At 60.5% G+C, this 112,217-nt stretch carries 104 protein-coding genes and 4 pseudogenes (1 of these 108 running past the window's edge); 49 read left to right on the top strand and 59 right to left on the bottom strand.

Features of this window, described 5'->3' with window-relative positions:
- The 3 genes in view from ACQRBT_RS10425 to ACQRBT_RS10415 are tightly spaced (each overlapping or abutting the next) and all read left to right on the top strand, a layout consistent with a single transcriptional unit that may run on beyond the window.
- On the top strand, positions 1–843 hold the 3' portion of the coding sequence (locus tag ACQRBT_RS10425) for an HlyD family secretion protein (protein ID WP_412046193.1). Its footprint begins 123 nt before the window's first position; the window shows 843 of its 966 coding nt (coding positions 124–966); its start codon lies off the left edge, out of view; it ends in the stop codon at positions 841–843.
- Positions 840–3,557 (top strand): ribosome-associated ATPase/putative transporter RbbA, encoded by a 2,718-nt coding sequence (rbbA, locus tag ACQRBT_RS10420; protein WP_412046194.1) that lies wholly within the window; start codon positions 840–842, stop codon positions 3,555–3,557. Before ACQRBT_RS10425 ends, rbbA begins: the two co-directional genes overlap by 4 nt.
- Complete coding sequence (locus tag ACQRBT_RS10415; protein WP_060753571.1) at positions 3,557–4,675, top strand: ABC transporter permease; 1,119 nt, start codon at positions 3,557–3,559, stop codon at positions 4,673–4,675. The genes rbbA and ACQRBT_RS10415 overlap by 1 nt, the downstream gene beginning before the upstream one ends.
- Before the next feature lie 90 nt (positions 4,676–4,765).
- On the opposite strand, the gene ACQRBT_RS10410 is transcribed toward ACQRBT_RS10415, so the two are convergent.
- Positions 4,766–5,173: a flagellar basal body-associated protein FliL gene (locus ACQRBT_RS10410; RefSeq protein ID WP_060753572.1), complete on the bottom strand. Its 408-nt coding sequence runs from the start codon at positions 5,171–5,173 to the stop codon at positions 4,766–4,768.
- Between the two features lie 150 nt (positions 5,174–5,323).
- On the opposite strand from ACQRBT_RS10410, the gene ACQRBT_RS10405 reads away from it, so the two are divergent.
- Entirely contained in the window at positions 5,324–6,301 is a 978-nt protein-coding gene (locus tag ACQRBT_RS10405) for an NADPH:quinone oxidoreductase family protein (protein WP_412046195.1), read from the top strand.
- A 295-nt stretch (positions 6,302–6,596) separates the two neighbouring features.
- Positions 6,597–7,946, top strand: a complete 1,350-nt coding sequence (gene glpT, locus ACQRBT_RS10400) for a glycerol-3-phosphate transporter (protein ID WP_060753574.1) — start codon at positions 6,597–6,599, stop codon at positions 7,944–7,946.
- Here glpT and ACQRBT_RS10395 read toward each other — a convergent pair.
- Both ACQRBT_RS10395 and ACQRBT_RS10390 read right to left on the bottom strand, forming a co-directional pair.
- Positions 7,932–8,588, bottom strand: a complete 657-nt coding sequence (locus ACQRBT_RS10395; protein ID WP_060753575.1) for a gamma-glutamylcyclotransferase — start codon at positions 8,586–8,588, stop codon at positions 7,932–7,934. The two genes, glpT and ACQRBT_RS10395, sit on opposite strands and share 15 nt — an antisense overlap.
- A gap of 27 nt (positions 8,589–8,615) precedes the next feature.
- Complete coding sequence (locus ACQRBT_RS10390; protein ID WP_412046196.1) at positions 8,616–11,000, bottom strand: TonB-dependent receptor plug domain-containing protein; 2,385 nt, start codon at positions 10,998–11,000, stop codon at positions 8,616–8,618.
- 283 nt (positions 11,001–11,283) lie between these two features.
- Between ACQRBT_RS10390 and ACQRBT_RS10385 the strand changes: the two genes are divergently transcribed.
- Positions 11,284–11,748 (top strand): hypothetical protein, encoded by a 465-nt coding sequence (locus tag ACQRBT_RS10385; RefSeq protein WP_060753577.1) that lies wholly within the window; start codon positions 11,284–11,286, stop codon positions 11,746–11,748.
- Here ACQRBT_RS10385 and ACQRBT_RS10380 read toward each other — a convergent pair.
- The 6 genes from ACQRBT_RS10380 to ACQRBT_RS10355 all read right to left on the bottom strand — a co-directional run bounded on the left by ACQRBT_RS10380 (position 11,745) and on the right by ACQRBT_RS10355 (position 19,021).
- Positions 11,745–12,713 (bottom strand): CDP-6-deoxy-delta-3,4-glucoseen reductase, encoded by a 969-nt coding sequence (locus ACQRBT_RS10380; protein ID WP_060753578.1) that lies wholly within the window; start codon positions 12,711–12,713, stop codon positions 11,745–11,747. The genes ACQRBT_RS10385 and ACQRBT_RS10380 overlap by 4 nt on opposite strands.
- Positions 12,713–14,179, bottom strand: a complete 1,467-nt coding sequence (gene ubiD / locus ACQRBT_RS10375) for a 4-hydroxy-3-polyprenylbenzoate decarboxylase (RefSeq protein WP_104994984.1) — start codon at positions 14,177–14,179, stop codon at positions 12,713–12,715. Before ubiD ends, ACQRBT_RS10380 begins: the two co-directional genes overlap by 1 nt.
- 59 nt (positions 14,180–14,238) lie before the next feature.
- Positions 14,239–16,227, bottom strand: coding sequence for an acyltransferase family protein (locus ACQRBT_RS10370; protein WP_412046197.1), 1,989 nt, complete (start codon positions 16,225–16,227; stop codon positions 14,239–14,241).
- A 153-nt stretch (positions 16,228–16,380) separates the two neighbouring features.
- Positions 16,381–17,640: a transcription termination factor Rho gene (gene rho, locus ACQRBT_RS10365; protein WP_003206716.1), complete on the bottom strand. Its 1,260-nt coding sequence runs from the start codon at positions 17,638–17,640 to the stop codon at positions 16,381–16,383.
- Between the two features lie 234 nt (positions 17,641–17,874).
- The gene (gene trxA, locus ACQRBT_RS10360; protein ID WP_060753581.1) at positions 17,875–18,204 is read right to left on the bottom strand and encodes a thioredoxin TrxA; all 330 of its coding nucleotides are present in this window, start codon (positions 18,202–18,204) and stop codon (positions 17,875–17,877) included.
- A 121-nt stretch (positions 18,205–18,325) separates the two neighbouring features.
- Complete coding sequence (locus ACQRBT_RS10355) at positions 18,326–19,021, bottom strand: FadR/GntR family transcriptional regulator (protein WP_412046198.1); 696 nt, start codon at positions 19,019–19,021, stop codon at positions 18,326–18,328.
- 254 nt (positions 19,022–19,275) lie between these two features.
- Between ACQRBT_RS10355 and ACQRBT_RS10350 the strand changes: the two genes are divergently transcribed.
- From ACQRBT_RS10350 to ACQRBT_RS10335, 4 genes are read left to right on the top strand one after another with little or no spacing between them, the layout of a single operon-like run.
- Positions 19,276–20,061, top strand: coding sequence for a transporter substrate-binding domain-containing protein (locus tag ACQRBT_RS10350; protein WP_198762587.1), 786 nt, complete (start codon positions 19,276–19,278; stop codon positions 20,059–20,061).
- Positions 20,062–20,075: 14 nt separating this feature from the next.
- The gene (locus tag ACQRBT_RS10345; protein WP_058426445.1) at positions 20,076–20,744 is read left to right on the top strand and encodes an amino acid ABC transporter permease; all 669 of its coding nucleotides are present in this window, start codon (positions 20,076–20,078) and stop codon (positions 20,742–20,744) included.
- Positions 20,741–21,391: an amino acid ABC transporter permease gene (locus ACQRBT_RS10340; RefSeq protein ID WP_060753584.1), complete on the top strand. Its 651-nt coding sequence runs from the start codon at positions 20,741–20,743 to the stop codon at positions 21,389–21,391. The genes ACQRBT_RS10345 and ACQRBT_RS10340 overlap by 4 nt, the downstream gene beginning before the upstream one ends.
- Positions 21,378–22,115, top strand: coding sequence for an amino acid ABC transporter ATP-binding protein (locus tag ACQRBT_RS10335; RefSeq protein WP_060753585.1), 738 nt, complete (start codon positions 21,378–21,380; stop codon positions 22,113–22,115). The genes ACQRBT_RS10340 and ACQRBT_RS10335 overlap by 14 nt, the downstream gene beginning before the upstream one ends.
- Here ACQRBT_RS10335 and ACQRBT_RS10330 read toward each other — a convergent pair.
- The 4 genes from ACQRBT_RS10330 to ACQRBT_RS10315 form a co-directional block, all read right to left on the bottom strand.
- Positions 22,087–22,620 (bottom strand): hypothetical protein, encoded by a 534-nt coding sequence (locus ACQRBT_RS10330; protein ID WP_104994989.1) that lies wholly within the window; start codon positions 22,618–22,620, stop codon positions 22,087–22,089. The two genes, ACQRBT_RS10335 and ACQRBT_RS10330, sit on opposite strands and share 29 nt — an antisense overlap.
- On the bottom strand, positions 22,610–25,105 hold the full coding sequence (locus ACQRBT_RS10325) for a fimbria/pilus outer membrane usher protein (protein ID WP_412046199.1): 2,496 nt from the start codon (positions 25,103–25,105) through the stop codon (positions 22,610–22,612). The genes ACQRBT_RS10330 and ACQRBT_RS10325 overlap by 11 nt, the downstream gene beginning before the upstream one ends.
- A 3-nt stretch (positions 25,106–25,108) precedes the next feature.
- Positions 25,109–25,828 (bottom strand): fimbria/pilus chaperone family protein, encoded by a 720-nt coding sequence (locus ACQRBT_RS10320; RefSeq protein ID WP_104994991.1) that lies wholly within the window; start codon positions 25,826–25,828, stop codon positions 25,109–25,111.
- A 105-nt stretch (positions 25,829–25,933) separates the two neighbouring features.
- Positions 25,934–26,590, bottom strand: a complete 657-nt coding sequence (locus ACQRBT_RS10315; RefSeq protein WP_104994992.1) for a DUF1120 domain-containing protein — start codon at positions 26,588–26,590, stop codon at positions 25,934–25,936.
- Positions 26,591–27,034: 444 nt separating this feature from the next.
- Here ACQRBT_RS10315 and ppx point away from each other — a divergent pair, with 444 nt between their 5' ends.
- Positions 27,035–28,537, top strand: a complete 1,503-nt coding sequence (gene ppx / locus ACQRBT_RS10310) for an exopolyphosphatase (protein WP_090368040.1) — start codon at positions 27,035–27,037, stop codon at positions 28,535–28,537.
- A gap of 51 nt (positions 28,538–28,588) precedes the next feature.
- On the opposite strand, the gene ppk1 is transcribed toward ppx, so the two are convergent.
- Both ppk1 and hemB read right to left on the bottom strand, forming a co-directional pair.
- Positions 28,589–30,811: a polyphosphate kinase 1 gene (gene ppk1 / locus ACQRBT_RS10305; RefSeq protein ID WP_060753591.1), complete on the bottom strand. Its 2,223-nt coding sequence runs from the start codon at positions 30,809–30,811 to the stop codon at positions 28,589–28,591.
- A gap of 18 nt (positions 30,812–30,829) precedes the next feature.
- On the bottom strand, positions 30,830–31,843 hold the full coding sequence (gene hemB, locus ACQRBT_RS10300) for a porphobilinogen synthase (protein WP_060753592.1): 1,014 nt from the start codon (positions 31,841–31,843) through the stop codon (positions 30,830–30,832).
- A gap of 209 nt (positions 31,844–32,052) precedes the next feature.
- Here hemB and ACQRBT_RS10295 point away from each other — a divergent pair, with 209 nt between their 5' ends.
- Positions 32,053–32,688: a DedA family protein gene (locus tag ACQRBT_RS10295; protein WP_104994993.1), complete on the top strand. Its 636-nt coding sequence runs from the start codon at positions 32,053–32,055 to the stop codon at positions 32,686–32,688.
- On the opposite strand, the gene ACQRBT_RS10290 is transcribed toward ACQRBT_RS10295, so the two are convergent.
- Entirely contained in the window at positions 32,669–33,904 is a 1,236-nt protein-coding gene (locus ACQRBT_RS10290) for a sterol desaturase family protein (RefSeq protein ID WP_412046200.1), read from the bottom strand. The two genes, ACQRBT_RS10295 and ACQRBT_RS10290, sit on opposite strands and share 20 nt — an antisense overlap.
- 116 nt (positions 33,905–34,020) lie before the next feature.
- Here ACQRBT_RS10290 and elbB point away from each other — a divergent pair, with 116 nt between their 5' ends.
- Positions 34,021–34,695: an isoprenoid biosynthesis glyoxalase ElbB gene (gene elbB, locus ACQRBT_RS10285; RefSeq protein WP_412046201.1), complete on the top strand. Its 675-nt coding sequence runs from the start codon at positions 34,021–34,023 to the stop codon at positions 34,693–34,695.
- Between the two features lie 123 nt (positions 34,696–34,818).
- On the opposite strand, the gene ACQRBT_RS10280 is transcribed toward elbB, so the two are convergent.
- From ACQRBT_RS10280 to ACQRBT_RS10265, 4 genes are all read right to left on the bottom strand, one after another.
- A complete protein-coding gene (locus ACQRBT_RS10280) occupies positions 34,819–36,717 on the bottom strand; it encodes an FTR1 family protein (protein ID WP_104994995.1) in 1,899 nt (632 codons plus the stop codon).
- Between the two features lie 154 nt (positions 36,718–36,871).
- Entirely contained in the window at positions 36,872–37,504 is a 633-nt protein-coding gene (locus ACQRBT_RS10275) for a LysE family transporter (protein WP_060753597.1), read from the bottom strand.
- A 70-nt stretch (positions 37,505–37,574) separates the two neighbouring features.
- Positions 37,575–38,129 carry a mechanosensitive ion channel family protein gene (locus ACQRBT_RS10270; protein WP_060753598.1) on the bottom strand — a complete coding sequence of 185 codons (555 nt, stop codon included), beginning with the start codon at positions 38,127–38,129 and terminating at the stop codon, positions 37,575–37,577.
- Positions 38,129–40,039, bottom strand: a complete 1,911-nt coding sequence (locus tag ACQRBT_RS10265; protein ID WP_412046202.1) for an ATP-binding cassette domain-containing protein — start codon at positions 40,037–40,039, stop codon at positions 38,129–38,131. Before ACQRBT_RS10265 ends, ACQRBT_RS10270 begins: the two co-directional genes overlap by 1 nt.
- Before the next feature lie 50 nt (positions 40,040–40,089).
- On the opposite strand from ACQRBT_RS10265, the gene ACQRBT_RS10260 reads away from it, so the two are divergent.
- Positions 40,090–40,554 carry a TIGR02444 family protein gene (locus tag ACQRBT_RS10260; protein ID WP_412046203.1) on the top strand — a complete coding sequence of 155 codons (465 nt, stop codon included), beginning with the start codon at positions 40,090–40,092 and terminating at the stop codon, positions 40,552–40,554.
- Here the strand turns inward: ACQRBT_RS10260 and ACQRBT_RS10255 are convergent.
- The gene (locus tag ACQRBT_RS10255; RefSeq protein ID WP_427851674.1) at positions 40,551–41,657 is read right to left on the bottom strand and encodes an AlgP family protein; all 1,107 of its coding nucleotides are present in this window, start codon (positions 41,655–41,657) and stop codon (positions 40,551–40,553) included. The two genes, ACQRBT_RS10260 and ACQRBT_RS10255, sit on opposite strands and share 4 nt — an antisense overlap.
- Positions 41,658–41,849: 192 nt before the next feature.
- Here ACQRBT_RS10255 and ACQRBT_RS10250 point away from each other — a divergent pair, with 192 nt between their 5' ends.
- Positions 41,850–42,527, top strand: coding sequence for an FKBP-type peptidyl-prolyl cis-trans isomerase (locus ACQRBT_RS10250; protein ID WP_060753602.1), 678 nt, complete (start codon positions 41,850–41,852; stop codon positions 42,525–42,527).
- Positions 42,528–42,580: 53 nt separating this feature from the next.
- Here the strand turns inward: ACQRBT_RS10250 and ACQRBT_RS10245 are convergent, their stop codons facing one another.
- From ACQRBT_RS10245 to ACQRBT_RS10215, 7 genes are all read right to left on the bottom strand, one after another.
- On the bottom strand, positions 42,581–43,039 hold the full coding sequence (locus ACQRBT_RS10245; protein WP_060753603.1) for an Rsd/AlgQ family anti-sigma factor: 459 nt from the start codon (positions 43,037–43,039) through the stop codon (positions 42,581–42,583).
- A 208-nt stretch (positions 43,040–43,247) separates the two neighbouring features.
- Positions 43,248–43,769, bottom strand: coding sequence for a disulfide bond formation protein B (locus tag ACQRBT_RS10240; protein WP_060753604.1), 522 nt, complete (start codon positions 43,767–43,769; stop codon positions 43,248–43,250).
- A gap of 235 nt (positions 43,770–44,004) precedes the next feature.
- The gene (locus ACQRBT_RS10235) at positions 44,005–45,246 is read right to left on the bottom strand and encodes a heme biosynthesis protein HemY (RefSeq protein WP_090368018.1); all 1,242 of its coding nucleotides are present in this window, start codon (positions 45,244–45,246) and stop codon (positions 44,005–44,007) included.
- Positions 45,247–45,251: 5 nt separating this feature from the next.
- Positions 45,252–46,364 (bottom strand): uroporphyrinogen-III C-methyltransferase, encoded by a 1,113-nt coding sequence (locus ACQRBT_RS10230; protein ID WP_090368016.1) that lies wholly within the window; start codon positions 46,362–46,364, stop codon positions 45,252–45,254.
- A gap of 18 nt (positions 46,365–46,382) precedes the next feature.
- On the bottom strand, positions 46,383–47,141 hold the full coding sequence (locus ACQRBT_RS10225; protein ID WP_412046205.1) for a uroporphyrinogen-III synthase: 759 nt from the start codon (positions 47,139–47,141) through the stop codon (positions 46,383–46,385).
- Positions 47,138–48,079: a hydroxymethylbilane synthase gene (gene hemC / locus ACQRBT_RS10220; protein ID WP_244701079.1), complete on the bottom strand. Its 942-nt coding sequence runs from the start codon at positions 48,077–48,079 to the stop codon at positions 47,138–47,140. Before hemC ends, ACQRBT_RS10225 begins: the two co-directional genes overlap by 4 nt.
- Positions 48,080–48,217: 138 nt before the next feature.
- Positions 48,218–48,964 (bottom strand): LytR/AlgR family response regulator transcription factor, encoded by a 747-nt coding sequence (locus ACQRBT_RS10215; protein WP_060753609.1) that lies wholly within the window; start codon positions 48,962–48,964, stop codon positions 48,218–48,220.
- A gap of 503 nt (positions 48,965–49,467) precedes the next feature.
- On the opposite strand from ACQRBT_RS10215, the gene argH reads away from it, so the two are divergent.
- A complete protein-coding gene (gene argH, locus ACQRBT_RS10210; RefSeq protein ID WP_034110688.1) occupies positions 49,468–50,862 on the top strand; it encodes an argininosuccinate lyase in 1,395 nt (464 codons plus the stop codon).
- A gap of 58 nt (positions 50,863–50,920) precedes the next feature.
- Here the strand turns inward: argH and ACQRBT_RS10205 are convergent, their stop codons facing one another.
- Positions 50,921–51,580 carry a glutathione S-transferase family protein gene (locus tag ACQRBT_RS10205; RefSeq protein ID WP_104995003.1) on the bottom strand — a complete coding sequence of 220 codons (660 nt, stop codon included), beginning with the start codon at positions 51,578–51,580 and terminating at the stop codon, positions 50,921–50,923.
- 126 nt (positions 51,581–51,706) lie between these two features.
- On the opposite strand from ACQRBT_RS10205, the gene ACQRBT_RS10200 reads away from it, so the two are divergent.
- From ACQRBT_RS10200 to ACQRBT_RS10190, 3 genes are all read left to right on the top strand, one after another.
- Positions 51,707–51,991 (top strand): hypothetical protein, encoded by a 285-nt coding sequence (locus ACQRBT_RS10200; RefSeq protein ID WP_060753611.1) that lies wholly within the window; start codon positions 51,707–51,709, stop codon positions 51,989–51,991.
- A gap of 152 nt (positions 51,992–52,143) precedes the next feature.
- The gene (locus tag ACQRBT_RS10195; protein WP_060753612.1) at positions 52,144–52,395 is read left to right on the top strand and encodes a TIGR02647 family protein; all 252 of its coding nucleotides are present in this window, start codon (positions 52,144–52,146) and stop codon (positions 52,393–52,395) included.
- A gap of 169 nt (positions 52,396–52,564) precedes the next feature.
- Complete coding sequence (locus ACQRBT_RS10190) at positions 52,565–55,405, top strand: class I adenylate cyclase (RefSeq protein WP_161548615.1); 2,841 nt, start codon at positions 52,565–52,567, stop codon at positions 55,403–55,405.
- Here the strand turns inward: ACQRBT_RS10190 and rnk are convergent.
- The 3 genes from rnk to cyaY all read right to left on the bottom strand — a co-directional run bounded on the left by rnk (position 55,402) and on the right by cyaY (position 56,499).
- On the bottom strand, positions 55,402–55,815 hold the full coding sequence (gene rnk / locus ACQRBT_RS10185; RefSeq protein WP_060753614.1) for a nucleoside diphosphate kinase regulator: 414 nt from the start codon (positions 55,813–55,815) through the stop codon (positions 55,402–55,404). The two genes, ACQRBT_RS10190 and rnk, sit on opposite strands and share 4 nt — an antisense overlap.
- A gap of 130 nt (positions 55,816–55,945) precedes the next feature.
- Positions 55,946–56,164, bottom strand: coding sequence for a DUF1289 domain-containing protein (locus ACQRBT_RS10180; RefSeq protein ID WP_412046206.1), 219 nt, complete (start codon positions 56,162–56,164; stop codon positions 55,946–55,948).
- A 2-nt stretch (positions 56,165–56,166) separates the two neighbouring features.
- The gene (cyaY, locus tag ACQRBT_RS10175) at positions 56,167–56,499 is read right to left on the bottom strand and encodes an iron donor protein CyaY (protein ID WP_060753615.1); all 333 of its coding nucleotides are present in this window, start codon (positions 56,497–56,499) and stop codon (positions 56,167–56,169) included.
- A 238-nt stretch (positions 56,500–56,737) separates the two neighbouring features.
- Between cyaY and lptM the strand changes: the two genes are divergently transcribed.
- From lptM to ACQRBT_RS10145, 6 genes are read left to right on the top strand one after another with little or no spacing between them, the layout of a single operon-like run.
- The gene (gene lptM, locus ACQRBT_RS10170; RefSeq protein WP_078739734.1) at positions 56,738–56,908 is read left to right on the top strand and encodes an LPS translocon maturation chaperone LptM; all 171 of its coding nucleotides are present in this window, start codon (positions 56,738–56,740) and stop codon (positions 56,906–56,908) included.
- A 9-nt stretch (positions 56,909–56,917) separates the two neighbouring features.
- Complete coding sequence (lysA, locus tag ACQRBT_RS10165; protein WP_104995005.1) at positions 56,918–58,165, top strand: diaminopimelate decarboxylase; 1,248 nt, start codon at positions 56,918–56,920, stop codon at positions 58,163–58,165.
- A 3-nt stretch (positions 58,166–58,168) separates the two neighbouring features.
- Complete coding sequence (gene dapF, locus ACQRBT_RS10160) at positions 58,169–58,999, top strand: diaminopimelate epimerase (protein WP_090368005.1); 831 nt, start codon at positions 58,169–58,171, stop codon at positions 58,997–58,999.
- Positions 59,000–59,012: 13 nt separating this feature from the next.
- On the top strand, positions 59,013–59,729 hold the full coding sequence (locus ACQRBT_RS10155; RefSeq protein ID WP_060753618.1) for a DUF484 family protein: 717 nt from the start codon (positions 59,013–59,015) through the stop codon (positions 59,727–59,729).
- 2 nt (positions 59,730–59,731) lie between these two features.
- The gene (gene xerC / locus ACQRBT_RS10150; RefSeq protein WP_060753619.1) at positions 59,732–60,631 is read left to right on the top strand and encodes a tyrosine recombinase XerC; all 900 of its coding nucleotides are present in this window, start codon (positions 59,732–59,734) and stop codon (positions 60,629–60,631) included.
- Entirely contained in the window at positions 60,628–61,323 is a 696-nt protein-coding gene (locus ACQRBT_RS10145; protein ID WP_412046207.1) for an HAD family hydrolase, read from the top strand. The genes xerC and ACQRBT_RS10145 overlap by 4 nt, the downstream gene beginning before the upstream one ends.
- A gap of 200 nt (positions 61,324–61,523) precedes the next feature.
- Here ACQRBT_RS10145 and sutA read toward each other — a convergent pair whose 3' ends face one another.
- The 4 genes from sutA to glnK all read right to left on the bottom strand — a co-directional run bounded on the left by sutA (position 61,524) and on the right by glnK (position 64,306).
- A complete protein-coding gene (gene sutA, locus ACQRBT_RS10140; protein WP_060753621.1) occupies positions 61,524–61,850 on the bottom strand; it encodes a transcriptional regulator SutA in 327 nt (108 codons plus the stop codon).
- A gap of 103 nt (positions 61,851–61,953) precedes the next feature.
- Positions 61,954–62,379, bottom strand: coding sequence for a secondary thiamine-phosphate synthase enzyme YjbQ (locus ACQRBT_RS10135; protein WP_060753622.1), 426 nt, complete (start codon positions 62,377–62,379; stop codon positions 61,954–61,956).
- 211 nt (positions 62,380–62,590) lie between these two features.
- The gene (locus ACQRBT_RS10130) at positions 62,591–63,931 is read right to left on the bottom strand and encodes an ammonium transporter (protein ID WP_104995009.1); all 1,341 of its coding nucleotides are present in this window, start codon (positions 63,929–63,931) and stop codon (positions 62,591–62,593) included.
- A gap of 36 nt (positions 63,932–63,967) precedes the next feature.
- On the bottom strand, positions 63,968–64,306 hold the full coding sequence (gene glnK / locus ACQRBT_RS10125) for a P-II family nitrogen regulator (protein ID WP_002555808.1): 339 nt from the start codon (positions 64,304–64,306) through the stop codon (positions 63,968–63,970).
- Between the two features lie 422 nt (positions 64,307–64,728).
- Here glnK and ACQRBT_RS10120 point away from each other — a divergent pair, with 422 nt between their 5' ends.
- Both ACQRBT_RS10120 and ACQRBT_RS10115 read left to right on the top strand, forming a co-directional pair.
- Positions 64,729–64,989 carry an accessory factor UbiK family protein gene (locus tag ACQRBT_RS10120; RefSeq protein ID WP_060753624.1) on the top strand — a complete coding sequence of 87 codons (261 nt, stop codon included), beginning with the start codon at positions 64,729–64,731 and terminating at the stop codon, positions 64,987–64,989.
- 164 nt (positions 64,990–65,153) lie between these two features.
- On the top strand, positions 65,154–66,650 hold the full coding sequence (locus ACQRBT_RS10115; RefSeq protein ID WP_104995010.1) for a YifB family Mg chelatase-like AAA ATPase: 1,497 nt from the start codon (positions 65,154–65,156) through the stop codon (positions 66,648–66,650).
- Here the strand turns inward: ACQRBT_RS10115 and ACQRBT_RS10110 are convergent.
- Positions 66,647–67,231, bottom strand: coding sequence for a TetR/AcrR family transcriptional regulator (locus ACQRBT_RS10110; RefSeq protein ID WP_060753641.1), 585 nt, complete (start codon positions 67,229–67,231; stop codon positions 66,647–66,649). The genes ACQRBT_RS10115 and ACQRBT_RS10110 overlap by 4 nt on opposite strands.
- A 113-nt stretch (positions 67,232–67,344) precedes the next feature.
- Here ACQRBT_RS10110 and ACQRBT_RS10105 point away from each other — a divergent pair, with 113 nt between their 5' ends.
- Positions 67,345–68,259: an ABC transporter six-transmembrane domain-containing protein gene (locus ACQRBT_RS10105; RefSeq protein ID WP_412046208.1), complete on the top strand. Its 915-nt coding sequence runs from the start codon at positions 67,345–67,347 to the stop codon at positions 68,257–68,259.
- Positions 68,260–68,282: 23 nt separating this feature from the next.
- On the opposite strand, the gene ACQRBT_RS10100 is transcribed toward ACQRBT_RS10105, so the two are convergent.
- Entirely contained in the window at positions 68,283–69,524 is a 1,242-nt protein-coding gene (locus ACQRBT_RS10100) for a benzoate/H(+) symporter BenE family transporter (protein ID WP_104995011.1), read from the bottom strand.
- A gap of 211 nt (positions 69,525–69,735) precedes the next feature.
- Between ACQRBT_RS10100 and ACQRBT_RS10095 the strand changes: the two genes are divergently transcribed.
- Positions 69,736–71,256 carry a PLP-dependent aminotransferase family protein gene (locus ACQRBT_RS10095; RefSeq protein ID WP_060753644.1) on the top strand — a complete coding sequence of 507 codons (1,521 nt, stop codon included), beginning with the start codon at positions 69,736–69,738 and terminating at the stop codon, positions 71,254–71,256.
- Positions 71,257–71,271: 15 nt separating this feature from the next.
- Here the strand turns inward: ACQRBT_RS10095 and ACQRBT_RS10090 are convergent, their stop codons facing one another.
- On the bottom strand, positions 71,272–73,248 hold the full coding sequence (locus ACQRBT_RS10090) for a methyl-accepting chemotaxis protein (protein ID WP_412046209.1): 1,977 nt from the start codon (positions 73,246–73,248) through the stop codon (positions 71,272–71,274).
- 166 nt (positions 73,249–73,414) lie between these two features.
- Positions 73,415–74,335 (bottom strand): LysR substrate-binding domain-containing protein, encoded by a 921-nt coding sequence (locus tag ACQRBT_RS10085; protein ID WP_060753646.1) that lies wholly within the window; start codon positions 74,333–74,335, stop codon positions 73,415–73,417.
- 151 nt (positions 74,336–74,486) lie between these two features.
- Between ACQRBT_RS10085 and ACQRBT_RS10080 the strand changes: the two genes are divergently transcribed.
- Positions 74,487–75,890, top strand: coding sequence for a NorM family multidrug efflux MATE transporter (locus tag ACQRBT_RS10080; protein ID WP_090367993.1), 1,404 nt, complete (start codon positions 74,487–74,489; stop codon positions 75,888–75,890).
- Positions 75,891–75,903: 13 nt separating this feature from the next.
- Here the strand turns inward: ACQRBT_RS10080 and ACQRBT_RS10075 are convergent, their stop codons facing one another.
- Positions 75,904–77,568: a putative bifunctional diguanylate cyclase/phosphodiesterase gene (locus ACQRBT_RS10075; RefSeq protein WP_060753648.1), complete on the bottom strand. Its 1,665-nt coding sequence runs from the start codon at positions 77,566–77,568 to the stop codon at positions 75,904–75,906.
- 256 nt (positions 77,569–77,824) lie between these two features.
- Between ACQRBT_RS10075 and rep the strand changes: the two genes are divergently transcribed.
- Both rep and ACQRBT_RS10065 read left to right on the top strand, forming a co-directional pair.
- Positions 77,825–79,834, top strand: a complete 2,010-nt coding sequence (rep, locus tag ACQRBT_RS10070; protein WP_060753649.1) for a DNA helicase Rep — start codon at positions 77,825–77,827, stop codon at positions 79,832–79,834.
- Positions 79,835–79,892: 58 nt separating this feature from the next.
- The gene (locus ACQRBT_RS10065) at positions 79,893–80,465 is read left to right on the top strand and encodes a xanthine phosphoribosyltransferase (protein ID WP_003195447.1); all 573 of its coding nucleotides are present in this window, start codon (positions 79,893–79,895) and stop codon (positions 80,463–80,465) included.
- A gap of 146 nt (positions 80,466–80,611) precedes the next feature.
- On the opposite strand, the pseudogene ACQRBT_RS10060 reads toward ACQRBT_RS10065, so the two are convergent.
- The 7 genes and pseudogenes from ACQRBT_RS10060 to dadA all read right to left on the bottom strand — a co-directional run bounded on the left by ACQRBT_RS10060 (position 80,612) and on the right by dadA (position 86,748).
- Positions 80,612–82,534: pseudogene (locus tag ACQRBT_RS10060) on the bottom strand (acetyl-CoA hydrolase/transferase C-terminal domain-containing protein).
- 136 nt (positions 82,535–82,670) lie between these two features.
- Positions 82,671–82,763, bottom strand: a pseudogene (locus ACQRBT_RS10055) (c-type cytochrome); the annotation flags it as partial.
- Positions 82,752–82,988: pseudogene (locus ACQRBT_RS10050) on the bottom strand (hypothetical protein); the annotation flags it as partial. The pseudogenes ACQRBT_RS10050 and ACQRBT_RS10055, both read right to left, overlap by 12 nt.
- Positions 82,989–83,304: 316 nt before the next feature.
- Entirely contained in the window at positions 83,305–83,853 is a 549-nt protein-coding gene (locus ACQRBT_RS10045) for a cupin domain-containing protein (protein ID WP_003176893.1), read from the bottom strand.
- 116 nt (positions 83,854–83,969) lie between these two features.
- On the bottom strand, positions 83,970–85,043 hold the full coding sequence (gene alr / locus ACQRBT_RS10040; protein ID WP_060753652.1) for an alanine racemase: 1,074 nt from the start codon (positions 85,041–85,043) through the stop codon (positions 83,970–83,972).
- Between the two features lie 78 nt (positions 85,044–85,121).
- On the bottom strand, positions 85,122–85,475 hold the full coding sequence (locus ACQRBT_RS10035) for a RidA family protein (protein WP_060753653.1): 354 nt from the start codon (positions 85,473–85,475) through the stop codon (positions 85,122–85,124).
- Positions 85,447–86,748: a D-amino acid dehydrogenase gene (gene dadA, locus ACQRBT_RS10030; protein WP_090367989.1), complete on the bottom strand. Its 1,302-nt coding sequence runs from the start codon at positions 86,746–86,748 to the stop codon at positions 85,447–85,449. The genes ACQRBT_RS10035 and dadA overlap by 29 nt, the downstream gene beginning before the upstream one ends.
- A 155-nt stretch (positions 86,749–86,903) precedes the next feature.
- On the opposite strand from dadA, the gene ACQRBT_RS10025 reads away from it, so the two are divergent.
- Complete coding sequence (locus ACQRBT_RS10025) at positions 86,904–87,392, top strand: Lrp/AsnC ligand binding domain-containing protein (protein WP_003176896.1); 489 nt, start codon at positions 86,904–86,906, stop codon at positions 87,390–87,392.
- Positions 87,393–87,522: 130 nt separating this feature from the next.
- Here ACQRBT_RS10025 and ACQRBT_RS10020 read toward each other — a convergent pair whose 3' ends face one another.
- Positions 87,523–87,876, bottom strand: a complete 354-nt coding sequence (locus ACQRBT_RS10020; protein WP_198761007.1) for a YkgJ family cysteine cluster protein — start codon at positions 87,874–87,876, stop codon at positions 87,523–87,525.
- 114 nt (positions 87,877–87,990) lie between these two features.
- On the opposite strand from ACQRBT_RS10020, the gene ACQRBT_RS10015 reads away from it, so the two are divergent.
- On the top strand, positions 87,991–89,283 hold the full coding sequence (locus ACQRBT_RS10015) for an NAD(P)/FAD-dependent oxidoreductase (protein WP_060753655.1): 1,293 nt from the start codon (positions 87,991–87,993) through the stop codon (positions 89,281–89,283).
- 1 nt (position 89,284) lies between these two features.
- Here the strand turns inward: ACQRBT_RS10015 and ACQRBT_RS10010 are convergent, their stop codons facing one another.
- Positions 89,285–89,509: a DUF1127 domain-containing protein gene (locus ACQRBT_RS10010; RefSeq protein ID WP_412046210.1), complete on the bottom strand. Its 225-nt coding sequence runs from the start codon at positions 89,507–89,509 to the stop codon at positions 89,285–89,287.
- Between the two features lie 166 nt (positions 89,510–89,675).
- Between ACQRBT_RS10010 and ACQRBT_RS10005 the strand changes: the two genes are divergently transcribed.
- Together ACQRBT_RS10005 and ACQRBT_RS10000 are read left to right on the top strand one after the other, a co-directional pair.
- Positions 89,676–91,100, top strand: a complete 1,425-nt coding sequence (locus ACQRBT_RS10005) for a PLP-dependent aminotransferase family protein (protein WP_060753657.1) — start codon at positions 89,676–89,678, stop codon at positions 91,098–91,100.
- Between the two features lie 62 nt (positions 91,101–91,162).
- Entirely contained in the window at positions 91,163–92,731 is a 1,569-nt protein-coding gene (locus ACQRBT_RS10000; RefSeq protein ID WP_412046211.1) for a phospholipase D family protein, read from the top strand.
- Positions 92,732–92,831: 100 nt separating this feature from the next.
- Here ACQRBT_RS10000 and ACQRBT_RS09995 read toward each other — a convergent pair whose 3' ends face one another.
- Together ACQRBT_RS09995 and ACQRBT_RS09990 are read right to left on the bottom strand one after the other, a co-directional pair.
- A complete protein-coding gene (locus tag ACQRBT_RS09995; RefSeq protein ID WP_244384863.1) occupies positions 92,832–93,974 on the bottom strand; it encodes an MFS transporter in 1,143 nt (380 codons plus the stop codon).
- A 150-nt stretch (positions 93,975–94,124) separates the two neighbouring features.
- Complete coding sequence (locus tag ACQRBT_RS09990) at positions 94,125–95,618, bottom strand: aldehyde dehydrogenase (protein ID WP_205344320.1); 1,494 nt, start codon at positions 95,616–95,618, stop codon at positions 94,125–94,127.
- A 230-nt stretch (positions 95,619–95,848) separates the two neighbouring features.
- On the opposite strand from ACQRBT_RS09990, the gene ACQRBT_RS09985 reads away from it, so the two are divergent.
- Positions 95,849–96,211, top strand: coding sequence for a cupin domain-containing protein (locus ACQRBT_RS09985; RefSeq protein WP_412046212.1), 363 nt, complete (start codon positions 95,849–95,851; stop codon positions 96,209–96,211).
- Between the two features lie 71 nt (positions 96,212–96,282).
- Here ACQRBT_RS09985 and rpmG read toward each other — a convergent pair whose 3' ends face one another.
- Together rpmG and rpmB are read right to left on the bottom strand one after the other, a co-directional pair.
- Positions 96,283–96,438 carry a 50S ribosomal protein L33 gene (rpmG, locus tag ACQRBT_RS09980; RefSeq protein WP_003176906.1) on the bottom strand — a complete coding sequence of 52 codons (156 nt, stop codon included), beginning with the start codon at positions 96,436–96,438 and terminating at the stop codon, positions 96,283–96,285.
- A gap of 11 nt (positions 96,439–96,449) precedes the next feature.
- Entirely contained in the window at positions 96,450–96,683 is a 234-nt protein-coding gene (gene rpmB / locus ACQRBT_RS09975; RefSeq protein ID WP_010207494.1) for a 50S ribosomal protein L28, read from the bottom strand.
- Positions 96,684–97,142: 459 nt separating this feature from the next.
- On the opposite strand from rpmB, the gene ACQRBT_RS09970 reads away from it, so the two are divergent.
- Positions 97,143–98,735, top strand: coding sequence for an ABC transporter substrate-binding protein (locus ACQRBT_RS09970; protein WP_412046213.1), 1,593 nt, complete (start codon positions 97,143–97,145; stop codon positions 98,733–98,735).
- A 28-nt stretch (positions 98,736–98,763) separates the two neighbouring features.
- Here the strand turns inward: ACQRBT_RS09970 and radC are convergent, their stop codons facing one another.
- The gene (radC, locus tag ACQRBT_RS09965; RefSeq protein WP_090367974.1) at positions 98,764–99,438 is read right to left on the bottom strand and encodes a RadC family protein; all 675 of its coding nucleotides are present in this window, start codon (positions 99,436–99,438) and stop codon (positions 98,764–98,766) included.
- Positions 99,439–99,595: 157 nt separating this feature from the next.
- Here radC and coaBC point away from each other — a divergent pair, with 157 nt between their 5' ends.
- Complete coding sequence (gene coaBC, locus ACQRBT_RS09960; RefSeq protein WP_060753663.1) at positions 99,596–100,804, top strand: bifunctional phosphopantothenoylcysteine decarboxylase/phosphopantothenate--cysteine ligase CoaBC; 1,209 nt, start codon at positions 99,596–99,598, stop codon at positions 100,802–100,804.
- Between the two features lie 5 nt (positions 100,805–100,809).
- Complete coding sequence (gene dut / locus ACQRBT_RS09955) at positions 100,810–101,265, top strand: dUTP diphosphatase (RefSeq protein WP_016975923.1); 456 nt, start codon at positions 100,810–100,812, stop codon at positions 101,263–101,265.
- On the opposite strand, the gene ACQRBT_RS09950 is transcribed toward dut, so the two are convergent.
- Positions 101,266–101,487, bottom strand: coding sequence for a hypothetical protein (locus ACQRBT_RS09950; protein ID WP_158683651.1), 222 nt, complete (start codon positions 101,485–101,487; stop codon positions 101,266–101,268).
- A gap of 35 nt (positions 101,488–101,522) precedes the next feature.
- On the opposite strand from ACQRBT_RS09950, the pseudogene ACQRBT_RS09945 reads away from it, so the two are divergent.
- Both ACQRBT_RS09945 and argB read left to right on the top strand, forming a co-directional pair.
- Positions 101,523–102,926 (top strand): annotated as a pseudogene (locus tag ACQRBT_RS09945) (phosphomannomutase/phosphoglucomutase); the annotation flags it as partial.
- A 19-nt stretch (positions 102,927–102,945) separates the two neighbouring features.
- Positions 102,946–103,851 carry an acetylglutamate kinase gene (gene argB, locus ACQRBT_RS09940; protein WP_060753665.1) on the top strand — a complete coding sequence of 302 codons (906 nt, stop codon included), beginning with the start codon at positions 102,946–102,948 and terminating at the stop codon, positions 103,849–103,851.
- 60 nt (positions 103,852–103,911) lie between these two features.
- Here argB and pyrE read toward each other — a convergent pair whose 3' ends face one another.
- Entirely contained in the window at positions 103,912–104,559 is a 648-nt protein-coding gene (pyrE, locus tag ACQRBT_RS09935; RefSeq protein ID WP_104995021.1) for an orotate phosphoribosyltransferase, read from the bottom strand.
- Between the two features lie 82 nt (positions 104,560–104,641).
- Here pyrE and ACQRBT_RS09930 point away from each other — a divergent pair, with 82 nt between their 5' ends.
- A complete protein-coding gene (locus ACQRBT_RS09930; RefSeq protein ID WP_003195493.1) occupies positions 104,642–105,421 on the top strand; it encodes an exodeoxyribonuclease III in 780 nt (259 codons plus the stop codon).
- A 73-nt stretch (positions 105,422–105,494) separates the two neighbouring features.
- Here the strand turns inward: ACQRBT_RS09930 and ACQRBT_RS09925 are convergent, their stop codons facing one another.
- Together ACQRBT_RS09925 and rph are read right to left on the bottom strand one after the other, a co-directional pair.
- Positions 105,495–105,866: a DUF4870 domain-containing protein gene (locus tag ACQRBT_RS09925; protein ID WP_060753667.1), complete on the bottom strand. Its 372-nt coding sequence runs from the start codon at positions 105,864–105,866 to the stop codon at positions 105,495–105,497.
- Positions 105,867–105,888: 22 nt separating this feature from the next.
- Positions 105,889–106,611, bottom strand: coding sequence for a ribonuclease PH (gene rph, locus ACQRBT_RS09920; protein ID WP_060753668.1), 723 nt, complete (start codon positions 106,609–106,611; stop codon positions 105,889–105,891).
- Positions 106,612–106,797: 186 nt separating this feature from the next.
- On the opposite strand from rph, the gene ACQRBT_RS09915 reads away from it, so the two are divergent.
- The 6 genes from ACQRBT_RS09915 to ACQRBT_RS09890 all read left to right on the top strand — a co-directional run bounded on the left by ACQRBT_RS09915 (position 106,798) and on the right by ACQRBT_RS09890 (position 112,110).
- Positions 106,798–107,661, top strand: coding sequence for a YicC/YloC family endoribonuclease (locus ACQRBT_RS09915; RefSeq protein WP_090367966.1), 864 nt, complete (start codon positions 106,798–106,800; stop codon positions 107,659–107,661).
- Between the two features lie 10 nt (positions 107,662–107,671).
- Positions 107,672–108,292: a guanylate kinase gene (gene gmk, locus ACQRBT_RS09910; RefSeq protein ID WP_060753670.1), complete on the top strand. Its 621-nt coding sequence runs from the start codon at positions 107,672–107,674 to the stop codon at positions 108,290–108,292.
- Positions 108,293–108,459: 167 nt separating this feature from the next.
- Positions 108,460–108,723: a DNA-directed RNA polymerase subunit omega gene (rpoZ, locus tag ACQRBT_RS09905; protein WP_060753671.1), complete on the top strand. Its 264-nt coding sequence runs from the start codon at positions 108,460–108,462 to the stop codon at positions 108,721–108,723.
- Positions 108,724–108,783: 60 nt separating this feature from the next.
- Positions 108,784–110,889, top strand: a complete 2,106-nt coding sequence (gene spoT, locus ACQRBT_RS09900; protein WP_412046214.1) for a bifunctional GTP diphosphokinase/guanosine-3',5'-bis pyrophosphate 3'-pyrophosphohydrolase — start codon at positions 108,784–108,786, stop codon at positions 110,887–110,889.
- Positions 110,890–110,928: 39 nt separating this feature from the next.
- Positions 110,929–111,309, top strand: coding sequence for a RidA family protein (locus ACQRBT_RS09895; protein ID WP_060753673.1), 381 nt, complete (start codon positions 110,929–110,931; stop codon positions 111,307–111,309).
- Between the two features lie 57 nt (positions 111,310–111,366).
- Positions 111,367–112,110, top strand: a complete 744-nt coding sequence (locus ACQRBT_RS09890) for a hypothetical protein (protein WP_060753674.1) — start codon at positions 111,367–111,369, stop codon at positions 112,108–112,110.
- The last annotated feature ends 107 nt before the right edge of the window (positions 112,111–112,217 follow it).

Below are 112,217 nucleotides of genomic sequence, written 5' to 3'. Positions count from 1 at the left end.
GGCAACGGTCGCCTGGAATCCACCGAAGTGCAGATCGCCGCCAAGATCCCCGGACGCCTGGCCGAAGTGCGGGTGGATGAAGGCGACAAAGTGCTCAAAGGCCAACTCCTGGCGCGCATGGACACCCGCACCCTTGAAGCCCAACGTGCCCAGGCCGAAGCCGAAGTACTGCGCGCCAAGGAAAACTTCGCGGCCGCCGAGGCCAATGTGCAATTGCGCCAAAGCGAGCAACTGCTGGCCAACCAGGAACTCAAGCGTACCCAGGAACTGTACAAGCGGGGCTTCGCCAGCAGCCAGTTGATCGACCAGCAGCAGGCGCGCCAAAACACCGGCAATGCTGCCGTGATTGCCGCACAAGCCCAGGTCAACTCGGTGAAGGCCGCCATCGGCGCCGCCGAGGCCCAAGTCGCCCAGCTCACCAGCGAGATTGACGACAGCAGCCTACGCGCGCCGATCGACGGGATTATTCAGCTCCGCCTGGCCGAACCTGGCGAAGTGCTTGGCGCGGGTGGACGCGTGTTGTTGCTGATCGATCCGAATGATCAGTACATGAACCTGTACCTGCCCGCCTCCGTCACCGGGCGCCTGACCGTCGGCAGTGACGCACGCATCGTGCTCGACGCCCTCCCTCAGCAACCGCTGCCGGCAACCATCAGCTTTGTTGCCGCCAAATCCCAGTTCACCCCCAAAGAGGTGGAAACCCGTGACGAACGCCAGAAGCTGGTGTTTCGCGTCAAATTGCGCCTGACCCAACCCAGTGTCGTGCCCCAAGCCAAACCAGGCATGCCCGGTGCCGGCTATGTGCGCACCGCTGACATCGCCTGGCCGGCCAATCTGCAATGACCGGCCTGGCGCTGCATGCCACGGGGATCAACCACCGCTACGGCAAGCAACCGGCACTGGTCAACATTGCCTTCAGCCTGCCCGCCGGCACCCGGTGCGGGTTGATCGGCCCGGATGGTGCCGGCAAATCGAGCCTGCTGGGGTTGATCGCCGGAGTCAAAAAGCTCCAGGAAGGCCAATTGGAAGTACTCGGCGGCTCCATCGAAGACCGCCGCCACCGTAACAGCCTGTACCCGCGCATCGCCTTCATGCCCCAGGGCTTGGGCGGCAACCTGTACCCCGAGCTGTCCATCAACGAAAACATCCGCTTCTTCGCCACGCTGTTCGGCCTGTCGCAAGCCGATTGCGAACAGCGCATGCACAACCTGCTGCTGGCCACCGACCTCGCACGCTTCGCCGAGCGCCCCGCCGGTAAACTCTCCGGCGGCATGAAACAAAAGCTAGGCCTGTGTTGCGCGCTGATCCATGACCCGGACGTGTTGATCCTCGACGAACCCACGACGGGCGTCGACCCACTGTCACGCCGACGCTTCTGGGAACTGGTTGAAACCGTACGCAGCGAACGCCCACAACTGACACTGCTGGTGGCCACGGCCTACATGGAGGAAGCCGAGCAGTTCGAACACTGCCTGATGCTTGATCGCGGCAAGCTGATTGCGGATGGCCTGAGCCGCGAGCTGGCCGCCGCCACGCCCAGCGGCAAACTGGACGATGCGTTCACTCACTTCCAGGGTCACAGCGCCCACGACAACCAGCCGCTGGTGATTCCATCGCGTGCAGGCGACAACGCCGCAATCGCCATCGAAGCCCACGACCTGACCCTGCGCTTCGGCGACTTCACTGCCGTCGATAAAGTCAGTTTCGCCATCGGTCGTGGCGAGATTTTTGGCTTCCTCGGCTCCAACGGCTGCGGCAAGACCACCACCATGAAAGTGCTCACCGGGCTGATGCCGGCCACCGAAGGCAGCGCGACGCTGCTGGGCAACCCGGTGAACGCCAAGGACCTGGCGACCCGCAAGCGCGTGGGGTTCATGTCGCAAAGCTTCTCGCTGTACGGCGAACTCAGCGTGCGGCAAAACCTGGTGCTTCATGCGCAATTGTTCGACTTGCCCAAGGCCGACAGCGGCCCACGCATTGATGAACTGATCCAGCGCTTCGACCTGGGGGAGGTGGCCGAGCAACCTTCCGGCGAATTACCCCTCGGCCTGCGCCAGCGCTTGTCGCTGGCCGTGGCGGTGCTGCATCGACCTGAAGTGCTGATCCTCGATGAACCGACCTCGGGCGTCGACCCGGCCGCCCGGGATGACTTCTGGCGGCTGCTGATCGAGCTGTCCCGGGAGCAGGGCGTGACGATCTTCCTGTCCACTCACTTCATGAACGAAGCCCAGCGCTGCGACCGTATTTCCCTGATGCACGCGGGTAAAGTGCTGGCCTGTGACACACCGCAGGCACTGCAACAGCAGTTCCACGGCGACACCCTCGAAGCGGCCTTCGTCACCTGCCTGGAGCAGGCCCAAGGTGGGCCGGAACCCACTGCGCCCAGCGCCACCGTCAGCGAAGCCGGCGCGCCGCCCGTCAGCAAGCGCGGTTTCAGCCTGGCCCGGCTGTTGGCCGTGGCCAGTCGCGAAGGCAAGGAGTTGCTGCGCGACAAAGTGCGCATGGCCTTCGCCCTGCTCGGGGCGATGTTCATGATGGTGATCTTCGGCTACGGCATTTCCCTGGACGTGGAAAACCTCGCCTTCGCCGTCTATGACCAGGATCAGAGCCCACAAAGTCGCGCCTACCTGGAAGCCTTTCGCAGCTCGCGCTACTTCGCCGAACAAGCGCCGATTCACGACGCCAACGAACTGCACCGGCGCCTGCAACGCTCGCAAATCAAACTGGCCCTGGAGATCCCACCCGGTTTTGGCCGCGACCTCTATGCCGGGCGTCAGCCCACGGTGGCCGCCTGGCTCGATGGCGGCATGCCGTTTCGTGCGGAAACCAGCCGCAACTATGTAGAGGCGGTGCACCTGGGCAATCTCCAACAGTTGGCCGAACTGAGCAGCCTGCCCCGGGGTAACCAGGCCGCGGCCAAGCTGGAAACGCGCTTTCGCTACAACCAGGACGTGGTCAGCGTCAATGCCATCGGCCCGGGAGTAATGGCACTGATTCTGGCGTTTATCCCGGCCATGCTCACGGCCCTGGGCATTGTGCGCGAGAAAGAACTGGGCTCGATCACCAACTTCTATGCCACGCCCCTGACGCGCCTGGAGTTCCTGCTGGGCAAGCAGGCACCGTACCTGGCCGTCAGCCTGGTCAACCTGGCGCTGCTGGTGGCGATGAACCGTTGGCTGTTCGGCGTGCCCTTCAAGGGCAGCGGTGTGGCCCTGGCATTCGGCGGTTTGTTGTATGTGCTGGCCACCACCAGCATGGGTCTGCTGATTTCTGCGTTCACCCGCACCCAGATCGCGGCGATCCTCGGCACCATGATTATCACCAGCCTGCCGACCATCCAGTTTTCCGGGCTGATCGTGCCGCGTTCGTCCCTGGAAGGCGCGGCCGCGTTGATGGGCACGCTGTTCCCGGCGGGACACTTCCTGGACATCGCCGTAGGCACCTTCACCAAGGCCCTGGACCTGCGCCAGTTGTGGCCGCAATGCCTGGCGCTGTTCGGTTTTTTCGTCGGGTTCACCGGGTTGAGCCTGATCATGCTCAAGAAGCAGGAGGCCTGATGCACAGGTTCGCGCATATCCTGCGCCTGGGGATCAAGGAACTGACCAGCCTGCGCCACGACAGCGTGCTGCTGTTGTTTCTGTTCTACGCCTTCACGGTGGCCATCTACATGCCCGCCGCCGGTTCGGTGATCGGTGTGCATAACGCCAGCGTGGCCATTGTCGATGAGGACCACAGCGCGCTCTCGCGGCAGATGGCCGAAGCGTTGCAGCCGCCCGAGTTTCAGCCGCCTGTGCCGTTGGCCTACGATCAGTTGGACAAGGTCATGGATAGCGGCGCGTATACCTTTGTGATCAATGTGCCGGCCAACTTCCAGTCGGACCTGTTGGCGGGTCGCCAACCGGACATCCAAGTGAACGTAGACGCCACGGCGATGAGCCAGGCATTCATGGGCGCAGGCTATATCGGCAGGATTTTCCAGCGTGAACTGCAGCGCTACAGCGACCAGGCCAATGCCGCCGGCAAGGTACCGGCGCAACTGACCACGCGCGCATTATTCAATACCAACCTGGAGGGTGGCTGGTTCCTGGCGGTGATCCAGATCGTCAACAACATCACCATCCTCGCCATCGTATTGACCGGCACCGCGCTGCTGCGTGAGCGTGAACACGGCACCCTCGACCATTTGCTGGTGCTGCCACTGACCGCTCTGGAAATCATGCTGGCGAAAATCTGGAGCAACATGCTGGTGGTGGTGCTGTGTACCTGGCTGTCCGTGGAATGGGTGGTCAAGGGCCTGCTCGGCGTGCCGCTGGCCGGTTCCCTGAGCCTGTTCCTGCTGGTCACGGCGCTGTACCTGTTTGCCAGCACCGCCCTGGGGATTTTCCTCGCCACCCTCGCCCGCTCGACGCCTCAGTTCGGCTTGCTGGCGATCCCGGTGATCATCCCGATGCTGCTGCTCTCCGGTGGCAGCACGCCGCTGGACAGCATGCCCGAATGGTTGCAGTGGGTGATGCAGGGCTCGCCGTCAACGCACTTTGTGAGCCTCAGTGCGGCGATCCTGTTCAGGGATGCCGGCGTGAGCGTGGTGTGGCCGGACCTGTTGGCACTGGCGGGAATCGGGCTGGTGTTCTTTGCGGTCGCGTTGGCCAGGTTTCGTAAAAGCCTGGCCTCCTGAGGCGCCTGTACCGCCGTCATCGGGGGCAAGCCCCCTCCCACACCCGAGCAAATGTGGGAGGGGGCTTGCTCCCGATAGTCGCGCAGCGACTTACTGGATGATCAGGTTGTTGAACAACAGGTCTTCCACCATCGGCTTACCGGTTTCGTCATTCATGACTTGCTGGGTCTGCTTCAAGGCTTCCTGGCGCAGTTTCTCTTTGCCTTCGACCGTGCTCATGGCCTCGTTGGTCTGCTGGGTGAACAGCGCCACCAATTGGTTACGAATCAATGCATCGTTGGCTTTGACCGCAGCAGCGGCTTCAGGCCCGGTCACACGCAGCGCGATGTCGGCCTTGTACACCTTGAGTTTCGCCGTACCGTCCAGGCCGTAGTTGCCCACGAACGGCGGCGTCAGGCTGATATAGCTGACCTTCGGCGCCTCGCCTTCTTTGGCTTCTTCGGCCTGGGCCGCCATCGGCAAGGTCAGGGCCAGCATCAACAGAATCCACGCTTTCACAGTTCAATCCTCACATTCGGTTGCCCGGTAGCATAACGCTAGCAAGGCTGAGCACAAGCTTATGGCGGCTTATCAGGCCCGGGCATGCTCGTTGACCCACCGGCGTACCCTCCTACACTTATCGGCCACGACGCCAAAAGGAATAGTCCGATGAAAGCTGTGCTGTGCAAAGCCTTCGGCCCCGCCGAAACCCTGGTGCTGGAAGAGATCGAGAGCCCGGCGCTCAAGAAGAACGAAGTCCTGCTGGACGTGCACGCTGCCGGGGTGAACTTTCCGGACACCTTGATCATCGAGGGCAAATACCAGTTCAAGCCGCCCTTCCCATTCTCGCCGGGTGGCGAGGCAGCGGGCGTCATCAGTGCGGTCGGTGAAAACGTCAGCCACTTGAAAGTCGGTGACCGGGTCATGGCGCTGACGGGCTGGGGCAGCTTTGCCGAGCAGGTCGCTGTGCCGGGCTACAACGTGCTGCCGATTCCACCGAGTATGGATTTCAACACCGCCGCCGCATTCAGCATGACCTACGGCACCTCGATGCACGCGCTGAAACAACGCGCCCACCTGCAACCCGGTGAAACCCTGCTGGTGCTCGGTGCCTCCGGTGGCGTGGGCCTGGCGGCCGTGGAGATCGGCAAGGCCATGGGCGCCCGAGTGATCGCCGCCGCCAGCAGCGCCGATAAACTGGCCGTGGCCAAGGCCGCCGGCGCCGATGAGCTGATCAACTACAGCGAGGCGAGCCTCAAGGAAGAAATCAAACGCCTGACCAACGGTAACGGCGTCGATGTGATTTACGACCCGGTGGGCGGCGATCTATTTGATCAGGCCATTCGCTCGATTGCCTGGAACGGCCGCCTGCTGGTGGTGGGTTTTGCCAGTGGGCGCATTCCCGAACTGCCGGTGAACCTGGCCCTGCTCAAGGGCGCGGCCGTGGTCGGGGTGTTCTGGGGCTCGTTCGCCCAGCGCCAGCCACAGGACAATGCGGCGAACTTCCAGCAATTGTTCACCTGGCATGGCGAGGGCAAGTTGAAGCCGTTGGTGTCGCAGGTGTACCCGCTGGAGCAAGCGGCTCAGGCGATCAATGACTTGGGGCAGCGCAAGGCAGTGGGCAAAGTGGTCGTCCAAACCCGCTAATCAACTTGAAATGCGGGCAAATGTGGGAGGGGGCTTGCCCCCGATAGCAGGGTGTCAGTCACTGTATTTATTGACTGACCCACCGTTATCGGGGGCAAGCCCCCTCCCACATTTTGATCTGCATTATTTCCAAGAAGCAGATTACGACCCACGCTTGTCTATTTGCGACATGTTCGTAAGAGAACATGCAATCGCTCCGTTTTCCTGTGTTTGCAGATCAGAGGCGATGCTATTTTCGGTAACGAAACTGTAACATTCGCATCCGCAGTCAAAACAAGAAATTTGGAGCTCTTGAATGTTTGCTTTCTTTCGTCCTGCCGCACACCAGGCACCCCTGCCTGAAGAAAAAATAGACAGTACCTACCGACGGCTGCGCTGGCAGATCTTCGCCGGTATCTTCTTCGGTTACGCCGGGTACTACCTACTGCGCAAAAACTTTTCGCTGGCCATGCCCTACCTGATCGACGAGGGTTACACCCGTGGCGAGCTGGGCCTGGCGATGTCGGCGATCGCGATTGCCTACGGTCTGTCCAAGTTCCTGATGGGCCTGGTGTCCGACCGCTCCAACCCCCGCTACTTCCTGACCTTCGGCCTGCTGGTCTCAGCGGGGGTGATGTTCATTTTCGGTTTCGCACCTTGGGCAACGTCCAGCGTGACCATGATGTTCATCTTGTTGTTCATCAACGGCTGGGCCCAGGGCATGGGCTGGCCACCCAGTGGGCGGACCATGGTGCACTGGTGGTCGCAGAAAGAACGCGGCGGCGTGGTGTCGGTATGGAACGTGGCGCACAACGTCGGCGGCGGCCTGATCGGCCCGCTGTTCCTGCTGGGCATGGCCTGGTTCAATGACTGGCACGCGGCGTTCTACGTCCCGGCCACCGTGGCATTGCTGGTGGCGGCCTTTGCCTTCATTACCATGCGCGACACGCCGCAATCGGTGGGCCTGCCACCGATCGAGCAATACAAGAACGATTACCCGGAAGGTTACAGCGCCAGCCACGAAGAAGAATTCAGCGCCAAGGAAATTTTCGTCAAATACGTACTGCGCAACAAAATGCTGTGGTACATCGCCTTCGCCAACGTGTTTGTCTACCTGCTGCGCTACGGCGTATTGGACTGGGCACCGACGTACCTCAAGGAAGCCAAGCACTTCGACGTGGACAAAACCTCGTGGGCGTACTTCTTCTACGAGTGGGCCGGTATTCCCGGTACGCTGCTGTGCGGCTGGATGTCGGACAAGATCTTCCGTGGCAATCGTGGCCTGACCGGCGTGGTGTTCATGGCGCTGGTGACCGTGGCGACCCTGGTTTACTGGCTCAACCCAGCGGGCAACCCGACCATCGATATGATCGCGCTGTTTTCCATCGGTTTCCTGATCTACGGCCCGGTCATGCTGATCGGCCTGCAGGCGCTCGAACTGGCGCCGAAGAAAGCTGCGGGAACCGCTGCGGGTTTCACCGGGCTGTTCGGTTACCTGGGGGGCTCGGTGGCGGCGAGCGCGGCCATGGGCTACACCGTCGACCATTTCGGCTGGAACGGTGGGTTTGTGTTGTTGGTAGGCGCGTGCCTGCTGGCCATCGCGTTCCTGGTTCCTACGCTGTGGCATACCAACAGCGTCAGCGAAGCGCGATCAGCTACCGCTTGAGCAATCCTTGGTACAGCGCTTGAGCCGCGCCTCCAGATTCTTATCTGGCATGGCGTGGCTACGCAGGGCGTTCACGGTCTGCTCGACATAATCGCGAGTGGTGCCGTAACGCCCGCAAGCGCTTTGCAGCACATGATTGAGTACGATATCCGGCAAGTTTCCGGCATAGCTGGGCAAATGCCGCTCCAACACAAACCCCAGCGCCTGCACCTGATTGCCATCTTCCAGGCGGCAACTGAGCCAGTGCGGCCGGTACGAGGGGTAAGGCATTTCGCGCTGCCATAAGGCGTACAACGAGGCTTCCAGTTGGTCTTCCGGCAAACGGTAGGCAAACCCGCTGCAGGAACCCCCGCGATCCAGGCCAAACACCAACCCCGGCAATTCCGGCGTGCCACGGTGCTCGTGAGACCACAGGTACAGGCCGCGGTGATAACCGTGGACTCGCGCCCGCACCCGCTCGGTCGACGAACATTCAGGACGCCAGATCAGCGAACCATAAGCAAATAGCCAGACCGGCCCTCCCTTATGCCGAGCCATAGTGGCCTGCATGGAGCTCATCAATTGTTCGTGAGTCAGTTGCGGCCCCAGATCGAGCCGCGGAGGGTAAGCCAATTGCAAAAGATCGGTTTCAATGGCGGTCATGGCGAAAAACAGTGCGCCCCCTGTGTATTACCAGTTGTAAGCAACTTTACCGTAATAAAACGCGCCGCTGTAACCGTACGGCGAAAAAGTGCTGTAGGCGAGATTGCCGCCGCTGCTGGCGTACGCGTTGACCTTCTCCGGGTATTTGTCGGTGATGTTGTCGCCGCCCAGGGTGAAGGTCCAGTTCTTCAACTTGTAGTCCGCCGAAAGGTCGAGCACCCAGGCGGCCTTGAAGGTCTGGTCGTTGACCTTGTCCGCCTGGTAACTGGTGAACTCGCCATAGCGCACCAGGTTGCTGTGCAGTGCCCAGTTGCCATAGGTGAAATCGTTACCCAGGCTCAACTTGTGCTGCGGTGTGGTATCGCCGAGCAAACCGATGCGCTCACGACGATCGACCCGCACCAGGTTGGCTCCCAGGCTGTCCAGGATCGCCGGGTTGGCTTTCACATCAGTAACCTGGGTGTGGTTGTAGTTGTAGCCGACGGTGCTATTCCAACGAATGCCGTTATCGAACAGGTAGCGATAGTTGGCCACCAGGTCGACGCCGTCGGTGCTGGTGTCAGTGGCATTGGTGAAGTAACGGGCGCTGGTGTAGTTGATGTTGCCGACACCGTTGGCTTGCAGGTACGCGATGGTCGCCGGGTTCAGGTTGAGGTTGGAGGACAGACTGATGCGGTCGCGGATATCGATGCGGTAGACGTCGAGCGTCACGGTCAGGTCATCGGTCGGCTCCAGCACCAGGCCGAGACTGTAGTTGCGCGATTTCTCGGGCTTCAGGTCTTCAGCACCGAGCAAGCGGGCGACTTGGCTGCTGGCCGGAAAGGTGCCGGCCTCCTGGACAGTGCTGCCGATCAGTTGCGACGAGGTGTAGGCAAAGTTCTGTTGGGCCAGGGACGGCGCGCGGAAACCGTTGGAAAGGCTGCCGCGCAAGGCCACTTGCGGGGTGAAGTCATAGCGGGCCGACAGCGAACCGCTGACGTTGGAGCCGAAGTCGCTGTAATCCTCATGCCGCACGGCGGCCGAGGCGCTGAGTTTTTCGGTGAAATTGGTTTCCAGGTCCAGGTATTGGGCCCAGTTATGACGAGAGGTGCTGCCGGCGTCGGCGTCGCGGAACCCACCTAAGCCCGAACTGCCGGTCTGGTAGTAGGACGCCGGCTCGCCCGCTTCGATTTGATAACCCTGGCGCAGGTATTCGCCACCCAAGGCCACCGAAACAGGATAGGGCAAGAACCCCACGTCGAACTCTCGCGACAGGTCCAGGCTGACTTGGCGCTGGTCATTGCTCAGGGTGCCGTTGTTGAATTTGCGCGGCGTGGCCAAGCCAAGGGAGGTGTTGATGGTTTCGGTCCCCAACTCGTATTGGTTCTTGCCGTAGTTGGCCGACAGGTCGTAATGCCAGTCATAGGCCAGCAAGCCGCGCAAGCCCACGACCAGTGAGGTGTCTTCCAGGTTGCCTTTGATCAACGGCAGGTAGCCATTAGGGTTGAGCGCCGCAATGTTGTTGGACGCATTGCTCGCCCGGTAAAACGCAGCCGTCTCGCCGCGCCGCTTGCTGTAGCCGCCAAAGCTATAGAGTTCGGCCGCATCGCTGAACGCATATTCGCCGTTGAACTGGAACTTGCCTTCATCCGTGGCCGGTTCGCCCTGGCGGAACACTCGTTGGCCATAGGTCGTGGAGCCTACGCTGGCGGGGCGAAAATCGTTGCCGGCGCGGTTGGTGTAATCGTTGTCGGCCCCTTCGCCCGAGAGATTGATAAAGCCGTTATCGCCCAGCGCCAGCCCGGTGTTGCCGCTGAGGTTGCGCTGGATACCATCACCTTTTTTGTATTGGCCGAACTTGCTGGAGATCGAGCCGCCGTGGTCGGCGTGCTTGAGGATTACGTTGATCACCCCGGCAATCGCATCCGAGCCGTAACGGGCGGACGCGCCATCGCGCAGCACTTCGATATGGTCTACCGCCGACAGCGGGATCGCATTCAAATCCGCCGGCGCAGAACCACGCCCCACGGCACCGCCGAGATTGACGAAAGCGCTGGTATGCCGCCGTTTTCCGTTAACCAGCACCAGGACTTGATCCGGCGACAGGCCGCGTAACTGTGCCGGGCGCACCAGTTCGGCACCGTCCACCAGGCTCGGACGGGGGAAGTTGATCGATGGAATCAACCGTGCGAGTACCGCGCCCAACTCATCGGAGCCGGTGCTGCGCAGGGCTTCACCGGAAATCACATCGACAGGCGACAGCGATGCGCTGGCGGTGCGCTCTTGGGCGCGGGTGCCGGTGACGATCACGGTATCGAGTTTCGGTGCCTCAGCGGCGGCTTCGGCCGCGTGGACTGGATTAAATCCCACAGAGGTCAGCAAATTGGCCGACAAAAGTGCTGTGTACAACCTGTACGTCTTGTAGCTCCCCATACCGCTCCCCTTGGAATCTACTCGGAACTTCAATGCTCTGAGTTCTGACGATCGATCCGGCTGGCGGGCGGTGGCGGTCATTTATTGGTTATTGGCAGAAAGTCGGTAGTCCGTTGCTTATAGCTTAATAAGATATTTCTTACTTAAAAAATACCGAAATTGCATAAGCATAGGCGACCTGATTGTCAGCTCAGGTTCAGGCCACGCAGGACGCCAACCGTCAAACTGTGGCGTTCAGCGACCCACCCTAGCCGCCCCTTCAAACGACTACCGAGGTCGAACCATGAAATATCTTATTACCGGTCTGCTGCTATTGGCGCCGGCTGCCACAACGCTGGCCAGCGAAGACGAAAAAGGTTTCTGGTACGCACAGACCAGCCTGTACACCCGGCATTTTTCACCGGATCCACAGCACAATAACCATCAGGATCTGATCAACCTGGAGCGTAACGAAGCGTCAGGGCGGGTGTATGGCGCAGCGACGTTTCGTAACTCGTTCAGTCAGCGCTCTTACTATGTCTACGCCGGCAAGCGCTACGATATTGCTCAATCACCGCTCTACGTGAAGGTGACAGCGGGCGCACTCCAGGGTTATCGCGGCCAATACCGCGATAAAATACCGCTCAACCGATTCGGCGTGGCCCCGGCGATCATCCCCTCAGTGGGCGTGCATGTCGGCCCGGTGGCCAGTGAGTTCGTGCTGCTGGGTTTCAATGCCGCAATGCTCACGGCCGGCGCGCGTTTTTAAGGGCGAGGTGCGTAGGCAAATACGTCGGCACGCATCTGGTGTGCATCCATGCCGGCCTCGACCAGCGCATCCAAAGTGCCATAGATCATGGCCGGAGAGCCGCTGGCGTAGACATGGACGGCCTTGAGGTCGGCAATGTCTTCACACACGGCTTCATGCAACAACCCGCAACGCCCTTCCCAGCCGCATAGATCGCTGACCACTTTGTGCAGGAACAGGTTGGGCAGTTGCTGCCACTGTGGCCAGTGTTCGATTTCGTAGAAGTCTTCGGGTCGGCGCACGCCCCAATAGAGATGTACCGGGTGCTTGAAGCCAGAGGCGCGGCAATGCTCGATCAGGCTGTGCATCTGCGCCATGCCGGTACCGGCGGCGATCAACACCAGCGGCCCGTCGGGCAATTCGGCCAGGTGAGTGTCACCAAATGGCAGTTCGACGCGAGCCATCTGGTTACGCTGCAACTGGTCCAGCAGGTTGCGGGCACTGTCTTCGCGCGCCAGTACATGCAGCTCCAGATCGCGCCCGGCGTGGGGCGCTGAAGCCAGGGAGAATGCCGATTTCTCGCCGTTCTCCCGCTCGATCATCAGGTACTGGCCGGCGTGGTAACGCACCGCCTTACCGGCCGGCGCACGCAGGCGTACACGCCATACATCGCCGCCCACCTCCACGCACTCGCTCAGCTGGCACGACAATTTGCGCAACGGCAACTCTCCCGGCGCCAGCACGCCATCCCACAACACAATGCAATCTTCCAGCGGTTCTGCGATGCACGTGTAGAACTCACCGTGATCACGCACCTCACCGGCCTGCCGCACGCGGCCCTCCACCAACAGCGCCGCACACACATGGCACACGCCATTGCGACAGGCCTGAGGGCACTCATAGCCGAGGCGGCGCGCGCCTTCGAGGATTCGCTCGCCAGGGACCAGCTCCAGCACGGCGCCGGAAGGTTGCAGGGTTACACGCATCAATCTATTCCCAATTCTTTCCAGATCGCATCGACACGGGCAGTGACGGCCTCATCCTTGACGATTACTCGGCCCCACTCGCGGGTGGTCTCACCCGGCCATTTGTGGGTGGCATCCAGCCCCATCTTCGAACCCAGGCCCGATACCGGCGAGGCGAAGTCGAGATAGTCGATCGGCGTGTTGTCGATCATCACCGTGTCGCGCTTGGGGTCCATGCGCGTGGTGATGGCCCAGATCACGTCGTTCCAATCGCGGGCATTGATGTCGTCGTCGGTGACGATAACGAACTTGGTGTACATGAACTGTCGTAAAAACGACCATACACCCAGCATTACCCGCTTGGCATGCCCTGGGTATGACTTCTTCATGGTCACAACGGCCATGCGGTACGAACAGCCTTCCGGCGGCAGGTAGAAGTCGGTGATCTCCGGGAATTGCTTTTGCAGGATCGGGACAAACACTTCGTTCAATGCCACGCCGAGAATGGCCGGCTCATCCGGCGGACGGCCGGTGTAGGTGCTGTGGTAGATCGGCTTGATCCGGTGAGTGATGCGCTCCACGGTGAACACCGGGAAGCTATCGACTTCATTGTAATAACCGGTGTGGTCGCCGTAGGGGCCTTCATCGGCCATCTCGCCTGGATGAATCACGCCTTCAAGGATGATTTCCGCGGTGGCTGGTACTTGCAGGTCATTGCCACGGCACTTCACCAGTTCGGTACGGTTACCGCGCAGCAGGCCGGCGAACGCATATTCGGACAGGCTGTCAGGCACCGGGGTCACGGCGCCCAGGATGGTGGCCGGGTCAGCGCCGAGGGCCACGGAAACAGGGAACGGTTTACCCGGGTGTTTTTCGCACCATTCACGGTAATCCAGGGCGCCGCCACGATGGCTCAGCCAGCGCATGATGACCTTGTTACGGCCGATCACTTGCTGACGGTAGATGCCGAGGTTCTGACGTTCCTTGTTCGGGCCTTTGGTGACGGTCAGGCCCCAGGTGATCAGGGGGCCGACATCGCCGGGCCAGCAGGTCTGCACCGGGAGCATGGCCAGGTCGACGTCGTCGCCTTCGATGACCACTTCCTGGCAGACCGCGTCCTTGACCACTTTGGGGGCCATGGCGATGATCTTGCGGAAGATCGGCAGCTTCGACCAGGCATCCTTCAAGCCCTTCGGCGGCTCGGGCTCCTTGAGGAAGGCCAGCAGCTTGCCGATCTCGCGCAACTCGCTGACCGACTCGGCGCCCATGCCAAAGGCCACGCGCTCGGGCGTGCCGAACAGGTTGCCGAGCACCGGGATATCAAACCCGGTCGGGTTCTCGAACAGCAGCGCCGGGCCCTTGTTACGCAAGGTGCGGTCGCAAATCTCAGTCATTTCCAGCACCGGCGAAATCGGCATCTGGATACGTTTCAACTCTCCGCGCTGCTCAAGTTGCTGCACGAAATCCCGAAGATCCTTGAATTTCATTAACCATGCCACCCGTAAAATAGGCGTACATCCTACCTGCTCTGAGGGCGGCTGGCAGCTTATTGCACGCCATTATCCGTCACGGCAGAGGCATGCGACGCGTTGAACAAGGGTTCGAGGAACGCCTCGACAAACCGCGCGCCCACATCCGAGAGGTGATTGTCGTCGGTGTACAAGGAATGCCCCTCAAGTTCGACGCCGCACCATCCCCCGGCGTCGCACAGCCTGGAGGCCGGGTCCAGCAACATGACACCGGAGTCCGCCTTGGCAAGCTGCTCGAACACATCATTGATATAGGCTTGACGCTGGAGGTGATCCGCGACAGGCATGCCTTCTCTATCCGTCGGTCGCCCCAGCATTGCCAGGCGACTCAGACGATAAGGCGCGCTGAAGGGCAGCAGCGGCACCTCTTTGACCAACCACACCCGATGGCCGCCGGCGCGCAGCCGCTGGACTTGTGCACGCACAGCAGCGGCAAAAAGCTGCTCGGCGACAGCACGGTCATACTTGCCGGTCGCCGGGTCGTGAATCGAGGCGCCGGTATCACCGGAGTGTTCGCCATAGACATAGAGGCTCCAGCGCGCGGCCAGAACCACGTCGCTGAACGCCCCCTGCTCCAGCACTTTGGCGACGCGCTGATTGAACGCCTGGCATCCCGGTGTGCTTTCCTTGCGGTAGAACGGCGTACAACCTGAATACCCGGCCTGGGTAATGCTCAAGCCGTACCTGCTTGCGCCATCCTTGAGTGCGGGAATCAAGGCCGAAGCATGACTGTCGCCCCAGACCAGAACACGGCTGGTGGAGTCCGGGCCAAAATGACATAGCTCTCGATGATCGTTTTTCTTGTCATCCGACAGGCAATTCATCAGTTTAGGGCTCCAGACCCGCGCCTGGGCGAACTGCAACGCCTGCGGCGATAGCCGCCAAGGCGCGCCGTCCGTCCAGGTCATGCTTTTGCCGATAAGCCCCAGGCCGACCAACCCGATAACCGCCGCAACCAGAATTGAGCGCCGCCCCGCCAACAGCCGCTTCTCACGAAACGGCGCCTCGACGAAACGCCAGGACATGTAACCCAAGACCATACTCAAACCCAGCAATCCGCCAAGTTCCCATGCCGCCAGACCATCAAGGCTGGCGTATTTGCCATAGACCAGCACAGGCCAATGCCACAGGTACCACGAGTAGGAGATCAGCCCTATACCCACCATCACCCGGCTGCCCAGCAATTGCCCGACCAGTGTGACTTGCTGGCCGTTGGCCCAGATCAGCCCTACCACGCCCAATACCGGCAACAGCGCGGCAGCCCCCGGAAAATCCGTGGTGGCGTCATAACCGAACACCGCCACCAGGATCAGGGCCAGGCTGGCAAGACTTATACCTTGAGCCAATATTGGGCTTGCTCGATATGCCCGCAGCGGCATCACCGCCAGCAGGGATCCGGCCAGCAGCTCCCAGGCCCGCATGGGTAGCAGGTAAAAAGCTTTTTCTGGATAACGGGGCAGTGTCCAGACACAGGCGGCAAAGGACGCCAGCGCCAGGACCAACAAAGCCATGCGCCAGCGCTTTACCTGACTCGAGAGCAACGTCAGTAACAGCGGAAAAACAATGTAGAACTGTTCTTCAACCGACAGCGACCACGTATGCAGCATGGGCTTCATATCGGACGCTACATCGAAGTAGCCATCCTGGCGCATGAAAAACAGGTTTGAGATGAAAATTACCTGGTTGTGAATCGAACGCCCCAGTTCCTCGTAGTCCTTGGGCGCCAGCAGGAACCAGCCCACAACCACTGCCGTCAGCATCATCACGCACAGCGCCGGCAGGATACGTCGGGCGCGCCGGGCCCAAAAATCCACAAAGCTGAAACGCCCGGCTTCACGCTCGCGCCAAATGATCGTAGTGATCAGATAACCGGAAATCACAAAGAAAACATCAACGCCGACAAAGCCGCCAGTGAAGCCCGGCACGCCGAAATGAAACAGCACGACCGCAAGCACTGCGATGGCACGTAACCCGTCAATGTCTCGTCGATAAGCAAGGGTGGTCATAAATCAGTGAGCCAGTCAGGTAAAAAGTACAAAGATTAACAATGAAAGAGATTTTTTTGTTTCTTAACTGACACGTTCACGATGAAAAGCTCCCTTTCTCGATAAAAAAAAGGCGCCCCTGGGGCGCCATTCTTTCAGACCTGAAACGTCGTATTACTTACGCTTCATCGACAAGAAGAACTCGTCGTTGGTCTTGGTGGTTTTCAGCTTGTCGACCAGGAACTCGATGGCGGCGACTTCGTCCATCGGGTGCAGCAACTTGCGCAGAATCCACATGCGTTGCAGTTCGTCGTCGGCGGTCAGCAACTCTTCACGGCGGGTGCCGGAACGGTTGATGTTGATCGCCGGGAACACACGTTTCTCGGCAATACGACGGTCCAGGGGCAGTTCCATGTTGCCGGTACCCTTGAACTCTTCGTAGATCACTTCGTCCATCTTCGAGCCGGTTTCAACCAGCGCGGTGGCGATAATGGTCAGCGAGCCGCCTTCTTCGATGTTCCGCGCAGCGCCGAAGAAACGTTTCGGTTTCTCCAGGGCGTGGGCATCGACACCACCGGTCAATACTTTGCCGGAGCTTGGGATCACAGTGTTGTAGGCACGGGCCAGACGGGTGATGGAGTCGAGCAGGATCACCACGTCTTTCTTGTGTTCAACCAGGCGCTTGGCCTTCTCGATCACCATTTCGGCAACCTGCACGTGGCGGGTTGGCGGCTCATCGAACGTCGAGGCGACCACTTCGCCGCGCACGGTGCGCTGCATTTCAGTCACTTCTTCCGGACGCTCATCGATCAACAGCACGATCAGGTGAACTTCAGGATTGTTACGTGCGATGTTCGCTGCAATGTTCTGCAGCATGATGGTCTTACCGGCTTTCGGCGGTGCGACGATCAGACCACGCTGGCCTTTGCCGATCGGGGCGCACAGGTCGATTACACGACCAGTCAAGTCTTCGGTGGAGCCGTTACCGGCCTCCATCTTCATGCGCACAGTCGGGAACAGCGGGGTCAGGTTCTCGAAGAGAATCTTGTTTTTCGCGTTCTCGGGACGGTCGAAGTTGATCGTGTCGACCTTGAGCAGGGCGAAATAACGCTCGCCTTCCTTCGGAGGACGGATCTTGCCAACGATGGTGTCACCGGTACGCAAGTTGAAGCGACGGATCTGGCTCGGCGAGACGTAAATATCGTCTGGGCCGGCGAGATAGGAAGCGTCTGCAGAGCGGAGGAAGCCGAAGCCGTCCTGGAGAATCTCCAGCACGCCATCACCGGAGATTTCCTCGCCGCTTTTCGCGTGCTTTTTCAGCAGGGAGAAAATCACGTCCTGCTTGCGCGAACGGGCCATATTTTCTATGCCCATCTGTTCGGCCAATTCGAGCAGTTCGGTAATCGGCTTTTGCTTGAGTTCAGTCAGATTCATATAGGAATGACGTAATCATTTATGGAGGGGGGAAATTAAGCTTTTGGCTTAATGAGGCCGCGCCGCAGAGAAGGCGACAGGATCGCGTACTAATCGAAAAGGAATGCGTCGGCGACGGCTTGCAGGGGGCAGTGGAGAAACCAGTGCGGGGCCGAATGTACCACCTGAGTTTCGGAGCGTCTAGCCCTGTTTAACGAAAAAGCCCCGCGATTTGCGGGGCTTTTTTCACGACGCTTAGATGTTTGCGTCGAGGAAAGCTTGCAACTGGGACTTCGACAGCGCGCCCACTTTAGTAGCCGCAACCTCACCGTCCTTGAACAGCATCAGGGTCGGGATACCACGTACGCCATGCTTGGCCGGGGTTTCCTGGTTGTCGTCGATGTTCAGCTTGGCAATGGTCAACTTGCCTTCGTAAGTGGTTGCAATGTCGTCCAGGACCGGAGCGATCATTTTGCAAGGGCCGCACCATTCAGCCCAGTAGTCAACCAGCACCGGGCCTTGAGCCTTGAGTACTTCGGCCTCAAAGGTCGCGTCGGTGACGTGCTTGATAAGATCGTTGCTCATGGATGTCTCCGGATTGTAAGCAAAAAAAACGTTGCCCATCATAGCCGCCCTTCCCCCGTTCAGGAAGCCGCCTCTGATTGAGTCTTCCTATGACGGCGCATGAGTTTGGGTATAGCCCAACTCACGGCGCTACCGGGGTGACGAAGGCGATACCGGTACGCAACGCCGCGTTGCGCACGTGCTCCTGCATGCTTTTCTGCGCCGCCGCACTGGCGCGCCGTGCCAGGGCACGCAGGATCCTGCGGTGCTCCTGCCAGGTTTCCATGGCACGCTCCGGCCGGATGAACGGTAGTTTCTGGCTTTCCAGGAACACGTCGGCGCTGGCGCTCAGGATGCTCACCATCGCCTGGTTACCACTGGCCAGCAAGATGCGTTGATGGAATTCGAAGTCCAGCCGGGCGGCGGCTTCAAAATCACCCGCCTTGAGCACCTTGCGCATCGCCTCAAGGTTATCTTCCAACGTGTCCAGTTCATCAATCGTCAACATGACCGCCGCCAACCCCGCGGCAAACCCTTCAAGGGCATAGCGCAATTGGAAGATATCCGAGGGCGTGGCCTGGGCGGCGAAGGGCCAGGCAAACCCCGGGGTCTCCTGTACCTCTTGAACAAACACGCCTTTACCTGGCTGCACACTGACCACGCCCAAGGCACTCAAGGATGACAACGCCTCACGCAACGAGGCTCGGCTCACGCCCAACTGCACCGCCAGGTCGCGTTGGGACGGCAGCGCATCACCGGCGGCGAAGCCCTGCTCCTTGATCAGTTTGCGGATGGCCTGCAGGGCCGCTTCCGGTACGGCTTGGGCGATGGAATTCATAGAAGACTCAAGGTTCCAGAGAGCTGAGCGGCTAGTTGTAAAGCTATTCGCAGCCCTCGGCAAGCCGCGCCCCAAAGGGGCTCGCGCGGTTTTGGCAGCGCTCGAAAAGGGTGCGAAACGCCAGCCGACTGTTCAGACCAGTAAGACCACGAGGCTCAACAAATTCCAGCGTTCCAGAGCATTGGCAGTGTCATGGCATGGGCCATGCAATAGCTCCAGACAGAACATTCCCTCGTCTCTTCCGGAGAGTTGCCATGACCAAGCGCTACAGCGCCCTGCTCACTGCCTTGTTTGCCAGCCTGATGCTGGGCCAGGCACCCGCCCAGGCCAATGGTCTGGACGATATCGTTGCCCGCGGCACCCTCAAGGTCGCCGTACCCCAGGATTTCCCCCCCTTCGGCTCGGTTGGTCCCGATATGAAGCCTCGCGGCTTGGACATTGATACCGCCAAGCTGGTGGCCGACCAGCTCAAGGTCAAGCTGGAGCTGACCCCGGTCAACAGCACCAACCGCATCCCGTTTCTCACCACCGGCAAGGTCGACCTGGTGATTTCCAGCCTGGGCAAGAACCCCGAGCGAGAAAAAGTCATCGATTTCTCCAGGGCCTACGCGCCGTTCTACCTGGCCGTGTTCGGCCCGCCTGACGCGCCCATCAGCACCACCGACGACCTCAAGGGCAAGACCATCAGCGTGACCCGCGGCGCCATTGAAGACATCGAGCTGACCGCCGTGGCGCCCAAGGAAGCCACCATCAAACGCTTCGAAGACAACAACTCGACCATCGCTGCCTACCTTGCCGGCCAGGTCGATCTGATCGCCAGCGGCAACGTGGTGATGGTGGCGATCAGCGAGCGCAACCCGAAACGCGTACCGGCGCTGAAGGTGAAACTCAAGGACTCGCCGGTGTATGTGGGGGTGAACAAAAACGAGCCGGCCCTGCTGGAGAAGGTCAATCAGATTCTGGTCGCGGCCAAGGCTGACGGCAGCCTGGAAAAGAACGCGATGCAATGGCTCAAAGAGCCGTTGCCTGCCGATCTCTGAAGCGGAGCTGATCCATGGCCTATCAATTCGACTTTGTGCCGGTGCTGGCCAATACCGATCTGCTGTTGCGTGGCGCCTTGTTCACCCTTGAGCTGACAGCCATCGGCGCAATCCTGGGGGTGGCCCTGGGCACAGTCGGTGCCGTGGTGCGGGCGTGGAAGATTCAGCCATTTGCCTGGCTGTTCGGTGTGTATGTCGAGTTGATCCGCAACACGCCGTTCCTGGTGCAGTTGTTTTTCATCTTTTTCGGCCTGCCGTCCCTGGGGCTGAAAATCACCGAGTGGCAAGCCGCCGTGCTGGCAATGGTGATCAACCTGGGCGCTTACTCAACCGAGATCATCCGCGCCGGTATCCAGGCCATCCCTCGCGGGCAACTGGAAGCCGCCGCCGCGCTGGCAATGACGCGCTTCGAAGCGTTTCGCCACGTGGTATTGCTGCCGGCGCTGGGCAAAGTCTGGCCGGCCCTGAGCAGCCAGATCATTATCGTGATGCTCGGTTCGGCGGTGTGTTCGCAGATCGCCACCGAGGAACTCAGCTTTGCCGCCAACTTTATCCAGTCGCGCAACTTCCGAGCCTTTGAAACCTATGCCCTGACCACCTTGGTCTACCTGTGCATGGCACTGATGATTCGTCAGTTGCTCAACTGGATCGGTCGCCGATTTGTGATGAGGAACAGCCGATGAGTGATTTTTCCTTCTGGGATATCGTGCGCAACCTGGCCACCGGCCTGCAGTGGACCTTGATATTGTCGCTGGTGGCATTCATCGGCGGCGGCGTGATCGGCCTTCTGGTCATGACGATGCGTATCAGCCGCAAGGCCTTTCCGCGCAATGTCGCCCGTACCTACATCGAACTGTTCCAGGGCACGCCGCTGCTGATGCAGCTGTTCCTGGTGTTTTTCGGCATCGCCCTGCTCGGGGTGGATATCTCACCGTGGCTGGCGGCGGCGATTGCCCTGACCCTGTTCACCAGCGCCTACCTCGCTGAAATCTGGCGCGGCTGCGTCGACTCCATCGCCCATGGGCAGTGGGAAGCGTCGGCCAGCCTGGCGCTGAACCCGCTTGAACAACTGCGCTACGTCATTCTGCCCCAGGCCCTGCGCATTGCAGTGGCCCCCACCGTGGGTTTCTCGGTGCAAGTGGTCAAAGGCACCGCCGTGACTTCGATCATCGGCTTCACCGAATTGACCAAGACCGGCGGCATGCTCGCCAACGCCACCTTCGAGCCCTTCATGGTCTATGGCCTGGTGGCCCTTGGTTACTTTTTGCTCTGCTACCCCTTGTCCCTCAGTGCGCGCTACCTGGAAAGGAGACTGCATGCCTCTGCTTAGAATTTCCGCCCTGCATAAGTATTACGGCGACCATCATGTACTCAAGGGCATCGACCTGACGGTGGATGAAGGCCAAGTGGTAGCCATCATCGGCCGCAGCGGCTCGGGTAAATCCACCCTGCTGCGCACCCTCAATGGTCTGGAGTCCATTAACGATGGCGTGATCGAAGTCGATGGCGAGTACCTGGACGCCGCCCGCGCCGACCTGCGCAGCCTGCGACAGAAAGTCGGCATGGTGTTCCAGCAATTCAACCTGTTCCCGCACCTGACGGTCGGTGAGAATGTGATGCTGGCACCCCAGGTGGTGCAGAAAGTGCCCAAGGCCAAGGCGGCACAACTGGCCCGCCAGATGCTGGAGCGGGTCGGCCTTGGGGAAAAATTCGACGCATTCCCCGATCGCCTCTCTGGCGGCCAACAACAGCGAGTAGCGATTGCCCGTGCCCTGGCCATGTCGCCCAAAGTGTTGCTGTGTGATGAGATCACCTCGGCCCTCGACCCGGAGCTGGTCAATGAAGTACTCAGCGTCGTGCGCCAACTGGCCAAGGACGGCATGACCTTGATCATGGTGACCCACGAAATGCGCTTTGCCCGGGAAGTCGGCGACAAGCTGGTGTTCATGCACCAGGGCAAGGTGCATGAAGTGGGCGATCCCAAGGTTTTGTTTGCCAACCCGCAAACCCCGGAGTTCGCCAATTTCATCGGTTCAGTGGAACAGCCGGACTGACCAGTTCGAAATTGCCCTGGCTTTCCAGTACCGTCTGATAGCGCACCTCAAAGGCATCGGCAGGCAGGTCAGTGTCGACATCGACCTGGGCCGTCAGCCTTTTGCCCAATGCTCGTGCCATCAGGACCTGGCCCGGTAACAACTGCCCGCGAGTGGCCTCACCGGGCAGGTGTGCCAGCCCCCAATCGACGGCGCGCCCATCCATCAGGGCATGCTTGAGACTCAGCCGCAGGCGCCCCTGTTGCCCGAACCGGAAACCTCGCCCATCTGCCGCGCCAATGAATCGCAACGCGATGGCCGAAGGCTCTGCACACAGCACGCTCAAGTGCAGCGTGCGCGAACCGAGCGTCACCGTCGGGCTTTCGCGCAACGCCTCGCGGTGAACAACGCCATAGTCGATGCGCGACTGGCTCAGCGAGAGCCGACAGTTTTCTGCTCGAACGCCCTGGGCCACCGATACAGTGCAGAACAGTGCAAGCCCCATGCATTTCAGCTTAACGGCCATGGCACACCGCCGAGGCTGTCTCGTAGAACTTGTCATTGTCGGGCTGGGCATTTACGGCAAGGTCCAACACACACGAGGAAGAGTCCGACAAGGAAACCCGCAAATCTTGCGCGTCGTTAAGGTCGTTCAGGAAAATCATGCCCTCTCCCACCACACTGGTCAGAAAACGATTGTGCTTGTCGAAGACCGCAGCACCCTGGGGCAGAGGTCGACCTTGTGAGTCACTGGCAGTCAGCAGGACGCGGCGCACTTTGACCACCTCGAACGCCACGGTATTGACCGACCCTCGCCCGGCCGCGAGCACCTGGGTGCCGTTCTTCAAGTCAACACGCCTAGGCAAGGACCGGGTCTGAACTTCAAGGCGGCTGCTGGTGTACGCGGGCAAGCCAGGGATCACCGCCTGCCCTTTGAAATCGGTCCACACCGGCCCCTGCGGGGTGTCGATTCTTGCAGCGCCGATGTCATCCACCGAGGCGATCCCAAACGTGTCCTGCACGGTATAAGGCGAGAATGTCAGCCCGCCGGCGTGGGCCACAACGCCCCCTTGCAACTGCCCTGTATAACTGCTGCCCTGGGAATCTCGGCTGACACCCAGGCCGAGTCGGGTATAACGGGGCATCAGGTCCACCTGGCCACGAACCGACTGCTCCCGATTACTGAGGTCACGCTCGGTGCCCACCTCGTAACGCACGTAGTCATTGACCCGCTCACTGAACGCAGTGCCGGTGCGGGCCTGATTCCCACGTCGGCTGACGTAACTGTTCACACGGCGCTCGCCACCCAGGGGCATGCTGACCTGCAGTCGCACGGACAAGTCATTGTCCAGGTCACGCTCACGGCGGCGGTCATCGCGCCCGGCGTCATGGCGGGACTGAGAGCCACCCACCTGTGAATCAGCGACCAACGCCACATCGGCGTAGCGGAACGACTTGTTCCAGGCAGCAAACACATGCTCGGCGGTTTGCCCGTCAAATTGAGCACTGCGGGTATAGCCCAGGGAGAACACTCCCAACGTAGGTTCAACCCAGCTCACACCCGCCGTGTACTGATGCTTGAAGCGCGACCCCAGCTCATCGGCCGTGGTTCGGCGGCCCGCTTCAACGACCTCGCGGTAACCCCGGGTCTGCTGGGTCGAACTGAGGTTGAGATCAACGTTGGCGGCCACCGGGCTGCTTACGGTGACGCTGCTGCGCGAGCCGGATACCGCGTTGCGACTGTCCCGGGACAGGTTATGACGTGCCCCGACGGAAACCCGCTGGAAAAATACACTGCTCAGCGTACCGCCGGCCGCCCCGTATTCAGCGGTGCCCAACACACCGAACCCGGCTGACGAATCGCGCCCCACACCCCAAGTGCCACTGCCCATGGCGACGACGGGCGATGGCGCCTCATCCAGCGTGTTATCCCGTATCTTGCCGAGGGAAAAATAGTAACCGGGCGCAGCCGGGGCAGCTCCCGCGAAAGAGGCCGCGGGCACCACGAAGTTGCGCTTGGCGCCACGCACATCGATGACGCTGACCTCCAGGTCGCTGGTACCGTTGAGCAGAGGCAAGCCCGTAAGCCTGAAAGGCCCTTCAGGCACCAGCGTGCTGTGGATCAAGACGCCCGACTGACGCACCTCAATTCGCGATTGGCTTTGGGCCAGCCCCTCCACCACGGCGTTGTTGCTGCCTGCCGGCGCTCGCGACTGGCCATCAGGAGAAAACTGCACACCCGATAACTGGATACCGCCAAACAGCGGATTATTCGTGGAAATCTGGCCGGCCTGGAAAGTCGACTGCAGTGCAGCGATGTCCCGCTGGGCGTAAGCATAGAGATGCTCGGTTCGGGCGTTCCCGTTGTCGGATACATAGAATTGACGACTGCGAACAATCCAATCGCCTAAGTTGAAACCTGCCTCGGTATAGGCCGAAACGAATCGGCTCGGCCCGCTGCGCGAGCGGCTGTCAAACCCCTGCACGTCATAGTTGAACAACGCCGCGGCGCCGCCTCGGGAAAAGTCTGCGGCTTCCCATTGCGGCTCACGCAGTGATTGAGTGGGTACCACCAGCGCCACTTCATTGCTGCCGGGCCGAAGCCGCACCATCGTCGTCGGGAAGGCGCCAAGGAAATCATGGCAGGCCGCACTCGAGGCGTCGCCTTCACGGACAAGACCGGCGGGCTTCACCAAGCCTGCTTTATCCAGCAAGCCCGGGGTAAAACACAGCTGCCCTTGTGCGTCGAACTGCGCATCCACCAACCCAAGCGGGTTTCCATTGATCCGCAATCCCACCACATGCACACCTTCGCGAAAACGCGCGGCACTGCGAAAGTAGTCGGAAACCTTCGGATCAATACCGTGCGTGGTCAGCGCCGCCAAGTCGAAACCTTCCCCCAGCTCCAGTGCGGGGACGAGGCCGGGCAAGCTCCATAGCGTCGCAACCCCCACAAACAGGCTGGGTCGCCTGGGCCATAACGATGCGACAAGTCTGTTACTCGATGTCATGGGTCAATCAACCCCACTGACATTGATAAGGGCCCGATAGCTGTCCGCCGAAAACCCATAGACCGTGGCCGGTTGAATCTCGACCTCAGTCAAGCCCTCTAGCCCGCCGTCAACCCTCACCGTCAGGGTTTCACCCGGCAAAATGTAGGTCCGTGGCAAAGTAGCCGCAGACCTTCGTGGCAGCAATTGCACCTCCGGCGCAAGGCGCACCACATAAAGGCTGTCGTTGTGAACGGTGAGGCGCTCCCCCGCCTGTACCCACTTCAGCAGTTCCCAAGGAGTTTGATGTACCGGCAGGTCTCGCGGATGCAGGATCAGCGGTAAATTCTGCCGCAGGGTGATACCAATGGTCGCACCACCCGCCGCACGTGCCTGGGGAATCCCCTCGAAGGTCACTCGCTTCAGCCGCTGGGCCTGGAGTGGCGCCTCAAGGGTACTGATGAAACGCACCAACTGAGTCTCACCGGCCTCCACACGCGTAATGGGCGGTGTAACAATCAATAGCGGCTCAGGATCTTCCGGTATGTTTTCAATGACCGAATGCAGCAGCGCCGGCGTCGCATCGGTATTTTTTATATTGATGGTGGCTTCGCCCTGCGCTTCATAAAGCACAACCACTGTAGTTTCCGGCAACATACCGTCCGCAGTTGCAACGCCGATAAAACACAAGAACAACCCTGCATATAACAACCACGAATGACTTACTACTGAAAGACTGGGCACTCAGTACGCTCCACGACAGGGAAGTGACAATTGATAAACTGAAATCCACTTAGAAACAGCCGACAAGAAACGAGTCAGTTTCCTGATCGGCTGTATTCCAGTCGCTTAGATGTAGCTCAGTTCAAGTGTCGCGCGCCCATCCAGGGTAATGTCGCGACTCAGGTCCAGATCCTGGCCTTTATTGATCACCGCCCTGACAGCGATAGTCCCGGTCAGTTGTGCGACCGGAGCGGGAACGGCAGTGACGCCGGATCGCCAGGAGTATTGGGTAGGCGACTGCGCGACTTTTCCGTCACTGTTCTGCCAGGCACCGGCGCCGATACGCATGATGGGGTTGAGCACAACGGCCGAAGCCCTGAGATCCTTCAGGGTGACGGCAAAACCGCCGGTCTTGCGGCCAGACACAAGGCCCAGGCCAAAGTTATGCGTCTCGGTATAGCCCGCGCCAAGCGTATTCAGGATGCCAGGCACCTTGCTGCCGGCCTGCAGGTCGACAAATTTCAGCCCGAACTTGGCGGGCGTGGTACCGCAACTGACGGTCAGCGGGGTAGTCCTTTCCGCAAGCGGATTGAATGCCGTCGGGAGCAGTTGACCCGAAGGAATTTCGCCGTAGTTGATAATGCCGCCGCCGGTCATGCTGAGGTTACACGCCGCCGGTTTGATCGTACCCCTGACGATCAGCTCGGCAGTAGTGGAAGCCTGTGCATTGAGGGTTGCGGCCAGGCAAGCGATACCAAGAGTCAATCCAACAATTTTTTTCATATTCAACCTGTCACAAAAAGTTATCAGGTGTATTTATTTTTCTTTACAAGACAAGCCATAAATAAATAACACCACGGCAAAATTGCCGAGTGACAGTCTGTTCGCTTGGTAGTTGACTAAAGAATAAGACGGCACCTCAATTATTGTGGGAGCGGTAAAAAGAAACTGTCAGCGTGGAAACCTCCAACGGTAGGTTCAACTAACATAAGGAATAAAAACTGCACGCCTGGATTGTAGGCAAAATCATAATCGGACTTAAAACCTACACTAGTTAAATATCCTACGCCGCCCCAGAAGCACCTCTACAAAAGCCTGGAAAGACAACCTACATTTCCTACAAAAAAGTCTCACGTACAGCCTCAGAGAAATTCCCGAAGCACAACGCGTTGGCGCCAGCGGTCGATCGTGGCACGATGGCAAGGTTATCGACCGAGACCCCAAACCATGCCGCAATCCCAAGCCAAGAATCTGTCCCTGATCGCCGCCATCGACCTGGGCTCCAACAGCTTTCACATGGTCGTGGCCAAGGCCCAGAACGGCGAAATCCGCATCCTTGAGCGGCTCGGCGAAAAAGTACAGCTGGCTGCCGGGATCGACGACGAGCGTCAACTCAATGAAGAATCCATGCAGCGCGGGCTCGACTGCCTCAAGCGCTTTGCCCAACTGATCAACGGAATGCCCCCGGGCTCCGTACGGATCGTGGGCACCAACGCATTGCGCGAAGCGCGTAACCGCAACGACTTCATCCATCGCGCCGAAGAAATCCTCGGGCACCCGGTAGAAGTCATCTCCGGCCGTGAAGAAGCCCGCCTGATCTACCTCGGCGTTTCCCACACCCTGGCCGACACTCCGGGCAAACGCCTGGTGGCGGACATCGGCGGCGGCAGTACCGAGTTCATCATCGGCCAGCGCTTCGAACCACTGCTGCGTGAAAGCCTGCAGATGGGTTGCGTCAGTTACACCCAGCGTTATTTCAAGGACGGCAAGATCACCCCGGCGCGCTACGCCCAGGCCTACACGGCGGCACGGTTGGAGATCATGAGCATCGAGCACGCCCTGCACCGCCTGACCTGGGATGAGGCCATCGGCTCGTCCGGCACCATCCGCGCCATCGGCCTGGCCTTGAAAGCCGGCGGCCATGGCACCGGCGAGGTCAACGCCGAAGGGCTGGCGTGGCTCAAGCGCAAATTGTTCAAGCTGGGCGATGCCGAGAAAATCGACTTCGATGGCATCAAGCCCGACCGTCGCACCATCTTCCCGGCCGGCCTTGCGATTCTCGAAGCGATCTTCGACGCCCTCGAACTGCAACGCATGGACCACTGCGATGGCGCCCTGCGCGAAGGCGTTCTCTATGACCTGTTGGGGCGCCATCACCATGAGGACGTGCGTGAGCGTACCCTCAGCTCGCTGATGGAGCGCTACCACGTCGACTTGGAACAAGCGATTCGCGTAGAGCGCAAGGCTTTGCATGCGTTCGACCAGGTGGCCGCGGATTGGGACCTGGAAGACGGCGTATGGCGCGAGCTGCTCGGCTGGGCCGCCAAGGTGCATGAAGTGGGTCTGGACATCGCCCACTATCATTACCACAAGCACGGCGCCTACCTGATCGAGCACTCCGACCTCGCAGGCTTCTCGCGGGAAGACCAGCAGATGCTCGCCCTCCTGGTGCGCGGCCACCGCCGCAATATTCCCAAGGACAAGTTTGCCGAATTCGGCGACGACGGCATCAAGCTGATACGCCTGTGTGCGCTGCTGCGCTTTGCGATCCTGTTCCACCACATCCGTGGCACCCAGGAAATGCCTCAAGTGACCCTGAGGGCCAACGGCGACAGCCTCGACGTGGTATTCCCCAAAGGCTGGCTGGATGAAAACCAGTTGACCCAGGCGGATTTCGCCCAGGAAGCGGAGTGGCTGACGCGGGTGGGGTTCAGCCTGAACGTGCGCTGACCCAAAGAACAAAACAAATTGTGGGAGGGGGCTTGCCCCCTCCCACACTTTTTAGTTCACGGTGAGAATCGGGCTACCCAACTTCTCCAGCAACGTCGCCTGCGCACTGCGCGGGTTCTGGTTGCCGGTTGGCGTGTTGCGCACGTAGCGGCCGTCCGATTGCAGGCTCCAGCTATGCGTGTTGTCGGTGAGGTAGCTTTCCAGCTCCTTCTTGACTCGCATGATCAGCTTCTTGCCTTCCACCGGGAAGCACGTCTCCACACGCTTATCGAGGTTGCGCTCCATCCAGTCGGCGCTGGAGAGGAACATCTGCTCTTCGCCTCCGTTGAGGAAGTAGAAGACCCGCGTGTGCTCCAGGAAACGACCGATGATCGAGCGCACATGGATGTTATGCGACACCCCCACAATGCCTGGGCGCAGGCAGCACATGCCACGCACCACCAGGTCGATGCGCACACCGGACTGGCTGGCCTTGTAGAGCGCGCGGATGATTTTCGGATCGGTCAGCGAGTTGAACTTGGCGATGATGTGCGCAGGCTTGCCGTCGAGGGCGAACTGGGTCTCGCGGGCAATCATGTCGAGCATGCCCTTCTTCAGCGTAAACGGCGCATGCAGCAGCTTCTTCATGCGCAGGGTCTTGCCCATGCCGATCAACTGGCTGAACAACTTGCCAACGTCTTCACACAACGCATCGTCGGAGGTCAGCAGGCTGTAGTCGGTATAGAGCTTCGCATTGCCGGCGTGGTAGTTACCGGTACCCAAGTGGGCATAACGGACGATCTCACCGGCTTCGCGGCGCAGGATCAGCATCATCTTGGCGTGGGTCTTGAAACCGACCACACCGTAGATCACCACCGCACCGGCCGCTTGCAGGCGGCTGGCCAGTTGCAGGTTGGACTCTTCGTCAAAGCGTGCACGCAGTTCGATCACCGCGGTGACTTCCTTGCCGTTACGCGCAGCGTCGACCAATGCATCCACGATTTCCGAGTTGGCGCCGGAACGGTACAGCGTCTGGCGCACAGCGAGCACATGCGGGTCCTTGGCAGCCTGGCGCAGCAGGTCGACCACCGGGGTGAAGGACTCGAACGGGTGCAGCAGCAGGATGTCCTGCTTGCTCACGACGTTGAAGATGTTCTCGCTGTTTTGCAGCAGTTTCGGGATCTGCGGGGTGAACGGCGTGTATTGCAGCTCCGGGTGGCTGTCCAGACCGGTGATGCTGAACAGGCGCGTCAGGTTCACAGGGCCATTGACCTGATACAGCTCGGTCTCGCCCAGGTTGAACTGCTTGAGCAAATAGTCCGACAGGTGTTTCGGGCAGGTATCGGCCACTTCCAGGCGCACCGCATCGCCGTAGCGCCGCGAGAACAGCTCACCGCGCAGGGCACGGGCCAAGTCTTCGACGTCTTCGGAATCCAGCGCCAGGTCGGCGTTACGGGTCAGGCGGAACTGGTAGCAGCCCTTGACCTTCATGCCCTGGAACAGGTCATCGGCGTGTGCATGGATCATCGACGACAGGAATACATAGTTGTCGCCAGCCCCACCGACCTCTTCCGGTACCTTGATGATCCGTGGCAGCAAGCGCGGCGCCGGGATAATCGCAAGGCCCGAGTCGCGACCGAAGGCGTCGATGCCTTCGAGTTCCACGATGAAGTTCAGGCTTTTGTTCACCAGCAACGGGAACGGGTGCGTCGGGTCGAGGCCAATCGGGGTGATGATCGGTGAAATCTCGTCGCGGAAGTAGCGGCGCACCCAGGTCTTGATCTTGGTGGTCCAGTGACGACGACGGATAAAACGGACCTGATGCTTCTCCAGTTCCGGCAACAGGATGTCATTGAGGATCGCGTACTGACGATCCACTTGGCCGTGAACCAGCTCGCTGATGCGGGCCAGGGCCTGATGCGGCTGCAGGCCATCGGCACCGGCTTGCTCGCGAGCGAAAGTGATCTGTTTCTTGAGGCCGGCGACACGGATCTCGAAGAACTCGTCCAGGTTGCTGGAGAAGATCAGCAGGAACTTGAGCCGCTCCAGCAGCGGGTAGGACTCATCCAGCGCCTGCTCCAGCACGCGGATGTTGAATTGCAGTTGCGACAGCTCGCGGTGGATGTACAGGCTGCTGTCATCCAGGTTGGTCACGACGGGAACCGGGGCCGGCACAGGTGGCTCAGTCGCCACGGCAGGCGGTGCCGGCTCCAGCTCCGGCGGGGTCTCGGTGACTTGTTCAACCACCGGGTGAGCGTCTTTTACGGCAACTTCTGTAAGTCCTTCGGTATTCATCGAGTGTTCCTGTGAGGGCTATTGTTGCTCTCTAAGCAATTGGGCAGCGCGGGCGGCGAAGTAGGTCAGAATGCCATCGGCGCCGGCACGTTTAAAGGCTGTCAGGGATTCGAGGATCACCCCTTCACTCAACCAACCATTCTGGATCGCGGCCATGTGCATGGCGTATTCACCGCTGACCTGATAGACAAAGGTCGGCACCTTGAATTCCTCTTTGACCCGGTAAAGGATGTCCAGGTAAGGCATCCCTGGCTTGACCATGACCATGTCGGCGCCTTCGGCCAGGTCGGCCGCCACTTCGTGCAGGGCTTCATGGCTGTTGGCCGGGTCCATCTGGTACGAAGCCTTGTTGGCCTTGCCCAGGTTCAGCGCCGAACCCACCGCATCGCGGAATGGGCCGTAATAGGCACTGGCGTACTTGGCCGAATAGGCCATGATCCGCACATTGACGTGGCCGGCCAGTTCCAGGGCTTCGCGAATCGCCTGGATGCGGCCATCCATCATGTCCGAGGGCGCAACGACCTGGGCACCTGCCGCAGCGTGGGACAGTGCCTGTTTGACCAGCGCATCGACAGTGATGTCGTTCTGAACATAGCCGTCTTCGTCAAGAATGCCATCCTGCCCGTGGGTGGTGAACGGGTCCAGGGCCACGTCGGTGATCACCCCCAACTCCGGGAACCGTTCACGCAGGGCGCGGGTAGCGCGCTGGGCGATCCCGTCGGGGTTCCAGGCTTGCGCAGCATCCAGCGACTTGAGTTCAGGTGGGGTCACGGGGAACAGCGCCAACGCCGGGATCCCCAATTCAACCCAACCGGCCGCTTCTTCAAGCAGCAAATCAATGGTCAAGCGCTCCACACCCGGCATCGAGGCCACCGTTTCCCGGCGATTTTCCCCGTCCAGCACAAAGACCGGCAAGATCAGATCATTCGTAGTCAGTACATTTTCACGCACCAGACGGCGGGAAAAATCATCACGACGATTGCGACGCAGACGGGTGGCGGGAAACAGGCGATGGGCAGGGGTAAAGCTCACGACAGACTCCTGAGCCCGCGTTCACGGGCGAGCGTTGCAGTTATAAGCGGCCATTATGACGAAGGAATGACAGTTGTGCTTATCGATGCGACCTGTAGTCGCATTCGTCGTTTATGTAGGATTTGTTCACTTCGTGACACATCTCGATACTTTCATGAATGTTCGCGAAGGCGTAGGCTGCGCGTTCATTTCGCCAGCATCCCCAGACCATGCTTCAACAATTTCTGCATGACTTCGGCTACTTTGCGCTCTTCCTGGGCACCTTTTTCGAAGGCGAGACCATTCTGGTCCTCGCAGGCTTCCTGGCTTTCCGTGGCTACATGGATATCAACCTGGTGGTCGTCGTTGCCTTTTTCGGCAGCTACGCCGGTGACCAGCTTTGGTACTACATGGGCCGCAAACACGGTCGCAAGCTGCTGGCGCGCAAACCGCGCTGGCAATTGATGGGCGACAAGGCCCTGGAACATATCCGCAAACATCCGGATATCTGGGTGCTGAGTTTCCGCTTCGTCTACGGGTTGCGCACGGTAATGCCCGTGGCGATTGGCCTTTCCGGCTACCCGCCGTTGCGCTACCTGATCCTCAACGGTATTGGCGCCGCTGTGTGGGCGGTGGCCCTGGGCGCTGCGGCGTACCACTTCGGCGCAGTGTTGGAAGGCATGCTGGGCAGCATCAAGAAGTACGAGCTGTGGGTATTGGGCGCGTTGCTGGCACTGGGCTTCGGCCTGTGGCTGCGTCGTCGGATCAAAAACGCCCGCATCGCCCGCGAGGCCTGCGCCGAGGCCAAGGCCCGACTGGCAGCCGAGCCGGTCCCTGTCGCCCCCCCTAAGACACCAGTCGAGTAACCTGGCTTCTGCAGCAGTAGAGGCCAATCACGCTGAGCAGGCTGTAGCTCAACAGGCCCAGCCAGCCCAGATGGCTGGCCGGCCATAGCCCGACCAGCGGCGCCAGCCATACCAGCGGCACATTCAACACCAGCCGCAAGAGTTCGGCCTTCAGTGCCCACGGGCGATTCTCAAGGGCCACGCCCAAGGTAAACAGCCCCAGCGCCATGGCACTCCAGCCCAGTATCAACGCGGCCGTGGGCAACCCCTCGCTGAAATTCATCAGATAACTGCCAAACCCGACATACGCGGCAAATTGCAGGGCGATATAAACCTGCTGTCGCGTATCCAACGGCACTTCGAATTTGCGGAACTGGCTCAGGTCATGTTTGGCCATTGGATACTTGGCCTTTACATCCGCCGGGCGCCAGCCGGTGCGCATGAACCAGATGCGCAGCTTGTCCCACCAGCGCTCGGTGCGCCGCGCATCGTTCCACAGCTGTGCATAAAACTGCAGGTTGGCCCAGAGCGGGTTCCAACTGGCCAGGGGCGTGGTGACGCCAAAAATCACCGGTTCGTTATCGTCCTCTTCCTGGAACGAGCCGAACAGCCGGTCCCAAATAATGAACACGCCGCCGTAATTGCGATCCATGTAAAGCGCGTTCTGTGCATGGTGGGCGCGGTGATTGGAGGGTGTCACGAAGAACCACTCGAACCAGCCGAGCTTGGGCACATGACGGGTGTGCACCCAGAATTGGTACAGCAGGTTGAGCGACGCCACACTGATAAACACCACCAGCGGCACCCCGAGCACGGCCAGGGGCAGATAGAAGATCCAGCTCAACAGAAAGCCGGTGCTGGTCTGACGCAGTGCGGTGGTGAGGTTGTAGTCCTCGCTTTGATGGTGCACCGAGTGCGCGGCCCACAGGATATTGCGCTCATGCCCCATGCGATGGAGCCAGTAGTAACAGAAGTCGTAGAACACGAAGGCGAACACCCAGGTCCACACGCTGTGGGCCGACAGTTCGATCAACGCCAGGTGCTTGAGAGCGAAGGCGTACGTCAACAGCCCCACGCCTTTGGTCAGGAGCCCCGTGGTGGTCGATAACACGCCGGTGCTGAGACTGTTGATGGCGTCCGCCACTCGATAGTTGCGTGCGCCACGCCAGCGGTCGGCGAGCAGCTCGATCACGATCAAGGCGATGAAAAACGGTACCGCGTAAGGCACGAAGTCCATGGGCTAGTCCGATGTATTTTTGTTACATCAAGGTTAGGTGTAGCGGCAGGAGATCCCATTGGCAACAGGTGACAAATTAGTAGACATTTAACGCCACGAAATAGGGAGAAGTATTCATGAGCAAAAAGATTGCAGTGATCCTTTCGGGCTGTGGCGTATACGACGGCGCAGAGATCCACGAAAGCGTGATCACCCTGCTGCGCCTCGATCAGCGTGGCGCCCAGGTTCAATGCTTTGCCCCGGATGTCGCGCAATTGCATGTGATCAACCACCTCACCGGCGCGGAAATGCCCGAGTCGCGCAATGTGCTGGTGGAGTCGGCGCGCATCGCCCGTGGTGAAGTGAAGGACATTCGCGAAGCGAGCGTCGACGACTTTGACGCGCTGATCGTGCCCGGCGGATTTGGCGCGGCAAAAAACCTGTCGAACTTTGCGATGGAAGGAGCCGGTTGCAGTGTCAACCCGCAACTGCTGGCATTGGCGGAAGCTTTTGCAGAGGCCGGCAAACCCGTGGGGCTGATCTGCATCGCCCCTGCCCTGGCCGCAAAAATCTACGGCCCTGGCGTAACCTGCACCATCGGTAACTGTCCCGACACCGCAGCGGCACTGGACAAGATGGGCGCCACCCACCAGGAATGCGCGGTGGAAGATATCGTTGAGGACAAGGCCCGCAAGCTGGTGAGCACGCCGGCCTATATGCTTGGCAAACGCATCAGCGAGGTCGCTTCAGGCATCAACAAGCTCGTGGATCGAGTGTTGGAACTGACCCACGAGAACGAACACCCCTTGTAGTGAGCGGGCTTGCCCGCGCTGGGCGGCATAGCCGCCCCAAACCCGGCAACCGCGTTTTAGCTGAATCACCGCGATGGCTGGATCAGGGCGGCTTCGCCCCCCAGCGCGGGGCAAGCCCGCTCACTACAAGGTGACGGCTCGGCGTTTTTCGGCCAGGCGACTACGGCCATACAGCACCATAATCGCCAGAATCGCCACGGCCTGTGCACTCAGCGAGTAAGCATCGGCATGAATGCCCAGCCAGTCGAAGTCAAAAAACGCCACCGGCCGGGTGCCGAAGATACCGGCTTCCTGCAAAGCCTTCACACCGTGCCCGGCGAATACCACCGACAGTGCGCACAACAGCGCGGCGTTGATGCCGAAAAACAGCGCCAATGGCAGTTTCGCAGAGCCGCGCAAGATCACCCAGGCCAGGCCCACCAGCAGCACCAGCGCCGTGGCGCCACCGGCCAACACGGCGTTGTGCCCTGCCGGGCCGGCTTGCAGCCACAAGGTTTCGTAGAACAGGATCACTTCGAACAGCTCGCGATAGACCGAGAAGAACGCCAGCACGGCAAACCCAAACCGCCCACCGCCGCCCACCAGGCTACTCTTGATGTAATCCTGCCAGGCTGCCGCGTGGCGGCGGTCATGCATCCACACGCCCAGCCACAACACCATCACACTGGCGAACAATGCGGTGCAGCCCTCAAGCAATTCGCGCTGGGCGCCGCTCACGTCAATCACATACGCCGCCAATGCCCAGGTGCCCAGCCCGGCCAATAGCGCCAGGCCCCAACCTACGTTGACACTGCGCACTGCCGATTGCTGGCCGGTGTTACGCAGGAAGGCGAGGATCGCCGCCAGTACCAGGATCGCCTCCAGACCTTCGCGCAGCAGGATCAGCAAGCCCGAGATGTAACTCAGAGACCAGCTCAGGCCATCACCGCCCAACAGGCCGGCAGACTCGGTGAGTTTGCCCTTGGCCACATCCAGGCGCTGCTGCACCTGCTCGATCGGCAAACCATCCTGCAGAGACTGTCGATAGGCCATCAACGCCTTCTCGGTGTCCTTGCGTACGTTGGCGTCGACGTTATCCAGGGAGCTTTCCACCAGCTCGAAGCCCTCCAGGTAAGCCGCTACCGACAGGTCATACGCCTGCTCGTGGTCACCGTTGCGGAACGCGATGAGGCTCTTGTCCAGGGTGGCGGCGGTGTAGTCGAGCAACTGCGCCGGACCACGCTTGACCTGCGGCGGTTGCGCGCGCTGGGCACGGAAGGTGGCGGCGACCGTCGGGCCGTCTGCAGCCAGCACTTCATTGGGGGTCTGGCGAGCGAGGTCGGCAAGGTTGAACGCTTGCTCGCTTTTGGCGGCAGCCGGGTCGGCGGTGAAACCCGCGATGTAGGTGGCCAGGTCCCAGCGTTGACGGTCGTCCAATTGGTCGGCAAAGGACGGCATGTCAGTGCCTTCAACGCCCAGGCCGAGGGTGTTGTAGATCGCGTAGAGGCTCAGGCGGTCCAGGCGAGTGGCATCGCGCAGGTTGGCGGGTGGCGGGGCCATGCCGGTGCTGGCCGGGCCGTCACCGGCGCCGGCAGTGCCGTGGCACACCGAGCAATGCTGGGCATAAAGCGGTGCGCCGCGGGTCGGGTCGGGAGTGATGGCCGGTGCCTGGCTGACTTCATAAGCCACCGCTAATTTTGCCCCCAATTGACGGGCTTGATGGGCAACAGCCACACCGTCTTCATGCGCGGTAACCGCTGCCAGCAATTCATCGACGCCTTTGACCAACTCTGCGCGCTCAGGCCGTTCCGGCAACTGCGCGACCAAACCTTGCAGTACCCCCAGGAACTCAACCTGTTCCTGGTATTCCGACTCGTCAACCACCTTGCCGGCTTCCACCGTCGGCGGGTAGTCAGCGCCAATATAGTCCAGCAAATGCAGGGCTTGTGGGGCGCCCTCGGCTGTCGCGGCCAGCAGATTGAAGCTGCACGACATCAGTGCCGGCAACAGCAGGCAGGCGAGAAAACGAAAGGGGGCAATCATGAATGAATCTCAAAGCTAAACACGAAGTAACACATTGTTGTGCTTTAGAGGGTTTGACTCAAGGCGTAAGTGAATTGATGTGTGCAGGCTAGGGCTTTTTGAAGCCAGATGGGAGGGAATTGCTCCCTCTCACCTTTCTAATGAATTTCGTCAGTTACGCGGTTGCGCGATGCAGGCTGGCCAGGAAACCCGCCGCCCCAACGAACAACCCGGCAAACGTACGATTCATGCGTTTTTGCTGCTTCGGCGTACGCAACAGGCGCAGGACTTTCGAGGCCAACCCCGTGTAGCCCGCCATCACGATCATGTCGACACTGATCATCGTCGCGCCCAGGATCAGGTACTGGATCAGCAACGGCGCCTGCGGGTTCACGAACTGTGGCAGCACCGCCAGCATGAACACCAGCGCCTTGGGGTTGCTGGCGTTGACCAGGAACCCACGGAACATCATCGCCACCGGCTTGCCGATCGGGCGCCCCGCCGCATCATCGGTCATGTCCATGGGCAAGGCACGCCATTGCTTGATCGCCAGGTACACCAGGTACGCCACGCCAAACCATTTGATGGCGTAGAACGCCGTGGAAGACGCCGCCAGAATCGCGCCAAGGCCACCCGCGACCACGGCGATCTGCATTGCCAGGCCAATCTGCAGGCCCAGGGCGTTCCAGTAGCCGCGCAAAAAGCCATATTGCAGGCCACTGGACATCGAGGCGATGGCACCTGCGCCAGGCGAAAGGGAGATGATCCAACTGGCCAGGAAAAAGGCCAGCCATGTATCGAGAGCCATTACCCACCTCGTTGCAAATTCGTCGTAAGCGCTAAGCTAACTCCGACCACCGAAGCCTGGCTATCAATTTTTATACAGGCGTGTTCCAGCGTCGCACCGAGCGCTGGAAGAACAAGCTGTTGGGCACCTGCACCGTTGCGCAGTGAGTACCGGCTTCCTCCAACTCGACCAGCGTGGTGTAGAGCAGGTTGATCGCCACCACACGCCCCTTCACGCCTGGCTTGTCGAGGGTGTCTATCAGTTCGACGATGTCACCCAGACGGAAGGGCCCGACGGTAAAAATCAAAATCGCGCACAACAGATTGGACAACACCGACCACATGGCAAAAAACGCCACGGCAGCGACCGCGACAAAACCCGACAGCGCCGTCCACAGCACCGTGGCGGAGACACCCAGGCGCTCCAACACGAAGATCAGTGCACTGCCCATGATCAGCCAGCGCAAACCACCGCGCAGGGGCATCAGCAGTTGCGGAGGGAATGGGTAGCGCTCACCCAGGCGGGTGAGCCCTTTGGCTACAAAGCGTTGCGCAAGGTAGCCGGCCAACAGGATCAGCAGGATTTGCACGCCAATCCACACCGGCTCGACCCACTGCGCCGGTAACGGCAATTGCAGCGCCTCCATCAGGACAGCGCCTCCAACTCCGCTTGCAAGGTTTCCAGCAGTTCGAGAGCCTCCATCCAGGCTTCCTCCAACTGCCCTTCACGCACCTTGAGCTTGGCCTGTTCGGCCAGCAGGTCGCGCAGTTCGTCCTTGCGTGCGGCTTCGTACACGGCGCTGTCGCCCAGGCTGGCCTCGATCTTGGCCAGACGCTCGTGCACCTTGCCCAGTTCAGCTTCCAGCTTGTCGGCTTCACGCTTGTGCGGCGCCAACTGTTGGCGCAGCGCGGCGGCAGCCTGGCGCTGGGCCTTCTTGTCAGTCTTGTCCGGGTTGACCGGCGTGTTGCTGACCGGTGCGTTACGCAGGCGGTAGTCCGTCAGCCAGCGTGCGTAGTCATCCAGGTCGCCGTCGAACTCCTCAACCTTGCCGTCAGCCACCAGCAGGAAGTTGTCGGTCGTGCTCTTGAGCAAGTGGCGGTCGTGAGACACCACCAATACCGCGCCACTGAACTCCTGCAGGGCCATGGTCAGCGCCAGGCGCATTTCGAGGTCCAGGTGGTTGGTGGGTTCGTCGAGCAGCAACAGGTTGGGCCGATCCCAGGCAATCAACGCCAGGGCCAGGCGGGCTTTTTCGCCGCCGGAGAAGTTCAGCACCGGCTCGTCGATGCGCGCACCGCGGAAGTCGAAACCACCCAGGAAGTCGCGCAAGGTCTGCTCGCGCTCGGTTGGCGCCAGGCGTTGCAGGTGCAGCAAAGGGCTGGCCTTGGCGTCGAGCGAATCCAGTTGATGCTGGGCGAAGTAACCCACCACGGTGTTCTCGCCACGGGTCAAACGACCCGCCAAGGGCGACAGCTCCCCGGACAGGTTCTTGATCAGCGTCGACTTGCCCGCACCGTTGGGACCGAGCAAACCAATGCGCGCACCGGGCGTGAGCTGCAGCTTGACCTTCTCCAGGATGGTTTTGTCGCCATAACCCAGGCGAGCATCCGAGAGGTCCAGCAGCGGGCTCGAGATCTTGGCCGACTCGCGGAACACGAAATCGAACGGCGAATCGACGTGGGCCGCCGACAGCTCTTCCATGCGCTCCAGGGCTTTGATTCGGCTCTGGGCCTGGCGAGCCTTGGTGGCCTGGGCCTTGAACCTTGCGATATAGCTTTCCATGTGCGCACGCTGCGCCTGCTGCTTCTCGTAGGCCTGTTGCTGCTGGGCCAGACGCTCGGCACGCGCACGCTCGAACGCGGTGTAGCCGCCACGATAGAGGGTGATTTTCTTCTGCTCGACATGGGCGATGTTATCGACCACGGCGTCGAGGAAATCCCGGTCGTGGGAAATCAGCAACAAGGTGCCCTGATAGCTCTTGAGGAAGTCTTCCAGCCACAGAATCGCATCGAGGTCCAAGTGGTTGGTCGGCTCATCGAGCAGCAACAGATCCGAGGGGCACATCAGCGCCTGGGCCAGGTTCAGGCGCATGCGCCAGCCACCGGAGAAGTCGGCGACCGGACGGTCCATCTGTTCGTTGGTAAAACCGAGGCCGGCGAGCATCTTGCGAGCGCGGGCGTCGGCGGTGTAGCCGTCGGCGCTGTCGAGTTCCGAGTGCAGGCGGGCCTGGGCGGCGCCGTCCTGGGCTTTCTCGGCCTCGGCCAGGTCGTTTTGCACCTGGCGCAGACGCAGGTCGCCATCGAGCGCGTAGTCGATCGCGATGCGGTCCAGCGTGTCGATCTCCTGGCGCATATGGGCGATACGCCAGTCTGCCGGCAGCAGGCAGTCCCCGGAATCCGGGGTCAGCTCACCCAGCAACAAGGCGAACAACGTGGATTTTCCGGCGCCGTTGGCGCCGATCAGGCCGGCTTTGTGACCGGCGTGCAGGGTCAGCTCGGCGTCTTCGAGAAGACGTTGCGGGCCACGCTGTAATGTTAGGCTTTGAAGTCGGATCATAATGGCGGCGGAGTCTACCAGCTTCGTTGGCCGCTGGCTTGGGTGTGAATATGTGTGCTGACCTGTGGAGCTTTGCCCTCTCGACTTACGCCCGCCCGGGCGTCGAGGCCGCTTGCCTGCGCCTGCAGGAGCGGGGAGCGAATGTGTGCCTGTTGCTCTGCGGAGCATGGCTGGAACAGCGCGGCGTGGCGGTGCGCACCGAACGAATTCAGGCCCTGAAACACATCGCCGAACCTTGGCAGACGCAGGTGGTTGAGCCGTTGCGGCAGGTGCGTGTGCAATGGCGTGCGTTATCGCAGCAGGATGAGTCGTTGGCGTCGTTACGCGAGCGGGTCAAAGCCCTGGAGCTGGAGGCGGAACACGAGTTGCTGGTGCGACTGGAAGCTGTGTCACAAGAGTGGCCGACAGAGGCGCAGGCAAATCACCAGCCGTGGCTGGAAAGACTGGCGGCTGAAGCTGCCGCCAACCTTGACCACGACGCGCAGCGGCTGCGCGCCGTGATCACCAACACTTAGGAAGCGCTGGTTGGAGTGGTGCTGGGTGCTGCCGGTGCAGGGGTGCTGCTGGTCGGAGCAGATGGTGCGGTAGACGCTACCGGAGCAGCGGCAGGTACTGCTGGCTTGGCCGGGGCTGGTTTAGCGGCAGCAGGTTTGGCTACTGGCTTAGCCGCTGGTTTTGCAACAGCAGGTTTGGCAGCTGGCTTGGCGACTGGTTTCGCAGTAGCAGGTTTGGCAGCCGGTTTCGCAGCGGCGGTTTTAGCAGCTGGCTTGGCGGCTGGTTTTGCAGCAGCGGTTTTGGCAGCTGGCTTGGCGGCTGGTTTCGCAGCAGCGGTTTTGGCAGCTGGCTTGGCGGCTGGTTTTGCAGCAGCGGTTTTGGCAGCTGGCTTGGCGGCTGGTTTCGCAGCAGTGGTTTTAGCCGTTGGCTTGGCGGCTGGTTTTGCAGCAGCGGTTTTAGCAACTGGCTTGGCGGCTGGTTTCGCAGCAGTGGTTTTAGCAGCTGGCTTGGCGGCTGGTTTCGCAGCAGCGGTTTTAGCAGCAGGCTTGGCGGCTGGTTTTGCAGCAGTGGTTTTAGCAGCTGGCTTGGCGGCTGGTTTCGCAGCAGCAGTTTTGGCAGCTGGCTTGGCGGCTGGTTTCGCAGCAGCAGTTTTGGCAGCTGGCTTGGCGGCTGGTTTCGCAGCAGCGGTTTTAGCAACTGGCTTGGCTACCGCTTTTGCAGGGGTACGAGAGCCCAGTACTTTAGCGACGGCTTCCTTCACACGCCCCACGCCCTGTGCCAACTTCAGGCTTTCCTGAGCATCTTTTTTGAGTTGGGAAATGTAGGTGCGGGTTTCAGCTTGGCGATCCTTGAGGGCGTCGAGCAAGTCCTCAAGTTCTTTGACAGCGTCTTTAGCTTTGGCTTGAGCCTTGGCCTTGCCGGCAGTAGCGGCGTCTTGCAGTTTGGTGCGGGATTTGTGCAGTTTTTCTTGCGCTTTACCGCGTTGTTTTTCCAGTTTGGCGAGCAGCTTTTCTGCATCGGCCAAGGCTTGGGAACAAGCGCTTTCAAGATGTTCGAGCAGACTGCCCGAAAGTTGTTGGAGCAAGTGCAACGGGGTATTTACAGGCTTCTGTTTGGCCGACATGGTTTACCTCCTGGCTGACGTGGGTGCGGCTCATACTAGCCCTCTGCTCTTACCGCCGCTAGGGCATGTTGACAGTATCATTTGCCTCGCGTTGCAACGTGAGAAAATTCTTATCGATATAACGAAAAACCACGGCACTTTTTACCGACTCACACTGGCATAATTCGTCGCACTTTCGCCGGGAGAATGCCCATGTCGCGTTACCTTTTTCTAGTGCTTGGCTTGGGGATTTGCGTGGCCAACGCGAACGAGCAATCCGCCTCCAAAACCACCGCGCCCGACCCGCACGACCTCGCATACAGCCTGGGTGCGAGCCTCGGCGAACGACTGCGCCAGGAAGTCCCGGACCTGCAGATCCAGGCGCTCGTCGACGGCCTCAAGCAAGCTTATCAAGGCAAGCCGCTGGCGCTGGATAACACGCGTATCGAACAGATCCTCGCCCAGCATGAGGCACAGAGCGAAGCCGACGCCCAAGCTCCGCAGAGCGAAAAAGCCCTCGCCGCCGAACAGCAATTCCTGGCCCAGGAAAAATCAGCCAAGGGCGTGCGCGAATTGGCGGATGGCATCCTGCTCACCGAGTTGATGCCAGGCACGGGCAACAAGCCGTCAGCGTCTGATGAGGTGCAGGTGAAATATGTAGGGCGGTTGCCCGACGGGACGGTTTTCGATCAGAGCACGCAACCGCAGTGGTTCCGCCTGGACAGCGTGATCAGCGGCTGGCGTTCAGCGTTACAACAGATGCCGGTAGGCGCGAAATGGCGTCTGGTCATTCCATCTGCACAGGCCTATGGCGCAGACGGCGCGGGCGAGTTGATACCGCCGTATACACCGTTGGTATTCGAGATCGAACTGCTGGGTACGCGCCACTGACCCAATAAAAAACGGTGCGCCATGCGCACCGTTTTTTGTACGGCGATCAAGGGTCAAGCCTGAGTAACAGGTTCTTCCTTGTGAGCGTTGTGCAGCACTTCGATCAAGCAGTCTTCCAGCTCGAAACGCTCATGCAACAGCGCGCCCAGTTCTTTGAATTTTTCCGCAACACATTGTCCTGCATCGCACAGGTCAGTGAACGCCAGCAGTTTCTCAGTGATGGCATCGATCCGCGGGTAGATCGTCTCGGCCAGTTCCAGCCCACGCTGATCGTCAAAGGCTTGCGCCTCCTCGGTCAGTTGCTCGTAGACACCAAAATGGCCAGCAGACACATAGTCCACCAACACACCACAGAAGTCCTGCAACGGTTCGCGGTTCTCAGCCAGAGCTTCGGGCTTGGCACCGAGAGCATCAAAGGCCCGAACCAGTTCGTGACGTGCCTTCAGCCAGCTATCGATCAGCTTGTGCACCCCACCCCAGCGTTCCTGAGCATTCTGACAACTTTCCAGCATGATGATCTCTCTTCCCTATAGGGGCGCTGCTGCCTTGTGCCCGCGCAACACTCAAGGATAAAGCAGCAGCCGGACAAGGCCGCGTCCGATAAACAGATTTGATAACGCGTGCGGGCCAGATTATGCCCGCATGACTATGGCTTCAAGGTACGCAGGAGAGAAAGTTCATACAAGTGTTTAATCCCATCCTACAACTTGAACCTCATATTCATGGCAGTGCAATGCGCAAACGTTGGCTGAACAACAGCCGCGAAAACTGCATGATTCCCAAAATAAGCATCGCTAAAAAGAACAACAGACTCCATTCAGGCAAGCTCAGGTCGAACAGCGTCCAGTTGATCTCGACGCAATCGACCGTGCCGTTGAAAACCGACCGTACCGCCTGCCAAAAGGAAAGGTTTTCAATCATGTACTGGAGGCTCGGCCAACAATCTTGAATCTGGTCCGATGCCGCGTTCTGCAGTAATACCTGACGCACTGCGGTGATGGCGCCGAAGCATGCGCACGCCATGCTCGCCAGCCCGTACAGGTAGAGGCCGGGCCGCGCTGGGTTATGAAGGGCCGCGATCAGGTTGATCAGCGCATAGGCAGCGAGAAACAGCCGCTGTACCTGGCACAGGAAGCAAGGCTGTAACAGCGCGCCGTATTCCAGGTAGAAAGACGCGCCCAACGTCAGCCCACCAACCATGAACGCCAGGAAAAACATAGAGCGTAAGGGGGCCAAAGACATTGTTTATCCGTACCACGAAAGATAGGCCGCTACGGTAGAGGAAAGGCCCGACCCCTTTCAATACGCGCTAGAGCAGACAATTCCGCGAAACCGTAGGGACATCCCGCCAGAATCGGGAGGAAACTCCGCAATTGCACGTAGGAATTGAAGAGCAGGACATTTACAACAAGGGTTTGTGCAAAGTTCAGGGCTGGCTGTCAGATAGCTCCGCACCAACCCTTCCCCCTTTTCGACCTCAAACCCGCGCGGGCACGGGTAATGGAGCGGCCAACAGACGGTTGTCGAGCAACCCCAGGCCCTCCTGGAACAGCTGGTTGCTGCGCTCGGTATCACCCAATTGGGCCAGCAGGCGGGCCAGCTCGGCGCAAGCCTCCGGGTTGCGCTGCACCTGCAGGCTACTTTCCAGGTAATCCCGCGCTTTGCCCCACAAACTATTTTGCAGGCATAGGCGACCCAACGTCAGAAGCAGGCTGGCGTCACCCGAATGATCCTTGAGCCAGCTTTCGGCAAACTTGAGCTGACGGGCCGGGTCGCTGCCGCGCAACAACCCATAAAGCCGCATGAGATGACTGTCGTAGCCGCGCTTGATCGCACCGCGCAGCACTTCTTCGGCCTTGGCATCAGCGCCCAGTCGACGCAGTTGGTCGGCGTAGGCCAACACCAGTTGCGGCTCCTGGCGCTGGGCGGAAGTCAGTTGCTCCCAGGCCCGTTCAAGCGACTGCAAGCCGGCTTCGCCATGCTCTTCACGCTGGGCCGCCACGCCCAGGTTTTCACCCCAGGCGCGACGCTCCAATTCAGCCAGCTCGCTGGCAGGAAGCACCTTGTCCTTGCGCAGCTCCGGTAACAAGCGAATGACCGACGCCCAATCACCTCGCTGCTGATGCAGGCGCTGCAACTGGCGCAATACCTGAGCGTTATGCGGGTGGCGCTCGTGCATGGCCTGCAGAGTGACCAGGGCGCCGTCGGTATCGCCACGGTCCATCTGCAATTGCGCATGGCTCAAGGCAATGGCCAGTTCCGCCTGGGGCTGGCGCTCCAAAGCGCGTTCCAGCAAACCGTCGGACTCTTCGTAACGCCCCTGCTCATTGGCCGCACGTGCTGCGCCAAGGTAATACAGCAAGGGTTGACGCTCCGCCTCGGCGGCGCGATGCAGATGGCGCTCGGCGCTGGCCCAGCGGCCCTCGGCAAGGTCCATCTGGCCCTGCTCGATCGCAATCTGTACCCGACGACTGCGATTGCGCCGCGACCATGGGTTGACCACGCCCCCGGAGGTGGTGATCAGGCTCAATAAAACGCGGGCCAGGTAGATCGCCAGGCCAATGGCACACACCGCCACCAACGTGGCCCACAAGCTCGACTCGTAATGCAGCACATGGGGATAGGTAATCAGCACGTAGCCGGTGTGTTTCGAAATGCCCACTGCCAATGCCAGAGCGATTGCAATCGCCAGCACCAGGACCACATAGAAACGTTTCATCGGCTCTACTCCTGGGTCGCCGGCGTGCCCGCCGATGCTTTGGCTTCATCGGCAGACAGGTGACGACGCTCAAGATACGCCTGCACTGCCGCGAGACTTGCCGCCAGGTCCGGCGTCACCACCGAAACTGCCTTGGGCTCCAGTTCAGCGATACGCGCCAGCATCGCTTTGCTCTGCGGGTTGTCCTGGTTGAAGTTGTCCTGCAGCACGCTGCGCGCCTCAGCCAGAGAGCGGCTGTACACCGCCGCCTCACCGTTGAGCGCCGCCCATTGGGCTTGCTCCAGAGCCAGGCTCAGGGCCAGGCGTACCTGGTTCAAGCCCTGGCCGGCCAGCAGTGGGCGAATATTATCGTCGGGGTTGAAGTCGATGCGGAAGTAGCGGGAAATCTGCTCCCACCATTCGCTCAAGCGGTTGTCTGTATCGGTGGTCGGACGCCCTTGGGAGGCAGGCTCGGTGAGCTGGTATTCAGGTGCGACAGCCGCCAGTTGCACAATCTGGTCACGCAGCGCGGCCAATTGCAAGTACAGCCCGGTGCGGTCCGGCTGCTCGGTGCTACGCAGCGCGGCAAGGCTCTTGGCCAACTGCTCGCGGGCGGCGAAGGAGCCGGGATCGCTCTGTTCGCGAATAATTTCGTCGGCGCCCTGGACCAGCGACTGAGCGCTGTTGATGTCCTGCAGGGCGGACAAACGCAAACTGGCCAGACGAATCAGGTGCTCGGCCTCGGCCAGACGCCAATCCTTGCGGCTGGCGCCCAGCACCGTTTCCAGGCGCTGGCTCAAACGTTGCTGGTCGCCCTGCAACTGGGCCACCAGGCGGCGGCGCTCCTCCAGCTCGTCAGCACTGGGCAACTGCGCCAGCCGCGCCGTCAGCTGTTGCTGGCTCTGCTTGAAGGATTGGGATTGGTCGTCGAGGCTTTGCACTTGGCTCAACTGCTGCTGGTTACTGGCCTGCAGGCTGCGCACCTGCCAGATTCCCCAGCCGCCGGCGGCAACACCTGCGGCGCCCAGCAGCAGGGCGAGGATCGCCAGGCCATTGCCACGGCGTGGTTCGGTGACCGGTGCAACCGGCGCATCGAGCGCGGGCTGAGCTTCATCTTTAGGCAAGGCTGTTTCGCTCACGTATCCGTCCTTTGCGTATCAGAGAGTGGGAACGGGAAAGCTCCGTAACGCCACTAACAAAGCCGCGGCACTCGCACCGCGACAATCCACAACTTTTTCTGCGCCCACAGCCCGCGCCATCTCAAAGACTCGCGGGCTGGGCACGAACAATGGCAGCCGTGCCACCTGTGGCCAGTCCGGCCCGGCCAGGGCTTGCAGGTGCAGCAAACCCTGCCCACTGCTGACCACCACGCCGTTCAAGCGTTCCAACTGGATGCGTTGCATGAGCACCCCAGTGTCATAAGCCGGCAAGAAACGGCGATACAACTCCAGATAGTCGACACTAGCACCTTGTTCGCGCAAACGCTCAGCCAGCAGCTCTCGGCCGCCCTCACCCCGCAGGATCAATACACGGGCGCCTGGGCCTGCGATAGCCTCACGCAGGGTCGGCAATGCAAGCAAGGCCTCGCTGTCGTCGCCGGTTTGCGGATATTGAACGTTGAGGCCGTGATCGGCCAGTACCTGTGCGGTGGCCGCGCCGACACTGAACCAGGACAGTTGCGGCCAGACTCGATCCAACTGCTGCAAGGCCAGGCGTGCGGCAGGCTTGCTCACCACAATCACCGCACAATAGCGGCCCAGGCCACTAAACACAGCTTGTTGCTCAGCCGTGACCGGCAAAGCTTCGATATCCAGCAAGGGCAGGCTGCTGCTGAAAATGTCGGCCTCGGACAATGACGCCGCCAGCGCCATCGACTCTTCGGCTGGCCGCGTCAGCAGCACACGCCACTGGGTCACTGCGGACCCGCCTCACCGTAGACCTTTTGCAGAATGGCGCCGGCACCCTTGGCCAACAGTTCCTCAGCCACCTGGATGCCCAAGGCTGTGGCGTCACGCTGTGGCCCACGCACTTGAGCGGTGAGCAACGTGCCGCCGTCCGGGTCGCCTACCAAGCCACGCAGCCAAAGGTTTTCACCTTCAAGCACGGCATAACAGGCAATCGGCACCTGGCACCCCCCGTTAAGGTGCTTGTTCAGGGCGCGCTCGGCGGTGACACGGACTTCAGTATCCGGATGATCAAGGGGCTTGAGCAGGGCGTGAATTTCACTGTCGGCGGTACGGCATTCGATGCCCACGGCGCCCTGCCCGCCTGCGGGCAAGCTGTCTTCGACGCTGATCGGCGAAGTGATGCGGTCTTCGAAGCCCAGGCGGATCAAACCGGCGGACGCGAGAATGATCGCGTCGTACTCTCCGGCGTCCAGCTTGGCCAGGCGGGTATTGACATTGCCACGCAGGAAGCGGATCTGCAGGTCCGGGCGACGGGTGAGCAACTGCGCCTGGCGACGCAGGCTGGAGGTGCCGACGATACTGCCCAACGGTAGTTCGTCCAGAGACTTGTGGGTATTGGAAACAAACGCATCACGCGGGTCTTCGCGTTCGCAGATGCAATACAGGCCCAGGCCTTCGGGGAAGTCCATGGGCACGTCTTTCATCGAGTGCACGGCGATATCGGCTTCGTTTTCCAGCAGTGCGGTTTCCAGCTCCTTGACGAACAAACCCTTGCCGCCGATCTTCGACAGGGGCGAATCCAGCAGTTTGTCGCCGCGACTGACCATGGGCACCAGGGTCACCTTGAGACCCGGATGGGCCTGTTCAAGACGTGCTTTGACGTATTCGGCCTGCCACAAGGCCAAGGCGCTTTTACGGGTGGCGATGCGGATTTCGCGAGAGGACATGGATCAATCCGTACTGAATAGATACGGCAGATAATAACAGCTCAGGCAGACACGCTTTGATTTGAATCAGCAAGTGCGGGGCCTCCCTGGCCGCATCGCACCGGGATCGGGGCTGAAAACCTCGCCGCAGCCTTTGGGCTAAAGCTGCTGCATCATCTTGCGCACACCCGCGACATGGCGTCGGCTGACGATCAGGGCATCACCGTTAAGCCCTTTCAAAAACAGCTGAAAGTGCCCAAGGGGGGTGCGCTGCAGGCGCTCTATTCGCTCACGGGCCACCAACGCGTTGCGATGGATACGCACGAAGCGGTCGCCGAACTCATCCTCGAGGGCCTTGAGGGGCTCATCAAGCAACACCTCGCCCGCCTCGTGCCGCAGGGTCACGTATTTGTGGTCGGCAATAAAGTAGACCACCTGGTCCAAGGGGATCAGCTCGATACCCTTGCGGGTGCGCGCACTGATATGGCTGCGCGGCCCGTTGCCACTTTGGGCGGCGGGCAGCGTCAGGGCACCGAGTTGGACGCGGTTTGGGCGCTCGGCCTTTTTCAGGGCCTTGAGCAAGGCTTCGCCAGTCACCGGCTTGACCAGGAAGCTGACGCCACTGGCCTCAAGCGTGGGTGCGGCGAACTCTTCGTGAGCGGCGCACAACACCACTGCGGGTGGCGACTCTCGCTCGCTCAAGCGAGCCGCGACTTGCAGGCCATCCAGGCCTGGCATGCGGATATCGAGCAACACCACATCCGGCTTGAGGCTGTCGATCAGCGTCAACGCCTCCTCGCCGTTGGTGGCGCTCGGTTCAAGGACTGTATAACCCTCGAGTTCACTGACCAAACGGCTCAGTCGCTCGCGGGCTTGGGGTTCGTCATCAACGATCAGGACATTCATATTGCGCTGGATTCCTGCGTGAGTCTCGCACAAGGATAGCGTAGACAGGTGCGGTGACTTGCGTCACAGCGATCCACGCTAAGACTAGCGCGAGCGGCAAAAAGTGCCCCAAGAGTGGCACCCATATTTACCCGGACCTGTTCAATTGCGCCCAAGACCGCCTGCCTCAGGGCATCGTCGTAGGGTTTACTGATACACAATCCGAATACCCCCCTTTTCTAATGGATAGTCAGGGTTTCGACCGCATCACCCGACTTTGGTGCATTCACGCTCTATCAGTGCAACTGTAGACGCTCACTGAGACCACATTGCTCAATCGTCAAATATCGTTTCAATAAACATCTGGCTCCAGTCTCTTCCCGGACGCGTTCGGCGGCAAGGCACTTAGCCACCCTTTGTACAAATAAAAATGCCGACCACCCGCAGCACCGCCTCCCCAGGCAACCCTGTTATTATCGCCGGTACACCTCCATGCCTCTTTTAAGCAGATCACGAGCGAATCCATGAGCACCGACAAGACCAACCAGTCCTGGGGCGGCCGCTTCAGTGAACCCGTCGACGCCTTCGTCGCCCGCTTCACCGCCTCCGTCACCTTCGACCAGCGCCTGTACCGCCACGACATCATGGGCTCGATCGCCCACGCCACGATGCTGGCCAAGGTCGGGGTGCTGACCGACGCCGAGCGCGACAGCATCATCGACGGCCTGACCACCATTCGCGGTGAGATCGAAGCCGGTACGTTCGACTGGCGCGTCGACCTGGAAGACGTGCACATGAATATCGAAGCGCGCCTCACCGATCGCATCGGTGTGACCGGCAAGAAGCTGCATACCGGTCGCAGCCGTAACGACCAGGTGGCCACCGATATCCGCCTGTGGCTGCGCGACGAAATCGACCTGATCCTGTCCGAGATCACCCGCCTGCAAAAAGGTTTGCTGGAGCAGGCCGAGCGCGAATCGGACACCATCATGCCCGGCTTCACCCATCTGCAGACTGCACAGCCTGTAACCTTCGGCCACCACCTGCTGGCCTGGTTCGAAATGCTCAGCCGCGACTACGAGCGCCTGGTGGATTGCCGCAAACGTGCCAACCGCATGCCGCTGGGCAGCGCCGCGCTGGCCGGTACCACGTACCCGATCGATCGTGAGTACACCGCACAACTGCTAGGTTTTGACGCCGTTGGCGGCAACTCCCTGGACGGCGTGTCGGACCGTGACTTCGCCATCGAATTCTGCGCCGCAGCCAGCATCGCGATGATGCACCTGTCGCGCTTTTCCGAAGAGCTGGTGCTGTGGACCAGCGCGCAATTCCAATTCATCGACCTGCCAGACCGCTTCTGCACCGGCAGCTCGATCATGCCGCAAAAGAAAAACCCCGATGTGCCCGAGCTGGTGCGCGGCAAAAGCGGTCGCGTGTTCGGTGCACTGATGGGCCTGCTGACCCTGATGAAAGGCCAGCCGCTGGCCTACAACAAGGACAACCAGGAAGACAAGGAGCCGCTGTTCGACGCGGCCGATACCCTGCGCGACTCGCTGCGCGCCTTTGCCGACATGATCCCGGCGATCAAGCCCAAGCACGCAATCATGCGTGAAGCGGCCCTGCGTGGGTTCTCCACCGCGACCGACCTGGCGGACTACCTGGTGCGCCGTGGCCTGCCGTTCCGTGACTGCCATGAAATCGTCGGGCATGCCGTCAAATACGGCGTGGATACCGGCAAGGACTTGGCGGAAATGAGTCTGGAAGAGCTGCGCCAGTTCAGCGACCAGATCGAGCAGGACGTGTTTGCCGTGCTGACCCTGGAAGGCTCGGTCAACGCCCGCAACCACGTGGGCGGCACTGCGCCGGCGCAGGTCAAGGCAGCCGTCGCGCGCGGCCAGGCCCTGCTCGCCAGCCGCTGATGCATGCTTGTGGGAGGGGGCTTGCTCCCTCCCACATTTTGAACAGCACCCATGCTGACTATTTCTTGGCAGCGATCATCGCCAAAAATGCTGGCATCGCCGCTTCCCTGTCCGCCGCCACCTTCTGGGCATTAGGCATGGCGTGCAGTCGCTCCAGCAACGCCTTGGCCTTCTCCAGACCTTCCAGAAAATCCAGCCCGAACAGCTTTTCGCCTACCGCACAGGCAAGGTTCACGCTGTACATGAAATAGAGGTCGGCAATCGTCAAACTCTCACCCGCCACATACGGTGCAAATTTGCCGTGGCGCCCTAATGATGCGATCCCCAACAGCAAATCAGCCTTGGATTTCTCCTTGATTGCGTCCGGCACCGGCATACCGAAAAATGCCTCGGCAAAACACGCGCGGGCCGGTAACTCGATATACAGTTCAATTTCCCGGCACAACGCCAACACCTGGGCGCGCTGAAACGGCTCGCCCGGCAACAGGGCAGGGCCTTCCTGGGTTTGCTCGATATATTCAAGGATCACGCTGGTCTCATTGATGAAACCCTGCTTCACGCCCAGCACCGGCACTTTGCCACGCGGGCTTACCGCCAGCGCCTCTGGAGTCTGGCCTGGGAAAAACAGCACTTCCTCAAACGGCAGCCCTTTCTCCATCAGCGCCAGTTTGACCATGTTGTAGTAGTTACTGACCGAAAAACCGTAAAGCTTGAGCATTGCGCGTGCCTCCATGCCATGTGTGGGGTTGGCTGCAAGCGTTATAGCCTCCCGAACCCGACCTTGCCAGCAGCATCACTTGCCTGAATGGGCGTAGACTGGCGTCCTTTCCTTGAGGAGCCTGCCATGAGCGAGCCGACCGATATCGACAACGACGAAGAAGAGTTCACCGAAAGCACGCTGACCCAGGCGATTGAAAACCAGATCGAGAGCGACAACCCGCCTGCCGCCAAGGCCACTTTCAACAAGCTGACGCTGGTAGGTTACGAGCGCGAAGACATTCTGAATCTCATGGCCCATGTATTGGCTGTCGAAATCGACAAGATGCTCGAAGAAGACCGCGCATTCGATACCCAATGGTACGAAACCGCGCTGCGTGCATTGCCCGACCTGCCTCCGGAAAACGCCTGAATCCAGGGATATTGGTGGCAGGGAAGCCCGCTTCCTCGCCACAAACTTGCGCCATATCAAGACCCAGGAGTTTGTGACTGGACAGCCCGGCAAAGTGCGTTCACCTTATGTCCTGCTAGCCTCTAATAAATTCTAGAAAGTCTGGAGTCCTTATGTCGTATACCCCTGAGTTGGTTGCCGAACTGGAAATCCTTGCACTCTTCAACCTGGACAGCTCCCAGGAAGGTCTTAAAGTCCACCAGACCGCTGCCCCCACTGCCATCGCCGCTGCCAGGCGCCTGTTTGAAAAAGAGCTGATCACCCAACCCGACGGCGGCTACCTGACAAGCCTCGGTCGGGATGCAGCCGAGCACGCCCAAGGCCTGCTGACTATTCTGAGCACCACGAAGAAAGAAGCCGCCTGAGACCTGATACCGCCCACGGAGTCCGCTGGCTGCGGATTCCGAGGGCATTGCTGTGTAATAGTGAAAAATCTGGCGCCAAAAAGCCTTTTCCCCTCTAAACCTCCTACCCTTCTGACTGTAAACTCCTACACGGCCGCCCATGTCGGGCTCTTCGAGCCAACGCCGCGAAATGACCCGCACCCACGAAATCCGCCCCGATCTGGATGAAGGCATCGACCGCAAGGTGCTGGCCCAGTTGCGCGCACGCTTCATGACCCTGAACGAGGGCCGCATGGCCCGCGCCGTCGAAGGGCTGACACCACGCCAGCAGAGCGTCTTGGCGATGTTGCCGCTGTTTTTCCACGTCAATCACCCGCTGTTGCCTGGCTACGTGTCCGGCAGCACCCCGGCCGGCCTGTCCAACTTCGAGCCCGACGCCCAAGCCCTCAATGAAGCCCAACGCCTGACTCGCTCGTTCTCCTACAAGCCACGCCCGGTCAATCAGCCCAGGCCGATCCACGGCCTGTTCCTGATGGGCAGCCTCGGCACCCTGGCCCAGGCGGATCAAAGCGATATGGACGTGTGGGTGTGCCACGCCCCGGACCTCAACGACAACGAACTGGCCGAGCTACGTAAAAAGTGCCAGCTACTGGAAGCCTGGGCCCTGACCATGGGCACCGAGGCGCACTTCTTCCTGATCGAACCGACGCGCTTTGTACTGGGTGAGCGTGATACGCAGCTCAGCTCCGACGACTGCGGGACCACCCAGCATTACCTGCTGCTGGATGAGTTCTACCGCACCGCCATCTGGCTGGCCGGGCGCACGCCGATCTGGTGGCTGGTGCCGGTGTATGAAGAAACCCGCTATGCCGAGTTCACCCATGCGCTGATTTCCAAGCGCTTTATCCGCGCCGACGAAACCCTCGATCTGGGCCACCTGGCGTACATTCCTCCAGGCGAGTTCATTGGCGCCGGCCTCTGGCAACTGTTCAAGGGCATCGAGTCGCCCTACAAGTCGGTGCTCAAGTTGCTGCTGACCGAGGTCTACGCCAGCGAACACCCGAACGTGCAGTGCCTGAGCCTGCGCTTCAAACGGGCGGTGTTCGCCAACCAGTTGGACCTGGATGAGTTGGACCCGTACATCGTGGTCTATCGGCGGATCGAGGAGTACCTCAAGGCCCGCAACGAGCCGGAACGTCTTGAGCTGGTGCGACGCGCGCTGTACTTGAAGGTCAACCGCAAACTCAGCGCCGGCCAGCGCACCACCAGTTGGCAACGCCTGCTGCTGGAACGGCTGGCCCACGAGTGGGGCTGGGACCCGCGTCAGCTGACCCTGCTGGACAGCCGCAGCCAGTGGAAAGTGCGCCAGGTCGCGCTGGAACGCCGGGCGTTGGTCAATGAGCTCAATTACAGCTACCGCTTCCTGACCCAGTTCGCCCGCACCGAGAAGACCGTCAGCCCGATCAACCGACGTGATCTCAATGTGCTGGGTCGACGCTTATATGCAGCCTTTGAACGCAAGGCCGGCAAGGTCGAGTTCATCAACCCCGGCATCGCCCCGGACCTGGCCGAAGACACCCTGACCCTGGTGCAATCGCCCAACCGCAAAGAACCCGGCCGGCATTACTGGGGCCTGTATAACGGTAACCTTACGGCCTTGGAATGGGAGCACTTCGCGCCGATCAAGCGCAGCCGCGACCTGCTGGAAATGCTCACCTGGTGCCATCGCAACGGCGTGATCGACAGCAGCACCCGCCTGGCGCTGCACCCGGGCACCAGTGACATGACGGAGTTCGAGCTGTTCAACCTGCTGGGCAGCCTGCAGCAGACCATCGCCCTGCCCTTGGTCAGCGTCGATGAAGAACGCCTGCTGCGTTCGGCGGTTCCGGAAGAAGTGTTGTTGCTGATCAATGTCGGCGTCGACCCGCTCAAACATCACCGCGACCTGAACATCCTGATGACCACCGAGCGCACCGACTCGCTCAGCTATGCCGGTGTACGCGACAACCTCGTGCTGACCCTGGATCAGGTCACGCTCAATAGCTGGAACGAGGTGATGGTCAGCCGTTACGACGGCCCCCACGCGCTGCTCGAATGCTTGCGTGACTACCTCAACCAACTGCCGCCGAATCACTTGCCCAGGTTGCGGGTACGCTGCTTCTGCCACAACCGTGCGCAGTTCATTGCCCAGCGCGTCGAAGAAATCTTCGATACCGCACAAAACCTGCTGATCGGCCAAGGCAATCACCGTTACCTGCTCCAGGTGCAGCAGCATTATCACGTGATGGAACTGGTGCCGGGGCAGGCCAACCATGTGTCGCTGCCAACCCAGGACGCACTGATCGCCTACCTCAGCGAAGAACTCGCCAGCTACAGCCCGCTGCACCTGGACGCCATGGCCCTGGAAGACCACGACTTGGCGTTGCTGCTGCCCATGGGCCTGGCCGATTGCGTACAGGTGTTCTACCGGGTCAATGAAGGTCATGCCGAGTTGTACGTACTGGATGAGTTCAATGCGCTCTGGCAGCAACGCCTGCCCTTTCATGACGAACAGAGCCTGTTGGCACCGTTGCAACGTTTCCTTCAATCGATCATCTATCGCCGCGAAGCCCTGTCGTCCCTGGACACGCAACAACCGCTGGGCGAAGTGCGAACCCTGTATTACCAGCTATTGCCGTCCGGCAGCACCCGTGCACGCGGCATCGAGCCTCGGCCGGCACCTTCGACCCCGGCCGACAAAGCGTTTTATGAGGTACAGGCGATTATCGGCAAAGCCGCTCACGGCCGAGTGGGCATCACGCTGTACTGCAATCAGCGCGAGTTTTCCGAACTGGAATTTGGCGACCAACTGTTTGCCGTGGTCGCCCAGGAGATCGTCGGGCAACGCCGCGAAGCCGAGCGCTACCGCTGCTACATCACCGACCTGGACCTCTCGGGCCTGCTCGGTGACGTGCAAAGCCCGAGCAACCTGTATCTGCGCTACAAGGCCGAGCTCGAACTCTCGCTCAACAAGGCGCTGAACCAGGTTTAGAGAGGAAAGGCGCCGCCATCCTTGGGCTGGCCTTCAACGCTGAGCAACTCCAGCTTGAGGGTCTTGCCGCCCGGTGCCGGCCAGTCGATGTGCTGGCCTATCTGCAGGCCGAGCAACGCACTGCCCACCGGTGCCAGGATCGAGATTTTGCCTTCATCGGCGTTCGCGTGTTTCGGGTAGACCAGGGTCAGGTGGTAGTCCTTGCCGCTGCCTTGCTCGCGACAATGCACGCTGGAGTTCATGGTCACGACACCCGCAGGCACTTCATCGTGACCAACCACGTCTTCGGCGCGGTCGAGTTCGGCTTGCAACGCTTCGACGCCGGGAGACTCGTCGCCCAAGCGGTCGATCAATTGCTCCAGGCGCTGCACGTCAAGACGGGTGAGGATGATGGAAGGTGCGGTGGTCATGATTCAGGCAGACTCCTTTTTTCTGCACAAAAAAGCAAAACCCCGCCAAAAAAGGCGGGGTTCTCGCGGACCTCGATGAGTTGAGGTGTATCCGGACACTACCACAGCGTCACAAATAAACAAGACGGCCTCAGCCACGCGCCCTGCGCTGCTCGGCTTCGGCACAAATCACCCGGCGCCGGGAATCGTCGGCAGAGCGCCATTCACGGATGTCTTCCACGTGACGAAAGCAGCCAAGGCAGACTTTCTGCTCATCCAGTCGACACAAACTGATACAAGGTGACGGCACCGCCGGGCTGACATTACTGAACAGTGGCTTTGGCGGGCGTGCAGGTGCGGGCTGGGTCACCGTCAGATCTCGTCGAAGTCCAGCTCGACGCCGGTGTAGTCGTTGACCAGGCGCGTGAGCATCTCGCTCAGCAGCTCTTCACTCTTGTCGCACTGCCATTTGCCGCTTTCTTCGTCGTAGTCGAAGTGAACACCACCAGAACGCGCCGCCAGCCAGAGCTGACGCAGCGGCTCCTGACGACTGAAGATCAGCTGCTGGCCGCTCTCGAACTTGACCGTCAGCACGCCAGCCGAATTTTCCAGATCCACGTCCAGGCCGCTGTCGTCGAAAATATCTTCCAGCGCCTGCTGGGTCGAATCCACCAAGTCGTGAAAACGGGCTTCGGTCAAACTCATTGTGGCAACCTCAAAAGTGTCTGGTTCTGCTCAAGCGCCGCACCATACGGGCGAGCTTCGCCGATTGCAAAGGATACCGATTTCAACACGATTGGCGGCGTGAAATATCCTCAAGCAGCGTAGTACGCTTCCCGGCCGTCTCGGCAAACCCCCGCCGGACGGGTATTTCAGCGCATAGGCAAGCTGGCGGGTGGTCGGTATACTCGGGCGCAATTAATGCATATTCAAGGATTTCGCCATGAAGCGCCTGATCTCTTCCCTTGCTGCGCTCGTCGCGGTTGCTTGCCTCGTTAGTGCCTGTGGTCAAAAAGGCCCGCTGTACCTGCCGGATGACAGCAAAGACCCGAACGACCAGGCACAATCGTCGCAAAAGCCATCCAAAGCGCATAAGCACGACACCTACGAATAAGGGAACTCCATGGACGCTTTTAACTACCGGGACGGCGAGCTGTTCGCGGAAGGCGTGGCGTTGTCCGCGATTGCCGAGCGCTTTGGCACCCCGACCTATGTGTACTCCCGTGCGCATATCGAAGCCCAATACCGCAGCTTTGCCGACGCGCTGGAAGGCACACCAAGCCTGGTGTGCTACGCGGTCAAGGCCAATTCCAACCTGGGTGTACTGAATGTCCTGGCGCGCCTGGGCGCCGGTTTCGACATCGTCTCCCGTGGCGAGCTGGAACGCGTGCTGGCAGCCGGTGGCAAAGCGGACAAGATCGTGTTTTCCGGCGTCGGCAAAACCCGCGAAGACATGCGCCGTGCGCTGGAAGTCGGCGTGCATTGCTTCAACGTCGAATCCACCGACGAGCTTGAGCGCCTGCAAGTGGTCGCCGCCGAGATGGGTGTTCGTGCGCCGATCTCCCTGCGCGTCAACCCGGACGTCGATGCCGGCACCCACCCGTACATTTCCACCGGTCTCAAAGAGAACAAGTTCGGCATCGCCATTGCCGACGCCGAAGACGTGTACATCCGCGCCGCCCAACTGCCCAACCTGGAAGTGCTGGGTGTTGACTGCCACATCGGCTCGCAACTGACCACGCTGCCACCGTTCCTGGACGCCCTCGACCGCCTGCTGGCACTGGTCGACCGTCTCGGCGAATGTGGTATCTACCTGCACCACATCGACCTCGGTGGTGGTGTGGGCGTGCGTTATCGCGACGAAGAGCCGCCGCTGGTGGCCGACTACATCAAGGCAGCACTCCAGCGCATCGAGGGCCGCGGCCTGACGCTGATGTTCGAGCCGGGCCGCTACATCGTTGCCAATGCCGGCGTGCTGCTGACCCAGGTCGAGTACCTCAAGCACACCGAGCACAAGGATTTCGCCATCGTCGACGCGGCGATGAACGACCTGATCCGCCCGGCGCTGTACCAGGCCTGGATGAACGTCACCGCTGTAACACCACGCGAAGGTGTTGCACGCGCCTACGACATCGTCGGCCCGATCTGCGAGACCGGCGATTTCCTGGCCAAGGATCGTCAGTTGGCCCTGGAAGAAGGCGACCTGCTGGCCGTACATTCGGCGGGTGCCTATGGGTTTGTCATGAGTTCCAACTACAACACCCGCGGCCGTACCGCCGAGGTGCTGGTGGACGGTGATCAAGCGTTCGAAGTGCGTCGCCGCGAGACGGTAGCCGAGTTGTATGCTGGCGAAAGCCTGCTGCCGGAGTAAGCCATGCTGCTGCGTTTTACCAAGATGCACGGGCTGGGCAATGACTTCATGGTCCTCGACCTGGTCAGCCAGCACGCGCACATCCAGCCCAAACACGCCAAACAGTGGGGCGACCGTCACACCGGCATTGGCTTCGACCAGCTGCTGATCGTCGAGGCGCCGAGCAACCCGGAGGTGGATTTCCGTTATCGGATCTTCAACTCCGACGGTTCCGAAGTGGAACAGTGCGGCAACGGTGCACGTTGCTTTGCGCGCTTCGTGCTGGACAAGCGCCTGACCGCCAAACGCCAGATTCGCGTCGAGACCAAGGGCGGCGTGATTGAACTGGATGTCCGCAACGACGGCCAGATCAGCGTCAACATGGGCGAGCCCCGCCTGGTGCCGGCAGACATTCCGTTCCAGGCTACCGAGCAGGCCGCAAGCTACGCGCTGGAGGTTGACGGCAAGAACGTCGACATCGCTGCCGTCTCCATGGGCAACCCGCATGCCGTGCTGCGGGTCAATGACATCAACAACGCTCCTGTGCATGAATTGGGGCCGAAAATCGAACATCACCCGCGCTTTCCGGCACGGGTCAATGTGGGCTTCCTGCAGGTGATCGACCGTTCCCGCGCGCAATTGCGTGTATGGGAACGCGGCGCCGGCGAAACTCAGGCTTGCGGTACCGGTGCTTGCGCCGCTGCCGTGGCCGCGATCAGCCAGGGGTGGATGGATTCGCCGTTGCTGATCGACCTGCCCGGCGGACGCTTGTCCATCGAATGGGCAGGCCCTGGCCACCCGGTGATGATGACCGGGCCGGCCTCGCGCGTATACGAAGGACAGGTCCGTCTATGAGTGAGCCAAACCAATGACCGATAAGCCTCAAGTACCCGCACAAGCATCCCCAACCGACAGTCTGGAGGCCGCTGCCGTCGCGGCGTACCTTGAGGCTCATCCGGACTTTTTCGTCGATCACGAAGAACTGCTGCCGGCGCTGCGCATCCCTCACCGGCGCGGCGACACCGTTTCGCTGGTTGAGCGCCAGATGAACATCCTGCGCGAGCGCAATATCGAAATGCGCCATCGGCTCTCCCATCTGATGGACGTGGCCCGCGACAATGACCGCCTGTTCGACAAGACACGCCGCCTGATCCTGACCCTGATGGACGCCAACAGCCTGGAAGAGACGGTGATCGCCGTGGAAGACAGCCTGCGCCAGGACTTCCAGGTCCCGTTTGTCAGCCTGATCCTGTTCAGCGATAACCCGATGCCGGTGGGTCGCTGGGTCAGCGGTGGCGAGGCACAGACCGCTATCGGTGGCCTGCTGTCCGAAGGCAAGACCATCAGCGGCACCTTGCGCGAACACGAGCTGGACTTCCTGTTTGGTGCCGAACAACGCAAGCAGATCGGCTCCACCGCCGTGGTCGCCCTCAGCCACCAGGGCCTGCATGGCGTATTGGCCATCGCCAGTCGGGATCCTGCGCACTACAAGAGCTCGGTGGGCACGTTGTTCCTGACCTACATCGCCGAAGTGCTTGGCCGCGTATTACCGCGCTTCACCAGCACCTTGCGCGCGGTGCGCTAGCCATGGAACGGCAACTGGACGCTTATTGCGCTCACCTGCGCAACGAGCGCCAGGTGTCGCCCCATACCCTGCAAGCCTATCGGCGGGACCTGGACAAGGTCCTGGCACACTGTAAAAAACAGCAGATCACCAGCTGGAAAGCCCTGGATATCCAGAGCCTGCGCAGCCTGATCGCCCGCCTGCACCAGGCCGGCCAATCTTCGCGCAGCCTGTCACGCCTGCTATCAGCGGTGCGTGGCCTGTATCACTTTCTGAACCGCGAGGGTCTGTGCGACCACGACCCGGCCAATGGCCTCTCTCCGCCGAAGGGCGAACGACGCCTGCCGAAGACGCTGGATACCGATCGCGCCCTGCAATTGCTCGATGGCGCCGTTGAAGACGACTTCCTCGCCCATCGCGACCAGGCGATCCTTGAGCTGTTCTACTCCTCTGGCCTGCGGCTATCGGAACTGACCGGCCTGAACCTTGACCAACTGGACCTGGCCGACGGCCTGGTGCAAGTGCTCGGCAAGGGCAGCAAGACCCGCGTGCTGCCGGTGGGCCGCAAAGCCCGAGAAGCGTTGCAACTGTGGCTGCCGCTGCGCGCCCTGGCCAACCCGGTGGACGATGCTGTGTTTATCAGTCAACAGGGCCGGCGCCTCGGACCACGGGCAATCCAACTGCGGGTCAAGGCGGCCGGAGAGCGAGAATTGGGGCAGAACCTGCATCCACACATGCTGCGCCACTCCTTTGCCAGCCATCTGCTCGAATCCTCCCAGGACCTGCGTGCGGTACAGGAGCTGCTCGGCCACTCCGATATCAAGACCACGCAGATCTACACCCACCTCGATTTCCAACACCTGGCAACGGTATACGACAGCGCCCATCCTCGGGCCAAACGTATCAAGGGCGGCGACTCATGAGTATCAAGCTGATCACTTTCGACCTGGACGACACCCTGTGGGACAACGTCCCCGTCATTATCAGTGCCGAAGCGTCGATGCGCGAATGGCTGGCGACCCATGCCGCCAAGGTCGGCGACCTGCCGCTTGAGCATTTCGCCAGCCTGCGCCAGCAAGTGCTGGAGCGCCATCCCGAGTTGAAGCATCGCATCAGCATCCTGCGTCACCGGATACTGCTGCACGCATTTGAAGAGGCCGGCTATCCACCGCCTGAAGCCGCACAGATGGCGGACATATGCTTCGAAGCCTTCATCCATGCGCGTCATCAACTCACCCCTTTTCCCGAGGCCGAGCCCATGCTTCAAGCCTTGCGCCAGCACTTCCTGCTGGGGGTGATCACCAATGGCAATGCCGATGTGCAACGTGTGGGGCTGGCGGACTACTTTCACTTCGCCCTGCGCGCTGAAGATATCGGCATTGCCAAGCCGGATGCGCGACTGTTTCAAGAGGCATTGCAGCGGGGTGGCGTGGATGCCGACCAGGCGGTGCATATTGGCGATCATCCGGGGGATGACATCGCTGGGGCGCAGCAGGCGGGCCTTCGGGCGGTGTGGTTCAACCCGACGGGCAAGGCGTGGGAAGCGGACAAGCGTCCGGACGCGGAGATCCGCAGCCTGACCGAGTTACCGCCACTGCTCGCCCGCTGGCAATAACTTGTAGTGAGCGGGCTTGCCCCGCGCTGGGGGGCGAAGCCGCCCCAACAAGGACATCGCGGTATTTCAGAAAGACCGAGGCGCCTGGGTTTAGGGCGGCTTTGCCCCCCAGCGCGGGGCAAGCCCGCTCACTACAATGACCAGGGCATGAAAAAGCCCGCAGCGACGGCGGGCTTTTTCTTACAAGCAGGTGGCTGACCTCAGATAGGTCGGCTGCCGTACTTGTTATCCGGCTTCTTCGGTGGGTCTGCCACCACGTTAGCCTCGACTTCCTGCACTTTGCCACCTTTGGCGAGGAACTCTTCCATCGCACGGGCCAGCGCGTCGCGCTCTTTGTTCTTGGCTTCAACACTCGGCAGTTCGTCTACCGAAACCGCAGCCTTGGCTTTGCCTTTGGCCGCAGGAACAGGTACATCATCGCCACCGTCGTCTTCAGCAACGTCTTCCGCCGCGGCTTCAAGACCTTCTTCGGTGTCGTCGTCGTCACCGACTTCGAGGTCGTCGTTTTCCAGATCATCGTCGCTCATGTTCTACCTCATGACTTGCGAAAAGCAGATTAGTTATAGCCCAGCTTCGCCTTCTGTCGAAGGTCGCCGGAAAAAAATCAACATCCACCGGATAACCAGTGGCTTATGCCTCATCACCGTGCAAGGTGGCGAGGACTTTACGAGCACCGCCATGATCACGGTGCTCGCCCAGATAAACACCTTGCCAGGTCCCCATCGCCAAGCGGCCGGCCTTGACCGGCAGACTCAGCTGGCAGCCCAGGAGACTGGCCTTGAAGTGCGCCGGCAGATCATCCGGACCTTCGTCGTTGTGTTCAAACCCCGCACGGCCCTGCGGCACCAGTGAGTTGAAATAACGTTCGAAGTCACGGCGAACCGCCGGATCGGCGTTCTCGTTGACCGTCAACGAGGCCGAGGTGTGCTGCAACCACAGATGCAACAGGCCCACGCGACATGCCTTCAATTCAGGCAAGCCGGCGAGCAACTCATCGGTTACCAGGTGAAAGCCCCGGGGCTTGGCCCGCAGAGTAATCAGGGTCTGTTGCCACATACAGTTCTCCGCCTATCGGCGCGCATTCTAGCGTGCTCTGGAAAAAAACAAAGTGCCGAATACGCCTACATGCCTGTAAGACATTCGCACGGTAAAAAGTGCCGTGTGCACCGCATCACAAAGTCCGCACAAAAACCGTTACAGCCTTTTGGAACTGACAAACGCCAGACAAAAAAATGCCCGGCAAGCCGGGCATCTTTTTTCCGCGGATTTACAAGTTGTAACCGCGTTCGTTGTGTTGCGCCAGATCGAGGCCGACCGCCTCTTCTTCGTCGGTAACCCGCAGGCCCATCACCACATCCAGCACCTTGAGGATGATGAAGGTCACGATGGCCGTGTAGATCACAGTGAAGCCGACGCCTTTGCACTGAATCCAGACTTGCGCCGCGATATCAGTGGTGGCTGCGTTGAAGCCGCCCAGCGAAGGTGCCGCGAACACACCAGTCAGGATCGCACCCAGGATACCGCCGATACCGTGCACGCCGAAGGCATCCAGGGAGTCGTCGTAACCCAGCTTGCGTTTCAGGGTAGTGGCGCAGAAGAAACACACCACACCGGCGGCCAGGCCGATCACCAGTGCGCCCATCGGGCCCACGGTGCCGGCGGCTGGAGTGATTGCCACCAGGCCAGCCACCACGCCCGAGGCGATGCCCAGTGCGCTCGGCTTACCGTGGGTGATCCACTCGGCGAACATCCAGCCCAGTGCCGCAGCAGCGGTAGCGATCTGGGTCACCAGCATTGCCATACCGGCAGTACCGTTGGCAGCCGCTGCGGAGCCGGCGTTGAAGCCGAACCAACCCACCCACAGCATGGCCGCGCCGACCAGGGTGTAACCCAGGTTGTGCGGTGCCATCGGGGTGGTCGGGAAGCCTTTACGCTTGCCGAGTACCAGGCACGCCACCAGGCCAGCCACACCCGCGTTGATGTGCACCACGGTGCCACCGGCGAAGTCCAGCACGCCCCAGTCGCCCAGCAACGAACCCGGACCGCCCCATACCATGTGGGCAATCGGTGCGTAGACCAGGGTGAACCAGACGCCCATGAAGATCAGCATCGCGGAGAACTTCATACGCTCGGCAAAAGCACCGACGATCAGCGCAGGAGTAATGATGGCGAAAGTCATCTGGAAGGTGACGAACACTGCCTCGGGAAACAGCGCCGCAGGGCCCGTGATGCTCGCTGGGGTCACACCCGACAGGAACAACTTGGACAGGCCGCCCACGAAGGAGTTGAAGTTGACGACGCCCGCTTCCATACCGGTGGTATCGAACGCCATGCTGTAGCCGTAGACAAACCACAGGATGGTGATCAGGCCAGTGATGGCGAAGCACTGCATCATCACGGAAAGAATGTTTTTGGAGCGCACCATGCCGCCGTAAAACAGCGCCAGACCCGGAATGGTCATGAACAGCACCAGCGCGGTGGAGGTGAGCATCCATGCCGTGTCGCCGGAATTGAGGACTGGAGCAGGTGCTGGGTCCGCCGCCAATGCCAGGGCGGGCATTACGAGGGACAACAGGGCTCCTAGCCCTGCGAATTTACGCAGAGTCATATTGTTTTCTCCTGGGGCGTTAAGGGGTTTGACGGCTTAGATTGCGTCGGTATCGGTTTCGCCGGTACGGATGCGAATAGCCTGTTCCAGATTGACCACGAAGATCTTGCCGTCACCGATCTTGCCGGTGTTGGCCGCCTTGGTTATCGCCTCGATAACCCGGTCAAGATCCTTGTCGTCAATGGCGACATCAATCTTCACCTTCGGCAGGAAATCGACCACGTATTCCGCGCCGCGATACAGCTCGGTATGACCCTTCTGCCGACCGAAGCCTTTGACCTCAGTAACGGTAATGCCCTGCACGCCGATCTCGGACAGTGACTCGCGTACATCGTCCAACTTGAACGGCTTGATGATGGCAGTGACTAGCTTCATGAAAACTCTCTCCCGAATTGGTGGACTTGCCCCAGGAAAACAAACCCGTCTCAAGTCTAAGCGCAGTGCCTGGCTTTGTAACGCATCGTCGCCTCGACAATTACCGTGGCGACGCCAGCGAACCACTGGTGACGAAACCTGTACCCCTGATCCGTCGGCGCACTGCATTCGTCACAGCGACTGCATCAGTGCATGGGTCATGATCGTCTAAGCAGAAACCTTGCCAGCTCCGTAAAAATCATTGAAATCAGTCCATTGCCCACTTGTGCCCACCTGCGGGGCGTTTTGACGACGCCAATGCGCACAAAAACAGTGCGCTACCGCCAGACCTCCTGCGCGAAAAGCGTGCGCTCGCGGCCGTGAAAAAGACTATAGACGCTGCGTGATACACTGGCGCCCAACAGTTTTCCGGAATATTTCCCATGCTCGCGCCCAAAGACTTCCTCGACGCCCTCAGCGGCCACGCCTCTCGCTTGTTCAGCGGCGAAACCCCGCTGCCTCGCACTGAAATCGAAAGCCAATTCAAGGCGCTGTTGCAAAGCGGCTTCAGCAAGCTCGACCTGGTGAGCCGGGAAGAATTTGACAGCCAGATGGTCGTGCTTGCCCGCACGCGAGCGCGACTCGAGAGCCTGGAGGCGAAGGTGGCGGAACTGGAAGCCAGGCTGACGCCACCCGCCGAATGAGCACGGTCAGTGTGGGCGCTGTCGAGCGTTAGCCCGGCAGAGCCCACATAAAGCGCTGCTGCCTGCGCCGGATACGTTCTGTAAAACCTCCCCCGCTTCGCTCTTCCCCGCCTCGTCTACCCTTGAAAAACCGCAAGAAGCGGCACCCTTTTCAAGGAACGCGCATGTCCCTCGCCATCGTCCACAGCCGCGCCCAGGTTGGCGTCGAAGCCCCCGCAGTGACCGTCGAAGTGCACATGGCCAATGGTCTGCCATCGCTCACATTGGTGGGTTTGCCGGAAACGGCTGTGAAGGAAAGCAAGGACCGCGTGCGCAGTGCGATCCTCAACTGCGCACTGCAATACCCGTCCCGCCGCATCACCCTCAACCTCGCGCCCGCCGACCTGCCCAAGGACGGCGGGCGTTTTGATCTGGCGATTGCCTTGGGGATCCTGGCAGCCAGTGTGCAGGTGCCGGCATTGATGCTCGATGATGTGGAATGCCTGGGAGAGTTGGCGCTGTCCGGCGAGGTGCGGGCAGTCAAAGGGGTGCTGCCGGCGGCGTTGGCTGCGCGCAAGGCCGGGCGCACTGTAATAGTGCCTCGGGCGAATGCCGAAGAAGCCTGCCTGGCGTCGGGGTTGAAGGTGATTGCGGTGGATCACCTGCTGCAGGTGGTGGCGCACTTGAATGGGCATGTGCCGATTGAGCCCTATAAGTCCGACGGCTTGCTGTGCCTGAACAAACCCTATCCGGACCTGAGCGAAGTACAGGGCCAGCTTGCGGCCAAACGCGCGTTGCTGATTGCCGCTGCGGGCGCGCATAACCTGCTGCTCAGCGGGCCGCCCGGCACCGGCAAGACCTTGCTCGCCAGCCGGCTGCCCGGGTTATTGCCACCGTTGAGTGAGCAGGAGGCGTTGGAAGTCGCGGCGATTCAATCAGTAGTCAGCCTGGCGCCGCTGAGCCATTGGCCGCACCGGCCCTTTCGCCAGCCGCACCACTCGGCTTCCGGGCCGGCGCTGGTAGGCGGCGGTTCAAAACCACAGCCGGGCGAAATTACCCTGGCCCATCACGGCGTGTTGTTTCTGGATGAGTTGCCAGAGTTTGATCGCAAGGTACTTGAGGTGCTGCGCGAACCCCTGGAATCAGGGCATATCGTCATCTCCCGCGCCCGTGATCGCGTCAGTTTCCCGGCCCGCTTCCAGTTGGTCGCCGCCATGAACCCCTGCCCTTGCGGCTACATGGGCGAACCCAGTGGACGCTGCCGCTGTACACCGGAGCAGGTCCAGCGCTACCGCAACAAACTCTCGGGGCCATTGCTGGATCGCATCGACCTGCATCTCACCGTGGCCCGGGAAGCCACCGCGCTGAACCCAACCTCAAAAGCTGGCGATAACACAGCCCAGGCATCGGCACGGGTCGCTCAGGCCCGCGATCGCCAACAGCGACGCCAGGGCTGTGCAAATGCTTTCCTTGATCTGCCGGGGTTGCGCGAGCACTGCAAGCTGGCCAAGGTTGATGAAGGCTGGCTGGAAAGTGCCTGTGAACGGCTGACGCTTTCCCTGCGCGCAGCCCATCGGCTACTCAAGGTGGCGCGTACGCTTGCCGACCTTGAGCAAGCCGACAGCATCACCCGGACTCATTTGGCGGAGGCCTTGCAGTATCGGCCTGCGGCGACCGGCTAAGGCCCCTTGGGAAAGTCCAACAACAACCGGGCCACTTCCATGACTTCGTCCAACGCCGCTTCGGCCGCCTCTGGGGAGGGTTTGAGCATCAGGTCATCGGCGTAGCCCATCGCCACGGCAAAGATCTGGCGGGCAGCGCGTTGGGGCGAGTCACAACGCACGACTTTGGCAGCGACACATCGCTCGATCACTTCAGCGAGCATGCCTTGCCACTGAGCATTGATCACCAAATAAGCATGCGCCATTTCCGGGTCTTGCATCGCTTCGTCCCAAGCATCAAGCCATAGTGCCCAGCCAGCATCGGCGGTGCTCGGAAGGCAGTCACACAAGAAACCCACCAACGCCTCCAGAGGCGGCGCCTCTGCCAGCGGTGCACGCACTTCGTCCAACTGTTCGTTGGCAAACCGCACAAAGGCTTCGCGGCGCAGTTCCTTCCAGTCGCTGAAATAGTGATAAACGTGGCTGCGGGAAAGTCCGGCATGTTCAGCCAGATCACGGGTAGACACATCAGCAAAACCCTTGCTACGAAACAGTTCCAGGGCAGCGGCGATGATCTGGTCTTTACGGTCAATACGCGACATTGGGCATTTCCTTCAGGCGCGGGAAGATAAACGGCGCTTGCTTTTTGAGCGATCGCTCAAGGATACTTGAGCAGTCGCTCAATAATAGCGTTTATCATCCCTCTGGTGCACCCATGTCATCCGTCCCCCCACAAATTCTGATCGAAGAAAGCAAGAAAATCGGCCAGCAATCTGCCGGTCAAACCTTAAAAGCCATCGCCAAAGCCTATCCCGGCAAGTTGTCCTGCACACTGTCGCTGGTCGCATTGGAAAACGCGCTATTGCTGGCCTACCCATTGTTTGCAGGGTTTGCGGTGGACTCCATCATTCGCGGCGACCCGCGCAGCGCGCTGTTCTACGCCGTCGTGGTCATGGCGTTCTGGGTAGTCGGGGCCGCACGACGGGCTCTGGATACGCGCACGTTCACACGGATCTATGCCGACCTTGCGGTGCCTGTCATTCTCAACCAGCGCCAACAAAACCACAGCACCTCGAAATCCGCGGCACGCGTGGTACTCGCACGTGAGTTTGTCGACTTCTTTGAAAAGCACGTGCCGATCATTGCCACGGCTTTGGTGTCGATTATCGGCGCGGCGGTGATGTTGATCGTGATTGAGCCTTGGGTAGGCCTGGCCTGCGTGGCTGCACTGCTGCTGTGCATCACGCTGTTGCCACGCTTTGCCCAACGCAACCAGGCATTGCATGAGCGCCTGAATGATCGCTTGGAGAAAGAAATCGGCCTGGTGGAAAAAGTCGGCGCACCCACCTTGCACCGCCACTACCACGTGCTGTCACGTCTGCGAATCTGGCTTTCAGACCGTGAGGCCGCCGCGTACCTGTTCCTCGGCACGCTGGCAGCGCTGCTGTTCGTGGTTGCCATCTCTCAGTTGACGCTGTCGACAGCAGTCATGGCCGGTCACGTATATGCGGTCATGACCTACCTCTGGACCTTCGTCACCAGCATGGACGAAGCACCCGGGATGGTCGATCAACTGGCGCGCCTGAAGGACATTGGCAAGCGCGTGGACCCTGGCCTCGACAATCGTTAAGCCTTAGCGCGCAGCCCGTCTGTTCAGGTGCGGGGCACGCGGGCTTTTGGCTCTTCATGCACGATCATGGCCTTGCGGCTTGGTAGACGCCCATTGAGCAGGGCGTAAGCCGCCAACCCGATCAGCAAGCCCCAAAACGCCCCGCCTATGCCCAGCAAGGTGATATTCGCGGCGCACGCCAAGAAGGTAATCAACGAAGCTTCCCGGGATTTGGCCTCTGCCATAGCATTGGCCAGGCTCATTCCGATGGTGCCGAGCAGGGCCAGCCCGGCGAGTGTCGTAATGAATGTCGCCGGGAATGCCATGAATACGGCAGCCAAGGTCACCCCGAACACCCCGACAAGGATGTAGAACACGCCCGCAGCCACGCCAGCGATCCAACGCTTGGCTGGGTCTTGCGATGCTTCCTTGCCAGTGCAGATGGCTGCGGTGATGGCCGCGATGTTAAACGCGTGCGAGCCGAAGGGCGCCATTAGCAGCGAGCCCAACCCGGTCACCATCAAGATGGGGTTCGCGCTGGCCTGGAAACCATCATTACGCAACACCAGCATGCCGGGCATGTACTGACCCGTGAGGGTGATCAGAAACAGCGGCAGTGCCACGCTGAGCAGCGCATTAATCGAAAACTGGGGCGTGGTGAAAACGGGGGCCGCCACTTGCAGCGACAACCCCGAAAGATCCACTCGGTTCTGTGCAAGCAGAAAAACCAGCCCGAGTACCAGAATGCCGACGACCGCATAGCGAGGGGCAAACCGCTTGAGCACCACATAGGTGGCAACCAGCAGCCCAGCCAGCGTGGGATCCAGGCTCACGCCCTCAAATGCGCCAATCCCGAACTGCAGCAGAATCCCGGCCAACATGGCCGCAGCGATACCGCGTGGAATCAACCGGATGACTTTTTCAAAACAACCGGACAACCCAAGCAGCGCAAACGCGATGGCCGAAATAATGTACGCACCGACGGCTTCGGCATAGGGCGTGGTGGACAACGCCACAACCAGAAACGCCGCAGCGGGCGTCGACCACGCAGTAATGATTGGCTCACGGCTCACCCAACTGAGAAACAAGCCGGTCACTCCAACACCAATCGAAACCGACCAGACCCACGAAGCCGTCAATTCGGGACTAAGCCCGGCCGCCTTGGCCGCCTGGAAAACCAGAACGAATGTGCCGCCATAGTTGACGATGACGGAAATAAGCCCGGCCATCACGGGATGGATAAGCTCATGCAGCCGCAACGATGACCGGTAGGTTGAGGAAGACATGCGTCATTTGCTCCTTGCAATACGAGGTATCAAACCTCGCGTGAAGATAATTCATAGCTCTGGAATGCCTGGGGTCATCCACCTACTCCGAAGGAGTCGGACGCAGACCACGCGTGCCAGCCTTGCACGCGCAGGGCTGTAGTGCGGACTAAAGTCTAGGGATAAACTGGCCTGGCATTACAGGCCAATTCATCAAAGCAGGGCAGACCGCATGAAAAGGACGTTCGAGCTGGAAACGCTGAAAATGCGGATCAACGATGCGCAATTTCAGGTATTGGATCTGCATCAGCGAATTCAACGCGCACTGCGCGCCCTGATCCTTGACGATGCACTCGCCCCCGGTCTCAAGCTGCCTGCGACACGGGTTTTGGCCAAATCTCTGGGAGTGGCTCGCGATACCGTAGAGAACGCCTACGTATTGCTGCAGCGGGATGGTTTTATCGTGCGCCGCGGGGGCTCAGGCAGTTATGTATGCCAAGCCATAGGCGCCGAGCTGTGCGGAAAGCCCCGCCGACGTATCAAGGCGCTGGAAGACAAAAGCAGCCGGGCTGAAGCGGGTGTCGGCTTGAGCCAACGCGGTCGCATGATCCTCGACAGCGGTGGCGTGAACGATCAACAGATGATCAGGGCATTCGCCACCGGCCTGCCTGAGACCCGGACGTTTGCGATCGATGTATGGGAGCGCTTGCAACGCCAAGTGACGAAAGACTATCGCAGCAGCGTGTTATTGCATGGCGACCCGCAGGGAGCCGAACCATTGCGCAAAGCCATCGCCACCTATCTGAACCTGGAGCGCGGGGCCAAATGCTCCCCTGATCAGATACTGGTGCTCAGCAGTACTCGCCAGGCGCTTTTCCTATGCGCTCAGTTGCTAGTAGACGTCGGCAAACCGATTCTGATGGAAAATCCAGGATACTTCGGCGCCCGCAAAGCCTTCGAAACCGCAGAGGCCAAGGTCATACCCATTGATGTCGATGGGCTGGGCATACGTACCGAACTGCTGCACGCCGACCGCAGCGGCGCCAATTGTGTGTACGTCACCCCCTCTCACCAATACCCCACCGGCGCCACGTTGCCACTGGAGCGACGCCTTGAGTTGATCAACTGGGCGGCAGAAAAGGGCAAATGGGTTATTGAAGATGACTACGACAGCGAGTTTCACTATGACGGCAAACCCACCGCCTGCGTGCAAGGCTTGGATAAATACCAGCGCACGCTGTACATCGGCACCTTCAGCAAGACCCTCTACCCCGGCCTGCGCATGGGTTACATGGTGTTGCCTCACGAACTGATCAGCGCCTTCACCTATGCCCGCAGCATGATGGATGGCCACACGCCACAGCTCCAGCAACTGACGCTGGCGCGCTTCATGGAAGACGGCCATTACAACGCCCATGTCCGCGCAATGCGCAAGCTCTACGCCGGACGCCAATCGATCTTGCTGGATGCCCTAGGCAAACACTTGGGCGATATCGTCACCGCGTCTCGCCCCCAGGGCGGGCTGCAAATTCCGTGTTTGCTGCACGATGGCTGGTCGGAGGCAATGACTATCCGCCAGGCTGAGAGCTGCGGTGTACAACTGCCCGGCCTCAGCAGGCTGTATGCTGGCGATGAGAAGAAACAAGGGTGGTTATTGGGCTACTCGTCCTTGACCGCCCATGAAATCGAAGCCGCCGTACTGCGTTTGGCCAAGGCGCTGAGAACACCTCAGGCGACACCCTGGGCTAAGTGACCCAGGGCAAAACGATCAACGAAACCGATCCACTTCATGGCGCAAGCCCGCCGCCAGGGTTTCCAGCTCCTTGGCGGTAAACGCCAGGTTCGACACCACTTCACGCTGCTCGCTGTTGGCCAACGCAATGCTCTGCAGATTGCTGCTGAGCACATTTGCGGTGCTGCTCTGCTCCTGGGTCGCCGTGGTGATCGCCGCGAACTGCTGCCCGGCCGAGCGGCTTTGTTCGTCGATACGTGCCAGGGCCGAGGCCACGTCGGCGTTACGCGACAAGCCTTCCTGCATCAGCACATTGCCGTGTTCCATGGTGCTGATGGCGTTGCCGGTTTCCTGTTGGATGCTCTGGATCATCCCGGAAATTTCGTCAGTGGCTTGGCGGGTACGCGACGCCAAGTTGCGCACTTCGTCAGCAACCACGGCAAAGCCACGCCCCTGCTCACCGGCACGGGCGGCCTCGATCGCGGCGTTGAGCGCCAACAGGTTGGTCTGTTCGGCGATCGAGGTGATCACCCCCACAATCCCGCCGATTTCCTGGGAACGCTGGCCCAAGGTGTTGATCACCGTGGCCGTGCTGTTCAGCGCGGCGGCGATGTGTTCCAGGGACGACGACGCCTCTTGCATCGAGGTACGGCCAATGCGGGTTTGCTGGGCGTTTTCCTGGGCCAGGCGTTCGGTATTGCCCATGTTGTCGGCAATGTTCAACGACGTGGCGCTGAATTCTTCCACCGCACCGGCCATGCTGGTGATCTCGCCGGACTGTTGCTCCATGCCTTCATACGCGCCGCCGGACAGACCGGACAATGCCTGCGCCCGGCTATTGACCTCTTCGGCTGCCTTGCGGATGTGCGACACCATGGTCGACAGCGCTTCGCCCATCTGGTTGAAGGCGCGCGCCAACTGACCGATTTCATCATGGCTGGACACGTTCAAGCGTGCGCTCAAATCGCCGGCACCCAGGGCTTCGGCCTGGCGTACCAGGTCACTCAGGGGCTGCAGTTTGCGGCGCAGCAACCACACCACTGCGCCCACCGCCAGCAACATCGCCAACACGCTGCCGATCACCAGGCGGATCCCCACCGCCCAGGTCACCGAGCGAATCTCGGACTTCGGCATGCTCGCCACAACCGACCACGGGCCGCCCTCAAAGGGCACCGCGACGCTATAGAAGTCTTCGTTCTTGTCACTCCAGAATTGCCCTTCGCCCGGCGCTTTCGCCAGTTCGAGCATCACGGGGATGGCCTGGTCCGGTGCCTGCACGCCAGCGGGTGGTACCAGCCAGTGTTTCTGTTCATCGAGCAAGGCCAGGGAACCGGTCTGGCCGATACGGAAACGCTTGAGATTGTCGAACTGGGCCTTCTGCTCATCGGTGTAGTCAAAACCGATGAACAACACGGCGATCACTTTGCCGCCAGCGTCCCGCACCGGGGTGTACTGGGTCATATAGGCCCGGTCGAACAACACCGCACGGCCGACATAACCCTGCCCAGCCAGCAGGCGCTGGTACGCCGGGTGCTGGTGATCGAGCACGGTGCCGATGGCGCGGTTGCCGTCCTGCTTGGTCAGGGAGGTGCTGACGCGGACAAAGTCTTCACCGCTGCGTACGAATACCGTGGCCACACCGCCGGACATTTGCTTGAAAGCGTCCACTTCCCCGAAGTTGTTGTTCAACACCACGTCGCCCAGGTACAGGCTCGGCGTTTGCACACCGGCCACGGTAACCGGCTGGTCCGGCCGCACGCTCAACCCGGCGCCGAAGCGCTTTTCAAACAGCCCGCTCAAACGCTGGGTACTTTCGCGCAAGGTGCCGTGGAAGGTATTGAGTTGATCGGCGAGCAGGCGTGCCTCGCTGGCCAGGTGTTCCTCGCGGGTGTCGAGGTTGGCGGAGTCGAGGGAACGCAGGGCGAAAACCGTACTGCCGCTGATGGCGACAGCCAGAATCACGGCCAAGGCGAGACCTAATTGGGAGGCGATCCGAGCGCGAGGTTGAGACATGACAGCTCCTGGCCGAGGCCAGGATCATCCTGATCTCATAGCGTTGCTCGGCAAATTATCTAGTGGGTAGCAAGGGTGCACGATGGTTCCACACCCCTTCTTCGGCGGGCGCGGGCAATACTTGAGTGCTGTGCAGAGGTATCGCGCAAACGATTGCAACCCACGCTCAATCCAGGCGCTCAACCTGTGGCAATTCCATCGCACGGACTTCCCCTTGAAGAAACTCCGCCAGCCGCCGCAAGCGCTCACCACCGGGGCGGGTTTTCGGCCATACCAGGTAGTAATTTTCCCCACTGGCCACCGCTGTCGGCCAGGGCAGGCTCAAGCGCCCCTGGGCCACATCCTCGGCCACCATCAACAGATCGCCCATGGAGACCCCGTAACCTCTCGCGGCAGCGATCATGCCCAACTCAAGGGTGTCGAACACCTGCCCGCCCTTGAGCGACACCTGGGATGACAGCCCCATGCGCTCCAGCCAGTTGCGCCAATCGCGGCGGTCGGGCGTGGGATGCAACAGTTCGGCGCCGGCCAGGCGCGCGACGTCCCAAGGCCCATCCTCCAGCAGGTTCGGCGCCCCCACTGGAACCAGCAACTCGGGGAACAGGTAAACGGCCTCCAGATCCGCCGGAAAATGCCCGTAGCTGAGCAGCACCGCGCAGTCGAAGGGCTCCTGGTTGAAGTCGACCTCATCCACGCTCATCCACGCGCTGGTCAGTTGCACCTCATTGCCCGGCTGCAGGGCCCGGAAGCGACTGAGCCGCGCCAGCAGCCAACGCATGGTCAACGTGGGCGGTGCCTTCATGCGCACAATGTCATCTTCGGCGTTCAAGGTCTCGCAGGCCCGCTCCAGGGCAGCGAAACCTTCGCGCACGCCGGGCAACAACAGGCGCGCGGCTTCAGTGAGCTGCAAGGTCCGACCGCTGCGCTGGAACAGGCGACAGGCAAAATGCTCCTCCAGCGTGCGAATGTGCCGGCTCACTGCACTCTGGGTAATCGACAGCTCCTGCGCCGCACGGGTGAAGGAGTTATGCCGGGAAGCGGCTTCAAAGGCGCGCAAGGCATAAAGCGCAGGCATACGACGAGACATTGAGAAGCTCCTACGGGGCAATCCCCAAACCCTACCAGAATCCCTCAGGCATGAGTTTTAATCATGCTGATGATCGCATTTATCGTTTTGTGCATTGAACCCAGAGCGTCGAGAATCAACCCTTCCCCAACCCTCTGACTTTTCGAGCGTGATGATCATGCAACATCCGGCGCGTAGCGAACTCTGGGCCATTCTGCGGCTGTCGGGGCCGTTGATTGCCTCACAGTTGGCCCACATGCTGATGGTGCTGACCGATACCCTGATGATGGCCCGCCTGAGCCCCGAAGCTCTGGCCGGTGGTGGCCTGGGTGCAGCGAGTTACTCATTCGTGGCGATTTTCTGCATTGGCGTGATTGCCGCCGTGGGCACCCTGGTTGCCATTCGTCACGGCGCGGGCGATATCGAAGGCGCCACCCGCCTGACCCAGGCCGGGCTGTGGCTCGCCTGGCTGATGGCCCTGGCGGCGGCGCTGCTGCTGTGGAACCTCAAGCCAGTACTATTGATGTTCGGCCAAACCGAATCCAACGTGCACGCGGCAGGGCAATTCCTGACGATCCTGCCGTTCGCCCTGCCCGGCTACCTGAGCTTCATGGCCCTGCGCGGCTTTACCAGCGCCATCGGCAAGGCGACGCCGGTCATGGTGATCAGCCTGTGCGGCACCGTGCTCAACTACCTGCTCAACCATGCGTTGATCGAAGGCATGTTCGGCCTGCCGAAACTGGGCTTGATGGGCATCGGCCTGGTGACGGCCATCGTAGCCACCAGCATGGCCCTGGCACTGATGTGGTACATCCGCAGCAACCGGGCCTACGCGGCCTACCCGCTGGGTTCGGGCCTGCTACGCCTCAACACCCGATACCTGCGCGAGCTGTGGCGCCTGGGCCTGCCGATTGGTGGCACCTATGCGGTGGAAGTCGGGCTGTTCGCCTTCGCGGCGTTGTGCATGGGCACCATGGGCAGCACGCAACTGGCGGCGCACCAGATCGCGCTGCAAATTGTTTCGGTCGCGTTCATGGTGCCGGCGGGCATGTCATACGCGGTAACCATGCGCATCGGCCAGCATTACGGTGCCGGGCAGCTGCTGCAGGCGCGCTTGGCCGGGCGAGTCGGCATCGGCTTTGGCGCGATGATAATGCTAGGGTTTGCGGCAGTACTCTGGTTGTTTTCCGACCCGCTGATCGGACTTTTCCTGGACCATGACGACCCCGCCTTCCACGATGTCATCGTCCTGGCCGTCAGCCTGCTGGCCGTGGCCGCCTGGTTTGAGCTGTTCGACGGCGTGCAGACCATCGCCATGGGCTGCATCCGCGGACTGAAGGACGCCAAGACCACTTTTCTGGTGGGCTTGGGTTGCTATTGGCTGATCGGCGCACCCTCGGCGTGGTTGATGGCCTTTACCCTGGGCTGGGGACCGACCGGGGTGTGGTGGGGCCTGGCGCTGGGGTTGGCGTGCGCGGCCATCGCCCTGACCTGGGCGTTTGAAGCGAAGATGAAGCGGATGATTCGCCAGGAGCCTGAAATTCGCACTGAATTTCAGGCCATGCTGCCGGACTAGGGCCTGCAAGCCACTAGCCCAACAGCGCCTCCTGGCTCTTGCCGAACGTCAGGTACTCCACCAGCTCCGGCAAGGGCAGCGGCTTGCTGATCAGGTAACCCTGGGCCTGGTCGCAGCCAAACAGACGCAACAACGCCAACTGCTCAGGGGTTTCCACGCCTTCGGCCACCACTTCGAGGTTGAGGTTGTGGGCCAGGTTGATCATCGCGTGAACTAATTTGCGGTTCTCTTCGCGCTCTTCCATGCCACCCACAAAACTCTTGTCGATCTTCAACAAGGCAATCGGCAAGCTGTTGAGGTGCACGAACGATGAGAAACCGGTGCCGAAGTCATCCAGGGAGAACCGCACACCGAGGCGCCCCAAGGCATCCATGGTCTGCTTGACCAGATCGCTGCGACGCATCACGGCGGTCTCGGTCAACTCGAACTCCAGCCACTTGGCCTCCACGCCACGCTCGGCGATCAACCGACTGAGAGTGGAGAGCAACTGGCTGTCCTGGAACTGGCGAAACGACAGGTTGACGGCCATGTGCAGCCGCGGCAGATCGCGCTCGCGCAGGTCTTGCATGTCGCGCAAGGCTCGGGAGATCACCCAATAACCCAGCGGCACGATCAAACCGCTCTGCTCGGCCAGGGGGACGAACTCACTGGGCGGCAACAAGCCCCGTTCACCATGGCGCCAGCGCACCAGGGCTTCCAGGCCAACGATATGCCCGTCGTCCAGGTCCAGGCGCGGCTGGTAATGCAATTCCAGCTCGTCACGGCGCAACGCGCGGCGCAGCTCGCTTTCCAGGTCGGCCAGGCTGCGGGCGTTACGGTTGATGCGTTCGTTGAAGATATGAAAGGTACAGCCCTGGGTGCTCTTGGCCTGCTGCATGGCGATATGGGCGTGCCACATCAACGGGTCGGCACCGGCGCGTGCGCGGGCATGCGCCACACCGAGGCTGCAACCGATCAACAAGCTTTCGCCGTCGACCCAGTACGGCTCGGCCATCACTTCGGTGATGCGCTCGGCCATCCATTCGGCACGCTGGGGCGCACGCCGGGTATCGATCAGCAAGGCGAACTCATCACTGCCCAGGCGCGCCAACTGGTCCCCGGCTTCAAGCTGGCTTTTGAGCCGTGAGACCACTTGCAGGATCAACCGATCACCGGCCTGGTGGCCCAGGGCATCGTTGGCGTGACGGAAGTTATCGAGGTCCAGATGGCCGAGCGCCAGGCCTCGCCCTTCGTTTTCCGCCAGTCGCGCAGCCAGCAGGGTCTGGAAACCCTGGCGGTTGGCAATACCGGTGAGCGGATCCTGTTCGGCCAGGCGCTGCAAGGTGTTCTCCAACACACCGCGCTCACGGACATGGCGCAGGCAGCGGCGCAACGTATCGGCATCCAATACACTGCGCACCAGCCAGTCGCTGACACCCAGCGGCGAAACCAGTGGTTCCTGCTCCAACAGCAAGACGCACGGCAGGCTGCAACGGCCAGGGCCGGGTTGCAGGCTGGGCGTGGTCAATAGCACGGCACTGTGGTCGTCATCGAACAGACGACTCACCGAGTCCCAGTTGGGCGCACTGATCAGCACAGCCCCATCGCCCATCGGCACCAGGCACTCGCGCAACAACGCTGCCCACTCAGGCGGATCGGCCAGAAGCAGCAAACGCAAGGGTTCGACAGGCGTAGACAAGCTAGCTCCCTAGACTCTGCAAGATTTCAATGGCGGCGGGCAGTATGACGTGCGGCCTGAGAATCACCCATGATAAGGCTTATCAGAGGCACAGGCTGCACACATCCGCTGCAAAAAGCTCCCACATCCTGCGACAAAGTATCAAAACCGGCAAATTTAGATCGAGTGGTACGTCACACCGTCGTTCTGTGAGAGCAGAATCCTGCCAGCCTGTTAAAATGCCCGCCCTTTTGAACAACGACCCCCTGAATTCCGTATGTCCCGACTCAATCCCCGGCAGCAAGAAGCCGTGAACTACGTCGGCGGCCCTCTATTGGTGCTCGCCGGCGCCGGCTCCGGCAAGACCAGCGTGATCACCCGCAAGATTGCGCACCTGATCCAGAACTGCGGCATCCGCGCCCAGTACATCGTCGCCATGACCTTTACCAACAAGGCGGCGCGCGAAATGAAAGAGCGTGTCGGCACGCTGCTCAAGAGCGGCGAAGGCCGTGGCCTGACTGTGTGCACCTTCCACAACCTGGGCCTGAACATCATCCGCAAGGAGCATGTGCGGCTGGGCTATAAGCCAGGTTTCTCGATCTTCGACGAAACCGATGTGAAGTCGCTGATGACCGACATCATGCAGAAGGAATACGCAGGCGACGACGGCGTGGATGAGATCAAGAACATGATCGGCGCCTGGAAAAACGACCTGATCCTGCCGGCCCAGGCCCTGGAAAATGCGCGCAACCCCAAGGAACAGACCGCCGCCATCGTCTACACCCACTATCAACGCACGCTCAAGGCGTTCAACGCGGTGGACTTCGACGACCTGATCCTGCTGCCGGTGAAGTTGTTCGAGGAACACGCCGACATCCTCGAAAAATGGCAGAACAAAGTGCGCTACCTGCTGGTGGACGAATACCAGGACACCAACGCCAGCCAATACCTGCTGGTGAAAATGCTGATCGGCAAGCGCAACCAGTTCACCGTGGTAGGCGACGACGACCAGTCGATCTACGCCTGGCGTGGCGCCCGCCCGGAAAACCTGATGCTGCTCAAGGAGGACTACCCGTCCCTGAAAGTGGTGATGCTGGAGCAGAACTACCGCTCCACCAGCCGTATCCTGCGCTGCGCCAACGTGCTGATCTCCAACAACCCCCACGAGTTCGAAAAGCAACTGTGGAGTGAGATGGGGCATGGCGATGAGATCCGCGTGATCCGCTGCCGTAACGAAGACGCCGAAGCCGAGCGCGTGGCCGTGGAAATCCTCAGCCTGCACCTGCGCACCGACCGGCCCTACAGCGATTTCGCGATTCTGTACCGAGGCAACTACCAGGCCAAACTGATCGAACTGAAATTGCAGCACCACCAGGTGCCGTATCGCCTGTCGGGCGGCAACAGCTTCTTCGGACGCCAGGAAGTAAAGGACCTGATGGCCTACTTCCGGTTGATCGTGAACCCGGACGACGACAACGCCTTCCTGCGCGTGATCAACGTGCCACGTCGGGAAATCGGTTCCACCACCCTGGAAAAGCTCGGCAACTATGCCACCGAACGCAAGATCTCGATGTACGCGGCCACCGATGAAATCGGCCTGGGCGAGCATCTGGATACCCGCTTCACCGACCGCCTGTCGCGCTTCAAGCGCTTCATGGACAAGGTGCGCGAGCAGTGCGCCGGCGAAGATCCGATCAGCGCGCTGCGCAGCATGGTCATGGACATCGACTATGAGAACTGGCTGCGCACCAACAGCTCCAGCGACAAGGCCGCGGATTACCGCATGGGTAACGTCTGGTTCCTGATCGAAGCGCTGAAGAACACCCTGGAAAAAGACGAAGACGGCGAGATGACCGTCGAGGACGCCATCGGCAAGCTGGTGCTGCGCGACATGCTCGAACGCCAGCAGGAAGAGGAAGACGGCGCCGAAGGTGTGCAAATGATGACCTTGCATGCCTCCAAGGGCCTGGAGTTCCCCTACGTGTTCATCATGGGCATGGAGGAGGAAATTCTCCCGCACCGCTCCAGTATCGAAGCCGACACCATTGAAGAAGAACGGCGACTGGCCTACGTGGGCATTACCCGCGCGCGTCAGACCCTGGCCTTCACCTTTGCTGCCAAGCGCAAGCAATATGGCGAAATCATCGATTGTGCCCCCAGCCGGTTCCTCGACGAACTCCCGCCGGATGATCTGGCCTGGGAAGGCAATGACGACACCCCCACCGAGGTGAAGGCCGTTCGCGGCAACACCGCCTTGGCAGATATACGCGCGATGTTAAAGCGCTAGAATCGACTACTTTTTAATCTACTTTCGACGCACGCTGCGTCAACAGAGGAAGCTTTCCGTGGAAGCACTGCACAAGAAAATTCGCGAAGAAGGCATCGTGCTTTCCGATCAGGTACTCAAGGTCGATGCCTTTCTGAACCACCAGATCGACCCGGCACTGATGAAGCTGATCGGCGACGAATTCGCCGCGCTGTTCAAGGATTCAGGCATCACCAAGATCGTCACCATCGAAGCTTCGGGCATCGCACCAGCGATCATGACCGGTCTGAACCTCGGCGTGCCGGTAATCTTCGCCCGCAAACAACAGTCCCTGACCCTGACTGAAAACCTGCTGTCGGCCACGGTGTACTCCTTCACCAAGAAAACCGAAAGCACCGTGGCCATTTCCCCGCGCCACCTGACCAGCAGCGACCGCGTGTTGGTCATCGACGACTTCCTGGCCAACGGCAAGGCATCGCAGGCGCTGATTTCGATCATCAAGCAAGCCGGCGCAACCGTCGCGGGCCTGGGCATCGTGATCGAGAAATCCTTCCAGGGTGGCCGTGCGGAGCTGGACGCGCAGGGTTATCGGGTTGAGTCGCTGGCGCGGGTTAAATCGCTGGCCGGTGGTGTTGTCACCTTCATCGAGTGATTTGCTGCACAGCAAATACCCGGTGAATACAGATCAAAATGTGGGAGGGGGCTTGCTCCCGATGGCAGTGGTCAGCTAACACATTCGGTGACTGGCGCACCGCTATCGGGGGCAAGCCCCCTCCCACATTTTATTCAGGTTGGCTGTCAGTGCGCGGTGGCCTGCAGGCCGGCCAGTAGCAGGCGCTGATACAGGTCCTCCTTCAGCCCATCGGGCTTATCCAGGCGCATCCGCTTGAGGTGCTGAGGAAATGCCCCCGGCTCCGGCGCATCCAGCGCAGCCTTGCCCAACTCCAGAATCTCCGTCAGCTTGAATTTGCTCTTGAGCCAGTTCAATGCGCGCAACAGATCTTTTTCTTCATCAGTGAAATCAGTGCCCAGTGGATACTCGGGAAACAACCGCCGATGCCGAGCCTGAAGCGCCTGTAGCCGCTGCGGCGTATTGTCGGTAAAACGCGGGTCCAGCTGGAAATCCTCGGGCAGCTTGCCGGCCTTCTGTGCCTGTTTGATCAAGTCGTCCTGGAAACGGGAGTCGGTAATATTGAGCAGCGCCTCGATCACCTTGGCGTCCGTCTGCCCACGCAGGTCGGCAATGCCGTATTCGGTGATGACGATGTCCCGCAGGTGCCGTGGGATAGTGCAGTGGCCATACTCCCAGACGAGATTGGAACTGACCTCCCCCGCCGACTCGCGCCAACTGCGCAGAATCAGGATCGACCGCGCGCCTTCCAGCGCATGGCCTTGGGCGACAAAGTTGTACTGCCCGCCCACGCCGCTGAGCACGCGACCGTCTTCCAACTGGTCGGCCACACCCGCACCGAGCAACGTCACCATGATCGCGCTGTTGATAAAGCGGGCATCCTAGCGCTGCAAACGCTTGAGTTCTTCCTGGCCATACAGCTCGTTGATGTAGCTGATGCGGGTCATGTTGAATTCAAGACGCTTGCCGTGGGTCATTTCCTGCAAGCGCTGGTAAAAACTGCGTGGCCCGAGGAAGAAACCGCCATGGATCGATACGCCGTCGGGCTGCGCTGCATCATCCAGGGTGCCGGCGTTGGCTTGCACCTGGGTCGCCACGTCCGGGTAGACCTTACGCCGCACAATGCCGGCATCGGCCAGCACCAGCAGGCCATTGACGAACATTTCGCTGCAGCCATAGAGGCCCCGCGCAAAGGGCGCGACGCCGCCTTCACGGCTGATCAGCGGTGCCCACTGGTACACATCCAGGTCCGTCAACAGTAGCCGGTAGGCTTCGTTATCCGCCTGGCGCGCCAGCAGAGCGGCGGTCAGCGCATCGCCCATGGAGCCGATACCGATCTGCAGGGTGCCGCCATCGCGCACCAAGGTGCTGGCATGCAGGCCGATAAAATGATCCTGGAAACCCACCGGCATATTCGGTGTGGAGAACAGCGTGGTGCTGTCCTTTTCGTCGAGCAGGTAGTCGAATGCGTCCATGCCCAGCTCGGCATCGCCAGGCATGTAAGGCAAATCGCTGTGGACCTGGCCGACGATCAGGATGGTCTCACCCGCCTCGCGGCGCTTGGAGATCAGCGGCAACAGGTCAAGGGTGATATCCGGGTTGCAGCTCAGGCTCAGGCGGTCAGGGTGTTCGGCGCTGCTGGCCACCAACTGCGCCACCAGGTTCAGGCCGGCTGAGTTGATGTCGCGAGCGGCGTGGCTGTAGTTGCTGCTGACGTAGTCCTGCTGGGCCGACGCACTGTGGAGCAGGCTGCCAGGCTGCATGAAGAACTGTTGTACGCGGATATTGCTGGGCAAGCTGTCCTTGTGCAGGTCGGCGAGAAAATCCAGTTCCGGGTAATCGCCGAATACCCGTTCGATAAAGGGTTCGAGAAAGCGCTTCTGCAAACCATCACCCAGGGTGGGACGGCCCAGGCTCAGTGCGGTGTAGATCGTCAGCGACCGCTCCGGCAGCTTGGCGATACGCCGATACAGAGCGTTGGCGAACAGGTTGGGCTTGCCCAGCCCCAGCGGCATGCCCATGTGGATATGCGCCGGCAAGCGCGCCAGCACGTCGTCAACTGCTTGCTCGATTGAACACAACTGCACCATCCGACACTCCTGAACATTCCGTGATTAGGGGTTGGACCGAGCTTGCCGGGTCTTTGCTGCAATGAACAGCTGCGAATCATAAACAACGGGCACAAAAAAGCCGCTGGTCAGCGGCTTTTTGGCGAAGTTCGGCGGATTACAGGCCAGACATCTTCTTGATTGCGCCTTCAAGGTCTTCAAGGCTGCAATCAGCACAGGTGCCCATCGGCGGCATTGCGTTCAAACCATGCTTGGCGACCTGCGCCAAACCTTTGGTACCTTTTTCGGGAGCCTCGATCTTGAGTTCTGCCAGTACGGAATCGACATGGCCAAGCCGTTCTTTCCAGGCGGCCGTATCACCAATTTTCGGCGCGTTCAGCAGTCCGGTGCCATGGCACGCGTTGCAATGCTTGGCAATCACATCATCCGGCGTTTTGGCCGCGCCACCGCCGGCCGCCGCCACGGCAACCTCCATTCCCTTGCATTCCTGGCCCTGAACACAGACTTGGCCGACAGGCTCCAAGCGTTTGGCAATCTCATCATTGGTCGCAGCTTGAGCGCTGACAGCCCATAGGGCCAATACGGTTGCTGGTGCAGCCAGCATTTTCATAATTAGGTTCACGCGTTCACCCTCAATGGTGGCTATTCACGCCTGCGGCCACGGTTTCGCAGGCGGCGAAAGTATAACGGTTAGCCCGTTGGGCCGAAACAACCCTATTAAATAAAGGGAGATTCGACCTCACGGAATACAGCTACGGATGCCTCTGCAACGCTGGCAGGGCGCCTCTTCTTTAAAAGTTCGCGGGTGTGGCTGCGCTGATTAGTCGCGCCGGCACGTCGAACGGATTGCGAAAACGGTGCGGCTTGGTGCTTTCAAAGTAGTAGCTATCGCCGGCTTCGAGCACAAAAGTTTCAAGACCGACCACCAACTCCAGCCGCCCCTCCACCAGAATCCCGGTTTCCTCGCCTTCGTGAGTGAGCATCTCTTCGCCGGTGTCGGCACCCGGCGGGTAGATTTCGTTGAGAAACGCAATCGCCCGGCTGGGGTGTGCACGGCCCACCAGCTTCATGGTGACGGCACCGTCCGAGATGTCGATCAGCTCATTGGCTTTATAGACGATCTGCGTCGGTATTTCCTGGAGGATCTCCTCGGAAAAAAACTCGACCATGGACATGGGGATGCCGCCCAGCACCTTGCGCAAGGAGCTGATCGAGGGGCTGACGCTGTTTTTTTCGATCATCGAAATGGTGCTGTTGGTGACGCCCGCACGCTTGGCGAGCTCACGCTGGGAAAGACCTTTGAGCTTACGGATGGATTGCAGTCGTTCGCCGACGTCCAATGCAGGAGCCTCCTAGGATTCAGGCGTTGTTGTATTTGAGCGTTATCATGGCGACAGCGTTCAGTATTTACAACACTTGGGCCTAAATCCCGGGCAGCTGTGTTCGTACCTGGCGCTCAAGCGCCGCAATAGAGCCTTGGCACGCGGCGCAGGTTGCAGAAGATCTGGTAGGGAATCGTCTCGGCAGCGGCGGCGACGTCACTGGCCAGGATATTTTTACCCCATAGCTCCACCGTCGAACCGAGACCGGCCTGGGGTACGTCCGTCAGGTCGATACACAGCATGTCCATGGAAACACGGCCCAGCAATTGGCTGCGCTGGCCGGCCACCAGCACGGGTGTGCCGGTAGGCGCGTGACGTGGATAACCGTCCGCATAGCCCATGGCAACCACACCGATGCGCATCGGCTTGGGTGTGACGAATTTTGCGCCGTAGCCCACCGGCTCGCCGGCCGGCAACTCACGCACACAGATGACTTTGGACTCCAGGGTCATCACCGGCTGCAAACGCGCAGCAATGGCCTGGTCTTCACCAAACGGCGTGGCGCCATACAGCATGATGCCCGGGCGTACCCAGTCGCTGCCCACCGCCGGCCAACCCATCACCGAAGGCGAATTGCGCAGGCTCACCTCGGCCGACAAGCCTTGGCGCGCCGCGTCAAACACCGCTACCTGCTCATCACTGCTTACGCAATCCAGCTCATCCGCGCGGGCGAAATGGCTCATCAACACGATCTTGGCGACTTTGCCGCTGGCCAGCAGGCGCTGGTAAGCCTCGTGATAGTCCTTGGGGTGCAGGCCCACGCGGTGCATGCCCGAATCCAGCTTGAGCCAGACCGTCAGCGGTTTGCTCAAGCGGGCCTGCTCGATGGCCTCCAGTTGCCATAACGAATGCACCACGCACCAGAAATCATGCTCGATGATCAGCGGCAGCTCGCTGGCTTCGAAAAAACCTTCCAGCAGCAGTACCGGCGCACGAATACCGGCGGCGCGCAGTTCCAGCGCCTCTTCGATACACGCCACGGCAAACCCGTCCGCCTCGGTTTCCAGCGCCTGTGCCACACGCACGGCACCATGGCCGTAGGCATCGGCCTTGATCACGGCGAGGGCCTTGGCCCCCGTGACTTCACGGGCCAATTGGTAATTGTGGCGCAGGGCTTGGAGGTCGATCAGGGCACGGGCAGGACGCATGGCGGCAGGCTTCTAGGCGGCAAAGTGAAGAAAAACCGGCACCGACCCATAACGTCGGCACCGGGGAGGAATCCGGGTTTAAGGCAGCGCGGCCACGACGGACAGCTCTACCAGAATTTGCGGCTCGCACAGTTTGGCTTCAACCGTGGCACGCGCCGGAGCGACGCCTTTGGGCAGCCATTTGTCCCATACCGCGTTCATACCGGCGAAATCGGCGTCGATGTCTTTCAAGTAGATCGTCACCGACAGCAGTCTGGTTTTGTCGGTGCCGGCCAGGTCGAGCAAGCGCTCGATATTGGCCAGCGTTTCACGGGTCTGCTGTTCAATCCCGGCACTCATGTCGTCGCCGACTTGACCGGCCAGATACACGGTACCGCTGTGAACGACGATCTGGCTCATGCGCTCATTGGTGAGCTGGCGCTGGATTGACATGTTTTGCGGACTCCTGGTGGTTGCCATAACGGGAAATATCGAGACCTTCGGCACTGATCTGCGGGGTTTTCTTGGCCATCAGGTCGGCCAACAAACGACCGGAGCCGCAGGCCATGGTCCAGCCGAGCGTGCCATGGCCGGTGTTCAGGAACAGGTTCTTGAACGGGGTTGCACCGACAATCGGTGTACCGTCGGGGGTGGTCGGGCGCAGGCCGGTCCAGAACGTGGCTTCGGCCAAATTGCCGCCCTGAGGATAAAGGTCGTTGACGATCATCTCCAGGGTTTCCCGCCGACGCGGGTTGAGCGACAGGTCAAAACCGGCTATTTCAGCCATGCCGCCCACCCGGATGCGGTTGTCGAAACGGGTGATGGCGACCTTGTAGGTCTCGTCGAGAATGGTCGACGTCGGCGCCATCGCCGGGTTGGTGATCGGTACGGTCAACGAGTAACCCTTGAGCGGGTATACCGGCGCCTTGATCCCCAGGGGCTTGAGCAATTTCGGCGAGTAGCTGCCCAGGGCCAGCACGTAGCGGTCGGCAACTTCCAGCTTGCCGTCGACCCACACGCCATTGATGCGGTCGCCGGCATAATCCAGGCGCTGGATGTCTTGTTCGAAACGGAACTCGACGCCCAGTTGCTTGCACATTTCGACCAAACGCGTGGTGAACATCTGGCAATCACCGGTCTGGTCGTTGGGCAGGCGCAGGGCACCGGCTAAAATATCCGTGACACTGGCCAACGCCGGCTCCACGCGGGCAATTCCAGCGCGATCAAGCAGCTCGAACGGCACGCCAGACTCTTCCAGCACGGCAATATCCTTGGCGGCGCCATCGAGCTGGGCCTGGGTGCGGAACAGTTGGGTCGTGCCCAGGCTGCGGCCCTCGTAGGCAATGCCGGTCTCGGCGCGCAACTCATCGAGGCAGTCGCGGCTGTACTCGGACAGGCGGACCATGCGCTCCTTGTTCACCGCATAACGGCTGGCGGTGCAGTTGCGCAGCATCTGCGCCATCCACAGGTATTGATCGATATCGGCGGTGGCTTTGATCGCCAGCGGTGCATGACGCTGCAACAGCCACTTGATGGCCTTGAGCGGCACGCCCGGCGCGGCCCAGGGCGAGGCATAACCAGGGGAAACCTGGCCTGCGTTGGCGAAACTGGTTTCCATGGCAGCGGCAGGCTGACGGTCGACCACCACGACTTCAAAGCCGGCCCGAGCCAAATAGTAGGCACTGGTCACGCCAATGACGCCGCTACCCAAGACCAGAACGCGCATTTTTATATCCTCATCACGGCTTGGCCGCTGACGTGTGTTGTTCGAGCAATGATGCGCGCAGTATAAAAAGCAATCGCCAGTGCATTTCACTATATAACTGCCTATATTTGGCGACAATTCTCGGCAGTAACCCTTTTCACAGAGGCGTATCCCCTATGCGTACCAACACTCAGACCAAGCGGGAGCTGGATAAGATCGACCGCAATATCCTGCGCATCCTGCAAACCGACGGACGCATTTCATTCACGGAGCTTGGCGAAAAGGTGGGGCTGTCGACCACGCCATGCACCGAGCGCGTGCGTCGGCTGGAGCGCGAAGGGATCATCATGGGCTACAACGCGCGGCTGAACCCGCAGCACTTGAAGGGTAGCTTGCTGGTATTTGTCGAGATCAGCCTCGATTACAAGTCCGGCGACACCTTTGAAGAATTCCGCCGCGCCGTACTGAAACTGCCCCATGTGCTGGAGTGCCACCTGGTGTCGGGGGACTTTGACTACCTGGTGAAAGCGCGGATTTCGGAGATGGCCTCCTACCGCAAATTGCTTGGCGATATCCTGCTCAAGCTGCCCCACGTGCGGGAGTCCAAGAGTTATATCGTGATGGAAGAAGTCAAAGAGAGCCTGAACCTGCCGATCCCGGATTGACTGGCCCACCCGGATCAACTGTGGGAGGGGGCTTGCCCCCGATAGCGGTGGATCACTCAGCACTTCTGCTGCCTGACACACTGCAATCGGGAGCACGCCCCCTCCCACATTTTTTGACTGCCTATATCCGTTAGACCAGCACCTGCCGCGTACTCGCCATGTAGTCGTGGATCTGCTTCTCCACCCGTGGGTGAATCAGCTCCACCGGGCGCCGCCCATTGGGGCACGGCAAGGTCTTGGTGGTACCGAACAACCGACAGATCAACGGGCGTTCGTCATACACCGTGCAACCGTTGGGGCCCAGGTGCACGCAGTTCAGCTCGTCCATGGCCGCCTCCTGTTCGGCGGCAGTCTTGCGTGGCAGGCGCGACATTTCTTCAGGTGACGTGGTCACTGGCCCACAGCAGTCGTGGCAACCGGGAACGCACTCGAACGAGGGAATCTGTCGGCGCAGCGCGCTGATTTTCTGACTGTTGCAACTCATCAACACAGTTACCGAACGGCGAATAGGCATGAATTCTGACGCAAAACGCCCTGCGCAGACAGCTTCATCCGACCGCTGTATCCTGCGTCAAATTTTCCAAACAGGGATGCGCCCATGACTGCCAGCGCCCGGCACACCACGTCTTACTACGCTGCCAGCAGCGTTCTGCAACCCGACTACCCGGCGCTGGCCGGCGAAATGCGTGCGGATGTGTGCGTGATCGGCGGTGGTTATTCCGGGCTCAATACCGCGCTGGAACTGGCCGAGCGCGGCTTCAGCGTGGTGCTGCTGGAAGCCCGCAAGATCGGTTGGGGCGCCAGCGGGCGTAACGGCGGCCAGTTGATTCGGGGCGTCGGCCACGGCCTGGACCAGTTCGCCAACGTTATCGGCACCGACGGCGTGCGCCAGATGAAGTTGATGGGCCTGGAGGCGGTGCAAATTGTGCGCGAGCGCATCGAGCGCTATCAGATCCCCTGTGACCTGACATGGGGCTATTGCGACCTGGCGAACAAACCTCAGCACCTGCAGGGCCTGGCAGAAGACGCCGAAGAACTGCGCAGCCTCGGCTACCGGCATGAAGTGCGCCTGCTGCAAGCCAGCGAAATGAGCAGTGTGATCGGCTCCGAGCGTTATGCCGGCGGCATGATCGACATGGGCTCCGGCCACCTGCACCCGCTGAACCTGGCCCTCGGCGAGGCCGCCGTTGCGCAGCAATTGGGGGTGAAGCTGTTCGAACAATCAGCCGTCACACGCATCGACTATGGCCCTGAGGTCAACGTACACACGGCTCAAGGCAACGTACGCGCCAAGACGCTGGTGCTGGCCTGCAACGCTTATCTCAATGGCCTGAACCCGCAGTTGAGCGGCAAAGTGCTGCCCGCCGGCAGCTACATCATCGCTACCGAGCCGTTGAGCGAGGCCCAGGCCGCCAACCTGCTGCCGCAGAACATGGCGGTGTGTGACCAGCGGGTGACGGTGGATTACTTCCGCCTGTCCGCCGACCGCCGCCTGCTGTTCGGCGGTGCCTGCCATTACTCCGGCCGGGATCCCCAGGACATCGCTGCCTATATGCGACCGAAGATGCTCAAGGTGTTCCCACAATTGGCTGACGCAAAGATCGATTACCAGTGGGGCGGCATGATCGGCATCGGCGCCAACCGGCTGCCGCAGATCGGCCGGTTGGCGGAGCAACCCAATGTGTATTACGCCCAAGCCTATGCAGGCCACGGCCTCAATGCCACGCACCTGGCCGGCAAACTGCTGGCCGAAGCCATCAGCGGCCAGCAACAGGGCCGCTTCGACCTGTTCGCCCGAGTGCCGCACATCACTTTCCCCGGCGGCAAGCATTTGCGCTCGCCGCTGTTGGCATTGGGAATGCTCTGGCACCGTTTCAGGGAGTGGGTCTGATTCAGCCGCGCCAGAAGGGTTTCAAACCTTCCTCACGGGCCTGCTCAGCGGTCAGCCCCACATCGCGCAATTGCTCCGGGGTAAGCGCCAGCAGAGCCTTGCGCGTGTGACGACGGTGCCAGAACAGATTCCAGCGGCAGCGGGTCGACATCGACAGCGTGCGTGCGTGCCCCGCTTCCAGTTCCTGACCGTGTAACACCAACCGCACATCGCTCATGCCTCTCATTTTGCCGCCCCTCATTTGCCTGTTGCCATGAGTGACTAGGATCACCGAGCGGATGAAACCATTACAGATTCAACTCAGTTTTATTAAATCCATACAGATACTGCCTTTAGTCCCTTGAATCCTGTATTTTCCTTGCATCTGTACTGGTCCCTCAGGAGCGGCCATCATGACCCTTTACGTCAACCTTGCCGAACTACTGGGCACGCGCATCGAGCAAGGCTTCTATCGCCCCGGTGATCGCCTGCCCTCCGTGCGGGCGCTGAGTGTGGAACACGGGGTCAGCCTGAGTACCGTGCAACAGGCGTATCGCGTGCTGGAAGACAATGGCCTGGCAATGCCCAAGCCCAAGTCCGGCTACTTCGTGCCCGTCGGCCGCGAGCTGCCGGCCCTCCCCGAGGTGGGTCGCCCGGCCCAACGGCCGGTCGAGATTTCCCAGTGGGACCAGGTCCTGGAACTGATTCGCGCGGTGCCACGCAAAGATGTCATACAGATGGGCCGCGGTATGCCGGATGTATTGTCACCCACCATCAAGCCTTTGCTGCGCAGCCTGGCCCGCGTGAGTCGTCGCCAGGATCTGCCTGGGCTGTATTACGACAACATCCTCGGCTGTATGGAGTTACGTGAACAGATTGCCCGGCTGTCGCTGGATTCCGGCTGCCAACTCACCGCCGAAGATATCGTTATCACCACCGGTTGCCATGAGGCACTGTCGGCCAGCATTCATGCCATCTGCGAGCCGGGCGACATCGTTGCGGTGGACTCGCCGAGCTTCCACGGCGCCATGCAAACCCTCAAGGGCCTGGGCATGAAAGCCCTGGAAATCCCCACCGACCCCATCACCGGCATCAGCCTGGAAGCCCTGGAGCTGGCACTGGAGCAGTGGCCCATCAAGGTCATCCAACTGACCCCCAACTGCAATAATCCGCTGGGCTACATCATGCCCGAGGCCCGCAAACGTGCGCTGCTGACGCTGGCCCAACGCTTTGATGTTGCGATCATCGAAGACGACGTATATGGCGACCTGGCCTACAGCTACCCGCGCCCGCGCACCATCAAGTCCTTCGACGAAGATGGCCGTGTCTTGCTCTGCAGCTCCTTTTCGAAAACCCTGGCACCGGGCCTGCGTATCGGCTGGGTGGCTCCGGGCCGGTATCTGGAGCGGGTGCTGCACATGAAATACATCAGCACCGGCTCCACGGCGACGCAGCCGCAGATTGCCATTGCCGAATTCCTCAAGAACGGTCATTTCGAACCGCATTTGCGGCGGATGCGCACCCAATACCAGCGCAATCGCGACCTGATCCTCGACTGGGTCAGCCGCTACTTCCCGGCCGGCACCCGCGCCAGCCGACCCCAGGGCAGCTTCATGCTGTGGGTCGAACTGCCGGAAGGTTTCGACACCCTCAAGCTCAATCGCGTGCTGATGGAACAAGGGGTACAGGTGGCTGTGGGCAGTATCTTTTCCGCATCGGGCAAATACCGGAACTGCCTGCGCATGAATTACTCTGCCAAGCCAACCCCGCAGATCGAAGAAGCGGTACGCAAGATCGGCGCAGCCGCGATCAAGTTACTGGCCGAGGCCGAAGACTGACCTTTCCTCAAAATTAACCGTCATATGCCCACAACCGCCCTGATCGGAATGCAGCGCCTTTGATGACTCGACGGCTTTTACCTTTTTTCCTGCTGGGCGCCCTAGCCCTGAGTGGCTGCGCCACGGTGGACGCCCCGCGCATTCCCAGCGACGCGCTGCCCGCCGCGCAATCGTCGTTCGGCCGCTCGATCCAGGCCCAGGCCGCGCCCTACCAGGGCCGCTCCGGCTTTCGCCTGCTCCCCAACAGCAGCGAAGCGTTCATGGCGCGCGCCGAACTGATCCGCAATGCCCAGAGCAGCCTCGACCTGCAGTACTACATCGTCCACGACGGCCTCAGCACGCGCATGCTGGTGGACGAACTGCTCAAGGCGGCGGATCGTGGCGTACGTATCCGCATTTTGCTGGATGACACCACCAGCGACGGTCTCGACCAGGTCATCGCCACCCTCGCCACCCACCCGCAGATCCAGATTCGCCTGTTCAACCCACTGCACCTCGGACGCAGCATCGGCGTGACGCGGGCCATGGGGCGCTTGTTCAACCTGTCGCTGCAACACCGGCGCATGCACAACAAACTGTGGCTGGCGGATAACAGCGTGGCCATCGTCGGCGGACGCAACCTGGGCGATGAGTACTTTGACGCCGAGCCGAACCTGAACTTCACCGATATCGACATGCTCAGCGTGGGGCCGGTGGCTGAGCAGCTCGGGCATAGCTTTGATCAGTACTGGAACAGCGCACTGAGCAAGCCCATCGACGACTTTGTCTCAAGCAGCCCGTCCAAAGACGACCTGACCGCAGCCCGCTTACGCCTGCAAGACTCGCTGGCCGAATACCGTCAGCAGCATCACGTCCTGTATAACCGGCTGCGTACTTACCAGACCCAACCGCGCATGGACATCTGGCGACGCGAGCTGATCTGGGCCTGGAACCAGGCGCTGTGGGACGCGCCGAGCAAGGTGCTGGCCAAAGCCGACCCGGACCCGCGCTTGCTGCTCACCACCCAACTGGCGCCGGAGCTGAACAGCGTCAGCCATGAACTGATGATGATCTCGGCGTATTTTGTGCCGGGGCAGCCCGGGCTGGTTTACCTGACCGGCCGCGCCGATGCCGGCGTGTCGGTGAGCCTGCTCACCAATTCCCTGGAAGCCACCGATGTACCGGCGGTCCATGGCGGCTACGCACCTTATCGCAAGGCGCTGCTCGAACATGGAGTGAAACTCTACGAGTTGCGCCGTCAGCCGGGCGCAGGCGGCAGCGGCAGTGGCGCGCACCTGTTTCGCCGGGGAGCTTTTCACGGCTCGGACTCCAGCCTGCACAGCAAAGCCATGATCTTCGACCGGGAAAAATCGTTTATCGGTTCGTTCAACTTCGACCCACGCTCGGTGCTGTGGAACACCGAAGTCGGCGTGCTGGTGGACAGTCCCGAGCTGGCGGAACACGTGCGCAACCTGGCGCTGGAAGGTATGTCACCGGCCTTGAGCTACCAGGCGAAATTGCAGGACGGCCAGCTGGTGTGGGTCACCGAGGACAACGGCCAGATGCACACGCTGACTCGCGAACCAGGCAACTGGTGGCGGCGGTTCAATGCCTGGTTCGCTACGAGTGTTGGGCTGGAGCGCATGCTTTAGGGTGGGAGGGGGCTTGCTCCCGATAACGGTGGATCAGTCAGTGCATGGGTCACTGGGGGACCGCTATCGGGAGCAAGCCCCCTCCCACAGTTGATCGAATTCAGGCCGGTTGCGCCACGCCAAATGCGCCCTGGCGCAGTAACAACAGCACCAGGCCCAACGCGCCGGCGGCCATCAGCAATGGCAATGCATGCCCGCTGATCCACTGACCGCCCGCGCCAGCCACCAACGGACCGATCAGGCAACCGATGCCCCATAGCTGCGCCACATGGGCATTGGCGCGTACCAGCGCGTCATCGCGGTAGCGCTCGCCGATCAGGATCAACGACAGCGTGAACAACCCGCCGGCACTGGCGCCGAAGATCACCCATACCGGCCAGATCAGCAAAGTGTGCATCAGCACCGGAATCGCCAGGCTTGAGGCCAGCAACAGCACCGCACAACTCAAGAACAACGTACGCCGCGGCAGGTAGTCGGCCAAGGCGCCGATCGGCAATTGCAACAGAGCATCACCGACCACCACGGTGCTGACCATCGCCAGGGCGATCTCGGCAGTGAAGCCTTGCTGCAGGCAATACACCGGCAGCAGCGTCAGAATCATCGCTTCGAACGCCGCAAATAACGCCACCGCCCACGCAATCGCCGGCAAGCTGCGACAGAAGCGCCACAGGTCGCCGAAAGTCACGCTGAAAGATTCGGCAGTGGGTGCGCCGGACCGCCCCAACAGCAGCAGCGGTGCAACCATCAACAGACCCACGCCAACCCAAAAGCCATAATCCTGATCGGTGCCCAGCAGGCCCAGCAGCAGCGGCCCCGAGAGTTGGCTCAAGGCATAGCTGCAGCCATACAGCGCCACCAGGCGGCCACGCCATTGCTCCACCACCAACTGGTTGATCCAGCTTTCACCGAGGATGAATACGATGGTCAGGATCACCCCGATCATCAGTCGCAGCACCAGCCAAACCGGGTAACTCGGCAGGATCGCCAGCAACCCTATGGAGACCGCCCCGGCCCACAGGCACAAGCGCATCAGGTTGGCGGTGCCCAACCAGGAAGCCATGCGGCTGGAAACCTTGGCGCCGAGCAGCACGCCAAAGGCCGGCATCGCGGCCATCACCCCAATGGCGAAGCTGCCGTAGCCCCAGCCCTCCAGGCGCAGCGATACCAGCGGCATGCTGACGCCCAAGGCCAGGCCGACACTCAGCACCGAAGCCAGCACGGCGAAATAAGTCGCCCAACGCATGTCCACGCTCCTGTGGGGAATTATCAAAACACACAAAATGAAAGTGGGAGGGGGCTTGCTCCCGATAGCAGAGTGCCAGTCACTGCATGGGGTGACTGATACACCGCTATCGGGGGCCAGCCCCCTCCCACATTAGACCTGCGGTGTTGCTTAGAGCTTGATCCAGGTGGCCTTAAGCTCGGTGTACTTGTCGAACGCATGCAGCGATTTGTCGCGACCGTTGCCCGACTGCTTGAAACCACCAAACGGTGCAGTCATGTCGCCACCGTCGTACTGGTTCACCCACACGCTACCGGCGCGCAAGGCCTTGGCAGTCAGGTGCGCCTTGGAGATATCAGCTGTCCATACGGCTGCGGCCAGGCCATAGACGGTATCGTTGGCAATCTTGACCGCTTCCTCGGCACTGTCGAAGGTGATCACCGACAGAACCGGGCCAAAGATCTCTTCCTGCGCGATCTTCATGGCATTGGTCACACCGTCGAAGATGGTCGGCTCGACATAAGTGCCGCCGGTTTCTTCCAGCGTACGCTTGCCACCGACCACCAGCTTGGCGCCGTCGGCATGACCAGCCTCGATGTAGGACAGCACGTTGTTCATCTGTTGGGTGTCCACCAGCGCGCCGACGTTGGTCGCCGGGTCCAGTGGGTTGCCCGGCTTCCAGCCTTTGAGGGCCTCGATCACCAGCGGCAGGAAGGTGTCCTTGATGGAACGTTCGACGAGCAGGCGCGAACCTGCGGTGCAGACTTCGCCCTGGTTGAAGGCGATCGCGCTGGCAGCGGATTCGGCAGCGGCCTGCAGGTCCGGCGCATCGGCAAACACGATGTTCGGGCTCTTGCCGCCCGCTTCCAGCCACACGCGCTTCATGTTCGACTCGCCGGAGCGGATCAACAGCTGCTTGGCGATCTTGGTGGAGCCGGTGAACACCAGCGTGTCGACGTCCATGTCCAGCGCCAGTGCGTTACCCACGGTGTGGCCGTAACCCGGCAGCACGTTAAACACACCTTTTGGAATTCCGGCCTCAACGGCCAGGGCCGCGATGCGTATGGCCGTCAGTGGCGATTTTTCGGACGGCTTCAGGATCACCGAGTTACCGGTGGACAGGGCCGGGCCGAGCTTCCAGCAGGCCATCATCAAGGGGAAGTTCCACGGCACAATGGCGCCTACGACGCCCACCGGCTCGCGGGTCACCAGACCCAGCTGATCGTGAGGGGTGGCAGCCACTTCGTCATAGATCTTGTCGATCGCTTCGCCGCTCCAGCTCAGGGCACCCGCCGCGCCGGGTACGTCGATATTCAAGGAATCGCTGATCGGCTTACCCATGTCCAGGGTTTCAAGCAGTGCCAGCTCTTCGGCGTTGGCCTTGAGCAACGCGGCGAAACGCAGCATGGCGGACTTGCGCTTGGCCGGCGCCAGGCGCGACCAGACACCGGAATTGAACGTGGCACGGGCGTTTTCCACGGCACGCTGGGCGTCAGCGGCGTCGCAGCTGGCAATGGTGGCCAATACGCGGCCATCGACCGGGCTGATGCATTCGAAAGTCTCGCCGGAAGCAGCGGCGGTGTACTCGCCATTGATGTAGGCGCGGCCTTCGATCTTCAGCTCCTTGGCGCGTTGTTCCCAGTCGGCACGGGTCAGGGTGGTCATTCGAGTGTCCTCCTCTTATTGAATACAAGGCCCGGGTGATGTCCCACGGCAGCCTCAAAGAATTCTTGCCCGGCCAGCCTGCTGTTCGGCTCAAGGCAGCTGCCACCCTAAACCAGCGGCTGGGGATGTTTCAATATATTTGACACAACCCCGGCAAACGCCCTTGCGATGTTCATTTTAATAAACATAGACTTTGGTCTCTCCAACCCCAGGCCAGACGGGACACGCACATGAGCATCCAGGACATCGTCGACTTCAGCCAAGCTAACACCGCCCCCGAGCGCTACCGCCCTGCCGCCGAAAAAATCCTCAAGGGTGATCCCAAACAAACGCTCTACAACCACTACAACAGTCCGTGCGGACAGATGAGCGCCGGAGTGTGGGAAGGCGAGGTCGGGCACTGGAAGGTCAATTACACCGAACACGAGTACTGCGAGATTGTGCAGGGTGTTTCTGTATTGCGGGATGTCGACGGCAATGCCAAAACCTTACGCGCCGGCGACCGCTTCGTGATCCCCGCAGGCTTCAGCGGCACCTGGGAAGTGCTGGAGGCGTGCCGCAAGATCTACGTGGTGTTCGAACAGAAAGCCTGAACCGCAAATTTCAGGCAAAAAAAAGCCCGGATCGTGAGATACGGGCTTTTTTTCACAATAAAGGCAACCAATTACTTGATTTTGCCTTCTTTGTAGATCACGTGCTTGCGAACGCGCGGGTCGAACATTTTCTTTTCGAGCTTGTCCGGGGTAGTACGCTTGTTCTTGTCGGTAGTGTAGAAGTGACCAGTACCGGCGCTAGAGATCATTCGAATCAATTCACGCATGATATAGCTCCTTAGATTGTGCCAGCGCGGCGCAATTCAGCCAGCACGACAGTGATGCCACGCTTGTCGATGATGCGCATGCCTTTGGCAGATACGCGCAGACGGACGAAACGTTTCTCTTCTTCAACCCAGAAGCGGTGATGCTGCAGGTTCGGCAGGAAACGACGACGGGTTTTGTTATTTGCGTGGGAAATGTTATTCCCAGTCACCGGACCCTTACCGGTAACTTGACAGACTCTCGACATGCCTCAGCCCTCTAAAACCACATGCCCAACCCGGCATGGGTTGGCCGCTTAATCTCTCAGTCATTTGGCGCCAGGCGCCGCGTTTCTTTAGGGTCTTACCGGCTACACCTACAAGCGAAGGAACCGGGCCCCTAGAAAAGAGCGCTGCTTTATACCAGAAAGACCCCGGTGCAACAACAGCCCGTGCGTTTTTACCGACTTAAATCTCGGCTTCGGACGCCTGAACCATTGCCAGCAGGGCCCGCTGAACAGCCGACCGCTCGTCGCACGGAATGATTTGCACAGCCTGCGCGCGCGGATGAAGCGCACAGCGAAATGCACCAGGCCGCCATCAAAACAGCATTTGAGGCAAAAGCACAGGCAAAAATGGGCTAGTCATTTATCCGGCAGACCACTACGGTAGGCTTTTTTCCAGACTGCACTCGCAGATGGGCCTTCGATCTGCACAGGAAACCGAATATGCGCCTCGCAGCCCTACCGCTACTGCTAGCCCCTCTATTTATCGCGCCGCTGGCCGTTGCCGCCACCAGCTTGAGTGTTTGCACCGAAGCCAGCCCCGAAGGGTTCGATGTGGTGCAATACAACTCGCTGACCACCACCAACGCCTCGGCCGACGTACTGATGAATCGCCTGGTGGATTACGACGTAGCCAGCGGCAAGCTGGTACCCAGCCTGGCAGACAGCTGGGAAGTGTCCCCGGACGGCCTGACGTATACCTTCAAGCTGCACCCGAATGTGAAGTTTCATCGCACTGAATATTTCACCCCAAGCCGCACCCTGACCGCCGAAGACGTGCGTTTCAGCTTCGAGCGCATGCTCGACCCAGCCAACCCATGGCACCAGATCGCCCAAAGCGGCTTCCCCCATGCGCAGTCGCTGCAACTGCCCACACTGGTCAAAAAAATCGACGCCCTTGACCCGCTCACCGTGCGTTTCACCCTCGATCACGCCGACTCCACTTTCCTCGCGGCGTTGAGCATGGGATTCGCATCGATCTATTCAGCGGAATATGCCGATAAACTGCTCAAGGCCGGCACACCGGACAAACTCAACAGCCAACCGATAGGGACTGGCCCGTTCGTGTTTGTGCGTTTTCAAAAAGATGCCGTGGTTCGCTACAAGGCCAACCCGGACTACTTCGCCGGCAAACCGGCTGTGGACAACCTGATCTTCGCCATCACCCCGGATGCCAATGTGCGCTTGCAGAAACTGCATCGCGACGAATGCCAGATCGCTCTTTCGCCCAAGCCATTGGACGTCGGCGAAGCCGAAAAGGACCCAGCGCTCAAGGTGGAAAAAACGGCCGCCTTCATGACGGCCTTCGTGGCCATCAATAGCCAGCACCCACCTCTGGACAAGCAGGAAGTGCGTCAGGCAATCAACCTCGCCTTCGATAAGGGCAGTTACCTCAAGGCCGTGTTCGAAGGGACCGCCGAAGCCGCCAATGGACCCTACCCGCCCAACACCTGGAGCTACGCCAAGGACTTGCCGGGTTACCCGCAGGACCTCGCCAAGGCCAAGACGCTTCTGGAGCGTGCCGGGCTCAAGGACGGCTTCAAGACCACCATTTGGACGCGCCCCACGGGCAGCCTGCTGAACCCCAACCCGAACCTCGGCGCGCAGCTGCTGCAAGCGGACCTGGCCAAGGTAGGCATTCAGGCCGAGATCCGGGTGATCGAGTGGGGTGAGCTGATTCGCCGTGCCAAGGCGGGCGAGCATGACCTGCTATTCATGGGCTGGGCTGGCGACAACGGCGACCCGGATAACTTCCTGACCCCGCAATTCTCGTGCGCCGCGGTGAAATCCGGGACGAATTTCGCCCGCTACTGCGACCCGACGCTGGACAAACTGATCAGCGCCGGCAAGACCACCAGCGAGCAAGGCGTGCGCAGCAAGCTGTATCAACAGGCCCAGGCGCAGATCCAGCAACAGGCGCTGTGGCTGCCGTTGGCGCATCCGACGGCGTTTGCCCTCACACGCAAGCATGTCGAGGGGTATCAGGTGAGCCCGTTTGGACGCCAGGATTTTTCCAAGGTCAGCGTCAAGCCCTGAAAACCAGGCCCGTCCCACCGGGGCGGGCTTACATCCACCCATATTCCGCCATCGATAACGGGTCTCCATCCCCCACGATGATGTGATCCAGCACCCGTACATCCACCAACTCCAGCGTCTTTTGCAGCAACTTGGTCAATTTCCGATCAGCTGCGCTCGGCTCAAGACTTCCAGAGGGGTGGTTGTGGCACAGGATCAAGGCTGCTGCGTTATACGACAGCGCACGCTTGACCACTTGCCGGGGGTAGACTATCGCCGCATCGATGGTGCCTTGGGACAACACCTCAAACCCCAGAACCCGGTGTTTCGAGTCGAGAAACAGGCAGCCGAAGGTTTCGTGGGATTCATGGCGCAACAATGCCTTGAGGTATTCGCGCACGGCCACCGGGCTTTCCAGTACGGAGTCTGTGCGCAGCCGTTCGGCCAGGTGACGCCGGGACATTTCCAATACCGCCTGCAACTGCGCGAACTTCGCCGGCCCCAGCCCCAAATGCTGGCTGAACAGTGCCTGGCTGGCCTCCAGAAGCTGACGAAGCCCACCAAATTGCACCAACAGATGTCGCGCCAGGTCGACCGCGCTTCTGCCGGAAACCCCAGTGCGCAGGAAAATTGCCAGCAACTCGGCATCGGACAGGCTTGCCGCACCCCACTCCAGAAGTTTCTCCCGCGGACGTTCCGCCACGGGCCAATCACGAATACTCATACCGCCTCCCTCTCCATACGCCCCATGGCATGTGCGTCGCTGTTGCCTGGCGGACGCTGTGTTATCGTAGGCCCTCTTTTTTGCGTGCGATTTCACCTGGGGAGGGGGCATCGCAGGCGTCACTGAACTGGCAACACTGAACTGGAAAGGCAAACCAATGCAGCGTCTGTATCGGAAACGCATCGTTCTCGGCGTCGGCGGCGGCATTGCCGCCTATAAGAGCGCAGAGCTGGTTCGCAGGCTCCTGGACCAAGGCGCCGAAGTACGGGTGGTCATGACCCGCGGCGGCAGTGAGTTCATCACCCCGCTGACCATGCAGGCCCTGTCCGGCCACCCGGTTCACCTGGACTTGCTCGACCCGGCGGCAGAAGCCGCCATGGGCCATATCGAACTGGCCAAATGGGCCGACCTGGTACTGATCGCCCCGGCCACCGCCGACCTGATCGCCCGCCTGGCCCAAGGCATCGCCGATGACCTGCTGACCACGCTGGTACTGGCTACCGACGCCACCGTTGCCATTGCACCGGCCATGAACCAGGCCATGTGGCGCGACCCGGCCACCCAGGCCAACACTCAGCTCCTGCAAAGCCGTGGCCTCAAGGTATTCGGCCCGGCATCCGGCAGCCAGGCCTGCGGCGACGTCGGCATGGGCCGCATGCTCGAAGCCACGGACCTGGCACTGTGTGCCGCAGAGTGCTTCCAGCACCTGGCCCTGACCGGCAAGCACGTATTGATTACTGCCGGCCCCACTCAGGAAAACATCGACCCGGTGCGCTACATTACCAACCATAGCTCAGGAAAAATGGGCTTTGCCTTGGCAGAGGCCGCGGTTGAGGCAGGCGCACGCGTCACCCTGATCACCGGCCCGGTTCATTTGCCGACCCCTGATCGCGTCACGCGAATCGACGTAGTGAGCGCCCGCGACATGCTGGCGGCTTGCGAAGCAGCCATTCCGTGCGACCTGTTTATCGCCTCGGCAGCGGTAGCGGATTACCGCCCGGAAGTCGTAGCCCCGCAAAAGCTCAAGAAAGACCCTACAAACGGTGACGGCCTGCTCCTGCAAATGGTGCGCAACCCGGACATTCTTGCCAGCATCGCAACGCGCCCGGATCGCCCCTTCAGCGTCGGCTTTGCAGCCGAGACCGAGCATCTGCTGGACTATGCCGCACGTAAATTGAAAGACAAAAACCTCGACCTGATCGTTGCCAATGATGTCGCCAACCCGAGCATCGGCTTCAACAGCGAGGAAAATGCCTGCAGCGTGATCGACCGCGAACTGCACGCCACCCTTTTCGCCCAGACCAGCAAGGGCAAGATTGCCCGCCAACTGATCTCCTTTATCGCCCAACGGCTGAACCAGGTTTAATTTCCATGCACGCTTTGCAAGCCAAGATCCTCGACCCACGCATCGGCAACGAATTCCCACTGCCGGCCTACGCCACACCGGGCTCCGCCGGGCTGGACCTGCGCGCCATGCTCAAAGAGGACACGGTCCTCGAACCAGGCCAGACGATCCTGATCCCCACTGGGCTATCGATCTATGTGGGTGACCCAGGCCTGGCGGCATTGATCCTGCCGCGCTCCGGCCTGGGCCACAAACACGGGATTGTGCTGGGCAACCTCGTGGGCCTGATCGACTCTGACTATCAGGGCGAACTGATGGTGTCCTGCTGGAACCGTGGCCAGACGGCCTTCAACATTGCCGTCGGCGAACGCATCGCCCAGTTGGTATTGGTACCGGTGGTACAGGCGCACTTCGAACTGGTACAGGAGTTCGACGAAACCCAGCGCGGCGCAGGTGGTTTTGGGCATTCCGGCAGCCACTGACTAAGCTGAATCAAGCCGGATGCTGCTGTCCGGCCTGATACCACCGCACGGCTTTTCAGGATGAAGAATGCGCGGATTTAACCAGCGATATTTCCCTAAAGAAATCAATGGATTACGCGACTGCCATAGCAAAGCCAGCACGCCGATGGCATTTTTGCACCACGAACTCTCTGCCGAAAACGTCGTCTTACCCTTCAGTTTGAGCCTGCCGGTCAGCCACATTAAGGCCAGCTTTGCCCCCTTCAGATGGAGTTCCCCCCGCGATGAGTACCGCAGCCCGAGTAGCCCCGACCTTCCCCGACAGCATCTTCCGCGCCTACGACATCCGTGGCGTGGTGCCCAAGACCCTGACCGCTGAAACCGCTTACTGGATTGGCCGCGCCATCGGCTCCCAAAGCCTGGCGCAGAATGAGCCCAACGTTTCGGTCGGCCGTGACGGTCGCCTGTCCGGCCCCGAGTTGGTGGAACAACTGATCCAGGGCCTGGCCGATAGCGGCTGCCATGTGAGCGACGTCGGCCTGGTGCCGACGCCGGCGCTGTACTACGCAGCCAATGTGCTGGCAGGCAAGTCCGGGGTGATGCTCACCGGCAGTCATAATCCGTCGGACTACAACGGCTTCAAGATCGTCATCGCGGGCGACACCCTGGCCAATGAACAGATCCAGGCCCTGCACAACCGCCTGAAAACCAACGACCTGACCAGCGGCAAGGGCAGCATCACCAAAGTCGACATCCTGCAGCGCTACTCTGACGAAATCACCCGCGACGTCAAACTCGCACGCCGCCTGAAAGTGGTGGTGGACTGTGGCAACGGCGCGGCCGGCGTAATTGCGCCGCAACTGCTCGAAGCCCTGAACTGTGAAGTCATCCCGCTGTTCTGCGAAGTCGACGGCAACTTCCCCAACCACCACCCGGACCCAGGCAAGCCTGAAAACCTGGTGGACCTGATCGCCAAGGTCAAGGAAGTGGGCGCCGATGTGGGGCTGGCCTTCGACGGCGACGGCGACCGCGTGGGCGTGGTGACTGAAACCGGTGAGATCGTGTTCCCGGATCGCCTGTTGATGCTTTTCGCCCGTGATGTGGTGGCCCGCAATCCCAACGCCGAGATCATCTTCGACGTGAAATGCACCCGCCGCCTCACTCCGCTGATCAAGGAGTACGGCGGTCGCCCGCTAATGTGGAAGACCGGTCACTCGTTGATCAAAAAGAAAATGAAGGAAACCGGTGCGTTATTGGCCGGCGAAATGAGCGGCCACGTGTTCTTCAAGGAGCGTTGGTTCGGGTTTGACGACGGTATTTACAGCGCCGCCCGCCTGCTGGAGATCCTCAGCAAGGAAAAATCCTCCGCCGAAGAACTGTTTCAGACCTTCCCGAATGATATTTCTACTCCAGAGATCAATATCCATGTGACCGAGGAGAGCAAATTCAGCATCATTGATGCACTGCACGATGCACAATGGGGTGAAGGCGCCAACCTGACCATCATTGATGGTGTGCGAGTCGATTACGCCAAAGGCTGGGGCCTGGTTCGCGCATCCAACACCACACCGGTGCTGGTGCTGCGTTTCGAGGCGGATACCGAGGCTGAGTTGCAGCGCATCAAGGACGTGTTCCACGCCCAGTTGAAACGTGTTGCCCCTGATCTCCAATTACCGTTCTGATTTTTTACCGGAGCCCTGAATGACCCTCGAACGCGAAGCCGCCGCCAACACCGCCAAGGTCCTGTCCGAAGCGTTGCCTTATATCCGACGCTACGTCGGCAAGACGCTGGTGATCAAGTACGGCGGCAATGCCATGGAAAGCGATGAGCTCAAGACCGGCTTTGCCCGCGATATCGTGATGATGAAGGCGGTGGGCATCAACCCGGTGGTGGTTCACGGTGGCGGCCCGCAAATCGGCGACCTGCTCAAGCGCTTGTCGATCGAGAGTCACTTCATCGATGGTATGCGTGTGACTGACGCACAGACTATGGACGTGGTGGAGATGGTCCTCGGCGGCCAGGTAAACAAAGACATTGTCAACCTGATCAACCGCCATGGCGGCAGCGCCATCGGCCTGACCGGTAAGGACGCCGAACTGATCCGTGCGAAAAAACTGACGGTGACCCGTCAGACGCCGGAAATGACCCAGCCGGAAATCATCGATATCGGCCAGGTGGGCGAAGTGGTTGGCGTGAATACCGACCTGCTGAACCTGCTGGTCAAGGGTGATTTCATTCCGGTAATCGCACCCATCGGCGTAGGTGCCAACGGTGAGTCCTACAACATCAACGCCGACCTTGTGGCGGGCAAGGTGGCTGAAGCGCTGAAAGCTGAAAAGCTCATGCTGCTGACCAACATTGCCGGCCTGATGGACAAGCAAGGCAAGGTCCTCACCGGCCTGACCACCCAGCAAGTGGACGACCTGATCGCCGACGGCACCATCTATGGCGGCATGCTGCCAAAGATCCGTTGCGCGCTGGAAGCGGTGCAAGGCGGCGTCGGCAGCTCGTTGATCATTGATGGGCGTGTACCGAACGCGGTACTGCTGGAAATCTTCACGGATACCGGCATGGGTACGTTGATCAGTAACCGCAAGCGTCCTTGATCAATAGGCACTAAAAAGCCCCACCTCCTGTAGGAGGTGGGGCTTTTTGTTGTGCGGCGCTTACTGGACGCCGAACTGCTCGCGGTACGCCTTCACCGCCGGCAGGTGCTGCTTGAGCTGCGGATCATCTTCCAGGAACTGCAACACCTGGTTCAGCGATACGATGCTCACTACGGGAATGCCGAAATCGCGCTCGACTTCCTGGATGGCCGACAATTCACCATTGCCACGCTCCTGACGGTTCAGCGCGATCAGTACGCCGGCAGCCTTGGCGCCTTCCTGGGACGCAATGATCTGCATCACTTCGCGGATCGCAGTACCGGCGGTGATCACGTCGTCGATGATCAGCACTTCGCCCTTGAGCGGTGCCCCGACCAGGCTACCGCCTTCGCCGTGGGCCTTGGCCTCTTTGCGGTTGAAGCACCATGGCAGGTCCTGGCCATGATGTTCAGCCAGGGCCACAGCAGTAGCCGCCGCCAGGGGGATACCCTTGTAGGCTGGACCGAACAGCACGTCGAACGAAATACCGCTTTCAACGATGGCCGCCGCGTAGAAACGACCCAGCTGGGCCAGGGCCGAACCCGAGTTGAACAAGCCCGCATTGAAGAAGTACGGGCTGGTGCGCCCGGACTTGAGAGTGAACTCACCGAAGCGCAAAACGCCGCGATCGATGGCAAAACGAATGAAATCGCGTTGATACGCCTGCATGAAAAAAGCCTCAGATACCACGGATTTAGCTAATTAGGTAGACGGCGTGTATCATACACGCACGCGATTTTTGGGGCCATTTATGCGGATCATCAGTGTGAACGTTAATGGTATTCAGGCTGCAGTCGAGCGTGGTTTGCTCAGTTGGCTGCAAGCACAGAATGCCGACGTCATCTGCCTGCAGGACACCCGCGCCTCCGCCTTTGAACTGGACGACCCAGCCTTCCAACTGGATGGCTACTTCCTTTATGCCTGCGATGCCGAAGTGCCCACCCAAGGTGGCGTGGCTTTGTACTCGCGGTTGCAACCCAAGGCGGTCATCAGCGGCCTCGGCTTCGAGACAGCCGACCGCTACGGGCGCTACCTGCAAGCCGATTTCGACAAGGTCAGCATCGCGACCTTGCTGCTCCCTTCGGGGCAGAACGGCGATGAAGACTTGAACCAGAAGTTCAAGCTAATGGACGATTTCGCCCGTTATCTGGATAAACAGCGGCGCAAACGTCGCGAGTACATTTATTGTGGCTCGCTGTACGTGGCGCAACAGAAGCTGGATATCAAGAACTGGCGCGACAGCCAGCAATCCCCGGGTTTCCTGGCGCCGGAACGGGCCTGGATGGACGAGATTGTCGGCAACATGGGTTATGTCGATGCCCTGCGCGAAGTCAGCCGCGAAGGTGACCAGTACAGCTGGTGGCCGGATAACGAACAGGCTGAGATGCTCAACCTGGGCTGGCGTTTCGACTACCAGTTGCTGACCCCTGGTCTGCGCCGGTTTGTACGCAGCGCACGCCTGCCACGCCAGCCACGCTTCTCGCAGCACGCGCCGCTGATCGTGGACTACGACTGGACACTGACCATCTGAGGTCTTTTTCCAGGCACAAAAAAACCGACATCGCTGTCGGTTTTTTTGTACCTGCCGGTCAGCTGGGCGCGCGTTACTTGATCACACGCCAGGTCAAGGGATAGCGGTAGGCGATCCCCTTGTTGGCCTTGATACTGCCAATGATGGTCAGCACCACCGTGGCGATCGCCAGGGCGAACATCAGGAAAAAGCCAATCACCGCAAAGGCCAGCACGATGCAAGCGATCCAGGCAATGGCCACGGTGATCTGGAAATTCAAGGCTTCCTTGCCCTGGTCATCAATGAACGGGTCCACTTCCTTCTTCATCTGCCACAGGATCAGCGGCCCCACGACGCTGCCGAAGGGGAACACAAACCCCAGGAACGCCGCGAGATGGCACAACATCGCGCCCTGGCGCACTTCGTAGGAAGGCGTAGGGACAGGCATTTGGCTGTTGTCATTCATGGCGCTTCTCCTTGAGGCGGGTTCAGTCAGCCAGTGCGGCGGTCTGCAGTGCGAAGATTTCGGTCATGCCCTTCTGGGCCAAGGCCAGCATGGCATTCAGCTCAGCCGGCTGGAACGGTGCGCCCTCAGCGGTGCCCTGCACTTCGATGAAACCACCGGTGCTGGTCATCACCACGTTCAGGTCGGTCTCGGCAGCCGAGTCTTCCAGATAGTCCAGGTCCAGCACAGGCTCGCCCTGGTACATACCCACCGAGACGGCGGCGATCATTTGCTTGAGCGGGTCACCGCCCTTCAGGCCGCCACGTTTCTTGATCACTTTCAACGCGTCGACCAGGGCCACCATGGCGCCGGTGATAGACGCCGTGCGGGTGCCGCCGTCAGCCTGGATCACGTCGCAGTCGACATACAGGGTCACGTCTCCCAGCTTGGACATATCCAGCGCGGCGCGCAGGGAACGACCAATCAGGCGCTGGATTTCCAGGGTACGGCCACCTTGCTTGCCACGGCTGGCTTCACGCTGGTTCCGCTCGCCGGTCGCACGCGGCAACATGCCGTATTCGGCGGTCAACCAGCCCTGGCCCTGGCCCTTGAGGAAGCGTGGTACGCCATTTTCGACGCTGACCGTACAGATGACTTTGGTATCGCCAAACTCGACCAGTACAGATCCCTCGGCGTGTTTGGTGTAGTTGCGGGTGATGCGGATCGAGCGGAGCTGATCGGCAGCGCGACCACTTGGACGTTTCATAGGGAGACACCTGTACTGAGGACGAAAAACTGCCGAGCATTATAGAGCCGCGAGCCGATTCGGGGCACTGCTAAAAAATTCGGTTACGAATGCTCGGGTTTGGGCGTGCCCGCCCCACTACGCTACAATCCTGCGCCTTCCTAACCATCAGCCCGTATTTGCTGGGCTGCAACGCGAGGTACCTCCATGGTGCACAGCATGACCGCCTTCGCCCGCGTCGAAAAAGCCGGCGCCCAAGGCACCCTGAGCTGGGAACTGCGCTCGGTCAACAGCCGTTACCTGGAGCCGCACCTGCGCCTGCCGGAGTCTTTCCGTGACCTCGAAGGCGCCGTGCGTGAAGCGCTGCGCCAAGGTATCTCGCGCGGCAAGCTGGAATGCACCCTGCGCTTTACCGAAGAAACCACCGGCAAGCCCTTGCAGGTCGATCGCGACCGCGCCGCGCAACTGGTCGCTGCGGCAGAAACCATCGCCGGCCTGATCCAACAGCCCGCCGCGCTTAACCCACTGGAAGTGCTGGCCTGGCCCGGCGTACTGGTGGCCGACGCTACCGACCCGCAAGCGCTCAACGCCGAAGCCCTGGCCCTGTTCAATCAGGGCTTGAAGGAGCTCAAGGCCGGCCGCGAGCGCGAAGGCGCCGAACTGGCCCGCCTGATCAACGAACGCCTGACGTCAATCGAAGAAGACGTGGTCATCCTGCGCGAACTGGTGCCGCAAATGCTCGCCACCCAGCGCCAGAAGGTCCTCGATCGCTTTGCCGACATGAAGGCTGACCTGGACCCGACACGCCTGGAGCAGGAAATGGTCCTGCTGGCCCAGAAGAGCGACGTCGCGGAAGAACTCGACCGCCTCAGCACCCACATCCTCGAAGTGCGCCGCGTACTCAAGTCCGCCGGTGCCGCCGGTCGGCGTCTGGACTTCCTGATGCAGGAACTCAACCGCGAAGCCAATACACTGGGTTCCAAGGCGTTTGACCCACGCAGCACACAAGCGGCGGTCAACCTCAAAGTGTTGATCGAGCAGATGCGCGAACAAGTACAGAATATTGAGTAAGGCAACTTCCATGACCCACAGCACCGGCACCCTTTACATCATTTCCGCCCCTTCGGGCGCGGGCAAGAGCAGCTTGGTCAAGGCCCTGACCGACGCTGACGAGCACATCCGCATCTCGGTTTCCCACACCACCCGCGCCATGCGCCCGGGCGAGGTCAACGGCGAGCACTACCATTTCGTCGAGCGCACCGAGTTCGTCAAGATGATCGAGCACGGCGACTTCCTGGAGCGTGCCGAAGTCTTCGGCAACCTCTACGGCACCTCGCAGAGCCACTTGCAGCAGACCCTGGACGAAGGCCACGACCTGATCCTGGAAATCGACTGGCAGGGCGCCGAACAGGTACGCAAGCTGATGCCCCAGGCGCGCTCGATCTTTATCCTGCCGCCGTCCCTGGAAGCCTTGCACCAGCGTCTGACCAATCGCGGCCAGGACAGCAACGAGATCATCGAAGGTCGCATGCGCGAAGCCGTCAGTGAAATGAGCCACTACGTCGATTACGATTACCTGATCATCAATGACGACTTTGCCCACGCACTGGATGATCTGAAGGCCATTTTCCGCACCAATCAGCTGCAGCAAAAGCGCCAACAGCAGCGTTTCGGCAAATTGCTCGCCGAACTGCTTGGTTGATTGGCTCTTCCCAAAACCGCCGCAAGGGCTTTACATTGGTGCCTGTAGCGGTTTTGCGAGGGCCTGCGGAAAATCAGCGCTTCCCTAAACGCTGGTGATTTTTTAAACTGTTTAGTCCGCTCGCCCAACCGGGCAGCGCGCATCTTGCATTCGCTCCGAGGAATACCATGGCCCGCGTAACCGTTGAAGACTGCCTAGAACACGTGGATAACCGCTTTGAGCTGGTCATGCTCTCTACCAAGCGTGCCCGTCAATTGGCCACCGGTGGCAAAGAGCCTCTGGTCCAGTGGGAAAACGACAAGCCTACCGTTGTAGCCCTGCGTGAAATCGCTGAAGGCCTGATGAGCTACGAGTTCATCGCCGAGCAGGAAATCGTTCAGGACGAACCGCTGTTTGCAGCGTTCGAGGACGAGTCCAACGAGGCCGTCTAAGCCTATGCCTGGTCGACGTAGCACGGCGCAGGGTCACAGCCAACGGCAGGAGTTCGCACTTTGCCGAGCATAGACGCCCTCGCCGATCGCTTATCGACCTACCTCGGCCCAGACCAGGTCAACCTGGTCCGCCGAGCGTATTTCTACGCCGAACAAGCCCACGACGGCCAACGCCGCCGCAGTGGCGAGGCGTATGTCACCCATCCTCTTGCGGTGGCAAATATTCTTGCCGACATGCACATGGACCATCAAAGCCTGATGGCCGCGATGCTGCATGACGTGATCGAAGACACCGGCATCGCCAAGGAAGCGCTGAGCGCGCAATTTGGCGAAACCGTGGCCGAACTGGTCGACGGGGTCAGCAAACTGACCCAGATGAACTTCGAGACCAAGGCCGAAGCCCAGGCGGAAAACTTCCAGAAGATGGCCATGGCCATGGCCCGCGATATCCGGGTGATCCTGGTCAAGCTGGCCGACCGGCTGCACAACATGCGCACACTGGAAGTGCTGTCCGGCGAAAAGCGTCGGCGCATTGCCAAGGAAACCCTGGAAATCTATGCGCCCATCGCCAACCGGCTGGGCATGCATGCCATTCGTATCGAATTCGAAGACCTCGGCTTCAAAGCGATGCATCCGATGCGCTCGGCGCGCATCTACCAGGCCGTCAAGCGCGCCCGTGGCAATCGCAAGGAAATCGTCAACAAGATCGAAGAGTCCCTGAGCCATTGCCTGGCGATCGACGAGATCGAAGGCGAAGTCAGCGGCCGGCAGAAACACATCTACGGCATCTATAAAAAGATGCGCGGCAAGCGTCGGGCCTTCAACGAGATCATGGACGTTTATGCGTTTCGGATCATCGTCGACAAGGTCGACACCTGCTACCGCGTGCTGGGCGCCGTACATAATTTGTACAAGCCGCTGCCGGGTCGCTTCAAGGACTACATCGCCATTCCCAAGGCCAACGGCTATCAATCGCTGCATACCACGTTGTTCGGTATGCACGGGGTGCCGATCGAGATCCAGATCCGCACTCGGGAAATGGAAGAAATGGCCAACAATGGCATCGCTGCCCACTGGCTCTACAAGTCCAGCGGCGACGAGCAACCCAAAGGCACCCATGCCCGCGCCCGCCAATGGGTAAAAGGCGTGCTGGAAATGCAGCAACGTGCCGGTAACTCCCTGGAATTCATCGAAAGCGTGAAGATCGACCTGTTCCCGGACGAGGTCTACGTCTTCACGCCCAAAGGCCGCATCATGGAGTTGCCCAAAGGCTCCACGGCGGTCGACTTTGCCTACGCCGTGCATACTGACGTGGGTAACAGCTGCATTGCCTGCCGGATCAATCGTCGCCTCGCGCCGCTGTCCGAGCCGCTGCAAAGCGGTTCCACGGTCGAGATCGTCAGTGCCCCGGGCGCACGCCCGAACCCGGCGTGGCTCAATTTCGTCGTCACCGGCAAGGCACGCACGCACATCCGCCACGCCCTGAAACTGCAACGCCGTTCCGAGTCCATCAGCCTGGGCGAACGCCTGCTGAACAAGGTGCTCAACGGTTTCGACAGCGCCCTCGACAAGATCCCGCACGAGCGTGTGCAGGCGATACTCAACGAGTATCACCAGCAAAACATCGAAGACCTGCTGGAAGATATCGGCCTGGGGAACCGCATGGCCTACGTGGTCGCCCGTCGCCTGCTGGGCGAAGGCGAGCAGTTGCCAAGCCCCGAAGGCCCGCTGGCGATTCGCGGCACCGAGGGCCTGGTGCTCAGCTACGCCAAGTGCTGCACGCCGATCCCGGGCGACCCGATTGTCGGCCACCTGTCCGCCGGCAAAGGCATGGTGGTGCACCTGGACAACTGCCGCAACATCAGCGAAATCCGCCACAACCCGGAAAAATGCATCCAGCTCTCGTGGGCCAAGGATGTCACCGGCGAATTCAACGTCGAGTTGCGAGTGGAGTTGGAACACCAGCGCGGCTTGATCGCCCTGTTGGCCAGCAGCGTCAACGCGGCCGATGGCAATATCGAAAAAATCAGCATGGATGAACGCGACGGCCGCATCAGCGTGGTCCAGTTGGTGGTCAGCGTCCACGACCGCGTGCACCTGGCCCGCGTGATCAAGAAACTGCGCGCCCTGACCGGGGTGATCCGCATCACCCGCATGCGTGCTTAGCGCATCAAATAAGTCATCTTCTCTTACAAGGAGTCACAAATGACCAAGACTGTTATCAACAGCGACAAGGCCCCGGCCGCCATCGGTACTTATTCCCAGGCGATCAAGGCAGGCAATACCGTCTACATGTCCGGCCAGATCCCGCTGGACCCAAAGACCATGGAACTGGTTGAAGGCTTCGAAGCACAGACCGTACAGGTCTTCGAAAACCTCAAGTCCGTCGCCGAAGCTGCTGGTGGTTCGTTCAAGGACATCGTCAAACTGAACATCTTCCTGACTGACCTGAGCCACTTCGCCAAGGTCAACGAGATCATGGGCAAGTACTTCGAACAACCCTACCCAGCCCGCGCCGCGATTGGCGTGGCCGCTCTGCCAAAGGGCGCGCAGGTTGAGATGGACGCGATTCTGGTCATCGAGTAAAAACACCCGGCGCAGCCTCCACAGGCCGCGCCGACTTTGTTTTAAAAGGATTCCGTAATGCGCAAAGCGCTTGTAGCCTCTTCGTTGCTCGCCCTGCTGCTGGGCGGCTGCGCCAGCAACCCTGCAGACCTGGATGTGAGTGGCACCTGGATCAACCAGGCCGCCATCGACGCAGCAGCCAAGGGCGGCCCTTTGCGTGAAGCACTGCAGAGCAATGGGCCGAACCTCGAATGGGAGGTCAATACCAAAGCGCTGCAGGCGCGCTACTACAACGGTTTTGAAGTCGCCGAAGGCAAGTTGATCGGCGAGAAACCAGGTGCCTGGAGCGTCGACTTCTACGGCAGCGCAGCCACCGAACTCAAGCGCAAAGGCAAACAACTGCTGCAAGTGGCCAACGACAACGAGCCTGAACAGTTGTTCGCCCGCGCCAAAGACCCGGCCCCGGAAGGCGCACCGCTGGGTGCCAACTTCGAGCGGGCACTGTATGCAGCTTACATGGGCGGCGACTGGAAGATCACCGACGGCAATGGTGACGGCTCCACGGTGCAGTTCCAGGCCAACGGCAAGGTCGCCGGTCTGCCTGGAGTCGATCACTACTCGCTGTGCCTGGCCGGCGACTGCGCCTCCATGAGCGGCGGCTACGACAGCATCTGGCTGCAACTGAACGGCAAGGGCAACCCGTGGATCTTCGCCCGCAAGGGCAAGCAACTGGAAATATTCCAGGCGGTGAACACTGCTCAGGCAGACGAAGTACCTTCGTTTACGCCGGGGCCGCGTCAGTGGCTACTGGAAAAGCAATGACGCACGCAGTTCTGTAGTGAGCGGGCTTGCCCCGCGCTGGGCGGCGCAGCCGCCCCAAACCCAGGCACCTCGGACCTCCTGAAATACTGCGGCGTCTTTGTTGGGGC

This window comes from Pseudomonas sp. R19M (genome assembly GCF_050312585.1).
Classification (GTDB): Bacteria; Pseudomonadota; Gammaproteobacteria; order Pseudomonadales; family Pseudomonadaceae; genus Aquipseudomonas; species Aquipseudomonas palleroniana.
Note: the sequence above shows the minus strand (reverse complement) of the source record. Positions and strands in the feature narration are given on the sequence as shown.

Excerpts from the sequence above, each read along its gene's own strand:
- rho (WP_003206716.1), bottom strand. The coding sequence starts at position 17,640 with ATGAATCTGACTGAACTCAAGCAAAAGCCGATTACCGAACTGCTCGAA.
- elbB (WP_412046201.1), top strand. The coding sequence starts at position 34,021 with ATGAGCAAAAAGATTGCAGTGATCCTTTCGGGCTGTGGCGTATACGAC.
- ACQRBT_RS09925 (WP_060753667.1), bottom strand. The coding sequence starts at position 105,866 with ATGAATGACAACAGCCAAATGCCTGTCCCTACGCCTTCCTACGAAGTG.
- ACQRBT_RS10370 (WP_412046197.1), bottom strand. The coding sequence starts at position 16,227 with ATGACCACCCTTGCTTATCGACGAGACATTGACGGGTTACGTGCCATC.
- gmk (WP_060753670.1), top strand. The coding sequence starts at position 107,672 with ATGACCCACAGCACCGGCACCCTTTACATCATTTCCGCCCCTTCGGGC.
- ACQRBT_RS10270 (WP_060753598.1), bottom strand. The coding sequence starts at position 38,129 with ATGGAGGCGCTGCAATTGCCGTTACCGGCGCAGTGGGTCGAGCCGGTG.
- ACQRBT_RS10335 (WP_060753585.1), top strand. The coding sequence starts at position 21,378 with ATGCCTCTGCTTAGAATTTCCGCCCTGCATAAGTATTACGGCGACCAT.
- ACQRBT_RS10235 (WP_090368018.1), bottom strand. The coding sequence starts at position 45,246 with ATGAAACGTTTCTATGTGGTCCTGGTGCTGGCGATTGCAATCGCTCTG.
- ACQRBT_RS09915 (WP_090367966.1), top strand. The coding sequence starts at position 106,798 with ATGGTGCACAGCATGACCGCCTTCGCCCGCGTCGAAAAAGCCGGCGCC.
- ACQRBT_RS10080 (WP_090367993.1), top strand. The coding sequence starts at position 74,487 with ATGATCATGCAACATCCGGCGCGTAGCGAACTCTGGGCCATTCTGCGG.
- cyaY (WP_060753615.1), bottom strand. The coding sequence starts at position 56,499 with ATGAGTTTGACCGAAGCCCGTTTTCACGACTTGGTGGATTCGACCCAG.
- lptM (WP_078739734.1), top strand. The coding sequence starts at position 56,738 with ATGAAGCGCCTGATCTCTTCCCTTGCTGCGCTCGTCGCGGTTGCTTGC.
- rpoZ (WP_060753671.1), top strand. The coding sequence starts at position 108,460 with ATGGCCCGCGTAACCGTTGAAGACTGCCTAGAACACGTGGATAACCGC.
- ACQRBT_RS10085 (WP_060753646.1), bottom strand. The coding sequence starts at position 74,335 with ATGTCTCGTCGTATGCCTGCGCTTTATGCCTTGCGCGCCTTTGAAGCC.
- ACQRBT_RS10015 (WP_060753655.1), top strand. The coding sequence starts at position 87,991 with ATGACTGCCAGCGCCCGGCACACCACGTCTTACTACGCTGCCAGCAGC.
- glnK (WP_002555808.1), bottom strand. The coding sequence starts at position 64,306 with ATGAAGCTAGTCACTGCCATCATCAAGCCGTTCAAGTTGGACGATGTA.
- ACQRBT_RS10330 (WP_104994989.1), bottom strand. The coding sequence starts at position 22,620 with ATGGCCGTTAAGCTGAAATGCATGGGGCTTGCACTGTTCTGCACTGTA.
- ACQRBT_RS10195 (WP_060753612.1), top strand. The coding sequence starts at position 52,144 with ATGTCGTATACCCCTGAGTTGGTTGCCGAACTGGAAATCCTTGCACTC.
- rbbA (WP_412046194.1), top strand. The coding sequence starts at position 840 with ATGACCGGCCTGGCGCTGCATGCCACGGGGATCAACCACCGCTACGGC.
- ACQRBT_RS10025 (WP_003176896.1), top strand. The coding sequence starts at position 86,904 with ATGCGTACCAACACTCAGACCAAGCGGGAGCTGGATAAGATCGACCGC.
- rpmG (WP_003176906.1), bottom strand. The coding sequence starts at position 96,438 with ATGCGTGAATTGATTCGAATGATCTCTAGCGCCGGTACTGGTCACTTC.
- ACQRBT_RS10350 (WP_198762587.1), top strand. The coding sequence starts at position 19,276 with ATGACCAAGCGCTACAGCGCCCTGCTCACTGCCTTGTTTGCCAGCCTG.
- ACQRBT_RS10135 (WP_060753622.1), bottom strand. The coding sequence starts at position 62,379 with ATGTGGCAACAGACCCTGATTACTCTGCGGGCCAAGCCCCGGGGCTTT.
- ACQRBT_RS10380 (WP_060753578.1), bottom strand. The coding sequence starts at position 12,713 with ATGCGTGTAACCCTGCAACCTTCCGGCGCCGTGCTGGAGCTGGTCCCT.
- ACQRBT_RS10130 (WP_104995009.1), bottom strand. The coding sequence starts at position 63,931 with ATGACTCTGCGTAAATTCGCAGGGCTAGGAGCCCTGTTGTCCCTCGTA.
- ACQRBT_RS10280 (WP_104994995.1), bottom strand. The coding sequence starts at position 36,717 with ATGATTGCCCCCTTTCGTTTTCTCGCCTGCCTGCTGTTGCCGGCACTG.
- hemC (WP_244701079.1), bottom strand. The coding sequence starts at position 48,079 with ATGTCCTCTCGCGAAATCCGCATCGCCACCCGTAAAAGCGCCTTGGCC.
- rpmB (WP_010207494.1), bottom strand. The coding sequence starts at position 96,683 with ATGTCGAGAGTCTGTCAAGTTACCGGTAAGGGTCCGGTGACTGGGAAT.
- ubiD (WP_104994984.1), bottom strand. The coding sequence starts at position 14,179 with ATGAAATTCAAGGATCTTCGGGATTTCGTGCAGCAACTTGAGCAGCGC.
- lysA (WP_104995005.1), top strand. The coding sequence starts at position 56,918 with ATGGACGCTTTTAACTACCGGGACGGCGAGCTGTTCGCGGAAGGCGTG.
- ACQRBT_RS09930 (WP_003195493.1), top strand. The coding sequence starts at position 104,642 with ATGCGGATCATCAGTGTGAACGTTAATGGTATTCAGGCTGCAGTCGAG.
- rph (WP_060753668.1), bottom strand. The coding sequence starts at position 106,611 with ATGAAACGTCCAAGTGGTCGCGCTGCCGATCAGCTCCGCTCGATCCGC.
- ACQRBT_RS10090 (WP_412046209.1), bottom strand. The coding sequence starts at position 73,248 with ATGTCTCAACCTCGCGCTCGGATCGCCTCCCAATTAGGTCTCGCCTTG.
- ACQRBT_RS10035 (WP_060753653.1), bottom strand. The coding sequence starts at position 85,475 with ATGTCAATCCAGCGCCAGCTCACCAATGAGCGCATGAGCCAGATCGTC.
- ACQRBT_RS10415 (WP_060753571.1), top strand. The coding sequence starts at position 3,557 with ATGCACAGGTTCGCGCATATCCTGCGCCTGGGGATCAAGGAACTGACC.
- ACQRBT_RS10110 (WP_060753641.1), bottom strand. The coding sequence starts at position 67,231 with ATGTCGCGTATTGACCGTAAAGACCAGATCATCGCCGCTGCCCTGGAA.
- ACQRBT_RS10115 (WP_104995010.1), top strand. The coding sequence starts at position 65,154 with ATGTCCCTCGCCATCGTCCACAGCCGCGCCCAGGTTGGCGTCGAAGCC.
- rnk (WP_060753614.1), bottom strand. The coding sequence starts at position 55,815 with ATGACCACCGCACCTTCCATCATCCTCACCCGTCTTGACGTGCAGCGC.
- ACQRBT_RS10145 (WP_412046207.1), top strand. The coding sequence starts at position 60,628 with ATGAGTATCAAGCTGATCACTTTCGACCTGGACGACACCCTGTGGGAC.
- glpT (WP_060753574.1), top strand. The coding sequence starts at position 6,597 with ATGTTTGCTTTCTTTCGTCCTGCCGCACACCAGGCACCCCTGCCTGAA.
- ACQRBT_RS10120 (WP_060753624.1), top strand. The coding sequence starts at position 64,729 with ATGCTCGCGCCCAAAGACTTCCTCGACGCCCTCAGCGGCCACGCCTCT.
- ACQRBT_RS10105 (WP_412046208.1), top strand. The coding sequence starts at position 67,345 with ATGTCATCCGTCCCCCCACAAATTCTGATCGAAGAAAGCAAGAAAATC.
- radC (WP_090367974.1), bottom strand. The coding sequence starts at position 99,438 with ATGAGTATTCGTGATTGGCCCGTGGCGGAACGTCCGCGGGAGAAACTT.
- ACQRBT_RS10250 (WP_060753602.1), top strand. The coding sequence starts at position 41,850 with ATGTCGCGTTACCTTTTTCTAGTGCTTGGCTTGGGGATTTGCGTGGCC.
- ACQRBT_RS10000 (WP_412046211.1), top strand. The coding sequence starts at position 91,163 with ATGACTCGACGGCTTTTACCTTTTTTCCTGCTGGGCGCCCTAGCCCTG.
- ACQRBT_RS10010 (WP_412046210.1), bottom strand. The coding sequence starts at position 89,509 with ATGAGAGGCATGAGCGATGTGCGGTTGGTGTTACACGGTCAGGAACTG.
- ACQRBT_RS10215 (WP_060753609.1), bottom strand. The coding sequence starts at position 48,964 with ATGAATGTCCTGATCGTTGATGACGAACCCCAAGCCCGCGAGCGACTG.
- ACQRBT_RS10345 (WP_058426445.1), top strand. The coding sequence starts at position 20,076 with ATGGCCTATCAATTCGACTTTGTGCCGGTGCTGGCCAATACCGATCTG.
- ACQRBT_RS10405 (WP_412046195.1), top strand. The coding sequence starts at position 5,324 with ATGAAAGCTGTGCTGTGCAAAGCCTTCGGCCCCGCCGAAACCCTGGTG.
- ppx (WP_090368040.1), top strand. The coding sequence starts at position 27,035 with ATGCCGCAATCCCAAGCCAAGAATCTGTCCCTGATCGCCGCCATCGAC.
- ppk1 (WP_060753591.1), bottom strand. The coding sequence starts at position 30,811 with ATGAATACCGAAGGACTTACAGAAGTTGCCGTAAAAGACGCTCACCCG.
- argB (WP_060753665.1), top strand. The coding sequence starts at position 102,946 with ATGACCCTCGAACGCGAAGCCGCCGCCAACACCGCCAAGGTCCTGTCC.
- ACQRBT_RS10100 (WP_104995011.1), bottom strand. The coding sequence starts at position 69,524 with ATGTCTTCCTCAACCTACCGGTCATCGTTGCGGCTGCATGAGCTTATC.
- ACQRBT_RS10005 (WP_060753657.1), top strand. The coding sequence starts at position 89,676 with ATGACCCTTTACGTCAACCTTGCCGAACTACTGGGCACGCGCATCGAG.
- ACQRBT_RS09990 (WP_205344320.1), bottom strand. The coding sequence starts at position 95,618 with ATGACCACCCTGACCCGTGCCGACTGGGAACAACGCGCCAAGGAGCTG.
- ACQRBT_RS10190 (WP_161548615.1), top strand. The coding sequence starts at position 52,565 with ATGACCCGCACCCACGAAATCCGCCCCGATCTGGATGAAGGCATCGAC.
- ACQRBT_RS09970 (WP_412046213.1), top strand. The coding sequence starts at position 97,143 with ATGCGCCTCGCAGCCCTACCGCTACTGCTAGCCCCTCTATTTATCGCG.
- dut (WP_016975923.1), top strand. The coding sequence starts at position 100,810 with ATGCACGCTTTGCAAGCCAAGATCCTCGACCCACGCATCGGCAACGAA.
- ACQRBT_RS10245 (WP_060753603.1), bottom strand. The coding sequence starts at position 43,039 with ATGCTGGAAAGTTGTCAGAATGCTCAGGAACGCTGGGGTGGGGTGCAC.
- ACQRBT_RS10200 (WP_060753611.1), top strand. The coding sequence starts at position 51,707 with ATGAGCGAGCCGACCGATATCGACAACGACGAAGAAGAGTTCACCGAA.
- ACQRBT_RS10325 (WP_412046199.1), bottom strand. The coding sequence starts at position 25,105 with ATGACATCGAGTAACAGACTTGTCGCATCGTTATGGCCCAGGCGACCC.
- ACQRBT_RS10095 (WP_060753644.1), top strand. The coding sequence starts at position 69,736 with ATGAAAAGGACGTTCGAGCTGGAAACGCTGAAAATGCGGATCAACGAT.
- coaBC (WP_060753663.1), top strand. The coding sequence starts at position 99,596 with ATGCAGCGTCTGTATCGGAAACGCATCGTTCTCGGCGTCGGCGGCGGC.
- ACQRBT_RS10395 (WP_060753575.1), bottom strand. The coding sequence starts at position 8,588 with ATGACCGCCATTGAAACCGATCTTTTGCAATTGGCTTACCCTCCGCGG.
- alr (WP_060753652.1), bottom strand. The coding sequence starts at position 85,043 with ATGCGTCCTGCCCGTGCCCTGATCGACCTCCAAGCCCTGCGCCACAAT.
- ACQRBT_RS09985 (WP_412046212.1), top strand. The coding sequence starts at position 95,849 with ATGAGCATCCAGGACATCGTCGACTTCAGCCAAGCTAACACCGCCCCC.
- argH (WP_034110688.1), top strand. The coding sequence starts at position 49,468 with ATGAGCACCGACAAGACCAACCAGTCCTGGGGCGGCCGCTTCAGTGAA.
- sutA (WP_060753621.1), bottom strand. The coding sequence starts at position 61,850 with ATGAGCGACGATGATCTGGAAAACGACGACCTCGAAGTCGGTGACGAC.
- ACQRBT_RS10240 (WP_060753604.1), bottom strand. The coding sequence starts at position 43,769 with ATGTCTTTGGCCCCCTTACGCTCTATGTTTTTCCTGGCGTTCATGGTT.
- ACQRBT_RS10390 (WP_412046196.1), bottom strand. The coding sequence starts at position 11,000 with ATGGGGAGCTACAAGACGTACAGGTTGTACACAGCACTTTTGTCGGCC.
- rep (WP_060753649.1), top strand. The coding sequence starts at position 77,825 with ATGTCCCGACTCAATCCCCGGCAGCAAGAAGCCGTGAACTACGTCGGC.
- ACQRBT_RS09890 (WP_060753674.1), top strand. The coding sequence starts at position 111,367 with ATGCGCAAAGCGCTTGTAGCCTCTTCGTTGCTCGCCCTGCTGCTGGGC.
- xerC (WP_060753619.1), top strand. The coding sequence starts at position 59,732 with ATGGAACGGCAACTGGACGCTTATTGCGCTCACCTGCGCAACGAGCGC.
- ACQRBT_RS10260 (WP_412046203.1), top strand. The coding sequence starts at position 40,090 with ATGTGTGCTGACCTGTGGAGCTTTGCCCTCTCGACTTACGCCCGCCCG.
- ACQRBT_RS10355 (WP_412046198.1), bottom strand. The coding sequence starts at position 19,021 with ATGAATTCCATCGCCCAAGCCGTACCGGAAGCGGCCCTGCAGGCCATC.
- pyrE (WP_104995021.1), bottom strand. The coding sequence starts at position 104,559 with ATGCAGGCGTATCAACGCGATTTCATTCGTTTTGCCATCGATCGCGGC.
- ACQRBT_RS10275 (WP_060753597.1), bottom strand. The coding sequence starts at position 37,504 with ATGGCTCTCGATACATGGCTGGCCTTTTTCCTGGCCAGTTGGATCATC.
- ACQRBT_RS10315 (WP_104994992.1), bottom strand. The coding sequence starts at position 26,590 with ATGAAAAAAATTGTTGGATTGACTCTTGGTATCGCTTGCCTGGCCGCA.
- ACQRBT_RS09895 (WP_060753673.1), top strand. The coding sequence starts at position 110,929 with ATGACCAAGACTGTTATCAACAGCGACAAGGCCCCGGCCGCCATCGGT.
- ACQRBT_RS10340 (WP_060753584.1), top strand. The coding sequence starts at position 20,741 with ATGAGTGATTTTTCCTTCTGGGATATCGTGCGCAACCTGGCCACCGGC.
- ACQRBT_RS10205 (WP_104995003.1), bottom strand. The coding sequence starts at position 51,580 with ATGCTCAAGCTTTACGGTTTTTCGGTCAGTAACTACTACAACATGGTC.
- ACQRBT_RS10020 (WP_198761007.1), bottom strand. The coding sequence starts at position 87,876 with ATGAGTTGCAACAGTCAGAAAATCAGCGCGCTGCGCCGACAGATTCCC.
- ACQRBT_RS10155 (WP_060753618.1), top strand. The coding sequence starts at position 59,013 with ATGACCGATAAGCCTCAAGTACCCGCACAAGCATCCCCAACCGACAGT.
- ACQRBT_RS09950 (WP_158683651.1), bottom strand. The coding sequence starts at position 101,487 with ATGTGGCTGACCGGCAGGCTCAAACTGAAGGGTAAGACGACGTTTTCG.
- ACQRBT_RS09995 (WP_244384863.1), bottom strand. The coding sequence starts at position 93,974 with ATGCGTTGGGCGACTTATTTCGCCGTGCTGGCTTCGGTGCTGAGTGTC.
- dapF (WP_090368005.1), top strand. The coding sequence starts at position 58,169 with ATGCTGCTGCGTTTTACCAAGATGCACGGGCTGGGCAATGACTTCATG.
- ACQRBT_RS10295 (WP_104994993.1), top strand. The coding sequence starts at position 32,053 with ATGCTTCAACAATTTCTGCATGACTTCGGCTACTTTGCGCTCTTCCTG.
- dadA (WP_090367989.1), bottom strand. The coding sequence starts at position 86,748 with ATGCGCGTTCTGGTCTTGGGTAGCGGCGTCATTGGCGTGACCAGTGCC.
- ACQRBT_RS10265 (WP_412046202.1), bottom strand. The coding sequence starts at position 40,039 with ATGATCCGACTTCAAAGCCTAACATTACAGCGTGGCCCGCAACGTCTT.
- ACQRBT_RS10255 (WP_427851674.1), bottom strand. The coding sequence starts at position 41,657 with ATGTCGGCCAAACAGAAGCCTGTAAATACCCCGTTGCACTTGCTCCAA.
- ACQRBT_RS10290 (WP_412046200.1), bottom strand. The coding sequence starts at position 33,904 with ATGGACTTCGTGCCTTACGCGGTACCGTTTTTCATCGCCTTGATCGTG.
- ACQRBT_RS10385 (WP_060753577.1), top strand. The coding sequence starts at position 11,284 with ATGAAATATCTTATTACCGGTCTGCTGCTATTGGCGCCGGCTGCCACA.
- trxA (WP_060753581.1), bottom strand. The coding sequence starts at position 18,204 with ATGAGCAACGATCTTATCAAGCACGTCACCGACGCGACCTTTGAGGCC.